Origin of the sequence: Aquirhabdus sp. (assembly GCF_046462495.1) — a bacterium.
Taxonomy (GTDB): domain Bacteria; phylum Pseudomonadota; class Gammaproteobacteria; order Pseudomonadales; family Moraxellaceae; genus Aquirhabdus.
Genome location: NZ_JBKGVE010000004.1, coordinates 288,357 through 403,699, shown reverse-complemented (window position 1 = coordinate 403,699; position 115,343 = coordinate 288,357). Strand labels below are relative to the sequence as shown.

At 48.8% G+C, this 115,343-nt stretch carries 99 protein-coding genes and 1 pseudogene (2 of these 100 cut by a window edge); 42 read left to right on the top strand and 58 right to left on the bottom strand.

All coding sequences use genetic code 11. The features are described 5' to 3' along the window. Together pgaB and pgaA are read right to left on the bottom strand one after the other, a co-directional pair. Nucleotides 1–1,792 carry the 5' portion of a poly-beta-1,6-N-acetyl-D-glucosamine N-deacetylase PgaB gene (gene pgaB / locus ACLHG7_RS05310; protein ID WP_410209996.1) on the bottom strand. 266 nt of this gene lie to the left of the window's left edge, so 1,792 of the gene's 2,058 nt are visible here — the first part of the coding sequence; the start codon lies at nucleotides 1,790–1,792; its stop codon lies off the left edge, out of view. Continuing rightward, entirely contained in the window at nucleotides 1,792–4,260 is a 2,469-nt protein-coding gene (pgaA, locus tag ACLHG7_RS05305) for a poly-beta-1,6 N-acetyl-D-glucosamine export porin PgaA (protein WP_410209995.1), read from the bottom strand. Before pgaA ends, pgaB begins: the two co-directional genes overlap by 1 nt. 475 nt (nucleotides 4,261–4,735) lie before the next feature. Here pgaA and ACLHG7_RS05300 point away from each other — a divergent pair, with 475 nt between their 5' ends. Next, nucleotides 4,736–5,422, top strand: coding sequence for an MgtC/SapB family protein (locus tag ACLHG7_RS05300; protein ID WP_410209994.1), 687 nt, complete (start codon nucleotides 4,736–4,738; stop codon nucleotides 5,420–5,422). A 34-nt stretch (nucleotides 5,423–5,456) separates the two neighbouring features. Here the strand turns inward: ACLHG7_RS05300 and ACLHG7_RS05295 are convergent, their stop codons facing one another. Then, entirely contained in the window at nucleotides 5,457–5,783 is a 327-nt protein-coding gene (locus ACLHG7_RS05295) for a winged helix-turn-helix transcriptional regulator (RefSeq protein WP_410209993.1), read from the bottom strand. Nucleotides 5,784–5,926: 143 nt separating this feature from the next. Between ACLHG7_RS05295 and ACLHG7_RS05290 the strand changes: the two genes are divergently transcribed. Next, nucleotides 5,927–6,676 carry an SDR family oxidoreductase gene (locus tag ACLHG7_RS05290; protein ID WP_410209992.1) on the top strand — a complete coding sequence of 250 codons (750 nt, stop codon included), beginning with the start codon at nucleotides 5,927–5,929 and terminating at the stop codon, nucleotides 6,674–6,676. Between the two features lie 25 nt (nucleotides 6,677–6,701). Here the strand turns inward: ACLHG7_RS05290 and ACLHG7_RS05285 are convergent, their stop codons facing one another. Then, on the bottom strand, nucleotides 6,702–8,294 hold the full coding sequence (locus ACLHG7_RS05285; protein ID WP_410209991.1) for a phytoene desaturase family protein: 1,593 nt from the start codon (nucleotides 8,292–8,294) through the stop codon (nucleotides 6,702–6,704). Nucleotides 8,295–8,478: 184 nt separating this feature from the next. Between ACLHG7_RS05285 and ACLHG7_RS05280 the strand changes: the two genes are divergently transcribed. Continuing rightward, nucleotides 8,479–9,012 carry a PadR family transcriptional regulator gene (locus ACLHG7_RS05280; protein WP_410209990.1) on the top strand — a complete coding sequence of 178 codons (534 nt, stop codon included), beginning with the start codon at nucleotides 8,479–8,481 and terminating at the stop codon, nucleotides 9,010–9,012. Between the two features lie 482 nt (nucleotides 9,013–9,494). Then, nucleotides 9,495–10,205, top strand: a complete 711-nt coding sequence (locus tag ACLHG7_RS05275; protein WP_410209989.1) for a hypothetical protein — start codon at nucleotides 9,495–9,497, stop codon at nucleotides 10,203–10,205. A gap of 223 nt (nucleotides 10,206–10,428) precedes the next feature. Here ACLHG7_RS05275 and ACLHG7_RS05270 read toward each other — a convergent pair whose 3' ends face one another. The 5 genes from ACLHG7_RS05270 to ACLHG7_RS05250 form a co-directional block, all read right to left on the bottom strand. Beyond that, nucleotides 10,429–11,454 (bottom strand): 2-dehydropantoate 2-reductase, encoded by a 1,026-nt coding sequence (locus tag ACLHG7_RS05270; RefSeq protein WP_410209988.1) that lies wholly within the window; start codon nucleotides 11,452–11,454, stop codon nucleotides 10,429–10,431. 91 nt (nucleotides 11,455–11,545) lie between these two features. Beyond that, nucleotides 11,546–12,187 carry an alpha/beta hydrolase gene (locus ACLHG7_RS05265; RefSeq protein WP_410209987.1) on the bottom strand — a complete coding sequence of 214 codons (642 nt, stop codon included), beginning with the start codon at nucleotides 12,185–12,187 and terminating at the stop codon, nucleotides 11,546–11,548. A 113-nt stretch (nucleotides 12,188–12,300) separates the two neighbouring features. Beyond that, nucleotides 12,301–12,621 carry an Mpo1-like protein gene (locus tag ACLHG7_RS05260; RefSeq protein ID WP_114900202.1) on the bottom strand — a complete coding sequence of 107 codons (321 nt, stop codon included), beginning with the start codon at nucleotides 12,619–12,621 and terminating at the stop codon, nucleotides 12,301–12,303. A gap of 157 nt (nucleotides 12,622–12,778) precedes the next feature. Next, entirely contained in the window at nucleotides 12,779–13,495 is a 717-nt protein-coding gene (locus tag ACLHG7_RS05255; protein WP_410209986.1) for a Crp/Fnr family transcriptional regulator, read from the bottom strand. 130 nt (nucleotides 13,496–13,625) lie between these two features. Further along, a complete protein-coding gene (locus tag ACLHG7_RS05250) occupies nucleotides 13,626–14,999 on the bottom strand; it encodes an MATE family efflux transporter (protein ID WP_410209985.1) in 1,374 nt (457 codons plus the stop codon). Between the two features lie 229 nt (nucleotides 15,000–15,228). Between ACLHG7_RS05250 and ACLHG7_RS05245 the strand changes: the two genes are divergently transcribed. The 3 genes and pseudogenes from ACLHG7_RS05245 to ACLHG7_RS05235 all read left to right on the top strand — a co-directional run bounded on the left by ACLHG7_RS05245 (nucleotide 15,229) and on the right by ACLHG7_RS05235 (nucleotide 19,346). After that, entirely contained in the window at nucleotides 15,229–16,110 is an 882-nt protein-coding gene (locus ACLHG7_RS05245) for an alpha/beta fold hydrolase (RefSeq protein ID WP_410209984.1), read from the top strand. Nucleotides 16,111–16,239: 129 nt separating this feature from the next. Then, nucleotides 16,240–16,470 (top strand): annotated as a pseudogene (locus ACLHG7_RS05240) (UTRA domain-containing protein); the annotation flags it as partial. A 365-nt stretch (nucleotides 16,471–16,835) separates the two neighbouring features. Next, entirely contained in the window at nucleotides 16,836–19,346 is a 2,511-nt protein-coding gene (locus ACLHG7_RS05235; protein WP_410209983.1) for a glycosyltransferase, read from the top strand. Between the two features lie 134 nt (nucleotides 19,347–19,480). Here ACLHG7_RS05235 and ACLHG7_RS05230 read toward each other — a convergent pair whose 3' ends face one another. Further along, a complete protein-coding gene (locus ACLHG7_RS05230; RefSeq protein ID WP_410209982.1) occupies nucleotides 19,481–20,380 on the bottom strand; it encodes a Hint domain-containing protein in 900 nt (299 codons plus the stop codon). Nucleotides 20,381–20,884: 504 nt separating this feature from the next. Between ACLHG7_RS05230 and ACLHG7_RS05225 the strand changes: the two genes are divergently transcribed. From ACLHG7_RS05225 to ACLHG7_RS05200, 6 genes are all read left to right on the top strand, one after another. After that, nucleotides 20,885–21,067, top strand: coding sequence for a hypothetical protein (locus ACLHG7_RS05225; RefSeq protein WP_410209981.1), 183 nt, complete (start codon nucleotides 20,885–20,887; stop codon nucleotides 21,065–21,067). A 77-nt stretch (nucleotides 21,068–21,144) separates the two neighbouring features. Continuing rightward, the gene (locus ACLHG7_RS05220) at nucleotides 21,145–22,149 is read left to right on the top strand and encodes a helix-turn-helix domain-containing protein (RefSeq protein ID WP_410209980.1); all 1,005 of its coding nucleotides are present in this window, start codon (nucleotides 21,145–21,147) and stop codon (nucleotides 22,147–22,149) included. A 271-nt stretch (nucleotides 22,150–22,420) separates the two neighbouring features. Beyond that, nucleotides 22,421–23,002 carry a TetR/AcrR family transcriptional regulator gene (locus ACLHG7_RS05215; protein WP_410209979.1) on the top strand — a complete coding sequence of 194 codons (582 nt, stop codon included), beginning with the start codon at nucleotides 22,421–22,423 and terminating at the stop codon, nucleotides 23,000–23,002. 172 nt (nucleotides 23,003–23,174) lie between these two features. Continuing rightward, nucleotides 23,175–24,104 (top strand): oxidoreductase, encoded by a 930-nt coding sequence (locus ACLHG7_RS05210; RefSeq protein WP_410209978.1) that lies wholly within the window; start codon nucleotides 23,175–23,177, stop codon nucleotides 24,102–24,104. Between the two features lie 119 nt (nucleotides 24,105–24,223). After that, nucleotides 24,224–25,228 carry an MBL fold metallo-hydrolase gene (locus ACLHG7_RS05205; RefSeq protein WP_410210389.1) on the top strand — a complete coding sequence of 335 codons (1,005 nt, stop codon included), beginning with the start codon at nucleotides 24,224–24,226 and terminating at the stop codon, nucleotides 25,226–25,228. A gap of 103 nt (nucleotides 25,229–25,331) precedes the next feature. Beyond that, nucleotides 25,332–25,853, top strand: a complete 522-nt coding sequence (locus ACLHG7_RS05200; protein WP_410209977.1) for an N-acetyltransferase family protein — start codon at nucleotides 25,332–25,334, stop codon at nucleotides 25,851–25,853. A gap of 13 nt (nucleotides 25,854–25,866) precedes the next feature. Here the strand turns inward: ACLHG7_RS05200 and ACLHG7_RS05195 are convergent, their stop codons facing one another. Beyond that, nucleotides 25,867–27,336 carry a heavy metal sensor histidine kinase gene (locus ACLHG7_RS05195; protein ID WP_410209976.1) on the bottom strand — a complete coding sequence of 490 codons (1,470 nt, stop codon included), beginning with the start codon at nucleotides 27,334–27,336 and terminating at the stop codon, nucleotides 25,867–25,869. Then, complete coding sequence (locus ACLHG7_RS05190; RefSeq protein ID WP_410209975.1) at nucleotides 27,302–27,988, bottom strand: heavy metal response regulator transcription factor; 687 nt, start codon at nucleotides 27,986–27,988, stop codon at nucleotides 27,302–27,304. Before ACLHG7_RS05190 ends, ACLHG7_RS05195 begins: the two co-directional genes overlap by 35 nt. A 484-nt stretch (nucleotides 27,989–28,472) precedes the next feature. Here ACLHG7_RS05190 and ACLHG7_RS05185 point away from each other — a divergent pair, with 484 nt between their 5' ends. Next, nucleotides 28,473–28,715 carry a hypothetical protein gene (locus tag ACLHG7_RS05185; RefSeq protein WP_410209974.1) on the top strand — a complete coding sequence of 81 codons (243 nt, stop codon included), beginning with the start codon at nucleotides 28,473–28,475 and terminating at the stop codon, nucleotides 28,713–28,715. A gap of 302 nt (nucleotides 28,716–29,017) precedes the next feature. Next, nucleotides 29,018–30,061 carry an NAD(P)H-quinone oxidoreductase gene (locus ACLHG7_RS05180; protein WP_410209973.1) on the top strand — a complete coding sequence of 348 codons (1,044 nt, stop codon included), beginning with the start codon at nucleotides 29,018–29,020 and terminating at the stop codon, nucleotides 30,059–30,061. Between the two features lie 34 nt (nucleotides 30,062–30,095). On the opposite strand, the gene ACLHG7_RS05175 is transcribed toward ACLHG7_RS05180, so the two are convergent. The 5 genes from ACLHG7_RS05175 to ACLHG7_RS05155 form a co-directional block, all read right to left on the bottom strand. Further along, entirely contained in the window at nucleotides 30,096–31,403 is a 1,308-nt protein-coding gene (locus tag ACLHG7_RS05175; RefSeq protein WP_410209972.1) for a carbohydrate porin, read from the bottom strand. 70 nt (nucleotides 31,404–31,473) lie between these two features. Continuing rightward, complete coding sequence (locus tag ACLHG7_RS05170; protein ID WP_410209971.1) at nucleotides 31,474–33,063, bottom strand: GMC family oxidoreductase; 1,590 nt, start codon at nucleotides 33,061–33,063, stop codon at nucleotides 31,474–31,476. A 64-nt stretch (nucleotides 33,064–33,127) separates the two neighbouring features. After that, nucleotides 33,128–33,682, bottom strand: a complete 555-nt coding sequence (locus ACLHG7_RS05165) for a sugar dehydrogenase complex small subunit (RefSeq protein WP_410209970.1) — start codon at nucleotides 33,680–33,682, stop codon at nucleotides 33,128–33,130. An 11-nt stretch (nucleotides 33,683–33,693) separates the two neighbouring features. Beyond that, nucleotides 33,694–35,037, bottom strand: a complete 1,344-nt coding sequence (locus ACLHG7_RS05160; protein WP_410209969.1) for a c-type cytochrome — start codon at nucleotides 35,035–35,037, stop codon at nucleotides 33,694–33,696. A 392-nt stretch (nucleotides 35,038–35,429) separates the two neighbouring features. Then, the gene (locus tag ACLHG7_RS05155) at nucleotides 35,430–35,726 is read right to left on the bottom strand and encodes a hypothetical protein (protein ID WP_410209968.1); all 297 of its coding nucleotides are present in this window, start codon (nucleotides 35,724–35,726) and stop codon (nucleotides 35,430–35,432) included. A 180-nt stretch (nucleotides 35,727–35,906) separates the two neighbouring features. Between ACLHG7_RS05155 and ACLHG7_RS05150 the strand changes: the two genes are divergently transcribed. After that, nucleotides 35,907–36,767 carry a LysR substrate-binding domain-containing protein gene (locus tag ACLHG7_RS05150; RefSeq protein WP_410209967.1) on the top strand — a complete coding sequence of 287 codons (861 nt, stop codon included), beginning with the start codon at nucleotides 35,907–35,909 and terminating at the stop codon, nucleotides 36,765–36,767. Nucleotides 36,768–36,795: 28 nt separating this feature from the next. Here ACLHG7_RS05150 and ACLHG7_RS05145 read toward each other — a convergent pair whose 3' ends face one another. From ACLHG7_RS05145 to ACLHG7_RS05120, 6 genes are all read right to left on the bottom strand, one after another. Further along, nucleotides 36,796–37,590: an alpha/beta fold hydrolase gene (locus ACLHG7_RS05145; protein WP_410209966.1), complete on the bottom strand. Its 795-nt coding sequence runs from the start codon at nucleotides 37,588–37,590 to the stop codon at nucleotides 36,796–36,798. 254 nt (nucleotides 37,591–37,844) lie between these two features. Then, nucleotides 37,845–38,543, bottom strand: coding sequence for an alpha/beta hydrolase (locus tag ACLHG7_RS05140; protein ID WP_410210388.1), 699 nt, complete (start codon nucleotides 38,541–38,543; stop codon nucleotides 37,845–37,847). Between the two features lie 114 nt (nucleotides 38,544–38,657). Further along, complete coding sequence (locus ACLHG7_RS05135) at nucleotides 38,658–39,461, bottom strand: SDR family NAD(P)-dependent oxidoreductase (protein ID WP_410209965.1); 804 nt, start codon at nucleotides 39,459–39,461, stop codon at nucleotides 38,658–38,660. Nucleotides 39,462–39,722: 261 nt separating this feature from the next. After that, nucleotides 39,723–40,319, bottom strand: coding sequence for an NADPH-dependent F420 reductase (locus ACLHG7_RS05130; RefSeq protein WP_410209964.1), 597 nt, complete (start codon nucleotides 40,317–40,319; stop codon nucleotides 39,723–39,725). A gap of 43 nt (nucleotides 40,320–40,362) precedes the next feature. Beyond that, nucleotides 40,363–40,848: a YybH family protein gene (locus tag ACLHG7_RS05125; protein WP_410209963.1), complete on the bottom strand. Its 486-nt coding sequence runs from the start codon at nucleotides 40,846–40,848 to the stop codon at nucleotides 40,363–40,365. A gap of 20 nt (nucleotides 40,849–40,868) precedes the next feature. Further along, nucleotides 40,869–41,855 (bottom strand): zinc-binding dehydrogenase, encoded by a 987-nt coding sequence (locus ACLHG7_RS05120; protein ID WP_410209962.1) that lies wholly within the window; start codon nucleotides 41,853–41,855, stop codon nucleotides 40,869–40,871. 257 nt (nucleotides 41,856–42,112) lie between these two features. On the opposite strand from ACLHG7_RS05120, the gene ACLHG7_RS05115 reads away from it, so the two are divergent. From ACLHG7_RS05115 to ACLHG7_RS05105, 3 genes are all read left to right on the top strand, one after another. Next, the gene (locus ACLHG7_RS05115; RefSeq protein ID WP_410209961.1) at nucleotides 42,113–42,619 is read left to right on the top strand and encodes a hypothetical protein; all 507 of its coding nucleotides are present in this window, start codon (nucleotides 42,113–42,115) and stop codon (nucleotides 42,617–42,619) included. A 221-nt stretch (nucleotides 42,620–42,840) separates the two neighbouring features. Then, nucleotides 42,841–44,721 (top strand): potassium transporter Kup, encoded by a 1,881-nt coding sequence (locus tag ACLHG7_RS05110; RefSeq protein WP_410209960.1) that lies wholly within the window; start codon nucleotides 42,841–42,843, stop codon nucleotides 44,719–44,721. A gap of 156 nt (nucleotides 44,722–44,877) precedes the next feature. Beyond that, nucleotides 44,878–46,185, top strand: coding sequence for an Nramp family divalent metal transporter (locus ACLHG7_RS05105; protein WP_410209959.1), 1,308 nt, complete (start codon nucleotides 44,878–44,880; stop codon nucleotides 46,183–46,185). A 14-nt stretch (nucleotides 46,186–46,199) separates the two neighbouring features. Here the strand turns inward: ACLHG7_RS05105 and ACLHG7_RS05100 are convergent, their stop codons facing one another. Then, entirely contained in the window at nucleotides 46,200–46,895 is a 696-nt protein-coding gene (locus ACLHG7_RS05100) for a VIT family protein (RefSeq protein ID WP_410209958.1), read from the bottom strand. A 231-nt stretch (nucleotides 46,896–47,126) separates the two neighbouring features. Here ACLHG7_RS05100 and ACLHG7_RS05095 point away from each other — a divergent pair, with 231 nt between their 5' ends. Then, entirely contained in the window at nucleotides 47,127–48,341 is a 1,215-nt protein-coding gene (locus tag ACLHG7_RS05095; protein ID WP_410209957.1) for an esterase/lipase family protein, read from the top strand. Here ACLHG7_RS05095 and ACLHG7_RS05090 read toward each other — a convergent pair. Then, nucleotides 48,292–50,691: a molybdopterin-dependent oxidoreductase gene (locus tag ACLHG7_RS05090; protein WP_410209956.1), complete on the bottom strand. Its 2,400-nt coding sequence runs from the start codon at nucleotides 50,689–50,691 to the stop codon at nucleotides 48,292–48,294. The genes ACLHG7_RS05095 and ACLHG7_RS05090 overlap by 50 nt on opposite strands. A 328-nt stretch (nucleotides 50,692–51,019) precedes the next feature. Here ACLHG7_RS05090 and ACLHG7_RS05085 point away from each other — a divergent pair, with 328 nt between their 5' ends. From ACLHG7_RS05085 to ACLHG7_RS05070, 4 genes are read left to right on the top strand one after another with little or no spacing between them, the layout of a single operon-like run. After that, complete coding sequence (locus tag ACLHG7_RS05085) at nucleotides 51,020–51,727, top strand: CerR family C-terminal domain-containing protein (RefSeq protein ID WP_410209955.1); 708 nt, start codon at nucleotides 51,020–51,022, stop codon at nucleotides 51,725–51,727. After that, a complete protein-coding gene (locus ACLHG7_RS05080; RefSeq protein WP_410209954.1) occupies nucleotides 51,724–52,782 on the top strand; it encodes an HlyD family secretion protein in 1,059 nt (352 codons plus the stop codon). The genes ACLHG7_RS05085 and ACLHG7_RS05080 overlap by 4 nt, the downstream gene beginning before the upstream one ends. Beyond that, nucleotides 52,782–54,314, top strand: a complete 1,533-nt coding sequence (locus ACLHG7_RS05075) for a DHA2 family efflux MFS transporter permease subunit (RefSeq protein ID WP_410209953.1) — start codon at nucleotides 52,782–52,784, stop codon at nucleotides 54,312–54,314. Before ACLHG7_RS05080 ends, ACLHG7_RS05075 begins: the two co-directional genes overlap by 1 nt. Nucleotides 54,315–54,327: 13 nt before the next feature. Then, nucleotides 54,328–55,785 (top strand): efflux transporter outer membrane subunit, encoded by a 1,458-nt coding sequence (locus ACLHG7_RS05070; RefSeq protein ID WP_410209952.1) that lies wholly within the window; start codon nucleotides 54,328–54,330, stop codon nucleotides 55,783–55,785. On the opposite strand, the gene ACLHG7_RS05065 is transcribed toward ACLHG7_RS05070, so the two are convergent. The 6 genes from ACLHG7_RS05065 to ACLHG7_RS05040 all read right to left on the bottom strand — a co-directional run bounded on the left by ACLHG7_RS05065 (nucleotide 55,775) and on the right by ACLHG7_RS05040 (nucleotide 62,121). Further along, a complete protein-coding gene (locus tag ACLHG7_RS05065; protein ID WP_410209951.1) occupies nucleotides 55,775–56,197 on the bottom strand; it encodes an EamA family transporter in 423 nt (140 codons plus the stop codon). The two genes, ACLHG7_RS05070 and ACLHG7_RS05065, sit on opposite strands and share 11 nt — an antisense overlap. 78 nt (nucleotides 56,198–56,275) lie before the next feature. After that, entirely contained in the window at nucleotides 56,276–57,121 is an 846-nt protein-coding gene (locus ACLHG7_RS05060) for an SDR family NAD(P)-dependent oxidoreductase (protein WP_410209950.1), read from the bottom strand. Nucleotides 57,122–57,248: 127 nt separating this feature from the next. Beyond that, entirely contained in the window at nucleotides 57,249–58,649 is a 1,401-nt protein-coding gene (locus tag ACLHG7_RS05055; RefSeq protein ID WP_410209949.1) for a WS/DGAT/MGAT family O-acyltransferase, read from the bottom strand. Nucleotides 58,650–58,745: 96 nt separating this feature from the next. Then, nucleotides 58,746–60,407, bottom strand: a complete 1,662-nt coding sequence (locus tag ACLHG7_RS05050; RefSeq protein ID WP_410209948.1) for a GMC family oxidoreductase — start codon at nucleotides 60,405–60,407, stop codon at nucleotides 58,746–58,748. Between the two features lie 95 nt (nucleotides 60,408–60,502). Beyond that, entirely contained in the window at nucleotides 60,503–61,555 is a 1,053-nt protein-coding gene (locus tag ACLHG7_RS05045) for an AraC family transcriptional regulator ligand-binding domain-containing protein (RefSeq protein WP_410209947.1), read from the bottom strand. A 296-nt stretch (nucleotides 61,556–61,851) separates the two neighbouring features. Beyond that, nucleotides 61,852–62,121, bottom strand: coding sequence for a hypothetical protein (locus ACLHG7_RS05040; protein WP_410209946.1), 270 nt, complete (start codon nucleotides 62,119–62,121; stop codon nucleotides 61,852–61,854). Between the two features lie 22 nt (nucleotides 62,122–62,143). Between ACLHG7_RS05040 and ACLHG7_RS05035 the strand changes: the two genes are divergently transcribed. Together ACLHG7_RS05035 and ACLHG7_RS05030 are read left to right on the top strand one after the other, a co-directional pair. Continuing rightward, complete coding sequence (locus ACLHG7_RS05035) at nucleotides 62,144–63,571, top strand: hypothetical protein (RefSeq protein WP_410209945.1); 1,428 nt, start codon at nucleotides 62,144–62,146, stop codon at nucleotides 63,569–63,571. 292 nt (nucleotides 63,572–63,863) lie between these two features. After that, a complete protein-coding gene (locus ACLHG7_RS05030; RefSeq protein WP_410209944.1) occupies nucleotides 63,864–64,136 on the top strand; it encodes a hypothetical protein in 273 nt (90 codons plus the stop codon). A gap of 30 nt (nucleotides 64,137–64,166) precedes the next feature. On the opposite strand, the gene ACLHG7_RS05025 is transcribed toward ACLHG7_RS05030, so the two are convergent. Continuing rightward, nucleotides 64,167–65,204 (bottom strand): AraC family transcriptional regulator ligand-binding domain-containing protein, encoded by a 1,038-nt coding sequence (locus ACLHG7_RS05025; RefSeq protein ID WP_410209943.1) that lies wholly within the window; start codon nucleotides 65,202–65,204, stop codon nucleotides 64,167–64,169. Nucleotides 65,205–65,289: 85 nt separating this feature from the next. Beyond that, on the bottom strand, nucleotides 65,290–65,952 hold the full coding sequence (locus tag ACLHG7_RS05020; protein ID WP_410209942.1) for a hypothetical protein: 663 nt from the start codon (nucleotides 65,950–65,952) through the stop codon (nucleotides 65,290–65,292). A 429-nt stretch (nucleotides 65,953–66,381) separates the two neighbouring features. On the opposite strand from ACLHG7_RS05020, the gene ACLHG7_RS05015 reads away from it, so the two are divergent. Further along, entirely contained in the window at nucleotides 66,382–68,547 is a 2,166-nt protein-coding gene (locus ACLHG7_RS05015) for a TonB-dependent receptor (protein ID WP_410209941.1), read from the top strand. A gap of 72 nt (nucleotides 68,548–68,619) precedes the next feature. Here ACLHG7_RS05015 and ACLHG7_RS05010 read toward each other — a convergent pair whose 3' ends face one another. The 10 genes from ACLHG7_RS05010 to ACLHG7_RS04965 form a co-directional block, all read right to left on the bottom strand. Next, entirely contained in the window at nucleotides 68,620–69,921 is a 1,302-nt protein-coding gene (locus ACLHG7_RS05010) for an MFS transporter (protein WP_410209940.1), read from the bottom strand. Nucleotides 69,922–69,933: 12 nt separating this feature from the next. After that, nucleotides 69,934–70,374 (bottom strand): MarR family winged helix-turn-helix transcriptional regulator, encoded by a 441-nt coding sequence (locus ACLHG7_RS05005; RefSeq protein WP_410209939.1) that lies wholly within the window; start codon nucleotides 70,372–70,374, stop codon nucleotides 69,934–69,936. A gap of 159 nt (nucleotides 70,375–70,533) precedes the next feature. Beyond that, the gene (locus ACLHG7_RS05000; RefSeq protein ID WP_410209938.1) at nucleotides 70,534–71,145 is read right to left on the bottom strand and encodes an NTP transferase domain-containing protein; all 612 of its coding nucleotides are present in this window, start codon (nucleotides 71,143–71,145) and stop codon (nucleotides 70,534–70,536) included. Further along, entirely contained in the window at nucleotides 71,132–72,367 is a 1,236-nt protein-coding gene (locus tag ACLHG7_RS04995) for an XdhC family protein (RefSeq protein WP_410209937.1), read from the bottom strand. The genes ACLHG7_RS05000 and ACLHG7_RS04995 overlap by 14 nt, the downstream gene beginning before the upstream one ends. Before the next feature lie 7 nt (nucleotides 72,368–72,374). Next, the gene (locus ACLHG7_RS04990; RefSeq protein WP_410209936.1) at nucleotides 72,375–73,682 is read right to left on the bottom strand and encodes a c-type cytochrome; all 1,308 of its coding nucleotides are present in this window, start codon (nucleotides 73,680–73,682) and stop codon (nucleotides 72,375–72,377) included. 62 nt (nucleotides 73,683–73,744) lie between these two features. Further along, entirely contained in the window at nucleotides 73,745–74,203 is a 459-nt protein-coding gene (locus ACLHG7_RS04985) for a (2Fe-2S)-binding protein (RefSeq protein WP_410209935.1), read from the bottom strand. Between the two features lie 52 nt (nucleotides 74,204–74,255). Further along, nucleotides 74,256–76,463 carry a molybdopterin cofactor-binding domain-containing protein gene (locus ACLHG7_RS04980; RefSeq protein WP_410209934.1) on the bottom strand — a complete coding sequence of 736 codons (2,208 nt, stop codon included), beginning with the start codon at nucleotides 76,461–76,463 and terminating at the stop codon, nucleotides 74,256–74,258. A 256-nt stretch (nucleotides 76,464–76,719) separates the two neighbouring features. Next, a complete protein-coding gene (locus ACLHG7_RS04975; RefSeq protein ID WP_410209933.1) occupies nucleotides 76,720–76,902 on the bottom strand; it encodes a DUF333 domain-containing protein in 183 nt (60 codons plus the stop codon). Nucleotides 76,903–77,477: 575 nt separating this feature from the next. After that, entirely contained in the window at nucleotides 77,478–77,693 is a 216-nt protein-coding gene (locus ACLHG7_RS04970; protein ID WP_114900231.1) for a CsbD family protein, read from the bottom strand. 225 nt (nucleotides 77,694–77,918) lie between these two features. Continuing rightward, on the bottom strand, nucleotides 77,919–78,329 hold the full coding sequence (locus ACLHG7_RS04965; RefSeq protein ID WP_410209932.1) for a low affinity iron permease family protein: 411 nt from the start codon (nucleotides 78,327–78,329) through the stop codon (nucleotides 77,919–77,921). 286 nt (nucleotides 78,330–78,615) lie between these two features. Here ACLHG7_RS04965 and ACLHG7_RS04960 point away from each other — a divergent pair, with 286 nt between their 5' ends. Continuing rightward, nucleotides 78,616–78,816, top strand: a complete 201-nt coding sequence (locus ACLHG7_RS04960; RefSeq protein ID WP_410209931.1) for a hypothetical protein — start codon at nucleotides 78,616–78,618, stop codon at nucleotides 78,814–78,816. 57 nt (nucleotides 78,817–78,873) lie between these two features. Here ACLHG7_RS04960 and ACLHG7_RS04955 read toward each other — a convergent pair whose 3' ends face one another. Continuing rightward, a complete protein-coding gene (locus ACLHG7_RS04955) occupies nucleotides 78,874–79,335 on the bottom strand; it encodes a hemerythrin domain-containing protein (protein WP_410209930.1) in 462 nt (153 codons plus the stop codon). 261 nt (nucleotides 79,336–79,596) lie between these two features. Here ACLHG7_RS04955 and ACLHG7_RS04950 point away from each other — a divergent pair, with 261 nt between their 5' ends. Beyond that, entirely contained in the window at nucleotides 79,597–80,442 is an 846-nt protein-coding gene (locus ACLHG7_RS04950; protein WP_410209929.1) for an undecaprenyl-diphosphate phosphatase, read from the top strand. Between the two features lie 45 nt (nucleotides 80,443–80,487). Here the strand turns inward: ACLHG7_RS04950 and ACLHG7_RS04945 are convergent, their stop codons facing one another. Next, the gene (locus tag ACLHG7_RS04945) at nucleotides 80,488–81,093 is read right to left on the bottom strand and encodes a GNAT family N-acetyltransferase (RefSeq protein ID WP_410209928.1); all 606 of its coding nucleotides are present in this window, start codon (nucleotides 81,091–81,093) and stop codon (nucleotides 80,488–80,490) included. Nucleotides 81,094–81,341: 248 nt separating this feature from the next. Here ACLHG7_RS04945 and ACLHG7_RS04940 point away from each other — a divergent pair, with 248 nt between their 5' ends. The 3 genes from ACLHG7_RS04940 (at nucleotide 81,342) to ACLHG7_RS04930 (ending at nucleotide 83,979) form a co-directional block, all read left to right on the top strand. Further along, complete coding sequence (locus ACLHG7_RS04940) at nucleotides 81,342–82,022, top strand: dienelactone hydrolase family protein (protein ID WP_410209927.1); 681 nt, start codon at nucleotides 81,342–81,344, stop codon at nucleotides 82,020–82,022. 164 nt (nucleotides 82,023–82,186) lie between these two features. Beyond that, a complete protein-coding gene (locus tag ACLHG7_RS04935) occupies nucleotides 82,187–82,792 on the top strand; it encodes a TetR/AcrR family transcriptional regulator (protein ID WP_410209926.1) in 606 nt (201 codons plus the stop codon). Further along, nucleotides 82,789–83,979, top strand: coding sequence for an MFS transporter (locus ACLHG7_RS04930; RefSeq protein ID WP_410209925.1), 1,191 nt, complete (start codon nucleotides 82,789–82,791; stop codon nucleotides 83,977–83,979). The genes ACLHG7_RS04935 and ACLHG7_RS04930 overlap by 4 nt, the downstream gene beginning before the upstream one ends. A 92-nt stretch (nucleotides 83,980–84,071) precedes the next feature. Here ACLHG7_RS04930 and ACLHG7_RS04925 read toward each other — a convergent pair whose 3' ends face one another. The 8 genes from ACLHG7_RS04925 to ACLHG7_RS04890 form a co-directional block, all read right to left on the bottom strand. Continuing rightward, nucleotides 84,072–86,168: a TonB-dependent siderophore receptor gene (locus ACLHG7_RS04925; protein WP_410209924.1), complete on the bottom strand. Its 2,097-nt coding sequence runs from the start codon at nucleotides 86,166–86,168 to the stop codon at nucleotides 84,072–84,074. A 192-nt stretch (nucleotides 86,169–86,360) separates the two neighbouring features. Further along, nucleotides 86,361–87,665: an acetyl-CoA C-acyltransferase FadI gene (gene fadI, locus ACLHG7_RS04920; RefSeq protein ID WP_410209923.1), complete on the bottom strand. Its 1,305-nt coding sequence runs from the start codon at nucleotides 87,663–87,665 to the stop codon at nucleotides 86,361–86,363. A gap of 453 nt (nucleotides 87,666–88,118) precedes the next feature. Next, nucleotides 88,119–89,060 carry an alpha/beta hydrolase gene (locus ACLHG7_RS04915; protein ID WP_410209922.1) on the bottom strand — a complete coding sequence of 314 codons (942 nt, stop codon included), beginning with the start codon at nucleotides 89,058–89,060 and terminating at the stop codon, nucleotides 88,119–88,121. A gap of 143 nt (nucleotides 89,061–89,203) precedes the next feature. Further along, nucleotides 89,204–90,391, bottom strand: a complete 1,188-nt coding sequence (locus tag ACLHG7_RS04910) for a PepSY-associated TM helix domain-containing protein (protein WP_410209921.1) — start codon at nucleotides 90,389–90,391, stop codon at nucleotides 89,204–89,206. A gap of 140 nt (nucleotides 90,392–90,531) precedes the next feature. After that, a complete protein-coding gene (locus ACLHG7_RS04905) occupies nucleotides 90,532–92,664 on the bottom strand; it encodes a TonB-dependent receptor (protein ID WP_410209920.1) in 2,133 nt (710 codons plus the stop codon). A gap of 46 nt (nucleotides 92,665–92,710) precedes the next feature. Beyond that, nucleotides 92,711–93,949, bottom strand: a complete 1,239-nt coding sequence (locus ACLHG7_RS04900) for an MFS transporter (protein ID WP_410209919.1) — start codon at nucleotides 93,947–93,949, stop codon at nucleotides 92,711–92,713. 1 nt (nucleotide 93,950) lies between these two features. After that, nucleotides 93,951–95,816, bottom strand: coding sequence for an IucA/IucC family protein (locus ACLHG7_RS04895; RefSeq protein WP_410209918.1), 1,866 nt, complete (start codon nucleotides 95,814–95,816; stop codon nucleotides 93,951–93,953). A 174-nt stretch (nucleotides 95,817–95,990) separates the two neighbouring features. Next, nucleotides 95,991–96,545: a methylated-DNA--[protein]-cysteine S-methyltransferase gene (locus ACLHG7_RS04890; protein ID WP_410209917.1), complete on the bottom strand. Its 555-nt coding sequence runs from the start codon at nucleotides 96,543–96,545 to the stop codon at nucleotides 95,991–95,993. A 632-nt stretch (nucleotides 96,546–97,177) separates the two neighbouring features. Between ACLHG7_RS04890 and ACLHG7_RS04885 the strand changes: the two genes are divergently transcribed. The 8 genes from ACLHG7_RS04885 to ACLHG7_RS04850 all read left to right on the top strand — a co-directional run bounded on the left by ACLHG7_RS04885 (nucleotide 97,178) and on the right by ACLHG7_RS04850 (nucleotide 107,733). Beyond that, nucleotides 97,178–98,575 carry a TolC family protein gene (locus ACLHG7_RS04885; protein WP_410209916.1) on the top strand — a complete coding sequence of 466 codons (1,398 nt, stop codon included), beginning with the start codon at nucleotides 97,178–97,180 and terminating at the stop codon, nucleotides 98,573–98,575. Beyond that, nucleotides 98,572–99,639 carry an efflux RND transporter periplasmic adaptor subunit gene (locus ACLHG7_RS04880; RefSeq protein WP_410209915.1) on the top strand — a complete coding sequence of 356 codons (1,068 nt, stop codon included), beginning with the start codon at nucleotides 98,572–98,574 and terminating at the stop codon, nucleotides 99,637–99,639. The genes ACLHG7_RS04885 and ACLHG7_RS04880 overlap by 4 nt, the downstream gene beginning before the upstream one ends. Continuing rightward, a complete protein-coding gene (locus ACLHG7_RS04875) occupies nucleotides 99,636–102,824 on the top strand; it encodes an efflux RND transporter permease subunit (protein ID WP_410209914.1) in 3,189 nt (1,062 codons plus the stop codon). Before ACLHG7_RS04880 ends, ACLHG7_RS04875 begins: the two co-directional genes overlap by 4 nt. A 12-nt stretch (nucleotides 102,825–102,836) precedes the next feature. Continuing rightward, nucleotides 102,837–103,865 (top strand): YncE family protein, encoded by a 1,029-nt coding sequence (locus ACLHG7_RS04870; RefSeq protein ID WP_410209913.1) that lies wholly within the window; start codon nucleotides 102,837–102,839, stop codon nucleotides 103,863–103,865. Between the two features lie 234 nt (nucleotides 103,866–104,099). Beyond that, on the top strand, nucleotides 104,100–104,549 hold the full coding sequence (locus tag ACLHG7_RS04865; protein WP_410209912.1) for a hypothetical protein: 450 nt from the start codon (nucleotides 104,100–104,102) through the stop codon (nucleotides 104,547–104,549). A 378-nt stretch (nucleotides 104,550–104,927) separates the two neighbouring features. Next, nucleotides 104,928–105,698: a hypothetical protein gene (locus ACLHG7_RS04860; RefSeq protein WP_410209911.1), complete on the top strand. Its 771-nt coding sequence runs from the start codon at nucleotides 104,928–104,930 to the stop codon at nucleotides 105,696–105,698. 38 nt (nucleotides 105,699–105,736) lie between these two features. Next, complete coding sequence (locus tag ACLHG7_RS04855; RefSeq protein ID WP_410209910.1) at nucleotides 105,737–106,399, top strand: response regulator; 663 nt, start codon at nucleotides 105,737–105,739, stop codon at nucleotides 106,397–106,399. Further along, a complete protein-coding gene (locus tag ACLHG7_RS04850) occupies nucleotides 106,375–107,733 on the top strand; it encodes an ATP-binding protein (protein WP_410209909.1) in 1,359 nt (452 codons plus the stop codon). The genes ACLHG7_RS04855 and ACLHG7_RS04850 overlap by 25 nt, the downstream gene beginning before the upstream one ends. Before the next feature lie 32 nt (nucleotides 107,734–107,765). On the opposite strand, the gene ACLHG7_RS04845 is transcribed toward ACLHG7_RS04850, so the two are convergent. From ACLHG7_RS04845 to ACLHG7_RS04825, 5 genes are all read right to left on the bottom strand, one after another. Next, nucleotides 107,766–109,235: a metallophosphoesterase family protein gene (locus ACLHG7_RS04845; protein WP_410209908.1), complete on the bottom strand. Its 1,470-nt coding sequence runs from the start codon at nucleotides 109,233–109,235 to the stop codon at nucleotides 107,766–107,768. Between the two features lie 33 nt (nucleotides 109,236–109,268). Next, nucleotides 109,269–109,955 (bottom strand): energy transducer TonB, encoded by a 687-nt coding sequence (locus ACLHG7_RS04840; protein ID WP_410209907.1) that lies wholly within the window; start codon nucleotides 109,953–109,955, stop codon nucleotides 109,269–109,271. Next, complete coding sequence (locus ACLHG7_RS04835; RefSeq protein WP_114900250.1) at nucleotides 109,952–110,353, bottom strand: ExbD/TolR family protein; 402 nt, start codon at nucleotides 110,351–110,353, stop codon at nucleotides 109,952–109,954. Before ACLHG7_RS04835 ends, ACLHG7_RS04840 begins: the two co-directional genes overlap by 4 nt. A 2-nt stretch (nucleotides 110,354–110,355) precedes the next feature. Continuing rightward, a complete protein-coding gene (locus tag ACLHG7_RS04830; protein ID WP_410209906.1) occupies nucleotides 110,356–111,042 on the bottom strand; it encodes a MotA/TolQ/ExbB proton channel family protein in 687 nt (228 codons plus the stop codon). Between the two features lie 118 nt (nucleotides 111,043–111,160). Then, complete coding sequence (locus ACLHG7_RS04825; protein ID WP_410209905.1) at nucleotides 111,161–113,419, bottom strand: TonB-dependent receptor; 2,259 nt, start codon at nucleotides 113,417–113,419, stop codon at nucleotides 111,161–111,163. 477 nt (nucleotides 113,420–113,896) lie between these two features. Here ACLHG7_RS04825 and ACLHG7_RS04820 point away from each other — a divergent pair, with 477 nt between their 5' ends. Continuing rightward, a complete protein-coding gene (locus tag ACLHG7_RS04820; RefSeq protein WP_410209904.1) occupies nucleotides 113,897–114,349 on the top strand; it encodes an SRPBCC family protein in 453 nt (150 codons plus the stop codon). Between the two features lie 638 nt (nucleotides 114,350–114,987). Continuing rightward, nucleotides 114,988–115,343 carry the 5' portion of a putative solute-binding protein gene (locus ACLHG7_RS04815; RefSeq protein ID WP_410210387.1) on the top strand. The gene runs 640 nt beyond the window's last position, so only the first 356 of its 996 coding nucleotides appear in the window; its start codon is at nucleotides 114,988–114,990; its stop codon lies off the right edge, out of view.

The following is a 115,343-nucleotide window of genomic DNA, read 5'->3' as shown; positions in this document are numbered from 1 at the left end:
CTTGCGGAATCTTAGCCACAGCAGTCACCAGCGCGGTTAAGCGCTGAGGCACCAGTGCCACACCTTCTTCTGTGCGTGGCAACGTGACCAAAACGACTTCATCGTAATGGGCTAAGAATGCAGGCAAGGATTGAGCAAATTGCGACTCCAGCGCAGGATTCAGTACCACGCGCGCATCAATCTTGCGTGCGACACGAAAGCGATTACTCGAATCACGATAACGACTAAACCGTGCGACCGCCAGATCACCAAAATTCATCAGTGCCATCGTCTTATTTGCCGCTGGGAGCTGCTGACAATTCACCAGCGGCTGATCTGTTTTCGGCATGCGCGCCTCGATATTGCAGCGTCGGTCATCATCGGCCACCGCCAATTGGGCATTCTCCCCAATCAGTAAGCCATTTAAGCTTGAGGCGTTGATCCCCAAGTCTTCATAGACATCCCCAACCAGTTGCACAGTCTCAGGAAGAAATGGACTTAGCCGACTACGATGACTCAGCGCACTACCCTTGGCACTATGCACCTCCAGCCTCTGCTGCTGTGCAGAATCCGGCAATTGAAAAGCCAATAGTGGCAGCCACGCATAGACATTCACCCCAGATCGGGTGCGCAATTGCCATGCCACGCGATTCAACAGATCGGCACGCATCGGCAGATGGCGATTGGGGAAATAAAGCGCAGAGGCCACACCGCTGTTGTCTTGGTCGTGGAATGCCTTGAGATAAACAGTGCCGACATTCAGAGCTTTGATACGATCCAACAACTTGCCTAAATGTACCTCCATCAGCGCCGGATCAGCATCATAGACATCATCCAGATCCACTTGCACCGCACGCTGAATCACAGGTCGGCGCAGCAGCACATCATCGATCTGCTGTTCAATCTGCACCGCATTAGGATTATTAGAAACGAGTAAACGCGAGAGAGGCACTTTAATATCCTGTACCTGATTAATCCGGTCATCGCCCAGTGCAAAAGAAATCGGTAATCCCGCAGACGCCGCGATCTCTCGGGTCAACTCACTCATTGCCCCATAAGGCCACACCACAGCACGTGGTCTGATGCCAAGCTCTTTTTGAATCAGATAAGCACTTAAAGTCAGGTCATTACGAATCCGCAGACGATAGTCAGCATCGCTTTCATAACGCTGAGTGGCTGGATCATAAAGTCTCGTCATGGCAGCAGGTTCAAGATTACCCTGCGGATTGGCCATGATCCCGCGATGCAAATCATGTGTATGCGTCGCAAACTCAACCAGCCCGGATGCCTGCATCTCACGCAATTGCGCCCACGTCACAAAGCCATTAGGGCCATAGGCCGTGCTTGGTACTTGCCCCGTGATCCAGCCAGTTTGTAGTGCAAACAGCGCGGGATAATTGTAGGTTTTGAGCAGCGGATACACGGTCTTGAAGTGACTCTCTGGACCATCATCAAAAGTCAGCAACACTGCATTTTTGGGCAAAGCCTGCTTGTTTTGCTGTGCATCAAGAATCTGCTGTAGCGATACGGGCTGCAAATGATGACTTTGAATCCAGTCAAAGAAATGCGCCAGCCGCCCGGCATCAATCGCATAGGGATCACGATCAACGCTAGGTCTAAAATTCTCACGCACATCATGAAAGGCCAGTACCACGTACTGATCCTGAGGAATCTGCACGGTATGATCGGCTGTACCAGCGATTGCATTGTCAGATTGCGCTTGTACCAACCCAAAACCACAGACGGTATACAGACCAATCGCGCTCAGATACAGCAGCCATTGCCACAGGCGTTTGTTATGAAGAATACGCATCAGAACACTCCCTCAAAGCCTAAGAGTGCCGCCAAGCGCCCCTCACGATCACCGCTATAGGTGTGTGATCCCCAGAGCACGCCATAGTGCAGCTTCCACTCGCGTGATAATTGCCATGTATGCTGATAGGTCAGATCAATGGTTGCCGCACTGCGATAACCCGCTTCATGACTGATACCGGTTGCGATCTGGAAGTTCTGTGTCAATGATCGATCATAATCACGCCACGTCACCCAATCATGCTGCAACCGTAGTGCCGCACTGAATAATTGACTGGGGTTGTAATACACCCCACCCGCCTGACTGTTGTGCTCGTTATAGAGGTCAATGCCTCCGGTTGTCACATAGTGATCCCCGCCAAACAAACGCTGTGATCCCCCCAGTGACACCATCTGGCGCTGATTACCATCCGAAATATCCATTACACCAAGTCCTAAGTAAGCTGAGCGAGACTCGCTCTGCCGCCATGTGACCTTGCCACTGGCATCCCATGCCGACAATCCCGCAGCCATAGCACGTAGAGGCGTATCGGCAGAATCACTGGATGCATTGAGTGCGTATTGCCAGTGATCATTCAGCCACTGAGACCAACCGCCACTCACCCCAGCATGATTGCCGGTCCCATCGCCAGCATACTGCTGACTCAGCATCAGCCAACCATTTCTACGCTGACTGCCCCACTCCACCCCAGCCCCAATCCGATTATCACGAACCGTTTCGCTATTGATATTTGACCAGCGATTATCCAGTTGGGCAAAACCACGCCAGTCCTGTAATACCCACGGCGTATTGATCCGTGTGACCCAGTCCAGATCACGGCTACCCTGAATATTGATTGCCTCGTTGTCGGCACCCGTGCTCTTGCCCACGACCAGTTCACTACTGATCGATGGTCGTGCACGATTTTGCCAAGCCACATAGCTCTGCTGAACGTCGGGATTCTCAGGAAATTGACTGTGCAATAAGGTGATGGACTCTCCCCAACGCACAGTCTGCTCAAGATCACGGGCATTATTGGCCACATTCATACGGGTCAATGGCTCATCAGGCTTCATCGCGACAGCACGTGCCGTTACCCGTTCAGCCGCCTGCGGCCAGCCACGCCAGCGCAGAATCGTCGCATAGTCATCGATGATGCCGACATTGCTCGGTGCACGCTGTACCAAATCGGCATATTGCCGCTCGGCCTTCGCCAGATCATTGCGATACGCTGCATCAATCGCCACAGCCTGATCAACATCCAAGCGCTCCCAATTGGCCATCGGTGCACCGCCCACCACTTCAGGCGCGGTCACATAAGGCGTCACTTTATTAACGGTATTCAACACTTCTGCGGCACGCTTATAGTCTTCCGCCTCAATCAATGCGTGATAGAGGCTTAAATATAACGGCGCATCATTCTGGCTTTTCAGCAAATCACTATAAATACTAACCGCTACTTTAGGCTGCTGCTGGGCTAAGTACGCATCCGCCACCGCGCGTCGGGCATAAGGTGGAAACTGCGTTTCATCCCCGTCAATCTGTCGATAAGCCTGAATCGCTTCGGGCATACGATGAAGTAACCGTAGCGCATACACTCGGTCAAATTCATTGCGACGATACTGGTTACTGTCTCTAGGAAAATCTTTGAGGTTCGTTTCTATCTCGGTTAATGCCGCATCAAGTGATTGATTACGTGTAGTAAACTCATGCTGATCATCTAGACGCGTGCGCTCTTGCATCGCATCATGCAGCTTGATCACTGTATTATCGGTGCGTAAGCGCCTGATCATCTCCACTGAAAATAACGCTGGATGCGCGGTCGCAAGCGTATACGCTGCCGCAGTGGCATTGAGACTGGACAAGGCATACACCGACTCTTGAATGGCCTGTGCCTGATTAGGGTCTTTTTGCCGTGCTTGAATCGAAAAGGCCAGCGCTCTCGAAGGCTGCTTTGCCAGTCGGCAGACATAGGCCATTTGCGCTAAATCGCTGGCATCCAGCTGTGCATCGACCACAGGTAAAGCTGCGGTTGCGACTTCAGATTGCCCCGCCTCGGCACTCACCACGGCATAAAGCACTTGAGCCTTCATGCTTAAACGGTCTTTGCTCACCGCCAAGATCTGTTGTGCTTTGCCAAACTGTTGCACATCACGCAGTGCGGACGCCCACGTCATCAGCGCATAGTCGGGCAATGGCGTATCGGCTTGGGATGATGGCACCAGATTCTGGGTCAGTATTTCGATTTCGCGGTTACGTCCTGCCAGACGCAATAAGACCATCAAATCCGCGATCACCCGCTTATCCTCCGGAGATTGCGCATGCAATTGCACAAGGCGATTAATCGCCTCGCTCAGGTGACCCGCCTTCGCATCCATGACAGCGCTTTCACGCTGTGTGGTCGTTGTATTGCTATCCATAGCCCAAGTAGTCGAACACAAAAAGCAGCCAAATGCAGCCAAGGCGCTTTTTGGAAGTGGCTTAAACATGGGGATATCACTCGTGATTGCAAATTAAGAATTAATTTCTTTTGCTATAAGTAGATGTTCTTTCTGACTGGTAATAATAAAAATTGTCGAGGCGCAACCTTAGCCGATTCGGGTAGATGAGTAGACCAAAAATGGGATGAACGGTGCTAAAAAATAGACAAGAAGTGTGATGCAGTGCTCATTTTATATAATTTTGAAACAAGTTGTTATGCTTATATTTTAATCTGGCGTGTTGCGTTTTCTTTTATCACTAGTTATGTAATATGTATAAAAAACAAATAATTATATTTTTAGATTGAATAAAAATCGTGCCGACTCAAACACATGGCATCACATCGCAGTTTTGCAATTGCACACACCACAACAGCCCCTTCTGACACATTTTCTCAATAGGTTATCTCACATGCTTATTTGTCAGGTCAGACTCATGACGTTACATTGAAAATGCTCATTATTCAGTTAAAGAGGATCTTTTATGCTTAGTCAGACTGAACTCATTTGTCGCCTGCTCCTTGCGGCAGTCCTCGGCAGTTTGATCGGTTTTGAACGCGAACGCATGTCATGGGCGGCAGGTCTGCGCACCCATATGCTGGTCAGCGTCGGATCAGCACTGATCATGATTGTTTCGTCCTTTGGCTTTGCCGATATTCTGGATAATCCACACGTGATCCTCGATCCGTCACGGGTTGCGGCTCAAGTAGTTTCAGGGATCGGGTTTCTGGGTGCCGGCTCTATCCTGCTGCGTGGAGAAGTGATTCGGGGACTGACCACGGCTGCCAGCTTATGGTCGGTTGCAGCGGTGGGACTCGCCATTGGTGGTGGGCTCTATGTCGCTGCGATCAGTGCCACCGTGATCATCCTGTTTATTCTGGCGGGTCTCAAACCCTTAGAAAAATGGTACTTCGAGTCCAGACAACGCCACAAACTGCATCTGATCGTCGATGAAGGCAGCATGACGATTCATGCGCTGGAATTGGCTTTGGGGCTTGGTAGCTCGCGGATCAAAAAGTTCGTCGTCCGTCAGGGCGAAAACGAACCTGACACCGATGAGGTCTTGATTTCGTTTGCACGCATCTCAGCGCGAGAGTTCTCCAGTGTGCGCCTGCAAATCGAGCGCATCAAAGGCGTACGGCGTATTGAAGACAATACGGCACATGATTAAATGGGCGTAGTGACCACCCTACACATCCCAATGTTTAAGCCAAATCCCCTTCATGTACCTGCATCCACTCAGCCAGTGCGGCAAGAGGCTCGCGTAGCGTTTTACCCAAGCGGGTGACTTCGTATTCGACCCGCGGTGGCACTTCGGCATAGATGGTTCTTGTCACCAGTCCTTTTTGCTCAAAACCACGCAATTGTCGCGTCAGCTCTTTTTGGGTGATGGGTGCAATTGCGCGTTGTAATTCATTAAATCGAATCGGTGCATCGATCAGGATCAACCGATAGAGAATCGGAATCGCCCACTTGCCCGACACCAGGTCCACAAACTGCACCATCGGACAGCGCGGCAGTGGTTCTGACATGAGCACTTTTTTTGTTTCCGCGGAATTGAGTGATGACACCATTAGGCTCTGCCTTGTCTATTAGTATCTATATGGTACCTACTATACTTCAGAAACTAAAAGAATAACAATGGGTTTGATCACAGTCAAAAAGCGAGATGACCATGTCACGATTAAAAGACAAATACGCACTCATTACTGGGGCAACCAGTGGAATCGGTTTAGAAACTGCACGTCAATTTTTGGCAGAAGGTGCAAAAGTTGCCATCACTGGCAGAAACGCTGAGGCACTCCAAGAAGCAGGAGGTTTACTGGGCAATGAAGCCATCCTGATCCAAAGCGATGCGGGGAAACTTGACGATCAACGTGCCTTGGCAGAACGGCTTGGACACGTCTGGCCGCGTTTGGATATCGCCTTTTTAAATGCAGGTGATGTCACACATCGTCCTCTTGAGGATTGGGATGAACAGACCTATGACAACCTGATGGCGACCAACTTAAAAGGGCCATTCTTCCTACTGCAAGTGCTGTTGCCCTTATTGGCCAATCCTGCTTCCGTTATCCTCTGTGGCTCAGTCAGTGCACGCATCGGTTTACCACAAAGCAGCGCCTACGCCGCCAGTAAAGCAGGCTTGCTCTCACTGGCGAGAACGCTATCCGGCGAATGGATTCAGCGCGGTATACGCGTCAATGGCCTAAGCCCCGGCCCCACCACGACGCCAGCACTGCAAAAACTAGGACTAAAAGATGAGGAACTGGATGCACTGGCAGCAGAAATTCGACAGTTGGTACCGATCGGACGCATGGGCACGTCGCTGGAACTGGCCAAGGCTGCAGTGTTTCTGGCCTCGGACGAATCCAGCTTTGTCGTGGGTACCGAACTGTTGGTCGATGGCGGTGTGGGGAACTTATAGCACCCCAACATCGGCAGCGAATAGATTATTTCAATAGCTTCAGTACTTTGTGGGCACTTAAACCCTGCATCACCACCGTGGTCAACAAGCCGCTCATCAGCGCTCCTGTGACCCCAGCAGTCAGGATGTCCTGACCCGTTAGATACAATCCTTTGATCGGCGTTTGTGGGCGTAGCCAGTCTTGCTTAAAGCGATCGACGGTGTGATCCAGCCCGTAAATCTCGCCATAGGTATTGTTCTGAAACCAGATCGTCGAGAGCGGTGTGGACAGCTCACTATAGTCGAGCTTGCCGCGCAATTGAGGTACATGATGATAGAGCGCATCCAAAATCCGCTCACTGAGCTGCGCCTTAACCGCTTCATAGTCCTCACCGCGCTGATTCCACGTCGTGCCCGCCCATTGGTCAAATGACATCGAAGAAGGTACGACGACCTCTACCGTCGATTTACCCAAATAGTGCTGATCCCATTCCGGGTCTTTGGCCGAAGGGAATGAAATATACAATACGGGAAATTCGCTGTCAGAATCCGCTTCATGACGCGTGATATTGCCGCCATGATCGGCTGAAGGATAAACCCAGAGATTGGTTTTCGGCAGATTGAGCTCTTCCGCTGTGCCTTTGAATCCGGCAAACAGGTTGAGATAGCCTTTTGAAGGGGCGACTTTGTTAAGCTTCTGAGCAAAGCCATACTGCTGCTGGATGCTGGGAGATAATAACTTTTCAAAGGTGAGGCGCACATCGCAAGCACTGACCACTTTATCCGCATGCAGCACATCGCCATTGTCCAGACGTACGCCAACCGCGCGTTTATTCTCGATCAGGATTTCTGCCACGCGCGCATAGGTAAACACCTCGCCGCCACTGGCACGAATCACCGGAATGATGGTATCGGCAATCTTCCATGCCCCGCCCACCGGAAAATTGCCCCCACCAAAGAAATGCTTGACCAGCATGGCATGCATAAAGAACGGCGACTCTTGCGGCGGCGTGCCATAGTCACCCCATTGTGCAGCAAGCACACCGATCAACTCTGGGTTGCTGGTCAACTCCTCTAGCACCGTCTGCGTTTGCATCATCGCTTCACGTGGCAAGATCCGGGACTTAAAGCGGGTATAGATGTGGCTTAAAAGCTTTGGAATGGCTTTATCCATAAACACCAGCGGCGACGCCTTGGCGACTTTATCGACAAGCGCGACATAGGCATCGATCGCCTGAGCGTCGTCTGGAAAATGCTTTTTTAGGTTCGCTTTGAAATTATCCCGCCCGCGCACCAGATCATAGGACTTGTCGCCAATGATCACCCGATCATAGACATCATCCATCGGTGCCCACTTCAACTGTTGATCAGAGATCACATCAAACAGTTTACGAATCGGCGAATGGGGCTTATGCACCTCGCCGATGTAATGCACGCCCACATCCCACTCATAGCCATTGTTTTCGTATGAGTGGGTGAGGCCCCCTGCGGTGTAGTGCTGCTCTAGCACACAGACTTTCTGACCCACTTTACTTAACAGCGCCGCGGTGGTCAGACCAGACATCCCAGAACCAACCACAATCACATCATAATGCTCGGCCGCACGACCCGTGCGATAACGCTTACCTGTCCGTTTCATTTTCAAAAATTCCATATGCAAATATTTGCATATAAATGTACATTAAGTAAACACCATATGCAATATCTTGCATATATATTTACGAGTCTCTAGACTTTCACTTTTAGAATCACCATGATGAGGTCGTCATCAAGACGAATGTGGAATCATCCAACCTTTAAGAGTCGTTTTATGGGATGTAGGCATGTCGCTTAAATACGCTATTCTGGTGTTGCTACGCTCAGAACCCGGATCGGGCTATGACCTCGCTCAACGTTTTAAACTGACGCTCGGCAATTTCTGGAATGCAAGTCATCAGCAGATTTATCTGGAACTGAAAAAACTCAGCGAAGAAGGATTGCTCGAATATACCGTGGAACATCAAACCGATAAGCCCGACCGCAAGGTCTACTCCATCACATCGCTGGGTATCAGCGCACTACAAGGATGGATGCGTATCCCAGTCAGTCCCCCACGCATCAATGATGCTTTCTTGGTCAAGCTCTACGGCGCCCAGCCGCAAGATTTGGAAATCATCCGCGCAGAGCTTGCGCAGCATCGCATTATTCATCGCCAGCAACTCGAGAAGTTTCAAGCATTAGAACAGTTTTTTATCCAAGCCGATGTCGCCAGTCGCCGCGAATTTCAAATGCCTTACTTGACCTTAAGGCGTGGAATCAAAAGTGAAGAAGCATGGCTTAGCTGGGCAGACGAGGTCGAAAGTACCTTATTTCAATGACATCACAGCGGTATTCATCTGCATAGCGTAATGCCGTGATCGATCATGTCTCAAATGCACTGATTACATTTGCACACGAGATATCCCGTGTGCAAACGCTATAATAGACTGACCACTCGGTCAATAAAATGCCTGTAAGTGCTCGATTAAAAAATAGCATCTACACTGACATTTGCGCCACAAGGATCTGTTTTAAGGTCAATGATTCGTTATGGAAACTCAATTAGACTCGACCAATAATCAGCGCTTCTTCGACAAGCAAAGACGTCAGTCGCCCGTACGGCAAGTCTCTACTCACGAATATCTCAGCGCGATGTCTAAATCTACACGTCTCAAGGAAGGGATAGGGTCTGGAACAACATATCGAATGATGAGGCACCCATAGATAGACATGTGACGTCCAAAGACTCCACATAGAAATCGCCGCTATCGTTATCTAGACTACAAAAGAGATGAACACTTCGCTTTAGGATAATATAAAAATGCAGACCCGTTTGATAAAAGCCAGTAGCATCCAGCCACCTTACTTTGCCAACACTGTGCGCGACTATATTCCTATTGCTTTCGAAGGACTCTATCAGCGTACCCGAACAGAAGTGACTGATGCTGACAAAAAATTGGGGCTGGAACTGCTCATTGAAGCCAACTGCGATCTGATCGACTCAGGTCTGGTCACCTTACTCGATGAATTGGCAAGCATGAATCCTTCGCTTAAATTCGAAGATACGCAAGTCAAAGTGGAAGATGTAAAAGCCAAAGCTCGCCACTATATCCAGTGGGTCGGCAACTTTATCTCCAATGATCGTCTCCCTCCCATCATTGCCCATTATCACACCATGATGCACCAGTTAGAACTGAGTGGTGATAGCAAACCCTATCTGGCCTTTAATATCACACCCGAGTTTGCTGTGGATTTACAGCGGGTGCTCGGCTCACTAGCCGATGGCAGCAATGATAACTTGGATGAAGTGATCGAGATGTTGGTGCGCGCTTTAGAGGAAACCATGAAGCCGCTGTTCATCACCCCGAAAGATCTGATGAAGTTTAACTATGTCGTTGATAAAACCTTAAATGGCGTTATTGCTCTCGTGATCTCCATTTACAAACGGATGCTGCGCAAGACCATTCCTAAGATTCCACGTGAGCTCTATCCACGCATTGCTGCGCATTTGAATACCTTTGTGGTGGTTTGATTTCTGACAACGTTATCATCTTCCCGTCAGGCTTAGGTCATCAAAGCAATGTCATAATTCGATCTAAGGAAAAGATGTCCTTCTTGCCCGCTTACTTCGAAAATCCCTCCTCGGCTTTAAGAGTATGTTTTTTGACCCACACGTCCCCAGTGTGGGTTCTTTTTAATCCCAGTCTATATATTCATATTCTCGATAAATAAAACTTCACATTTCACTCACTTGCCTACAGTCGATCCGTCCCCGGCCCTGCAATGAGAAGTTCCGCAAGCAACTCCGATCCTTTCCAACTCGGGCGAATCTCACTTCGTTCAGCGCGATGTACGAGCTCCATTAAACGCGCATTCACGGGTGCGTCTCGGCCTAGCTGTTTCGCCAACCGTACGACTTCACCATTGATCCAATCCACTTCCGTAAGCCGCCCTGCCGCAAGATCATCGGACATCGAAGAGCGGGCTTGTGGATCGATGGTCAGCATCTTGGCACCCAGCCGTGTAAACAGTATATCCGGCACATTCAATAAACGTGGAATCCAGTGTGCAGGAATCGGTGTCAGCTTGGCAGGCTGAATCTTCGCGGTGCGGAGCAACACCAACGCCTCACGCTGCGCCAGCGCCAGACAGCGGCGGTAATCTAACTGGGAGAGTTCGGTTTTCAACGGCAGATTAGCCAGTGCATTGATAGAATTATTCAGATTGAGTAACAGCTTGGCCCACTGGATCGGTAGCATGTCAAAGTGCTCAATCAGCGGTAGCCCTGCACGTTTAAAATCATCGAGGAAAGCATATAAGCCAGCATGCTCACGCACTTCAAGTTCGCCTTCGGAACCTTGATGAAAAGTATGCCCATCGTGCACAACATTAAAAGGCACCATGCCTTCCAGCACGGTGTGATGTGGCAGTGCCTGATGCAGCACCTCGGTATTGCCGAGGCCATTTTGAAAACTGATGACCAGCGCATTGGGTTTTAAGAGTTCGGCCAACTCAGCACCCGCAGCGGCTGTTGCCGCAGATTTCACCGTCACCAAAACCAGATCCGCACTAGCTGCCACTGCCGCATCGGTAGAGAAGCGAATGATGCTCGGTTCGAGATGCCATCGTTGATCACGATAATTGGACAATGACAGGCCATGCTGGCACAGTTGCTCAGCAATACGGGCACGCCCAATCAAGCAGACATCACTGCCCGCTGCCTGCAACCGCCCACCAATATAACACCCGATTGCGCCCGCACCATAGATGCAAATTTTCATGATTATTCCCTAATCACCCGCAGAATATTGCCATTTAAAATTATCATTAAATATAAGACAAGCCGCCCTGATTTCGAAGTCTACTCCGACTTTAGCCTGCTTGTGTATCAAGTTGTGAGAGTTCAGCCAGCAGTCGATCCAGAAACAAACTCTGCACTTCAGGCAGCACACGCTTGGCAGGATAGCAGCGCACAATCGCAAAGTGATCCACGCCCGCTTCCAGCGGATAGCGAATGTTTTCCAGATGCGTTTTTGCGGATTCGGCATGCGCCAGATTGTCATCGACCTGCCGATCAGTGCCGAGCACATCACGTGCGGCAAAGTAGTTCAAATAGCGCTTTACACTGGCGGGGATCTTGCGCACATCAAAACCCCACTGCGCAGGAAACCAGCGGCCCAAGCCTCCCGCAGCAAGGGAGATCACCAAATCACTGGCGTAACCAAGCTCGCCCAGCTTACGCGCAACTTTGACCACCTGAATCCCGCCTTGACTATAACCAATCAGTACGATCGGGCGACCTGCTTTGGCAGCGACCGCCAGATCTTTAGCGATCCGTGCATGATAACGATGATTACTATAGAGCGTGGTATCAGGATAACCATTGGCACGCAAAAAACTGAGCAAATGGCGCTCCATATGCTTTCCTGCGGCCAAGCCATGGATCAGCGCAATACATGGACCGCGATATCCAGCGGGGACCGTAGGACGCCATGCAATCGGTGGTCTAACCATATTAAGTCTCTTTAATCTTCAATTCAGGGTTTAAAGAAAAGCCGAGCCTTTCGTTGAAAGTGACTCGGCTTAACTGGTCGCGTTATCGATCCGTCGCTGGGACGAACGCATGATTAGGCAGGGGTCTTGGTTTCCACAACCTTCAAACCTTGCTTCTGCGCCCACCACAGTGCACCGACTAACAACTGACGGCGATCTTCGGTGAAAGAAGGTTTTTTGCCCTCAAAATAATGACCGACAAACTGAAAGCCCCAACCCACGGTAAACAGCGGCACCGCTATCGGTAAACCAATGACCGTTGCGCCAATGGGCAGTGAGGCCAAAATCAGGGGGATACCAATGCTGTGACAGCGCTGGTTGCGAGGGTCTTGATGGTCTGCTTTGTATTGTTGCATCAGGTTGGACCATTCTGCATTGAGTTTAATGGCTGGCATGATGTGATACTCCTTGTGAATATGCTGGCTTTTTTATTCATCCATGGGCAGACGCTTCGAGGATGCCCATAGATACGTTATTCGCGTAGCGATTTGTTCTTGTGATTATTTTAAATCAATTGCAGGCTATGCTTTGTCAAATAGCCGACAATTACCCCTATTTGTTGATTAGCGGTGGATCGGCAAAAGTCCGTAGTCCCTCAATATCCAAAATTTCAATCGCACCGTAAACTAATTTAATGAAGCCCTGCCGCTCCAAGTCTTTCAGTAATTGGTTGGTGGTCTGGCGTGTGAGGTATAGCATCATCGCCAATTGTTCCTGTGGAATCGGAATGATACGACGACTACGATCAGCACGGTTGCTGGCATTTTCTGCAAAAAATACCAGTCGATTTGCTAAACGCTGCCCGCTGGTACGCAGTGCCAGATCTTCGGCTTGATTCAACAGTAAGCGAATTTTATCGGTGAGCAACTGCCCGAAGTTCTGCCAATAATGCGGCTCTTTTGCCAAAAGCTGATCCAGCAGTTCACCACGAATATGAATCAACACGGTCTCCCCGAGGGCGACTGCATTATGAGTGCGGTTCATGCGATCAAATAGCGTGATCTCGCCAAACCAATGTGGCGACTCCATCAGAGTAAGCAGCGCCTCTTTGCCATCGGCTCGCTGGCGACTAATACTGATGCAGCCCGAGATCACCGCATATAACCCATGCGCCGCATCATTCTGCTCAAATAAGACTTGCCCCGCATGCAGATGTACCACGGTTGCGGTATCCAGCAACCAAGTTTGCAGTGACTCGGGTAACTGTGCAAACCACTGCCCCGTTCGCAAGAGCCCTTCATAACGAGTAACGGTATCGTGAAGATTCATGAGGGCAACTCGATAACACGCAAGGTAACACCCCAGATCAATGAAGGATTGCCGCGAGTATATGCCAGCCTGCGCCCTCATGGCGACTACCTGCATGACTACGCATACAGGCGCTACATCTGGGCATGCTTTAAATCAAGCGTGCAATCTGTTTATGTCGCCAGACCAGTCGGTAGTAGAGGGCGTTTAAGCTGAAAATCGCCACAAAGGTCAACGCATAGGCGTACCAGATCCCCTCAATGCCAATTCGCGCGTTCAAGACATAGGCAACCGGTAGCTCGATACACAGGATAGCAAACACACCCAACGCAGTCGGCGGTAACACTGTGCCACTGGCGCGCATGGTTCCAGTCAAGACCGTCGCCAGACCCAGCACAATCACACTCCATGCCACGATATGCAGTAAAGTCAGCGCCATCTGGATCACTGCAACATCCGTGATAAACAAGCCGATGATGGTCGGAGCCAGCAGATAAACCAGCGCGACAAAAAAGCCCGTGATGACCACATTCAATCCCAGACCGGTACGTACGATGGCACCCAGTCGATGACCATTCCCCGCACCGATGGCATGGGATGCCAGAATCGATGCCGAAATTCCCAGCGACATGGCTGGCAATTGAATCCAGCTCATCACTTGGTTCACTGCACCATACGCCGCCGTTGCCTCTGAGCCATGCCGATTTACCAAGCCCAACAGCACAACTTCCGCCACAGCCATGGTCAGCATCTGAAAGCAGGAAGGCAGCCCAATGCTCAAGATTTTGCGCGCAATCACCCCATCCACCCGCACACAGTTCAATAGCGCTTCATTGAAGGCTAGTGGATGTCCCTTGCGATGCCAGTGCCACATCATCCATGCAATCCCAATCACCGAAGCGATCAGGGTGGATGCCGCTGCGCTGATCACGCCTAAATGAGGCAATCCCCACCAGCCGCGAATGAATGCAGGGGTTAGCACCAATGAAATCAAGGTTGTCAGGACCAGTGCCCACAGTGGTGTCACGGCATCCCCCACTCCGCGACTCATGGAGGTCATGAGCCACAGCAAAAAGATAACAGGCATGCCCAAGAGCATCAAATGCGCATAGCGCGTGGCATCAACCAGAATATTGGCAGGCGTACCCAGTAGTTGCATCAGATTCGGCGCAAAAGCACTGCCCACCATACTGATGGCAAAACCCAGACTTAACATCAGGCACAGCGCCGTGCCAGCGACTGCACGGACTTTTTCCAGATCCTTGGCACCCCAAGCCTGACCGATGAGTACGGTCGTACCCGAGCCCAAACCAATAATGATCGCAAATAAGAAAAAGAAGATCGGAAAAAATGTCGAGACTGCAGCCAACGCATTGACCCCAATCATCTGTCCCAGATAAATACTGTCTATGGTTCCGGCACTGGCCTGTAAGACATTGGTCAGCATCATGGGAATTAAAATCACGAGATAGGTGCGCCACAGAGGCTTGGGTGCAGACGGTGCAGCAGATGTAAGGGAGGTCATACACGTTTCCTAAGACAAAAATTTTACGGCGCCTTGCAAGCATAGCGCATACAAGAATACAGTGAGTAGAATAATATTACCCGTATAAAATTATATCGTCAATATTACCCGGGTAATATTTAACAAATAAAAATCTAATCCCATGTCCACAGGACTGTCTCATCGATTCGACTAATACGATGGCGTATGGTATGAATGCTACATTATGGGATGGGTTAAAGGATTAGCGATGACTCGCATTGCACTTACCGACTGGAAGGCCGCAGGACAGTTTTTCACCCACCGCGGCTATCGTATTTTCTCACGCGTTGAAGGCTCGGTCTCTGCCCCCGTGTTGCTGCTGATTCATGGGTTCCCTACTGCATCTTGGGACTGGGAGGCAATCTGGCCAGCATTGACCCGCCATTATCGCGTGATGACGCTGGATATGATTGGTTTTGGATTTTCGGATAAACCAACGGACTATCCGTATAGCATCATGGATCAAGCCGATATTTTTGAGCGTTTACTGGCTGAGCATGGCGTGCAGACCTATCACCTGCTCGCTCATGATTATGGTGACACGGTCGCGCAAGAGCTACTTGCACGGCACAATGCACAAGAACAACCGCGCCCACAATTGAATAGTGTGTGTTTCTTGAACGGTGGCTTATTTCCAGAAAGCCATCGCCCCTTGTTGATTCAAAAATTACTGCGCTCCCCCATCGGTCCGATCATTGCTCGTCTCAACAGCCGCAACAAACTTGCCAGCAACATGCAACGCGTGTTTGGTCAAAACACGCAGCCTGATGCCGAACTCATTGACAGCTTTTGGCAACTGATCACAACAAACAAAGGCGCGCGCTTACTGCCTAAGCTCTTGCACTATATCCCCGAACGCCGTCAGCATCGTGCCCGCTGGGTCGGTGCCATTCAGCAAGCGGCTATTCCCGTCAAAGTAATCGATGGTATCGCAGACCCTGTGTCTGGTGGACATATGGTTGAGCGCTACCAAGCCCTGATTCCGAAACCGAATGTCACGGCACTGCAAAACATCGGTCACTATCCGCAGGTCGAAGACCCTCAAGGGGTGTTGGATGCCTATTTGACGTTTCGCGCGACCATAGCCTAATTCTGCGCGAGGCCCTCAAAGGTAATAAACTGTGCCGATGTCCACACCTTACTATCATCGCGCTGCCGACCAAACAGATAGACGGGGCGGAAGCCGAAAAAGGCATTCTGTGCCGCAAGCCACCCTTCTTATGATCTGTTTGAATCCTTGCTCGGCTGGCATATCCAGCGCGCAGACATGGCAATCAGTGCCACGGCTGCGACTTTCGATATCGCCGAACATCTGGGTATCCGCAAACAAGCGCCACTTTTGGTGATGAAACGCACGTCATGGCTGGATGATGGACGTGCCTGTGAGTCCACAGTGTTTTATATCCGCCCAGAACGTTATGAATTTCTGGTCAGCAGCAGTGCCTTTTGATCAGAAAAAGACAGTTAACCTTCCTCATTAAACTGGCTAAACGTATGACCAAAAATGTCGAACTGAAAGCCGCCCCATTGGATAAAAAACTTCATAAACACAAAAAAATGCAGCGACCAATACATCTTGAACGGTAATCACTTTGGCAAGTTATGACTACTATTGGCTAAAAAAAACAAGTACAGGGATATTAAATAGATATTGAGGAATTCTGTTTTTACAGCGCCTGCATTCATCGCTGAGTTATGTAAATCCTGATGTGCTGTACATTTTAGAGGAATAAGAGCAGCGTATTAATTAATAATTAGCATCACCTATTAAATTAATTTTTATAAATATTTCTCCTCCAAATTTGGTTCCTACTCATGGTAAAAGAAATAGCATCGTCATATAAACAGAAAAAACTATTTGTCGATGTTTCTGAGATAATAAAAAGTGATGCCCGTACCGGCATACAGCGCGTGGTCAGGAGCCTTGTAAGAGCATTATTCGCCAATCCACCTACGGGTTACCAGATCGTTCTGATCTATACCTCTGATCAGTGGCAAGGCTACAAGATTGCCTCTGCTTATATGCTAAGCTTTTCTAACTGTTCAGGAACAACTACCAAAGACAGTTTTATAAAGGTCAATGAAGGAGATGTCTTTTTAGGACTGGATTTATATTTTGATGTCATCCATCAGCACGCTTTCTTTGCAAGACTTCGTCAGCGCGGCGTTCGTATCTATTTCCTGCTGCACGATCTACTCCCCATTCATATGCCTCACATGTTTGGTGCAGGGATGCAGAACACTTTCAGCATTTGGTTAAATTTTATCTCGCAAATGGATGGTGTCATTTGTGTGAGCCAGACGGTTGCGGATGAATATTTAAGATGGCTGCATGCTCATCAGCCCAAGCGCTTCTCATATCCCTTGAATATTGGTTGGTCGCATAATGGTGCCGATCTAGAAAGCTCCATGCCAACAAAAGGGCTGCCCGACAATATTGCAGAATTACTGGAAAAAATGAAAACCAGACCCACTTTCTTGACAGTGGGTACCATAGAACCGAGAAAAGGCGTAATGCAAATATTTCAGGCATTTGAGCTGTTGTGGAAATTAGGGCTAGACGTAAATTTCGTGTTGGTTGGTAAACAAGGGTGGAACGTTGAATCTTTGGTGAAGATACTCAGAGAAGCAGAGCACATAAAAAACTTTGTGTGGTTGGAAAGTATTAGTGATGAGTGTTTAGATATGGTATACGACCATACAACGTGTCTCATCGCAGCTTCTTTGGGAGAAGGATTTGGATTACCGCTCATTGAGGCCGCTAAGCATAAAATTCCAATCATTGCTAAAAGCTTACCCATTTTTAAGGAGGTTGCGGGAGAACATGCGTATTACTTTTCGGGCAACACTCCTGATGCTTTAGCAAGTTGTATCCATGACTGGCTGGAATTAGAAAACCCTCCACAGTCAGAACATATTCCATGGATCAGTTGGAAAAAGAGCACTAATAATCTTAAAAAAATTATATTTGAAGATCATTGGTACAAGACTTGGAGCCCATACAACGTCTTGAGTAACAAAATCAGCGATCATCTTTCCTGCACGGCAAAAGACCAAAGAATAGATCGTTCTATCGAATCTGCTAACGTGTTTGAGGGTGTCATGAAAAAAATCGGTATTGTTATCGTTGTCAATCATATCAACCCAGTGGATCTGTTTCATTCTATACAGCATGCAGACCACCAGATCACATGGTATCTGTATCATCCTGACAAGAATCAATACCATGACGATATGACCGATGTGCCCCATAATCAGACGACAATCCATAATGAGTTGGTTAATGGAAACCCCATAAGCGGCTGGAATGAGGGCATCCACGCATCCTTTCTGGATGAGAATGATATGACACTAGTGATCGATGAAGACGTTCGATTCACACTAGAGGGTTTGCTTCGATTTATTGACTTCGTGAGTAAAAGCGACTCGCTGCAGATTGCATTTCTGGTGGGTGATAAACTGGAAGATGGAAAGCGGATCGTCAAAAGTCTAGATTTTTCCTGTTTTGCGATCAAGCGTGCCGTGGTTGAACAATTAGGTTATTTCGATGAGAACTTTGCCTCACTGCATTATGCAGCTATCGACTATACAACCCGTATTCAAAAATCAGCATTGGTTTCTACCTGCATCATGGATGACGGTATTGCGGCAAGACAACACCATCCAGTAGAACCTATCCATCAGAAGCACCAAGAAAAGATCAGACAAGCAGAGAGAACAAACCAAGCCTACTATTATAAGAAATGGGGCCTTGGGCCTGTTGAATCCGATAAAGTCTTTCAGACTCCTTTCAATAGTACGGATTATGGCGCCCACATCACATGGGATTCCCGCAAGAATATCTATGGCGGCATAAACCGTTGGATTCCTCACAAGGCAAAGTTTTTCTTTGGTGGAGATTTCAAATCGTTAGTCGGCGTAAAAGAGCTGGGCTTTGCGGGTCTACATTATGTGAGAAGTGGGCGTAAAGCAGGATTTCTCGCCTTTGGACCTTATATCCCCATAAAACATGGCAGATATGAAGTTTCTATTTATGGCATGTGGCCAGATATGTCTGCTGATCTGGCTTGGGTAGATATTGCTTATGATAAAGGTAGAAAAATTGTCTTTAAAGAGAAACTGAATGAGATTGTTGTGCAAAAAAATAGAGTAGCACGCTTTCAGTTTCTTTTAGAAGAAGACTGCGATAACTTAGAGATCAGATTATATGTCGATAACAAGGCGTATATGTTGTTAGCATTTGTTGAGTTGATTGAAATAAAACCGAAAAAAACGAAAGCAATCAAGGTTGAGAAACCAGAAAATCAGCCTGTCGTTAATGCATAACGTAATTTCTCAGTGCGTGAGATGTTTATCCTGATTTAAAAAAATCACCTCAGAAAAGGTGATTTTTTTATTGCCCATTTAATCGCTATTCATATGACAGGATGAGTCGCCATATGAATAGCTTGTTCAATGTGTTAACTGGCAAGACGTACGTCTGTCTCATTGTCGATCATCAGATTGAGGTGCTTGATCCAGTCTTGTGCACCGACCTGACTCTGAAGCTGGGCTTTGACTTGCTCCAGCATCGGACCAGACTCAATGACAGGATGGCAATGATGGCCGGGGATTGCGTTTTCCCAATCCAGATTCAGAATGCCATGATGCTTGGCAAACTCGGAACGATTGCCACAATCCAGATAGCTTTCGGATGGCAGTCCGTTTGCAATCAGAACATCATGGCTTTCCAGTTCAACATGCCAATACGTCACTTCATCCATACTGACCTGTTTGACGGTGATATCATTGATGAGATTTTCAACAGGAATCAGCACCTCTTCATGTGAAGCCTTGATACATATCGAATGTCGAGGTGACAAGTATAGGTCGGCATAAGGAAGCCCTGTGCCAAATGCACCAGATGTAATGCAAACTGGACGGTTGATGTCAAATTTTGACATATGAGCAGTCGTATGACCGATCCACTGGATAGCACGCTTCTCACCGGAAGACGTGATTGCAATATCTCCAACTTGAAGTTGCTCGACAGGAACATCCCCTTTTAATGTGCGGATGAGTGATCCTGTCAGATAGCAAGAGATTAGCGCTACGCTGACATTATTTGTTTGTAGGACGGGGCCGATAGCTCCTCCTACACCGACAAGTAAATTGATTGAGGTTGAAAGAGTGCTTGCGAGTGTGGCTCCGACAAGTCCATTACCTGTCGCGATGGTTGCTGTTGCCGGAGAGCTGCCATTGACTGAGGTCAATTGCAGAGTAACGCTATTCGCACCGATGAGATTATTGGTCGCACTAAGTGAGACTAAAGAATAATCCACCCCCCCAATGGTGATGGTTGGAGCTGATACAGTTGCCATATGATTACCCCTGAAAATAATTTGAATTTAGGAATCTGGTAAATCCGCTTAACTGAGTAAGTGTTTTCACCTTTGGCTAATAGGAGTTATATATCTGTACAGATGGGTTCAACGCGATACTTCAACCAGATCGACTGGAGTATTGACTGAACCTAGCAACTTTAATTCCTTGTATCAATAGCCAAAATCATTTTGGCAAGTTATGATTACTATTGGCTAAAAAAAACAAGTATAAAGATATTAAATGCATCCTAGATAAATGTGAAAAAGTATTCTGGGGTAAATTTCAATGATTACATCTAACCAATCTGCCAGTATTTTCCTAAATCAAACCGCGAATCCGGCAAAGAAATCCTCAAAAAAGACACTTGTACAACAGGACTTATCGCATTGGCATTTTTTGTCTATGGACGGTTCTGTGTACCTAGCCTAGTGATCCGCCCTCTGAGTTCAAAACAGGGCTTTCAACCAATTCTTACTAAATGGCAAAAGGCAAGGATTGGCGTGACCTTACTGCCTGGGATGATGGCAGTCCTGATATTCGATTGGCTATTGGCACAACTTTTAACGTTGCCAATCCCCCATGAGTTTCTTATGCAAGACCATGTTTATCAGTTGGCTGCAAATGCGGATCCTGCGCTGTTGGTTGCCATGCTGTTGTATAATATGCATGAGCAGACTAACTAAGAAAAATTTAGTTGCTAGAGAATAGTCGACCCCGAGGAGCTAGAAGAATTAGCATGCTTATGCCATTGAAATCACTTATGTTTCCCATCCAATATTTGGAAGTCTGTGATGGCATAATCAGTGCGAAGAATGGAAATCTGAAGAGTCTGTATCGTCGCTGTTCAGTCAATACCCAAGACTTGCTAGATGTGACGGCGATGATCAATGGTGAGCAACTCTTGATGGCTTTTACTATTGCACTGGAATATTGCTCGCCAAATCAACCCATCGTTTTGCAAGTCCTTAAACATTTTCCGCTGACGGCGGTTGGCATGCTTGGTATGCTGGTGCTGACCTCACGCACACTGGGTTATGCACTGAACGCCGCGCTGGAGTTCTTTCCACTGGTGATGCCTGCCTTCACAGTCACCCAACACTGTATTGGTGATGAGGTTCATCTGTTGTTTGAACGACTGACGGACTTTGGTGTACTGAATGCCACTGCTACTGAATTGGTGATGCTGGTTATGCATAAGATTGCAGTCTTCATGCAGGTGCAGTTCCCGTCCATCCATATGCATTTTGACCATCCTGCTGCAAGACACGATGCTGTCGCTGTGTACGAAGCCGAATTGCCTATCCATATTCATTTTGATAGTAGACAGAATATCATCATCTTTCCGCGCGCTTCGCTTGATACTCCGTTGTCCACACGAAGCCTTGCTCTGCATCGCATGATAGAAAAAACTTTACATGAGCGCAAGCAACGCGTGGAATATCTAACACCCATCAGTCACAAGGTGAAACGCTTGATCAAGCTTTGTCTGGATGAAAATCGGGTCATCAATGGCTCGGTGATTGCCATGGGTTTGAATCTGTCGCGGCGTACATTAGCACGGCGACTGGCTGAAGAAGGCTATCAATTACCGTATCTCTATAATGAAGTCTGTGTTGAATACGCCGAGGATTTACTCAGGCATAGCCAAAAAAGCATTGCTGAGATTGCCTATAAAGCAGGCTTTAGTAATGCCTCTAACTTTACGCGTACCTTTAAACGCATCACAGGTAAAACTCCCAGTAGCCTGCGTACCGACATCAAATAGGATACAAACTCACAACTATAAAATTAAAATGGTGAACACTCGACCAAACAAGAAGACCGTCACCTTCAATCAACAAGAAAACAAAGTCAGCCAAGCCATCGGTCATTAATTCACATTAAGACCACGATCTAAAAAGCCTTGGGTCCGTAGAGCTTTTTATTTGTTTTGGAGATCCATCAATCTCATGCAACGACGATATACAAAAAAACCACTTGACCTTTGCCTCAATTTATATATGATTGAGTGATCACTCATTTAATGTTCTGGAATTATGGCTCGACCGCGCAGTGAAGATAAACGTGATGCCATTTTAAATGCCGCCATTGACGTACTGGCTGAACTTGGCGAACGTGCGCCGACCTCGAAAATTGCCAAGCTGGCAGGGGTGGCTGAAGGCACGCTGTTTACCTATTTCAGTAGTAAAGAAGAATTGCTCAATCAGTTATATCTGTCGCTGAAAGCTGAGCTGCGCCAAGTGATGATGTTGCATTATCCGGAAAGTGCAGACCTGAAAGCTCAGATGCACCATGTCTGGCAGAGTTATCTGAATTGGGGGGTCAGCCAGCCTGAGAAGCGTAAAGTCATGGCACAGCTCTCGACCTCAGAGCAGATTACCGAACAAAGCAAACAGATCGGCATGCAATCCTTCTGCGATCTGACCCAATTGATTCAGGATCAGATCAACGGTGGTGTGCTTCGTGACTACCCGCCGCTATTTATAGGGTCGATTCTAGGAGCACTGGCCGAAGTCAGCATGAATTTTATGGCGCAAGATCAGGCCCATGCAGACCGATACCGCGAATCAGGTTTTGACGCTTTTTGGCATGCTGTGGCACGCCATAAACAACAGTAACAGGATGAAAAGAAAAGGGACGTTTTCCGTCCCTATTTTAGACACAGTTAATGAGTGATTAATTACTCATTAACCATATGTAGCGCCAGTTGTGCTCCCATGACTCTTGTGATGGATCGCACAATGCAATATTGACTGAACAATTTTTATTCCTTGAGAGGAGCAACACGACATGACAGACTGGCAGATACAAGATATCCACTCCCAACATGGCAAGCGCGTCGTGATCACGGGTGCAACAGGCGGACTCGGCTACGAAACGGCCCTAGTACTCGCAGGCAAAGGTGCCGAAGTGATCCTGACAGGACGCAATGCCGGCAAAGGACAAGCAGCATTGGACGCTATACGCGCAGTCTATCCCAATGCACAGATCCGCTATGACCATCTGGATCTCTCTAGTCTCGATTCGATCCGTGACTTTACGACGCGCTTTGCACAGGCGCACGACTCGCTCGACATTCTGATCAACAATGCAGGCGTTATGACACCACCCACTCGCCAAACCACAGTTGATGGCTTCGAACTGCAAATGGGTACCAATTATTTGAGTCATTTTTCACTCACCGCCCAGCTTTTGCCGCTACTGCGCAAAGTCATTGCACCGCGGGTGGTTAATCTCAGCAGTAATGCCCATAAACTGATGGCCAACATCCATTTTGACGACTTGCAGTGGCAACAGCGCTATAAACCTTGGCCTGCCTATGCTCAGTCCAAACTAGCAATGCTGATGTTTGCTCTGGAACTACAACGACGCAGTGATGCAGGAGGATGGAGACTGATGAGTAATGCCGCTCACCCAGGTTATGCGCGTACCAATCTGATCGCCAATGGTCCAGGTACAGACAATCTGACCACCAAACTGGGACTGCTCCTCCAGCCGATCATGAGTCATTCCGCTGCTGATGGTGCGCTGCCGACGTTATATGCAGCAACTGCACCAGATGCTCAAAATGCGGCCTATTACGGCCCTAAAGATTGTTTTGAACTCAAAGGCCCCGTTGCAGCAGCCGCCATTTCACGCCGAGCACAAAACACCGCCATCGCGGCACGACTCTGGCAAGTTTCCGAAGCGTTAACCGGTGCTGTCTGGCCGAACGTTTGATACAAAAAACACCATTTAATCTTTCAAGATCGACCCGATATCTGACTTTACGTACATCCTCTGATGAGGATATGAACAGGACCTACACCATGACCAGTGACATCCTTAACCATCTTGAGATGAGCCCTACAGCACTGTCTTCACAACAGCGCGATGGTCGCTTCTGGAATCTGCGCCCCAACCTGCACAAAACCACGCTGTGGAAAACTCTGCAACTGATGTGGCGCTTCGCCTTCAACAAACCGACGGGCACAGTGCCGAGCCAACCCATCCCTGTACTAGCGATCACGCAGGCACAATTGCTTGCCGCACCTGACCGTTCACTATTTCGACTTGGTCACTCGACCATGCTACTTAAGCTGCGTGGGGAGTTCTGGCTGACAGATCCAGTATTTTCCAAACGCGCCTCACCGTTTCAATGGATCGGTCCAAAACGCTTTCACCAACCGCCGATCAGCATCACAGACCTCCCACCGATCAAAGGCGTGATCCTGTCACACAATCACTATGATCACCTCGACTATGACGCAGTCATGCAACTTAAAGATAAAGTCGAGCACTTTCTGACGCCGCTGGGTGTCGGCGATACGCTGATTAAATGGGGCGTGCCTGCGGAGAAAGTACAACAACTGGACTGGTGGCAAGAGACCCAAGTCGCTGGATTACAGTTTGCGGCAACGCCAGCACATCATTTCTCAGGACGCGGATTGTCAGATAGCAATGCGACCCTGTGGGCATCCTGGGTGATTATCGATGATGACTTGCGCGTGTTTTTCAGTGGTGATACCGGTTACTTCGACGGATTTAAAGAGATCGGCAACCGCTATGGACCGTTTGACGTGACCATGATCGAAACGGGGGCATATGATGTGGAATGGCCCGATGTCCATATGCTGCCCGAACATACCCTGCAAGCCCATCTGGACTTAAGAGGTCGTCAACTCTTACCTGTGCATAACGGTACGTTCGATCTGGCTCTGCACGTGTGGAATGATCCGTTTGAACGCATTGTGGCATTGGCAGAACGACATGGTGTTGCCGTCAGCACACCACAAATGGGTGAACTGCTTAATCTCAATGAGCCAAAAGCAGAAAATCGCTGGTGGCGAGCGCTGCCAATTTAAGGCTTGGCTATGACGATAATTTGTTACGACATCCCCATCGACAACAAAGTGTGCAGCTCTCAATAATCATGGATTTTTACAACCACGCTTAAAAGATAGGTCTATGCTGAATATACGCAAAGCGTTGCAGGTTGATTTCATCGAAATGTGGAAAATTTTTACAAAAATTATTCAGGATGAGTCAACCTATGTTTTTGGTCAAAATACGAGTTTTAAAGATGCATTCGACTATTGGTTTGGCGATGGCATCAACAGCTATGTGGTCGAAGAGGACAATAGAATATTAGGGATGTATAAGTGCATCCCTAACCAAAGAGACTTAGGCAGCCACATTGCAAATGCATCTTTCATGATTGACCCCAGTGTAAAAGGGAAAGGGTTAGGAAAGATGCTTGGCATACACTGTTTGCAGAAAGCCAAAAAAGATGGATATCAGGCGATGCAATTTAACTTCGTCGTGAGCACCAATGAACCTGCAATCGCTTTATGGAAAAAGCTCGGATTTACCATTATCGGGACCATACCAGAAGCATTTAAACACCAAAGATTAGGCTTCGTTGATGCGTACATCATGCACAGAAAACTTGATGATACATATCCTTTAAATCAATGCCCCCCGGGCTGAGATACGCTAGTGGCTACCCAGCCGGTCTAAGCCAGAGACGCATCGTGAAGGTGATCTGTTGCCCTTCGGAGCGGACTTCAATATCACCACCATGCATCTGCACAATCGACTTGGTGATCGCAAGACCAAGACCTGTGCCCTCATCAGTCCGCTGCTGTGCCGTCGCACTGCGATAGAAGCGATCAAAGAAATGCATCAATTGCTCAGCAGGCACTGGGGCAGCATCGTTTTGCACGGTGATGGTGGCAAAGTTCAGACTCTGTGACAAATCAATCAAAATGATACTGTCTCGATTGCCATAACGAATGGCGTTTGAAATCAGATTACTCAGTGCACGGCGCAGCATCAGTTGATCGCCATGCACGATGGCACGACCAGACAGCTTAAGCTGCATCCCCTTTTCTTCAGCCAGTGCGTCATAATATTCATACAACTCAAAGGCTTCTTTGCCGATATCAACATCTTTGGCATGAAAAAGATTGATGCCATGATCGGCCTGAGCAAGCAGCAACATATCAGAAATCATGCGCGATAAGCGCTCATACTCTTCCAAATTGGAATAGAGAATTTCTTGATAAGTTTGATTATCCCGAGGCTGTGTTAAACAGACCTGAGTCTGGGTCATCATATTATTGATCGGTGCGCGAAGTTCATGTGCAAGATCGGAAGAAAATTCTGAAAGCCGGATAAAGGTGAGTTTGAGTCGATCCAGCATCTCATTGAAAGAACTTGCCAGCGGTACCAGTTCCGTCGGAGCATTATCAGTATCCAGTCGCTCGGTCAGATTATGTGCCGAAATCTGTTCTGCTACACCAACCATGGACTGAGCACTCGACAATCCTTTCCGCGTTGCATACCAGCCAAGCACCATCAGACATAAGGTCCCAAGACCACCCACCGCAAGTAATAGTTCACGAAAGTGATGAAGAAAACGAGTGTGTTTCCGCACTTCAAGACCGATCATGATGCGATAATTGGTGGCCTGATCGACCGTATTCTCCTGTGTCAGGAGCATGAACAAATAGCGCTTGTGATTAATCGGCCACTCTTGCTGCTCTAAGGTCTTATCCTGCGTAATCAACAAGACCATGCCTTCTTTCTGATGATCTTGCCACTCTTGCAAGGTTGGCCCTTGCCCGACGACGAGCTGGCTCGTGGAGGGCTGTAGATTTTCGGTGGTAAACAGCGGAGTTCCGATCGGGCGCTCAATACGAACTATGGGTTTGCGGCGACTGATGAATGCGGATTTTAATTCATCAATGGTATTTTGGCTGTTGCTGGGATGGTCCTTTAAAATACTTTCGACCTCAGACATCCGCATTTCAAGTCTTTCGCGATCAACCGCAATCAGTTGCTGAGTCACTAAATGATCAATCACCAGTCCCATGATCAAAAAGATGATCAATGTGCACAACGAAAAAATGAGACTGATGCGGACGCTCAGAGACCTAACGATTTTCCTCAATTTCAGTTTCCAAGACATAGCCCATACCGCGTATCGTTTTTATCAGCTTCGGATGAAAATCTTGATCGATTTTATTGCGCAATCGTTTAATGGCGACTTCAACCACATTGGTATCACTTTCAAAATTCATATCCCATACTTGGGATGCGATCAACGAACGAGGCAGTATCTCACCTTGCCTTCGCATAAACAGCTCTAATAACAAAAATTCTTTCGCGGTAAGGTCAATTTTGCGACCTGCGCGTGTGACGCGGCGACGGCGTAAATCCAGTTCAATGTCAGCCACCGAGATCATATCATTGTCCTGTTGCTGACTGCGTCGCAATAGACTCTTGATCCGTGCAAGCAGTTCGGTAAAAGCAAACGGCTTGATCAAATAATCATCGGCACCGAGTTCTAAACCTCTGACCCGATCATCCAGATGACTTTGTGCAGTCAGAAAAAGTACCGGCATCCAATATTCTGCCTTACGGATCGTTGACAGTAAGGTCCAACCATCCATTTTGGGCAACATGACGTCTAAAATCAGCAGATCATAACCATCAGTCAATACCTGATTCAGCGCGGATTGGCCGTCACTTACCCAATCAACTGTATACCCCGCCTCAGTGAGACCTTGCTTAAGGTACTCCCCAGTCTTAGATTCATCTTCAGCAATTAAAATTTTCAAACGTTGGTGTCCCCATATGAGCTGCCAAATCCGCATCACGCGTGCATGCAGTGTAAAGTCACACCATTATAATGAGTTGTTTTAATATGACAAAGCAAGCATGCTATAACATCAGACGAAAACAAAAATGTTGCAATATACGCACAATATATTACCACTCTGTGACAATTTTAATAAAAAATGTACTGTGACACAATATATAAGTATATTAGGTAAAGTATTTTACTTATAACGAAATAAGAATCAATATTCACAAAACAATTTAAACGTTTAAAAACAAATATTTAAAAAGATTAATTATTTATAATTCTCTCACTTATATCATGCCTACAAAATGCACACATATATATAAATATTAACTTTAATCAAACCTTATGCAATTAACACCAATATGACGCCAAAATTACTTTTTTGTCATATTATGGATATTTAAAACACAAAGAAGCATATTATGGATATTAAATAAACACGAGCAATTAATATCATGAACGCTTTTTTAATTGAACATCACAACATGACCAGAGAATATCCAAATTCATCACTCATCCCAATCGAAGATGAAGTGACGCATATTGCCGATTTAGAGTTCAATTTGGGCAAAGGCTTGATTAAGAAGTCAGGACAGGAAATCAATGTCACAGCAAGACAGTACGCCTTGCTGGAACGCTTTATTCAGGCCCGCACAGAATCACAAAACTGCTATCCCGATATTTCATGTGATACCTGATTGCAAAGGCCCCACATACACCGCTTCGACGCCCTTGATCTCTTGAAAATGGCTCGGTGAGTTCGACTCAGTCCGTCCTCTTTATCATGATGCTCACCCCCCTGCTTAGATGCAGTTTCTTTCGCAGCACCCTTCTCTCCAACAAATCTCTCCACCAAAAAATACATGAACTAAGTCACAATAATCGACAAATTTAAGATAGATTTGTATAGGAAATGGAGTACGCTCTCTGCTAACCATTCATTAGCTTGGCCAGATGACTGATCAATTCTTTACATGCTGTGACCCGTTTGAGATCTCCCATGAATAACCCGATTCAATTTTCCGATGCTCATCTCCCAGAAAGCATGACTGAAATCAGCATCACTCATCCAGGAAAACCTGAAGTGTTGGTGCCCCATCAAGCAGCAATACCCGTACCTGCTGCGGATGAACTACTGATTCAAGTCTTTGCGGCTGGGGTGAATCGACCGGACATCATGCAGCGCCAAGGCATCTATCCAATGCCCGCTGGTGTCAATCCCGTTCCGGGACTTGAAATTGCAGGTTTGGTGATCGCGAAGGGGGTCAATGTCAGCGGATTCTCACTCGGTGACCGAGTATGTGGACTGACCAATGGCGGTGGCTATGCCGAGTTTTGTGTACTCCCAGCTTCACAAGCGCTGCCGATCCCGAAAGGGATTACGTTTATTCAAGCAGCGGCAATCCCTGAAACTTTCTTTACAGTCTGGGCCAATCTCTTTGAAATCGGCAAGGCCAAAGCGGGTGACCGCGTACTCATCCATGGCGGCAGCAGTGGAATCGGTACTACCGCACTGATGCTGTGTAAGGAATTCGGGATAGAAAGCTTTGCGACCGTAGGGAGCGCAGAAAAATGTCATTCGATTGCCCACCTCACCTACCCGATTAATTATCGTGAGCAAGATTTTGCAACCGTAGTTTTACAGCAAACCCAGCAACAAGGCGTCGATGTGATTTTGGACATCGTTGGTGGATCTTATTTTGCACAGAACCTGCATGCACTCGCGCGTGATGGTCGTTTGGTGATTATCGGCTTTATGGGCGGGATCACGGCCAAAGACGTCAACCTGCAAGAGCTGGTATTAAAGCGGGCCATTGTCACTGGCTCTACCATGCGGGCAAGAACCCGTACTGAGAAAGCGAAGATTACGAAAGCACTGCTTAAACATGTTTGGCCACTGCTTGCCGCTGGCAAATGCTTGCCGATGATTCATGCGGCCTTTTCACTGTCTGATGTGGTCAAGGCGCACGAAATGATGGAGGCCGGTGATCATGTCGGCAAGATCATTTTAACGGTTCCACATAAAGATGTGCCGAATCCCTAATCAACACCTTTGCTCAAACAAAACTGCTCACTGGCTAAAAATTAACATTGGTCTTTAGACCAAAAACCAAAGCATTTTTATTGTCGGTAGTACCGCCTGGATGGATCACATACTGTAGATCTGGCGCAATCGACACGGAATGGATCAAACCAATGTTATAGATCGCTTCAAGCACATATTCATTGTGCTTGGGTGCGACCTCAGCTTTGTGATGCACGACATTGCTTTGATCGACAAAGGTGTTATAGCGATCATTAGTATGCAGTGCGCCGAAGGTGATTCCAAAGTAATCATCGGGACGGTCAAAAGCACCTACGTATTTAGCGCCCACGTTGATCACCCGATCAGTCTGCGAGGTCGCCTGATCCGCAAAGGCCGAGCGCCAGAATAAAGATAAACCCTGGCCTTTGACCACCCCGGTGATTTGCTGATCAATATTCTGATAGCTGCCATAGCGACTATTGCGCTGCATCGGCTCACCACCACTCACCGCTAGAGGTTGACCTTGGGTATTCAGCAGCAGATCATCTCCGCCCGCGTTGTTATACCAAAAGCCGAGTCGATAGCTTGCTGGATAACCCGCAACTGTGGGCAACCAACCGAGCTCCAATGGGAAGACCGCGCCGCGCGTGCCTTTTGGATTATCAGGTCGCCAGCCGTAGTCTTCTGCATAAGCCGTGGTGCCAATCACCGGATTGACCTGATAAACGCCCAACTGCGCATAGGTCTCCGCTGTGGTTTTGACTTTAAGACGCGCCGCCCAGACACTCACCGGATAGGTAAACCAATAGCTGCTCACAATCTTACCCGGCACTGAGCCGCAGATCATATTGTTCTGGAAGTCACACGGAAAGCTTGAGAAGTCATCACTTAAGGTCAAGCGTCCGATACGCAGTGCGACCGTGTCGCCCCACAATTTCTGATCCAAATAGAAACGGGTTAGACGCCACGTTTCCCCGCGGCCATAGATTTCTTGGACTTGTTGCAGGGTGCCTAGGTGCGCATCATTACTGGTACTTTCTCCGCCGCGCTTACTATAGGTGATCTGAAAGCTCCCGCCCTGCCAGCCCAATAGTCGATCCAGATCCAACGTGGTGCCGAGTGCAAATTGGTCGGCATAGTCCGAGACATGTGAGGTACCACCGCGGAAGTTATGGGCAAACTCCCCCGTGTAGCCGAGGCTAAACGTCACGCCATCCTGTGCTAATTGGGTCCGAACGCCGCCCCAATCACCAAATAAATACGGGCGCGTTTGCAGGTTTTGATCACTATTTTCAGCGGAGGCATAACCAGAAAGGATAAGACTCATCGCAGTGATGAGATAGGCGGCGCGTTTTATCATTATAGATCTCTCATGCAAATAAGCTTGCAATGCTCTCTCCCACAGGGATATCCGTGGGAGAGTCCTTGAACTAGATTTCGCGACTGATGATGTCGCCGATACGCAGTGCAAGGGCATAGCCCGTCAGTGTTGGATTCACCACCGTTGAACTGGCATGCACACTGGTACTGGCGATAAACAGATTGGCATGATCATGGGTGCGGCACTCGTGGTTCACCACTGAGTCTTTGGGATTAGCGCCCATAATGGTTGTACCCATGATGTGCGAACTCGGCACCCAATCGTCGGGATTGCTCAGCACCTCACTGGCCGCAAAGACCGTACGGAACTGATCATAGTCCTGAAACAGACGCGGCAGCGCAGCGATAGAATACTGCGGCATACGAAAATCGGTCTTCGGTTTAGCGATGCCCAGTGCATCGACCTGAGTGCTAAGTTGCACACGATTGATGGGATCAGGCAACACTTCAACATAAGACGCAATCTTCAGATAGCGCGCGGCATCATGGCGAATGGCTTCATCCAGTGCAGGCCCTACTACGCCTTTATCAATCAGACGTTTGGTGATCAGCTCGTTAGGGACAGTGTTATCCAAGAAGTGGCGGATAGACCCGTGTTCTTTGCGGAATTCACCGTCGCGCCAAGTATTAATACTGCCCTGCTGCGTCGGACCACGACCCGCCCACACCGGATCTTTGACCAGCATCGAGATCGACTTGCCAATATGCCCCATATAATTACGTCCGACTTGGTCGGAAGAGTTGGCGATGTTAGAGATCAAAAGCAGTTTAGGAATCTCTACACCATGTGCCGCCAGAATAAAATATTTGGCAGTCAGACGGGTAGATTTACCATCTGGGGTCTTGTAATGAATCGCGACAATCTTACCGTCATTGCCTTTCTCAATCTTGTACACCACCGCATTGGTCAGGAGTTTGGCGCCATTCTCACGCGCCCATCTTACTGGCATATCGCCTGAGAACTGTGCGCCGATCGGACAGATCGGAGCACAGTTATTATTGCCCGCGCAGATCGGACGACCGTTATACGGACGGATGGCACGAGCATTGGGCTCATCAACGAAATGATGACCGACACTGCTGGTTTTACTGGCAACCTGTTGAGTTAGATAAGTCCATGCCTGCATTTGCATCGGATAGGGTTTGGAGCGTGGTGGGAACGGCTTGCCGCCCTGTCCGCTCTGATCATCGCTGTCTGAACCCGATACCCCAATTTCCTCTTCCGCCTGCTGATACCATGGCTCAAGGTCATCGTAGGAGATCGGCCAGTCACGTCCCTGTCCATAGAGCGATTGCAGCTTGAAATCGCTCGGCAGGTTACGCCATGTTGCGCCGCCCCAATGCCAAGTGGTACCGCCGACTAAACGGAGATAAGCAGGCTTCTGAACAATCGGTCCGACACTTTCAATATAATTAGGTGTCGATGATTTGGACGCCCACGGCTGCTCTGGGTAAGGCCCGTTATAGTCTGATTTATTACCAAAATTGCGGAAGGAGTTGAGGATTTCAGCGCGCTTCACTTCAGGGCCCGCTTCCAAAATCAGTACGGCGTGTTTCTTTTTAGCCAATGCATTGGCGACTGCGCCGCCTAGAATTCCTGCACCCACCACTATTACATCTGCATCGTATTCAGTTGCCATAATACACCGTCACTCTCATATTCATCTTGTGGGTAAATCGCCATGCCTGCAAGGGGTATCGTCTTTAGACACCCGTGAGTAATGGCGTCGCCGTCCAGTATTCTGGTCGCCCGCGGATATAGGTTGGGATCACCGTTACATCTTTGGTGGTATCAAACATCAGTGCCATCTCGTAGGCGACTGCCTTGGCTGTCGCACCGCGCCCGACATTGCCGGTATAGAACGTTTCGATGATCAATAGACAGGTTTTACGCACCGCTTGATCTGCCTCAGTAAAGCCTGCAAAAAGCCGCGTGACATCGGGTGCTTGGATACGTTTTACGGTATCCAACACTGCCTGTAACTGCGGTGCAAAATCAGGGATATTCTTTTTTAGCGCCGAAAAAACCGCTGCGGCATACGGCGCAGACAACTGAGGCTTTGCCACCAAAAAAGTCGCAAGGCTATAAAAATCGGTGGTACTAGTGTCAGGACTTGGCGCAGCACTGGCGATTAAACCCGACGCCAGCAGTACCGAACTGCTCAAGACACTGAGTTTAATAAAGTGTCTGCGGCTCGGTGCACTGCCCAACTGTTGCGACTCAAGTTGATTCGACTGGTGTTGATTAGACATCGTCATCATGATTCTCCTTAGTGGGCGGGTCTGAGTTTTTTTACATCATGCGCAGAGACCGTACCTGCCCCATGCCCAAAGGTCACGGTGACATAGTTCGCCAGTGTCGCTAGTTCCTCATCATTTAACTCACCCGCAAACGCCGGCATGAAGTAGTGGTCCTTGCCATTTTCCACTTCTGCACCATTGAGCATGACTTGAATGAGGTTATGCGCATCTTTAGCACCCAACACACTGTTATGCACCATTGAAGGATAGTAGCCATCTGGGGTGCCAACACCCGTCTTACCATGACAACTGGCGCAGTGATTCAAATACAGCTCAGCACCGGTTGGGGCTGCTTTACCCCCTTGCGCTGCAAAGCGGACATCCTGATAGTCCATCGTCGGCTGACCAAAGCTTGAACGCGCGACGGTTTGCTGATCTTGGTAAGCCGGCACGGTCACTAAATACGTGGCCATCGCCTGTAAGTCAGCATCAGACATCTTGCTAAAACTATGGGTGACCGCTTCAGCCATGCCCCCTGCAGCCTGCGCCTTGTTCGGCACATTACCAGTATGTAGATACTGTACGATTTCAGCTTTAGTCCATGTGCCAATACCAGAGTGCGGATCACTGGTAATGTTATAGGCTTGCCAGCCGCCTAACGCTGCACCAGCAAGATAGTGCTTGCTGGTTTCATCATAGGCTTTTTCTTGCATGGCTAGACCACGCGGGGTGTGGCAAGTTCCGCAGTGTGCGGCACCTTGAACCAGATACGCGCCCCTATTCCACTCTGCACTTTGTTCAGGTTTGTTTTGATAAACCCCTTTGCTCAGAAACAGTTGATTCCATACTTTTAATGGGAAACGTAAAGTCAGCGGCCATGGAAAATCGGGTTTACGGTTCTCCTGCGCCACAGCGGGTACCCCTTGCATAAAGTAGGCGTAGAGACTTTGAATATCATCTGGTGTGAGCTTGGCGTAAGCGGTATAGGGCATTGCGGGGTATAGATTGCCGCCATCACGGCGAATACCATACTGCACCGCACGCTGAAACTCTTGAAGGCTGTAGTTACCAATACCGTGTTCTTTGTCCGGCGTAATATTGGTGCTGTAGATATTGCCCATCGGTAGGGGCATCGGTAGACCACCGGCAAACGGCTTACTGCCTGTCGTACTGTGGCAAGCGACACAGTCGGAAGCGATTGCAAGCGCCTTGCCCTGTTCAATTCGTTCTGGGGTAATTACCAGAGGTGCCGAAATCAGTGCGTCACTGTCTTTCGCTTCGGAGTGCCAAATAAACAAGGCGCCCAGTAAAACAATCAGCAGGGGCAGACCTAAGAACGTCACAATAATTTTTGAGCGTCTTCGTAGGGGCATAATGAATCACTCTTTTTAAAGCCAATCCGCGATCTACTTTAAACCGAACAACGAGAGGAGATGAAGTGTCATTCAACATCAAACCAAATCCTACCCTTGATCGATTCGGCTAAAATAAACCAAAAAATATCGTCTATCGAAATCACGCATCTAGAGACAATAATCGACCTGATTTCATTGTGTATTGAACCGAGTATAAGCAACCAGTCGGACCGTGAAATGATTAAGAATCCATAGAATCATTGCACACGTCCACAACATTTGAAAACATCAATGACCACATACTGATTTGCCGCGATGACACGGGGTATCAAGAAAAAAAAACACTGCCCCCAACTGAAGCAGTGTTTATGAATGTGGGCGTAAGCCCACCGCTGCGGAACACGTTGGCGTTACTCGTTATTTGCCGGAAGGTGGAGTACCGGAAAGCTCGAGTCAACATTTGACTGGTCATCGTCCAACTCTGAAATGGCTGTGCCGATGATATAACCGTGATATTGAAGTTGCCGATTCAGTATTTCCAAACCAGCGGGGCCTATACCCTGTGTAGCCAGACGCTCTAACGTCCAATGCTCAAAATCACGAAGGGTTTCGATACCCGCAGCCTGCAACAAACCGATATACTTTGGATGGATATTCAACTGATCCACGGACGTATCTGGACTCATACGTTTCGATGCGACTTTCATTGGATCACCTCTATCTCAAGTTCAAGGTGTAGATACACCCTGTCAAACTTTCACCATCCTCTTATACCCATCCCACGTCTTCAATAATAAGTTGCCATCTTAGTGATTGTGCATAGAACGCACAAGATGTAAAATTTACGACACTCTATTGCGAATTTAGCACCAATGGACCTTAACCACTTGCAATTGTTTGTCGAGGTCGCCAAAGCTGGCAGCTTTTCTGCGACCGCGAAGAAGCTCAATGTCGAGCGTTCATCCATCAGCCGTAACATTGCGGCTCTCGAAAAAGCTTTAGGGGTACAACTCTTAAGTCGTACCACGCGTCAGGTCGCCTTGACTACCGCTGGGGAGCTGCTGTATCGCCAGATTTCCCCTCATCTGGATTCGCTACAAGAAGCGGTCACTGGGCTACCTGAGCGCGAGGAGCAGCCCGCAGGGCTGATCCGCGTCACGGTACTTGGCGATATTGCAATTAAATTTTTGGCTGGGGCGTTGGCAGGATTCACTGCCCGCTACCCTGCGATTCAGGTCGAAGTGCATATCAGCAATCATCTGGTTGATCTAGTGAATGACGGCATCGATGTCGCTCTAAGGGTGGTGAAAGCCAAACTGAATGACTCGACCTTGATCGCTCGCCCTCTCACCGATATCGTGATGCATGTCTATGCAGCGCCTAGCTATTTAGCGCGCGCCGGCACACCGCGCACGCTGATTGAAGCGGCAGATCACCAATGGTTGGTTTATCGAGATATGCGCATTCCCCAGTTGGTTCAACCAACGCAAAAACCTGCAGTGACTGGAGATGATATGCTGTTCTTACAGGAAGCCGCCAAAGCAGGTATCGGCATCGCAGCCCTGCCGACCTTTTTGGCACGTCATGATGTGGCGGCGGGCAATCTGGTACGCATCCTACCGGAGACATCCATTGTCATCGGAGTATTGAATATACTGCACCCCCCTGCCAAACAATTGTCACGGAAAGTGCGGGTCTTTCGAGAGTATCTGGTAGATTACCTGAGTGTGCATCCATTGGTGGGGTAGCGCTTTGCGTTCTTAACTGCAAGAGCTTTTATGCCTCTCCCAAAAAACCCATCACCTCGTGAATAACTGCTGCATCCGCAAGCAAACGCCGATGCCCTAGACCTGTAAGCGGTACAAAGCGGCTCCCCGCCCATGCTGCCGCCACACTTTGAGCCGCAATCATCGGAATCACCCGATCATCATCTGAGTGCAGGATCAAAGCAGGGATCGTAAGGTGAGTGGCAGACTTTTGCAGATCAACATGGACTGGGTCTACACCAAACTCCCGCAACGTATCAATCATCTGTTGCCGAGCCGTCTCGTCATAGCCCAATTGAACCGCCGTCATTTGTATTGCATCCATAAAACGACGCGGCGGTGAGATCAATACGGCTTTGCCTGCGATCAGCCCACGTTCAAGTGAGTCACCGCTAATACCCGCCCCTAGAGAGTGTGCGACCACCGCATAAAAATCTTGTCCTAGCGCCGTCTGGATCTCCAGCAGTGCCTTGGCACAAGTAGGGATTGAGGTTCGCTTGCCCTCAGAGCGACCATGTGCCGGAAGGTCAATCGCCGCGACGCTAAAGCCTTGTGCTAGGGTCGCCACAATCAACGGCTCAAAATCCAGAATACTGCCTTCCCAGCCATGCACAAACATCACCAAGGGTCCCTGCCCCGCACTGGAGACATGCACCTGCCCTGCTTGGGTTGTGATTGAACGCTTGCTTTGCACCCAATTGCCCAACTGATCTTCAGCAGGCTGTTTACGTGGATCAGGGGTTAAAAAGCGAATGGCGATGTCGCGGGGGGTGAAACTCTGCGGCGTGATGCTGGCAGTATTCATAGCGGTTTTCCTTCTGAAATCTTGCTGAATATTTAGATGATGATCATCATTTATAATGAATCATATGACGATCATCATCTAAAAACAAGTCCCAATGAGATGTCATCTCCTGACACCCTCAGTCTGAGTATCAATTTCAAAAAATAATATTTGTCACTAAAAAAGTCGGCCTTCAAAAATAAAAACGGACGATCAACGCAGTCCTTCGTTGTCGTCCGGCAGTTTGCAATGATGCATTAAAGCAACGTCAGTCCTTAGACATAACCCAGCGCATGCGCTGCCTCATCAATCAAATCAGTGACTTGTACAGGCTGTGATGCCAGTGAGGCATGGCTCGAAGCCAAAGTAATCACCCTGCGTGCGCCCAAGCGCGCTGACATCCGCTTTTGATTTTCAGGAGCAATCATGCGGTCTTCGCTGGAAATCTGATACCACGATGGTTTATTTTTCCACGCCGGTGCCGTGATTGCATCGCCAAAGGTACTCGCAAGCGGCGCTTTCTGCGTCACGCTCATTACCAACCCCTCATCCGAGGTCAAATCCTGACAAAAGCTTTCGCGGAACAGCTCTGGCTTGACCCACAAGTAACCATCGCTATCGGGAGCCAGATTGGGCGCGGCAACAGGAGGATGCTCTTGGGTAATACCACCGGGGCTCTCGCCAGCATCGGGTGCAAAAGCAGCGATATACACCAGCCCGATCACATTCGGTTGATCACCAGCTTCCGTAATCACGGCGCCGCCATAGGAATGGCCAACGAGTAAAACTGGACCTGTTTGTTGGGCAATCATCTTGCGGGTGCGCTCAGCATCATCAGCCAGTGATGTAAGCGGGAGTTCTACAGCCTTGATCGAGGTATAGCCTTTTTTGGCCAGTTCCACGATCACCTTACTCCAGTGTGCAGCGCCGCCCCAAAACCCATGAACGAGTATAATTGTTGGTTTTCTCATGATTGTTGCTCCATTTGACACCTCAATGTGTGCCCTGAGATTAGTCTTCCAGCCACCACCTGCCCAGTAGTCGATTGTTGTCTGTACTCGAACTTTGCGTAACTAAGACGCTATGATTCAATCTTTTGCCAAGCGATCTTTAAGCCGCTTGTCACGCTGGCGGAAATAAGGTTGCATCGCACGGATCACCACGCTGGGCATAGCAGCCAAAGCTACCTCACCCATGACGCCTACCGGACTACTGACTCGAACAGGACGTTTTTCCACAGCCTCAACAATCCAGCCCGCCGCACGCTCAACCGTCATCATCCGCTCATGTTTATAAATGGCAGTCCGTGATGACATCGGAGTGCGTACCAGTGGGAAATACACCACCGTTGTGGTGATTCCTTTATGCGCAAACTCAGCCAGAAGTGAGCGTGAGAAGGACTCAAGCGCCATTTTACTGGCAATATAAGCAGAGAAAAGTGGAATTGGAAACTGCGAGGACATGGTCGTGATATTCACCACATGACCACTGCCCTGCTCGATAAAACGCGGCAGAATGCGCAGCGTCAAGCGCACGGCGCTGAGATAGTTCAATTGGATGGTGCGCTCAAAGTCATGAGGCCGATCCAAAGAATCCTGAATCGAACGACGGATGGAGTGCGCAGCATTATTGACCAGTGCATCAATACGTGGATGCGCTTGTAAGATCGCTTCGGCACACGCATTGACCGACGCAGGCTCTGACAGATCACACGGATAAACCCATGCCTCACCACCTTTGGCGCGAATCGCCTCTGCGACACGCTCAAGCTCCTCAGTGCGTCTAGCGACGAGACATAAGCGTGCCCCGAGACCTGATAATTGATAGGCGGCTTGCTCACCAATCCCGCTGGATGATCCCGTCAAAATAATGGTTTGTCCGTGTAACTTCATCCCTAACATCTCCCTATCAATACGCCTGTTTTAAAGTCCCGAGCCTTAATCAATACCTCGGCTTTAAAAAAAGCATACGCCACATCCAGTGGCATACCATTGACCTTGAATCTCTTTTTTAAGGTCAATAAATGCAACTGGGGTCAATGAACGGTAATCATCGACACAGCATCGCTACCCAGAGAATGTGGCGCAGGGAATCCTATAAACCGTGTCATCGTTAACGCAAAATGCGTCATGGCACGAATATCTGACAACCCATTAGTCGTATTTCACCAAATTTAATATGGCCAGTGGGCCACCCGGAAACTGAACCAATCGACTCTCATTGAATCCTCCCAGGTCGACAGGTGCAAAACCTAGGCGTGTTATCAGATCACTCACCGTCTTCTTGGCATCCGCATCCTCTCCCGCCAGAAACAATACTCGGTGACCACCATTAACCTGCGGATCAGAATCCAGTACGCGTGCCAGTAAATGGTTAAAAGCTTTGACGACACGAGCACCTGCAGCCCAATCAGCAACAACTTCACTGGATGCACGGCCACCCAAATCCACAGCCTGATAGGACGGAACTTCAACGGCGTTATTGGCATCCACCAAGATACGGCCCTGCCACGAGCCCGCATCTTTTAACGCACTGGACAGGCGATTCCAGTTAGCAGCAACAAAGACCAGATCGGCTTGCGTTGCTTCTTGTAGACTGACCGCTGTGATGTTCGGACCTAATTCATCTGTCAGCGCTTTTAAGGACTCAGGACCACGGCTGTTTGCAATCGTAGCTTGAATGCCATTTTGAGCCAGTTTACGCGCTATTGCTGAGCCAATTGCGCCCGCACCGATAATAGAAATTTTCATTATGTTTCCTCTAAGTGAATAAGTTGCAAATCATTAAGCTTAACTATTGTTTTGGCGGATTGGTTGTTGAGAAAATATAGCGCGCAATACGCCACTTTCCATTTGACTCGCGATGCATAAGAAACACCTCTTGATTGGCCTCGGATAGGGTCACCAGAGTTGCAGTCTGCAGTAACTGGGTTGTGCCAGCAGAACGCGTCTGGACATAGGCCCAATCAGCTCCAATCGGCTTTACCTCATCAATTGTAAATTTCACATTCAATTTGATAAGTTTAAAAATATCGCTATAGACTTGACGAATATGCTCAATCCCAACAGCAGGCAAATGGTTCTGGGGCATAAAAACAGCATCTTGGGTGTACAGGTTTATGACCTGATCGACATCAGAAGCATTCAGCGCGTTCTGATAACTGAGCAGAGGTGTAATAATTGCCTCATGCTGAACAGTTGCAGGGCTCTGCGCCATCACTGAGGTGGACCCCAAAACAAGTACAGTAACGGCCGCAATACTTAGCATTGTATTTGACATGATCTTCTCCAGTGATGTGATTAAACTTCAATAACCAGCTTGCCCAATACCTGATTGTTCTCGATCATGGTGTGCGCCTGTCTGACCTCAGAAAATGGCAGAACTTGAGTAACAATAGAAGGGATATGACCTGCAGCAATCTGATGTGCAATCTCAACCAATGGATTGTCAGTTAACGGCAATGCTGATGTTCCGATCAGCCCACTGGGGAAAAAGCTGAGTTGTACTGCAGTTGGTAAATCCTGCATTAAATGAAAATCTGACAAGACTGGCGCACCGCCCAACAAGCCAATGACTGTCACCGCGCCAAAAGGCTTGACTGCTTTGATGGTATCTTTCAAGGTAGAAGCACCTACTACCTCAAGTGCAACGTCAACACCACTCGGCACCACGGCTTTGACCAAATCCGCGATGGCGCCGTTATCTACGATCGTCACATCAGCACCAATCGTATGCAGACGTGCACGATTCGCCTCATTGCGGGTTGTGGCAATAACACGGAGTCCTAATGATTTGGCATAAGCCACCGCAGCCAACCCAACTGACGAGGTTGCACCACGGATCAGAATAGTTTGTCCCACCTGCACTTTAAGGGTTTTGACCAAAGCACCCCAAATGGTGAGATAGGCTTCAGGCAATGCCGCAAGCTCACGCCAGGGCAGTGTGGTGTCTTTAAGTGAAATGACATTACTACGCAATACCGTCACTTCTTCAGCATAGCTGCCATGACGCGTGAATTGCAGACCACCCATAGCAGTGGCGACTTTTTCGTCAACTTGAAAAACGCCAGCGGGGTCATGGATCACCTCTCCAACCGCTTCAATACCTAGCACAACAGGGGCTGTAATTTCACCCATATTACCTGCTCGGCGATAAATCTCTGCGCGATTGACTCCAAAAGCTCGGACACGAATTTGGACCTCATCAGCATTGGGAGCTTTCGATGAGATGTCTTTCAATTGTAATACTTCGATTCCACCAGCTTGTTCAACGATATAGGCTTTCATATGCTCGCTCTCTTTATTTAAAAAAGTAATGTGTTTGGACAACTTGCTCTTGCAACACGATCACTATAGACCTGCTCATCGATGACAAGGAATACCGATATTTAAGAACACTCCTCCCTAAAATGAGAGGGTTGACTTCAATACTTCTTTCGATTCACGCCCAGTGCAGCGCATAGCAAACGCATCTAGAATCATGAGGGATAGCCCTATCGCACTTTTTCTGTGTTAATCTTTCAACTTGGGGAGTGGTAGAGGTTATGGAGATGGTTCTAATCGTCATTGCAGTGCTGGTTGTCTGTGCAATCGCTTATCTTGCAATTCGGTCAATTAAAAAACACGTCGATTTTTTTCAGACAACGGCATCGATCTATAAAATCACGGGTTATAAAGAATTTGATTTTGAAATTGTCGGTGAACATAGCTATCAGCAAGCGCTGAAACGCATTGCGGGCACAAAAACGGAAACGCCTAAAGAACATTATGCAGTCGCCACCTTAAATCACGAACCCAACAACCCCCATGATCCTGAAGCGTGCGTGGTCAAGATCAATACCGAAACCGTGGGTTATCTCTCCAAACAAGAAGCCTTCGACTTTCTGGATGAATTGGATACCTTAAAAATCGCTCGCAGTACCTTCTTTTTGGTCGATGCCGTGATCATCGGCGGCTGGAAAAACAAAGACAGCGAAGGCAGTTATGGCGTCAAACTCGATATGCCCTTTAATATGGGTGACTTGAGTGAGCGCCTTAAAAGAATGGATTAGTATCGTCTCGATGTTAATCCACAACAGCGCATCCTCTTAAAATCCCACTGCACGAAACACACCATCTCCCTCCATTCTCCATCAAAAATAATGATAAATCCTACAAGATGGCGTATGGTCAACGTATCTGACCCTGCTATGATCCAGCGATAACATCAGAAAAAAGTCAGCGGCGAAAATAACTTTACTTCATTAACGAAGACGCTTGGGTAGTCAACATCATGACCGAATCCACCATAAAATCACCAAATACATCGACCATGGCACTGGGTGCTTTAGGCGTCGTTTTTGGCGATATCGGCACCAGTCCGCTATACGCTTTGACGACCTGCTTTCATAGCGATGGCGGCATTCCGATTGATCATGCCAATGTGCTTGGGATTCTATCTCTGATCTTCTGGTCACTCATGATTGTCGTATCTTTGAAATTTGCCATCATCATCATGCGTGCAGATAACAAAGGCGAAGGCGGTATCATGGCCCTGCTCGCACTCAATCTGCATAACCCTCAGTTCGGTCCAAAAATGCGTAATATTCTGATTGCATTAGGGCTCTTTGGCGCAGCGTTATTCTTTGGTGATGGGATTATTACCCCGGCAGTATCGGTGCTGTCCGCGGTTGAAGGCTTATCGGTGGGGACATCCATCTTCACCCCTTATATTCTGCCCATCACCATGAGTGTATTGGTTGCATTATTTCTGATCCAGCGTCGAGGCACCTCTGCTGTGGGGCGCTACTTTGGACCGATCATGCTGCTGTGGTTTATCGCCATTGGACTATTGGGACTCGTTAAAGTCATCGAACATCCGACCATTCTCGCGCTGGGCAATCCGTACTGGGCAATTCATTTCTTTGCCATGCATCCCATGACCGCCTTTATTACCATGGGAGCGATTGTCCTGACTATCACAGGAGCCGAAGCGCTCTATGCGGATATGGGGCATTTTGGTCGCAGGCCCATCCAGTGGGCATGGTTTGTCGTGGTCCTGCCTTGCCTTGTCTTAAATTATGCCGGCGAAGGCGTGCTGGTATTGCAAAACCCAGCAGCGATTGAAAATCCGTTTTATCTGCTCGTGCCGAAAATGCTGATGTACCCCATGATTGTGCTGGCCACCATCGCCACCGTCATCGCCTCACAGGCTGTGATCTCTGGGGTGTTCTCGATGGTCAGACAAGCGATGCAACTGGGCTATTTACCGCGTATGACTATTCTACATACCTCAGAGTCGGAGATCGGGCAAATCTATATCCCAGTACTGAACTGGCTATTATTGATCCTCATCATGATTCTGGTGGCGACCTTTAAATCCAGCGCCAGCCTGACATCAGCTTATGGTATTGCCGTCACCATCACCCTGTTCTGCGACACGTTGCTGGTAGCGTGTCTCATGTATTACACATGGCACTGGTCTCTGCCCAAAATGCTCTTGGTTGCGATCCCTTTTCTGGTGCCGGACCTACTGTTCCTCACGTCCAACATGCTTAAAATTACCGATGGCGGCTGGTTCCCGCTGTCCGTTGGGGTCATCACCTTTACGATCATGATGACCTGGAAGCGGGGCCGGACCCTAGTCTTGGAGAAGTTAAAAGCAGGCTCCCCGCCGCTCGACATCTTTATTCAAAGCGTGTCAAAGCATGCCTTTAAGGTCTCTGGTACGGCGGTGTTTCTCACCACCAATCAAAATATTGTGCCCAATGCCCTGATGCATAACTTAAAACATAACAAAGTCTTGCATGAAAAGAACATTCTGCTCACGGTCGTCGCAGAAGACGTGCCTTATGTCGATGTCGAATCGCGAGTACGCGTGGAGCAGATTGATGATCACTTTTATCGCTTAGTAGCGTGTTATGGCTTTAAAGAAAGCCTGAATGTGCCGCATGCGCTGGAGCAAGGCTTAGAGTTACTGCGCTTGCCGTGTGACTTTATGCAGATCAGCTTTTTCATCTCGCGCGAACGCATCCTGCATACCGTGGGCTCTGGCATGGCGCCTTGGCGTGAAAAGCTGTTTATCTCCATGACACGCAATACCTCGGCCATCAGTGACTACTTCCAGATCCCGCCTAATCGGGTTGTGGAGATTGGGAGTCAGATCGAGATTTAAGGGCGAGCTGATTCATCGCATAATGATCCAGACAAGGTCATTGCATGTATTGCTTCTTTGAACAATGAATTCCTAAAAAATAAGTCTGAATAAGCACATAACCTCCATCTTTTAGGTGTATAAAAACAATAAAGAGCGACAACAAGGATGCGTGCGATGAGTGAATCAGAATTTCATCTGCAAGAAAAAATCTCGCTCCCGCCTCCTGCTCAAGTCGGACGTGTGCGCAAGTTCTTTGCCAATCTGGGACCCGGCGTCATCACTGGCGCGGCGGATGATGATCCGTCCGGCATCTCCACCTATTCAGTTACGGGTGCCTCCTTCGGTTATATGCCGCTATGGATGGCACTCTTCTCCTTTCCACTCATGGTTTCTGTGCAGTTGATGTGCGCGCGTCTTGGACTGGTTACCGGTCGGGGATTGGCTGGCGCCGTCGCACTGCATTTTCCACGCTGGGTGCTCTGGGGCGCCTGTGGACTGTTGATCATTGCCAATGTGTTTAACATCGGCGCTGACCTTGCAGGGATGGCTGAAGCCAGCGAAATGATGACTGGGATTCCGGCATATTTTTGGACACCAATCTATGCGCTGCTGATCATTTCTTTATTATTTTTCTCATCTTATCGTCTGATTGCCCGTGTCTTTAAGTGGCTGACCCTCGTACTTTTTGCCTATATTTTGACCGCGCTTTTAGCCAAACCTGATTGGCATGCCGTGCTGCATGCCACATTTATCCCCCATGTTGAATGGAGTAGTACCTTTCTGACTACCTTCGTCGGCATCCTCGGCACCACAATCTCGCCGTATTTGTTCTTCTGGCAAGCGGCACAAGAAGTCGAAAATGGCCGCGCACAAGGCAAGATCACCGACCAGCAGCGTGAAGAAACGACCATCGAAGAGCTCAGTGACGTACGTACAGACGTAGTCGCGGGGATGTTCTTTTCTAATCTGGTGATGTTTTTCATTATCCTGACTACCGCATCAACGCTTCATGCGCACGGCATCACCCAGATTGAAACGGCTAAACAAGCCGCAGAAGCACTATGCCCTTTGGCTGGGGATAGTGCCTATCTGTTATTTACCATTGGCTTGATCGGCACGGGCATGCTGGCTGTGCCTGTTTTGGCCGGTTCTACCGCCTATGCGGTTGCAGAGGCCAAAGGTTGGCGGGGCACCTTGGACGACTCGCCGCGCCTCTCACAAAAGTTCTATGCAGTCATCGTCATCTCGATGCTCTTGGGTCTCATCCTTGATTTCGTTGGCGTCAGCGCCGTCAAGATGCTGTTCTATTCTGCGGTCTTAAATGGAATGTTGGCACCACCACTGATTGTGCTGGTGGTATTACTCACCAGTAAGCACGAGGTCATGGGCAAGCATGTCAGCTCACCGATCCTCCGCTGTCTGGGCTGGACCACCGCTGTCATTATGGGCGGCGCTGCGATTGGTATGTTTGTCACCTTATAACGACAAGACAAGGATTAGACAGGCGTTCCGAACAATGAACCAATCCACGCTGTGACAAGCATGGCCAAAATGCCACCGATGGTCACACGAACAATCCCTTTATACAGCGGCACGCCGCCCGCATAACTGGATAATCCTCCCGATATCATCAGCGCCAGCGTACTCACGATACCAATCACCAAGGCTGCACTATGCGCAGGACTCGACCATGCGGCCAAAATAGGAAAAATAGCACCTACGGTAAACGACGATGCCGAAGCCAATGCCGCATGAATCGGCTGCGCAGCCAGCGTTTTGGAAAGTCCGATCTCATCACGGGCATGCGCCTCTAAGGCATTCTTTTCCGTCAGTTGCACCGCAACCTCATGGGCAAGTGTGGGGGTCAAGCCACGTTCGACATAAATCTGTGTCAGCTCTTTGAGCTCAAATTGCGGATTGCGCTTCAGCTCCGCTTGTTCTTTGACGAGATCGGCTTGCTCAGTATCGGCTTGCGACTGGACCGAGACATACTCCCCAGCTGCCATCGACAAAGCGCCTGACACCAGACCCGCAATGCCAGTGAGCAACACCACCGAAGGCGCCGCACCACTCGCTGCCACACCGATCACTAGGCTAGCCACCGATAAAATGCCATCATTTGCCCCCAAGACCGAAGCACGCAGCCAGCCGGTACGATTGCTATAGTGAACTTCGTGATGAGCATGTGGCATGGTGGCTCCTGTTTGAGTCAAAAAAGCATGAGACGTACAGGTATATACCATGATTCATTTCAAAGTAAATCATGGGTTGAAGCATTCATTCTTTTGAAAGAGATCATTTGACTGTCTGTAAAACATGGATGGGCACCACATGTTAGATCACCAGTCAGATCATGAAAAGGATTGACATCAACAAGAACTGAGCATAAATTAGTGTACAAGTGTTCACTAAAAGACTTCCTCATGAATACACCTGCACTCATTTCTCAAGAACAACAATCACCCAATCCGTATCTCAGCGCACTCAATATGGCTGGAGCCGTGTTGCATCTCGCCATGCGTAGTGCGCAAGAAGTCACTCACCTTGCGGCAGAAGTGCATAGTACCATCACCGATATGCCTGCCCCATTGAACCAGACTCATCGTGCCAATCCGCACCGTGCGCCCTTAGCGTATCGCATTGTGGCCAGCAGCTTTGCTCTGCTGGCACGTTTTAGTCACCTGCTAACCACCCAGCAAACCGAGTTTAATCAACTGCCGACCTTACGTAGTCAGGCCGCATTGAATGGTGTTTGCGGCGATAAACTTGAAGCATGGGCCAGTCCTTTTGCCCTTACGCTGACCCTGCGTGGCGAGCGCGGCAGGCTTATGGATGCTACAGAGTGGGCATTGCCTTCAGACAAAGGGCATATCTTATTTCTACACGGTCTCTGCCATAACGATCTGGAATGGCAGCAATCTGAACATCATCAAGCGTTTTATCAGGAGTTAGAGACGGCAGGCTATCGTGTGGCTTGGCTGCGCTATAACACTGGACGCGCGATCCATGCCAATGGTCAAGGGCTCGCGGAGCTGCTTGAGCAGCACTTTGCAGATCACGGTCAACCGCTCTGGCTGATTGGACATAGCATGGGAGGCTTACTGATTCGCAGTGCCAGCCATTGGGCTGAGACACATCAGCATCGCTGGCTTAATCGCCTAAGCCATGCTGCCTATTTAGGCTCGCCTCACTTAGGGGCACCGTGGGAAGTCGTGGGTAATAAACTGAATAATATCTTGGGCATTACACCCTACACACGTCCTTTTATGCGCTTGGGGGATATTCGCAGTCGCGGCATCAAAGACCTGCGCGGCGCACATATCACGGTCGATCAAAGCATGCCGCCCTTAGTCGAAGGTGTCAATCACCTGCTCCTCGCCACCGCTTGGAGTGCTGCGCATACCGACAACTGGATTGGTGATGGTATCGTGCCTGTATCTAGCGCGCTGGCACAGGATGCCCAAGGGGACCGTTTGCACGCGCCTAAACTTAAGCGCGTGTTATTGAATGATATCCATCACATCGCGATTTTGGATGATGTACGGGTTTATCAGGAACTACGGCAGTGGCTGGGCATTGAGATGAATGCTAAACCACAGCCTCCTCTTCTGCTGACGTGGCATCCACAGCAACCTTAGTCACTGCTGTCAACTGACAGCGCACGTATTTCAGTGCGGGGATCGCGGTGTATTTATCGCGATCATTGACATCGGAAAGCTCATTTAACGTCACACCAGTACGCGTTGGCTTACCCGTGACAGGATCTGGATACTGCATATCAAAGATATTGGGCAGATGGAGATGTCCCTTGCGTGTGCTGGTATCGACTTTGACTGGCACCATCACTTCACCGCGTTTGGTGGTTAGTTTGACCATATCACCCGAAGCGACACCCACCTGTTCGGCATCCTCAGGATGAATCAGCATCGCATAATGGATATCCCGTCCTTTACGCCATGACGGGTCGCGCACGATGGTATTGGCGGTCCACCCCGTACGCATACCCGCATCCAGCACAAAAGGATAATCCGTGACCGCATCTTCCTGCCCCATAAGCGCTTCTAGATCAGCAATAAAGTCTGCCTGATACAAGCGTGCTTTCTTATCCAAGTAATGACAGAAATCCTCAAAGTTGCGTTCCTCATCCATCAGCCCCAAGACCACCCCTTCCGGATGCTCATTGATCAAATCAAAGACTTTTTGTGCGATGACGAAGGGATTCTTGATTGACTTAAACTCTGGGAACTGCAAATCAAACTGCTTGCGGCGCGTTAGCGCATAACCCACTGAAAGTAACCAGACATAAGCCATCAGCGGATTTTTAAGCTGCGGGCCGAGTGTTTCATACAAAGTAAAGAACAAACGACCGACCGTGGCGAGTATGCCCTCTTTGCTGAGTTTGCCTTTGAATGAGAGCGCACCAATCGCTGCCAGATAGGCTGGTGCATACAGCGGATTAGTGGCTTTGGCAGCTAAGCTATAAACCAGTTTTGATGCGGGTTTGACGATACCCATCGCCAGTGCCAGTCGATGATAAATTTCAATCTCAGGCAGCGCATCGGGTGAACCGCTGACCACAGGTGGCCGCACTTGGGCATAGATCACGTCTTTGGGAAATACTGCCATTTCCCATTTTTCATAACCGGCTGGCGTCGGGAGGACATAATCAGCCGCCTGTGCGGTTTCAGTCATGTTCGGCTCTATCACCACCAGCAGATCAAGCTCGGCAAAGGCTTCGCGGAAGCGCTTGGTATCCACATAACTGACCAACGGATTCGCACCATCGACGATCAGTGCGCGGATACGATGCGGATGAGAAGACAGGATCTCTTCGGGTATCAGATTGGGGGAAAACTGCATCATCGGTGCAATCAATGCCGATGCGATAATGTCCGACTCCAAAGGCTTTTGCAGACGCGGTAGGATTGGAAACTTCGGCCCAAACTGCTGTACGAAAACATTACCGCCACGTACACCCGTATTCCCTGTGATCAAAGACAGCATCCGAATCAGATAGCTATTGAGCGTCGTATTAATCCCATGATCAACACCTAAGTCATAGCAGATCGCGGCTGTTGGTGCCGCAGCAAAAGCGCGGGCTACCGCCTCGATATCTTCAATGGCAAGCTCAGTACGTCGTGCCATATCTTCGCGATCGACTTTTTTCAGCATGACCGCAACTTGCTCGAAGCCTTTCACTCTTTTGGCAATAAAGTCGCGATCATATAAGCCTTCCTGCACGATGATGGCATTGATCGCCAACATTAAATACACATCTTGAGCGGGCTTAATACAGAGATGAAAGTCCGCACGACGTGCCGTCTCGGTCAAGCGTGGATCCACCACCGCAATCTGGCGGTTGGGATCTTTGACGATTTCTTTGATGGTGTCGGTGGCATTCACCCCGCGATTACTAATCAGTGGATTGGTGCCGAGGTACAACACAAAATCGGCTTTATGCTCATCCCCAGCCAGATAGTGATCATGACCAGCCTTGAACAAACGACCATCGACTAGCGGATGCTGGATCTTTTCTTGACCTAACGCATTAAAAAATGATCCGGAACCAATGGCATAGAGCAGTGGTAATGCGCCAAACACATTGGAGTGATTACCCTGCCCACCTATGCCCGCGACCGCTACTGCGCGTGGCGCATAGGTATGGCGAATATGATTGAGCTTAGCGGCAATTTCCGAGATCGCCTGATCCCATGAAATTTGCGCAAACGTACCATCTGGCATTTTTTTAAGGGGATGCTCGACACGCTGCTTATGGTGGACGCTGTTTGGAATCGCGAAAGCTTTATTACAGATATAGCCTTTGGTCGTGGGATTGGTTTTATCAGCTTTGACTTTGACGATGATATTGTCTTCGATATCCAGTTTCACCCCGCAGTTATGCGAACAGAGGATACAAACACTCGACAGATCAGTGGCATGAGGCGGCACATGTGCTGCGCCTTGTTGAACTTTGGCTGGGGTCGTCATGGCAGATTTCCGTGGCTTTGGGGTCAACTGACCCATCTATGATGTATATCGTTTGAGTGAAGAATGTTTACGAACGTCACATTCATAGTAGGTACAAAAACAGAACTTGTCAATTTTGATTCAAAATGAGAGATCAAGGCGATGCAATAGCCTATCAACTCAACCTAATAAGAAATAGTTGCTTGCTCATTTCATATTAAATCACTCTTACAATCTCACTTCCTTATCAACAAAACTGATCTTTTGTACAAAGTCAATCGATTGATTTAATCAATCGATTGACTTATTATATTTTTCATCTAGCATCACCCTCCAAAAGAGAATCCTCATGCACGAGCACACCCCACCCTCTGCGAGCAATGAAAGTTCAGACCGCGGCGATGTTGCACGCAAAAGTCTTTTGGAAGCAGGCTTAAAAATTTATAGCGAAGTCGGTTATGAGAAAGCATCCACACGCCAGATCGCACAAGAAGCCGGAGTGAACATTGCCGCGATTCCTTATTATTTCGGCAGCAAGGAAGGTCTGTATTTTGCGGTGATTGATACCATCATTGACTACTATAAAAGCACCCTTGGGGTATGGATGACTCAAGTCCATGACGCACTGCAAGCGCCTGATATTGATCGGACTGAACTGAGTGCGCTACTGGAGCGCTTTCTGCGTCAAGTGGCTCACAGCGTTTTAGAACATAACCCCAAACGCGATCAGATCTCACTGATTTACAGCCGTGAACAGCTCGATCCCACCTCAGCCTTCAATCAACTGTACAAAGGGTTTGTATGTGACTTTCACGAAACCATCGCAGTGGTTGTTGCCCGAATCTTAGGCAGAGAACAGGTCACCAGCGATATCAGAATCATTGCCCAAACCCTCATGGGACAAATCACCGTTTTTAAATCCTCACGTCGCGCCATCCTGCTCAATATGGGCTGGAGTCAGTACGACGAAGCCAACATTGCCGAAATTGAACAAATCGTTATCTCGCAAGCCAGAGCCATCTTACAGGCTCATCAACACACGAGCGCCTCACTATGAACACCGATGCACCGACTGAGATCAAACAGAATTGGGTGGGCAGAAATCGTCTCTTTTTGATGATAGGCGTGCCCGTGATTCTGATTATCATCGGTCTCTATTTGTATTTAACGGGCGGACGCTATGTCAGCACCGATGATGCCTATGTCTCCGCAGCTCGCGCCTCGGTCAGCACCAATGTCTCGGCACGCGTCAGCGAAATTCTGGTGTCGGATAACCAGTTCGTCCATAAAGGGGATGTGTTATTCAAGCTTGATAATCGCGCTTTTGTGATTGCTGAACGCGAAGCCGAAGCGCAATTGGCGACCGCACGCTTGCAGATTGACTCGACCAAAGCCAGTTATCAACAAAAATTGGCGGGATTTAAATCCGCAGAAGACAATCTTGCCTATCAAAAACGCGAGTACGCACGTCAGCAAAAACTCGCCGCAGCAGGCATCTCCTCACAGGCCCAGCTCGACAAGACACTGCAAGACCTACAGACCGCCGAACAGCAAATTCAGGCCGAGAAGCAGGGTGCAGATACTGTCCTTGCCAATCTAGGCGGTAATGCCAATCTGCACAGCGATGACAGTCCTTCTGTCCAAGCTGCTGTTGCGGCGCTGGATCGCGCTAAGCTGAATTTGTCGTATACCAACATCACTGCTCCAATTGACGGCGTTGTCACCAAGGTCGAGCAATTACAAGTAGGGGATTATGTCGCGGCGGCAACGCCTGTATTTTCTTTAGTTTCTAAATCCAATGTCTGGGTTGAAGCCAACTTCAAAGAAACCGATCTCACCCATATGCGTGTTGGTCAGGATGTCAGCATCGATGTTGATGCCTATGGCAGTAAAGCGCTCACAGGCAAAGTGGTCAGCATCAGTCCGGGCACCGGCTCCACTTTTTCATTGCTACCTCCTGAAAACTCGACGGGCAACTGGGTCAAGATTGTGCAACGTCTTCCCGTGCGTATCTCAATCAATAATGTCGACAACCTTGCCTTGCACAGTGGTTTGAGTGCCATTGCCAAAGTTGATACGCAGTACCATCGCTCGCTATTTGGGAGTCATTGATGAGTATCTCGCCTGCACTCAGCAAGAATCGCGTGATCATCACCATTGCAGTGATGCTCGCAACGATCATGCAGGCACTGGATACCACAATCGCCAATGTGGCATTACCCCGTATGCAAGGCACCCTGTCAGCTACTCAAGACCAGATGACTTGGGTGCTGACCTCCTATATCGTTGCCGCAGCGATCACCATCCCCTTAACAGGCTGGCTCGCCAATCGTTATGATCGGCGCTTGATCTTTCTGATTTCGATTGCAGGTTTCACCCTTGCTTCGGCACTGTGCGGTCTTGCCGAAAACCTGCCGCAGATTGTGTTGTTCCGCCTGCTGCAAGGCATCAGCGGCGCAGCTTTAGTGCCGCTCTCTCAAGCGATTCTGTTTGATATCAATCCACCCGAACGTCACGGCAGTGCCATGGCGACATGGGGCGTTGGAGTTACCATGGGACCGATTCTGGGTCCGGCACTGGGCGGTTGGTTGACTGAAAACTACAACTGGCGCTGGGTGTTTTATATCAATGTACCCATCGGAATTCTGGCGTTTTTAGGACTGTTGTTCTTTCTGCCCAAGCGTCCGGGCAATCCGCTCAGTCGTTTTGACTTTCTGGGATTCATCTCGCTCAGTTTAGCCATAGGTGCATTACAGCTCTTTTTGGATCGCGGCGAGCTAAAAGGCTGGTTCTCATCCCCCGAAATCGTGATTGAAGCGCTGGTTGCGGGGATTGGACTGTATATCTTTGTGGTGCATATGTTTAGCCACAAAAGCCCATTCTTGAACCCGGCTCTGTTCAAAGACCGTAACTTTCTGACCAGTAATGTTTTTATCTTTGTCGTAGGTGTGGTGCTGTTCGCAACACTGGCGCTGATTCCGCCGATGTTGCAGGGGCTGATGAACTATCCGGTCGTCACCACAGGTCTGGTCACTGCACCGCGCGGGATCGGTACTATGCTCGCCATGATGATCGTCGGGCGCTTGGTGGGACGCATCGAGGTACGGGTACTCATCGCCTTTGGTCTGGTACTAACGATCATTTCACTCTGGCAGATGACCCAGTTTTCTTTGCTGATGAACGAATGGCCGATGATCATTTCGGGCGTGCTGCAAGGCTTCGGTGTGGGTTTGGTCTATGTGCCGCTCAGTACGGTAGCTTTTGCGACATTGCCACCGCATCTACGCACTGAAGGTACGGCGTTTTTTAATCTGATGCGCAACTTGGGCAGCAGTGTCGGCATTTCGATGGTGCAAATCCTGCTGACGCGCAACACTCAGATCCTGCATGCCAGCCTTGCTGAACATATCACGCCGTTTAACCCCGCGGCACAGCCTGCACTGCAAGCAGCGAAGATCGATCTGGCAAGTCCGCAAAGCCTCGCCATCCTCAACAACGAAATCACGCGTCAGGCTGCCATGATCGCTTACCTCAATGATTTCAAACTGATCATGATTATGGCGATTGTGCTGTTACCGCTGTTGGTCTTTATCCAAAAAGCGCGGCAAAAACCGTCTAACGAACACCCTGTGGTTATGGAATAAGGTCACCTTTAGTATGTCTACACATCACGTCATGAAACCGCTGTCAGTGTTCATCCTGACCGCTCTACTGTCCGCATGTATGGTTGGACCGGACTTTGTCAGACCCACCGCCCCGACCACACCCAACTTTACGGCGGGGGGGGATCAAATCACTACTGGTGATCAGCGACTGGTCAGTGGTCAGGCCGTATCATCCGTCTGGTGGCAATCTTTTGCATCCGCGCAGCTTAATGATGTCATGCAACAAGCACTGGCTGGCAATCTGACCTTGCAGGCGACCCAAGCGACCTTGGCACAGGCACAGGCGCAAGTTCAAGCTTCGGCAGGGGCACTGGATCCTCAAGTTTCCCTCGGGGGCACGGCTGGACGCCAGAAATATGGCGCAACCCTGTTTGGTCCGAGCGACTTCCATATTCCACCGTTCACCTATTATTCAGTGGGTCCACAAGTCAGCTATCTACTGGATTTTGCAGGCGGAAAACGCCGCAGCCTTGAGCAGCAGAAAGCGCTCGCGGCCTACCAAGCCTATCAAACCCAAGCGGCGCGCTTATCATTGACCGGCAACGTCGCAGCCCAAGTGATCGGTTTGGTCTCGGCGCAGACCCAGATTGCAGTCATCCAGCAAATCCTGATCGACGACCAAAAAAATATTGCCCTAATCCAGAAGGCCAAAATCATTGGTTCAGCAACTCAAAATGATCTTTTGAGTTTGCAGAGCCAATTGGCAGCCGATCAGGCACTCTTGCCGCCTTTGCAACAACAGCAGAGCACAGCCACTCACGCACTCGCGATCCTCGTTGGTAAAGCCCCAGCCGACTGGCAGGCGCCACATTTTGATGTGAATGAATTCCATCTACCTGCGGCACTGCCGTTAAGCCTGCCCTCATCACTGGTGCACTACCGTCCAGACATCATGGCGGCAGAATCTCAATTACATGCAGCAAGTGCCACAATCGGCATGGCAACCGCCAACCTCTACCCCAGCCTGACCCTGACAGCCAACATGACTCAGCAGGCGTTGACCCCTGTCGATCTTTTTAAATCGACGGCGAATGCATGGGCGATTGCAGGCGGACTCAGTGCACCGCTGTTTAATGGCGGGACGTTACGTGCAGAGAAGAAAGCGGCGGAAGCGGCCTATCAGAGTGAACTTGCGAATTATCAGCAGGTGATCTTGCAGTCCTTTGGTCAGGTCGCGGATGTGTTGAAAGCCTTAGAGCATGATGCAGAACAAATCAAGACTCAGCAACAGGCTCTCGATGCAGCTCAATCTTCTCTCAAACTGACCGACTTAAGCTACCAACTGGGCAACAGCGGCGTCCTCCCACTGCTAGATGCGGAACGACTCGCTCATCAAGCCCGGCTGTCATTGGTTCGAGCCAAAGTACAGCAGTATCAGGACACCGCTTTACTTTATCTCGCATTGGGTGGTGGAACCCTGTCAGAGAATCCACAGCAGCCTATTTCTTAGAAATAATCACGAGTCCCAGTACAATACACGCTGCGCCAGCAACCATGCGCAGTGTGATCATTTCCCGCAAGATCAACCACGCCAGCAGAATTGCCACAACTGCACTGCCCTTATCAATCAATGCAATGGTAGAGACTTCACCGAGTTTGAGAGCTTTGTAATAGTAGATCCAAGACAGCGTCGTGGTGATGCCAGACAGACCTAGCCAGAATAGATTCTTGCTATTGACCTGAGCCAGCTCCTGACTGGAGACAAAGAATAATGCAAAGCCTAAGACAAACACCGACACGAATACCGTGCGGATGGTCAGTCCAAGTTCACCCGATATCCCCACCAAGCCCTGCTTGGCGATGACCGAGGTGAAGCCGGCAAAGAACATGGAAATAAAAGCAAAGAAGACCCAGTTTTTCATCACTGTACTCAACGCTAAAAACCGCAGGCAAAGATAGGTTGATCTTTGCCTTACCCCAGACTTAAATCCTAATACCCTTTAATGCTTCTGTGCATAATCCTTTAATTTGCGAAAAGGCTTGCTACGCTGAACCGCATCAATGAGCGATGGCGTAAAACGCTTGCCGGCGTACATTGCCCAAGCTTCGGGACTGACTGGCACGACTGCGCGGTTATGGGTGACTGCATTCACAATCGCCTCAGCGACATGCTCAGGGCCATAGTTGCGCTTGCGATAAATATCGGCAATCTTCGCTTGTGCTTGCTCTGCGGCACCATGCGCACGCATCGCTTTGACGATATTAGTATTGATCACGCCGGGGCAAATGGCACTGACACCAATATTGTACTCGGCAAACTCAATACGTAACGATTCACTCAAGCCCATGACCGCATGCTTGCTGGCCGAATATGCCGCCATTTCAGGCGCCGCATAGTAACCGGCCATAGAGGCCAGATTAACAATATGTCCTGATTTACGTTCTGCCATCTTCTGACCAAAGGCTTTACAGCCATGGACCACGCCCATCACATTGATATCCAGTAACCAGCGCCAATCTTCAATCGGCGTACTTAAAAAATCACCGGAACTGGCGACACCGGCATTATTGACCAGCACATCCAGTACCCCATGTTGGGCATGGACACGATCGGCCAGCCACTGCATCGCCTGCCAATCCGACACATCGGCGATTTCTAAAATCGCATGGTTATCTTTGGCGGCAAGTAGCTGTTTGGTCTCTTCCAATGCAGCAAGGTTACGGTCACAGACAATAAGCTTAGCGCCCAGATCAGCAAATTTGAGCGCGGTCGCACGACCAATCCCCGAGCCTGCGCCAGTGATCAGAATCAATTTATTGTTAAAATCTTTCAGATGATGACTCATGGTTGCCCCAACGCAATGAATAAAAAGCAGCGTTCAAAAAATGACGCCTATACAGACCAGTCTAATTCAAACCACGCCAGAAAAATACATGATTTAGCAACGATATATGCCAACTCAACCACCCTATTTACGCGGGAATTACACCAAAGACCGTTTCCAGCTCAGTTAAAGCCTCACCTGCATAGACCGCCATTTTTTGTAAGCCGGGTAAACTGTCACGGCTGCCAGTAAAGCCAACATTGAGTTGCCCCGCATAACTGACACACGTGATGTTCAGCGCCTGCCCTTGCACAGGAATCGAAATCGGAAAAGTCGCCTCAAGCTTGGCCCCATTCAGATATAAAATATGTTCAGGGCCCGGCACATTGGAAATCGTGAGATTCATGGGTGGTCTGATCTTCGCACCAAGTCCACTCATCAGTACTAATGCGGTGGGCATACTGGTCAGCAGGGTAAACGCGATACGCGCTTGCTGGGGCAAACTTTTCAGGTGATTTTTCGAAACCTCCATGGAGGAACGAATAGCAGCAAAACGCGCTTTAGGATCACCCAGCTCTGTCCCCAACGCGGCCCATAAAAAGCCGATGGCATTACTCATCGAGTCATCCCCCGCCTCGCGCAAACTGACAGGCACACCCGCAATCAAGGACCGATCGGGCAAGGCATCCTGACTCTGCAAATGCCGTCTTAGCGCAGAGCTACAGACCGCAAGAAAGACATCATTAAGCGAGCCGCCAGCAGCTTTGGCAACCCTTTTCATCCGCTCCATATCCAACTGCTGAGTTGCAACGCGACGCGCGCACGTCACCTCCCCATTGAGAATCGAAGGCGGTGCTTCAAAAGGTCGTAGTACTGACTCACTCCCCGGTTCACGCTTAAACATGGGCTGAAATGCCTGTTTCATAATCTGCGGCCACTCCCGCGCCGTGATCTTTGCGGCAACGGTACGTGCAGAGTCATGATTTCGTTTACGTTTCTGAGTTGGTTCGCGGTGCTCCCATGCGGGGAACCACTCACCATCGGGTTCGGTCGCAAGGGCACTAGCACTGAGGCGCATCGCACTGATGCCATCGGCAAGGGCATGGTGCATTTTGGAGTAAATGGCAAAGCGATTGTTTTGTAGCCCTTCAATCACATGACAAGTCCACAGCGGTCTTGAACGATCCAGCAACTGACTATGCAGATGCGACACCAACTCACCCAGTTCACGCTCACCGCCCGGATCTGGTAGTGCTGAATGACGCACATGATAGGCCAGATCAATATCATCCGCGTCGACCACGATCATAGACGGGGCAATACGGGCCCAGAGTGTCTTTTCTAATTTCATATTAAAAGGACGACCGACCACGGTGGTATTGCGAAAACGACGAACGATGTTTTTGACAAAGTCTGGCGGTGCATTGGGCGGTAATGAAAAAATCTGTAGGCCTCCGATATGCATTGGCGTATCGCGTGTTTCTACATTCACAAAGGCGGTATCCAGTAGTGACATCCGTCTGGTGGCTTGGCGCGTGGTCGTCGTCATTGTTATTCTCCTTGACTTACACATCCCATGAGATTCAATCGATCTTTATTGTTTTGGCGAGCCAGTGCCGTAATCGATTTTGGCGATATTTTTAGTTTACTGCGCTTTACTGCTGATCAGGGGCATGATCAGGTATCGTTTATGTTGTGGCACTCTTGGGGGTGGGATAAACGACATCGCACGCTCGGCCAAAGCCGTGATGGTCAGGCTCGGATTCACCCCGAGGTTCGCCCCCAGCATTGATGCATCACAGACATATAAGTTCTGATAACCAAAGACCCGATTCTGGCTGTCAATCACCCCGGTTTCGCTACTCGCCCCCATCCCTGCGCCGCCCATACAGTGCGCCGTGGTTGGAATATTAAGTAGAATCTCAGTCGTCACTGACAGGGGGATACCGCCCATAGATTGAGCCATCTTGATCGCAAAATCATTAGCTTGTGGAATATAGGTGGGTATGGGATCCCCTTCGGTTTGCAAGACCTTGATAAATGGGTTATACCACGGCCTGCGCCAACGCATATTCAAGTGGCCTTCTATCGTTTGCATCACCAGAAAGATGATCGTGGTGCGCGCCCAATCATGAGGTCGGAATGCCTGAAAAAATTTTGCTGGGCCACTGATCAACATCTTCAGCATCATCCAAAGCCACAGTACCACACGCGTCCAACCGGGCGTACCGCCCGTCATCGCCGTCGTCATGGTGGAAAAGAAATCTGAGCCTTCAGGATAGCGCGTCGCTTCGATGTGGGTATGCTCGTCGATATAAATTCCGGAACCGATGGCAATGCCATCTGACATATTGTCCTTGCTGCCCGGAAAGCGCACCGCGATCAAGGATTCGGCATTGGTGCGCACGCGCTTACCGAGCTGATCAGAGATATTGGGCAGCGACTCTTCTTTGAGGCTAAATAACAACTCTTGTGTGCCCAGTGATGCCGCCGCAAAAATCACGTTGCGGGCGGTGAAACGGCGCTGATTGGTATTGGTTCGCGTCAGCGAATTCACCGTATACACTTCATAGCCGTCTGCACCATCGGCTTGGTCATTCAGCGCTCTGACATCCACCACCTTGGTTTCTTCATAGACCTTGGCACCGTTCTTTTCCGCCAAGTAGAGGTAATTTTTATCCAATGTATTTTTAGCGTTATAACGACAACCCACCATACAACCGCCACAACCAATACAACTATTACGCGCAGGACCCGCACCGCCGAAATAGGGATCGGGGTATGATATGCCACGTTTGTCGCCTTCCTCGCCAAAGAACACACCGACATCCGTAGGATAGAAGGTCTCCCCGCAGCCTTGCTCAATCGCGGCTCGTTGCAAAGCATGGTCCGCAGGACCCAGTATTTTGTTTGGTGTCACGCCGAGCATGCGCTTCGCGGTGGCATAGTGAGCAGGCATGACCGCCTTCCAGTCATCCAGCCCTGCCCACGTGCCTTCATCCCAGATATGGTCCGGCGGCACCAGCAGGGTATTGGCATAAGTGATCGAACCGCCGCCCACGGCATTGCCATGGACCACCATGACATGCGAGAAAAAACGCATGCGAAAAAAACCGCGCAACCCAATCGCGGGATTCCAGAAATAATCTTTGAGTTTCCAGTTGGTCTTCGGCAGATTGTCAGGTGTCCAGCGTCGCCCCATCTCGATCACACCAACGTTATAGCCCTTTTCCGTCAGACGTAGTGCAGAGACGCTGCCGCCAAAGCCTGAACCGATAATGATGAAATCGTAGTCATAGTCCGTCATCCTGCTGTCCTCTTTATTGAATTATTGTTTTTCGTTGCATCCCTCATCTTCGGAACACACTTCTTAACCGATTCCAATCACACGAGGGGTTACCCTCATCTTACGCTTTCTTCCATATATTTACCCGGTGTCTGCCCTGTCCAGCGTTTAAACGCGCGATTAAAACTTGCACTATTGGCATAGCCGAGTTTTTCGGAAATCTGATCTAAAGATAAATCCTTACGTTTGACTAGCAAAAGTGCTTTTTGTTCACGGACATCGTCATAGATAGCATTAAAACTCTGGTCCGAGTTTTTAAGGAGTCGTTGTAAGGTGCGTTTAGAAAGTTTTAGTTGTTTTGCAACATCCTCTATTGATCGAATTCCCTCTTTATCATTATAAATGTGCACACGGACATGCCTCACTATGCTGCTCTCTGCAAGTAATTTATCCAACTCCCGTTGGCATTGCTCAATCATTAGCTTGGCCGTGACCGAATCTGCCAGCAGTAGGGGAAGTTCCAAAGCGCTGGTTGGCAAAACAATCCGTGTATAAGGCTGATCACAATGTACTTCGCCCATAATCTGATTGATCAACGACTCAAATTGATCAAAATAAGCAGGACGTTTAAAGATAAAATCGATACGAATTGGGCCCACTTTCTGTCCACAAAGAATAGGGATCGCCTCAATTGCCGCTAAGCAACTGAATATAGCTATGATCTCATAGGCCTGACGATCATTATCATTTTTCAGATTTAACCAATCAGGATCCCAAGAAAAGCAGGCATTTTTCTCTTCTACAGTCAATTTTAAGTTTAGGCGAGGGACCTGAATTTTTGCATAATTCTCAATAATGTTAAGAGCATCTCTGATATTACTCGCCACCATAACCGCAAATCCAACTAAACCGTGACTGCTGATTTTCATCTGCCGACCAATGAAAAATCCCAGACCTGGTTCCTTGGTCAAAAGTACTGCCCTGAATAGCAATTTAGCAAAAATAGGATAATCCACACGAAAATCAGAACTATTCAAGGACTCTAAAGAAAGGCCACATCCCAGCAAAAGCTGTTCTGGGGAGATATGCCACTCTTCAACTGTTTTGATCAGAATATTGAGATAGACACAGGGTATTTTGGGATAGTCGAGTGCTTTAGAAATACTCATAAAAAACACTCTACAGTTTCAGGTCGTTCATGAGAAAACATGAAAAATAATGCATCACACATGCTGAGTCGTTTATTTGGGCGTTATACACGAGCATATTCCGAATCCCGTTTTGATCGCTTCCTTGTACGATGATGAATCCATAAATGACCAGACGTAGTTATGCTGATCTGATATTGCCACTTGATGGAGACCCCGTCTTGAGAGAAACAACTTGTTCATTGATAAATCGCAAAAATAGAAATCATGCACAAAATTTTATAGTTTCGGGCATATCCCTAAATAATTGCAATTATTCACAACCGTTGATCACGTGCAAACTCATCCTCATCAATTGGCACGCAATGATAAAAATCTGTCACCCATTGTGCTATATCGCTCAAAGATAAACCAGAAAATAACAAATCAGAATATCGGATATGCATGGCGGCATAGGCCTGCTTATCCCGCTCGCAAAAAAACACACATGGACGTGCATCAATGACTCTGTTTAATCGAGATATTTCCCTCGCGATACTCATCTGCACACTCATAATCTGGCCTAGTACATACACCCAGGCGGCCATCCAACAACTCAGTGACGCAGAGATGAGCCAGGCTACAGGTCAAGCTGCCTTCTATACCAATTATATTGCGCCTTCTGGCACGGGGAGTGGTGCAAACACATCTGACTTTGGTTTTTTTACACTAGGGATGAATGCCACTCTGGATATCAATACCAATATCCAACACTTGCAATTGGGCTGTGGTGGCGTGAATGGGCCGGGCTGCGATATTGATATGGAGAATGTCAGTTTAAGTGGTAATCTTGGAACGGCAGGCTGTCCAGCAGGCGCAAGCAATGTCGCGGGTTGTGATGCAAAGATTACCAATCCTTTTTTAAGACTTGCAATTAAAAATCCAACATCCCTTTCGACACGTCAGATTTCAGGGGTTCAATTTGGCGCTCAGTCGGTCCTTGGATTACTGCAAGCGGGACAAAATACAACTTCAGCAAACGGCATAAAGACGCTGTCAGGTTATATGAAGGTGCAATCCACTGGTGCCGCCAACACCCTGACAGGAACCATCTCAACCGCACCGGCATTCTTTCCCGTTTATAACCCGGGCACGGGATCTGGGAATTATACGATTAGTGGCAACTTACAGGCGAAAGTACTCGGTATTCCGGCAGCAACCGCAGGGTTTACACTCACCAGTGGTGGTTTTTGGATTCCTGGATTCTCCGGAATTAATTTTAGTGTCCCTGCACCCACGGTCAATGGCAATCGCATATCCCAACTGACTGTGAATCCGAGTGCCAGCTTACCCAATGTCGTGGTCGGCTATAAGCCAGATGATAATGACTGTGGCTTCCTCGGCGCTGGTGCATGTAATACCTATGGTACCCCAGCTAATAATCCGAACTTTCAACCGGGCAACACCATCTACCCCTCAACGGGTACCGCAGGGACACAAGGCGGACCTGTAGTTGCAACATCAACAAGTTGTAGTGGCGTCGGATGTATATTGCTCAGTAATTTTGGCGTTGGTCTTAATTTTAATACCCATATGTATGGTCAGGTGAATAACGTCTCGGCCAATGTACAATTCATTCAACCCCTAGGGTTTATTCACTCTATCCCCTTAAACTCACCGCTGTCGTTAAGTCTGCAAAGCCAAAGCATTTCATGGCCTGATGCGGCCAGTGATGATATTGCCCAAAAAGGCTGGTGGATGTCGGTCAAAAACCCTGTCCTCGTCGGCAATCTTACACCCAGTGCACCTGTCAGTTTATGCCCCGATGCCTCCAGCTCTGCAACGTGTGTCTTCCCTCAGTTCGCCAAGCAATTTAATGACTTCTTAGCAGCAAATACATTAACGACCAGTGATCTTGTTTCATTACTCACTGGTGGTACGCTGGGTGCATCATTCGGTGCCTTAAATCTCACCCCAATATCACTGACACTCAACGGTGTACAGCTCTCGACTCAAAATACCGTTCCCAATTGTTATGGCGGATTAAAGTTTTGTTGATTGATGCAATCTAACTGCAAATATGACTCTACATTGGCACGTAAGGGTAACATTCTGGCGTGAAATGAACTATTTCCATATAGAAGAAAACCAGATAATTATAGGCTCAGTTTTTTCATTAAATTTATGATATTCAATCATATAATACGACCATTCGAATCAACGTATCTTTTTTTATTGCAACACCGCTATTGAATTGAACCCTGCTTATTACGTCTCTTGTAGCTGTACTTTTCCCATTGTTTCATCGCTCATATCAGCCAATGCCCCCCCTTTTCGCATGGAGAAATACGTGGACAATCTTGTTGAATTTCAATGTCTCAGTTGTGATGCGACCCATCAGGAAAAATTAGATCATCTTTTGCTCAGCAAATCATATTTGTTTTGTTCGATCTGTCCGAGTTGTGGACAAGTGATCAGCGGTGAGACAAAAGCCGAGCAATTAGAACATTATATCAATGCACACTTTATCCTCGACTCCGATACCGATTTGCAAGCCAGCAATCTTCCTGATGTATTCAAACATAGCGCGTCACGTACCCATAAACGACACGCTTCCCATTAATCGCTGGATAGATGGCGGTTTTCAAAAGACTTAGCCAGTATATTTACCCGGTGTTTTTTGCGTCCAGCGTTTAAAGGCACGGTTAAAACTGGCATTGGTCGAATAACCCAGCTTCACTGCGATCTGATTCAGGGACAAATCTCCACGTTGAATCATCATCCGCGCGGTTTGTTCACGCGTAGTGTCGTAAAGAGTATTAAAATTCTGATCAACACGCTTAAGCAAACGCTGCAAGGTACGCTTAGAAACACATAACTTTGCGGCAACCTCTTCGATCGACTGTAATCCATCTTCCTCACTATAAATCAACTCACGTACCAGAACGGTAATGTCGCTTTTGGCCTGTAAAAAATCCAATTGCTGCTGACACTGTTTCCGCAGCCGCTTGGCGGTAAAAGGATCGGCAAACTTCAGGGGTAACTCCAGATAGTGGGCTGGAAATGCCACCCGAGATTCAGCTTGATCAAAACGCACCACATCCATCGTATTGCTCAAAACGTCTTCAAAACGATCAAAATAGTCAGGACGTCTAAATGAAAAATCGACTTGGGGTCTCAGGGTCTGTCCCGATAATATAGGCATAATCTCAATACTGATAAGTACCCCCAAAATCACTCCAACCTCATACTGCATGCGATCCTCCTCTTTTTTCAGATCAAGCCATGCGTATCCATAATACAGATAGGCAGTCTCTCCCTCGACCTTCAAACGCATCCGGGTAAAGGGAATCCGAATGTGCAGGAATTGTTCGATCACATCGATCAGCTCACCTAACGTGCTGGCGACCATTGCTGTGTAGGCCACCAAACCGCAACTACTAAATTTCATTTTTCGACCAATCAGGAATCCCAAACCTGGTTCTTGCGTCAGTTGGATAGCGCGGTAGTGCAACTGAATAAAGACCGCATAGTCCACGCTGAAATGATTATCTTCCAGCGCCTTAAGCGTGATCCCACTACCTTGTAATAAAGTTTCAGGTGTGATCCCCCAGTCTGCAACCGTTTCGAGCAGAACCTTGATAAAAATCACATGCATTCTTGGACGATCTAGTGCCAGAGCTACACTCATAGTGGTTATTTTTTGTTAGTGTTCGGGGTGGGGAACCATATTTTTTTATATCGACATTGCATATCATAACAGCCGCTTCAGTCATTCAATCCGTTCTTGCATGACTGGCTAGCGTCGCCAAATCATGCTGGTTTTCCGATGCCTTTGTATAGGGGGCAGATGATATTTTTTTTGGGTCATTCGCACCTTCGACAAACAAGATTGGTGCATCAGAAAATTGCTGTTGAAAGGTTTGGCTGGGGATAGGGCAGACCGCACCATCGGTATAAAGTAGATATTTATACTGTGTGGTCGATGCAAAAAGCAATGCCATCAGATCATGATTGACTACTGTTTGGCGATCGACCAAAAAAGCAACTTTATCAATTGTATCTTTAAGTTCTGTCGGACTTTCCACTTGAAAGCCATGGGCATCAAAACCAAGCCTACGAATCGTGTTTCTCACGTCAATCAAATTTCTGCGATCATAGTGCAAAGGCGTTTCCATCGCCGCTGCGACATCCCGAATACGGACATCACTGCCAGTTTTTTGATGCAGCGCCACGGCAATCAGGATCGACATTCGAGTGGTGTCACTGACTATATCATCTGGACGCATCTGATCTAAAAATAAGCGCAGTGGCTCCAGCACGCCGATCTCAGGTTTGGCACAGCCATCCACAATTTTGATCGGTTCGGCATGCGCCATTGCATACAGAGATAAGCACAAACTCCACAAGATGACTTTAGCTGACTTCAGATGATTCATGATGAGATGTCCTTAGACGATATTCAAATGATGCAGATTCCCGCATCCATTTGCGTTATAGCGTCCAATCTTGCAGCAATTGTGAAGCGTGAACTGTGCACACGACGACTGATTTTTATCCTTGAGCGCCAATCAAGTGAGTCATTTCTCCGCCCTATACCCCATCTAGCGAGAGGCACTGACGTATCTGATGAAATAGGCATGTGCTGTTACTCACACGTTCTTATCTTTATGTTATGAGAATTAATGGTTTAGCGATCACGAATCTAAAAGACTAAAAATTTAGCTGAAGTCAGTTGAACAGATACATCAACTGTAATAATATAACATTTCTAAAGCACTCCTAGAGTGCGTTAACTTGACCCCGCTCCCTGTAAACAAATGCTAATTTAGCCCCCTTGCCCGTTTTCCATCCTTTTGAGACACGCTATGCGCCCTAGCTCAACACGCCACCCCGTTCATCCGCTGTCTTTTGCCATTGCACTCCTCTTCACCGCCCCGTTCTCCATACCAGTCTTTGCCGCTGAAAATGCAGGCAACACGGGATCAGACCCGAGTACCACGCCCGCATCGGCGCAGGAGAAAGTGGCTCAGGTTGAGGTCAAGGCCAAGCGCCTCGATCAAGCGCGTAATGGACTTTCGGTGGAAACGGGGGGTAGCAGCTACCGGATCAGTGAAAAAGACATCGCCAATATGCCGCAAGGCGATAGCACGCCGATGAATCAGGTGTTGCTACAAGCACCGGGCGTGGCACAGGACTCTTATGGGCAATTGCATGTACGCGGCGATCATGATGATTTGCAGTATCGAATCGATGGCGTTATTTTGCCAGAGAGTATCTCGGGCTTTGGTCAGACGCTTGATCCCAGCTTTATCAAAAGCATCAACCTGCTGACAGGTACACTACCAGCCCAGTATGGCTATCGCACCGCTGGCGTGGTCGATATCCAGACCAAAACCGGCGCAGTGGATAATTCCGGTAGTCTCGGGATCTCAATGGGCAGTAACAACACCCGCGAAGTCATGGGCAGCGTGAGCGGTAGCCAAGGCAATCTCAACTATTTCCTGAACGGCTCATTTCTGACCAACAATATTGGCATTGAAAACCCAACCTCATCCAAAAGCCCAATCCATGACACCACGGATCAATTTAAGGGCTTTGGTTATTTCTCCTATCTCGTCGGGGATGCCTCACGGGTCAGCCTGATTCTGGGCAGCACCAATAGCCGCTTTCAAATCCCCAATAGTCCGGGGCAGCCAATGAATTTTCAGTTGGCAGGCGTTCCCAATTATCCATCTGAAAACCTGACTGAGAGTCAGGATGAAATCACGCACTATGGCGTGCTGTCCTTCCAAAGTTCAATCGGCGATCAGTTTGATTATCAACTCTCGGCGTTCTCGCGCTATACCTCAGTCAACTTTAATCCCGATAATATCGGCGACTTGATCTATACCGGCGTTGCCTCACAAATTGCACGTAGTGGCTGGGCCAATGGTCTGCAAGCTGATGGCAGCTACCGTTTAAATCCCGAACATACCATTCGCGTCGGGGCGTTCTACAGCCGGGAAAGCCTAGACAACCAATCCAATGTACTGACCTTCCCCGCAGATGACAGTGGCAATCAAACGTCCGATCAGCCCGTCCCGTATAACGTGACCAATAAAAAAACCGCTTATCTAGAAGGCATCTATCTGCAAGATGAATGGAAAGCCACCGACAAGCTGACCATCAACTACGGCGGGCGCTATGATCATGTCGACGCCTATGTGACCGGCGATCAATTCAGTCCGCGACTCGGCGCCGTCTATCAACTCTCGCCAGAGACGATGCTCCATGCGGGCTATGCACGCTACTTTACCCCACCACCAATGGAATTAGTGAGTAACGATACCATTGCGGCATCAGTGGGTACGACCAATGCACCGGCCAATACACTCAACGATCCGGTCAAGTCGGAAAGCTCCAATGCCTATGACATCGGGATCAGCCATAAGTTCACGCCGCAATTGACCATGGGTCTCGACAGCTACTACAAGCAAGTGACCAATCTGCTGGATGAAGGTCAGTTTGGTTCTGCACTGCTCTATACGCCGTTTAACTATGCCAAGGGCAAAGTCTATGGCGTCGAACTGACCGCCAATTATCACGACAAGAATTTCTCGGCTTATGGCAATCTTGCGCGTGCAACGGCACTAGGAAAAGATATCACCTCCAGTCAATATACCTTTGACAACGATGAACTGGCGTATATCTCTAATCATGAAGTACATTTGGATCACGATCAGATGCTAACGGCATCCGCGGGCATGTCTTATCAATGGCATGGCACCACATGCAGTGCAGACGCCCTCTATGGCAGTGGACTGCGCAGTGGCTTTGCCAACACCGAGCATCTGCCCTCTTATGTGGTTATGAATGCTGGCGTCTCTCATGATTTCCAAACTCGTGAATTTGGGGAAATCGAAGGTCGTTTCAGTGTTGTTAATCTATTTGATCACATCTATGAAATCCGCGATGGCTCAGGAATCGGGGTCGGTGCACCGCAATATGGCGCTCGACGCGAACTGTTGTTTGCAGTCTCAAAGAAGTTCTAAGGCTTACCCCCGAAACAATCCCATAAAAAAAGCCCCTCTATGCGGGGGCTTTTTTTATGAACTCAAAGCAGTTTAAGAGTTCGCGGGTGTCGCCGCAGCATCACTCTGATCCACATGATGCCCTTTGATACGCAGGACTAGTATCGCAGCGATCACACAGGCCAGCCCCATCAGGATCGATGCCACCGTATAACTACCGAGGCTGTGACGTAAGAAACCTGCCAGCAATGTTGCACTGGCTGCGCCTAGTTGATGACCCGCGACAATCCAACCAAAGACTATCGGTGCAGCCAATCGTCCAAACACATCATTGGCGAGGCGTACGGTTGGGGGCACCGTTGCAATCCAGTCCAGACCATAAAAAATCGCAAACAGCGGCAAACCGAAATACATGATGTCAAAGGCATTGGGTAGAAAGATCAACGCCAGTCCACGCAAACTGTAATACCAAAACAACAACACTCGCGCATTAAAGCGATCCGATAACCACCCCGACATGGTCGTGCCGATCAAGTCCAGCATCCCCATCATTGCCAAAATGCTTGCACCCGCCACTGGCGTCATGCCATGGTCGCCGCACATGGCAATAAAGTGCGAACCGATATAGCCGTTGGTACTCATGCCGCAGATAAAGAAACTGAAGAACAGCAACCAGAAGTCGCGCACTTTGACGGCCTTGCCCAGCGCGGTAAAAGCGATCTTCAACGGATTGGCGGTGCTGGCTACATCCGCTGTCATTTCATCCGTCTGGCCATAGCGCTTCATGCCGATATCTTGCGGACGCTCAGGCAGGAAGAGTGCCACGAGCGGAATTGCAATCGCGGCAACCGTCGCCACCAGAATCGCCACCGATCGCCAGCCAAAGTGCTCAACCATGTAGGCCATTAGCGGCAAAAACACCATTTGCCCGGTCGCCGCACTGGCGGTAAGCAGCCCCATCGCAAGCCCCCGTCGTGTTTCAAACCAGCGACCAACTATGGTCGCAGCCAGCGTATTAGCGATCACCCCGCTACCGGCACCGACCACCAGCCCCCAAGCCAAAACCATATGCCATGGCATGGTCATGAAGGTACTGGCAAAAGTGCCGAGTGCCAATAATGCCAATGCGCCCAGCACTACAGGACGGATACCATAACGCTGCATCGCCGCTGCAGAAAAGGGTCCGATCAAACCATAAAGCGCAATATTGACTGAAATCACAAAGGAAATGGTAGTGAGGCTCCAACCAAACTCATGCTCCAGCGGCATGATCATGACCGATGGTGTGGCGCGTATCCCCGCTGCCGACAGCAGGATCAAAAAGATAATTGCGACGATGATCCAGACATAACTAAAGGGAGTGCGTGCTTGTACGGATTGAATCAATTTATTCATCAGATCACTCCCTTAGAGCAGGTCAAATTTTGCGTTCGCATCATCGATAAGATGCATCAGATCCTGATGGGTTTCATGCCCTAAGATGTGATCGATTTCTTGCTGGGCATTCTGCCAATTTGGCTTTGCGGATTGCCACTTGGCTATGCCACTAGCGGTCAGACTTACCCCGAAGGAGCGTTTATCGGTGAGTTCTTCAATGGGTAAATCCAGCGTTTGAATCCAGCCCAGACTGATCAAGGGCTTGAGCGTGCGACTCATGGTGCTGCGATCCAGGCCCATATACTGGGCTAAAGGGATGACGCCAATCGGACCTAATTTGCCAATACGGGCCAGTAGAGAGTACTGCCCCACAGTTAGTTCGTCAGGCGCCAAATGATGATCGTAGATCATGGTGATCTTACGACTGAGCTTACGCAGTTTGGAGCACGAGCAACCGATGGAGAGGGACATATTCGTTTTTACCGTTATCTATGTATATGCATCATTGTATATACATAGATTAAACTAAGTCAATGCAGAGGATAGTGCTTTTAAGCGTTTCACCGACATTAATTGAGCCGATTGCTGGCACAGTCTATAAGAGTGTCTTCAAATGAGGACATCCTTCAATCAAGGATCAATCCAGCCAGCCTTGATCGCGAGCACTAAATCGTTAGGTGTATCAATATCGAATCCGAGTTGTGGTGCATTGATCGCAATCAGGCTTTCGGGGTTTTGGAGTAGAATCTTCTTCAGTCCTACATCTCCAGTTAACAATCTGGTTTCAGCAAACAGGGCCATCGAGATTATGGCGGGCATGCCGATCGTGTCCGCATACTGACTGACGACAGATCGATCAGGATACTGACGATAAATGCTCAACAGTGTTTCAAGATGATCAACGGCTAATCTTGGCTGATCGACGCCTAAAATCAGTACGGGTCCACTATGGTGGGCTTTGGACAGTGCAATTGCACCGGCATGCAGACTACTGGCCATTCCCATATGCGCGTTGTCATTCAACACGATGTCCACCGTAAGACCGGATAAACAGTGTCGAATCTCTTCTGACCACGTTCCTACGATGACCACAACTCGTGCAGGCTTTGTCATCAATGCCATAAGGGCAATATACCGAACCAAGGGAATCCTTTGGATAGTCAGCAACTGTTTCGGTCTTCCCAAACGATTACTGTTTCCAGCAGCCAGAATAACCACCGCATGCGCGTTATCGGGCAACACGGAGATTCTCTTCCAGCTTGCTCTTTAAATTAGGAGCGCCTAAATCATCTGCGCGATTGGGTACAAGAGACTCAAACCCTATCGGATCCACAGGATGAATCGCGGCTTCGCGTAATTTCAACAGCCCCCCGCTGCGTTGATTCAGCACCGCCGTTATTTCGGCAAGAATGGCGAGTGCAACGGACTCTGGTGTATCACCACCAATATCCAGCCCAATCGGGTAATGCAAGGCAGCAAGTCCGGGCAAGGGATGCAGGTTTGAGGAGTGAGATAATTGAATCTGCTGGAGTAAGCGCTCAGTGCGCTGGCGTGGGCCCAACTGACCCACATATGCGCACGGATATTGTAAAACCTCCCCTAGCCAATGCTGATCTTGACGCAGACTATGGGTCATGACTGCCACAACAGCGTCGACAATGATGTCCTGCAGCGCCAATGGCTGAGCAAGATCAGCGGCAATCACTTCATCGGCTTCAGGGAAGCGCTCCGCTTGTGCAAAATGAGGCCGGCTATCGATGACCGTCACATGCCAGCCTTGCAGCTTTGCCATAGTGACAAGGGGCTGTGCATCATGCCCAGCACCAAAAACTACCAGACGCCTTGGCGGCGCAATGTATTCGATAAAGACTTCGATCTCGCCGGCTAGATCCGCATACACATGCTGTGCGCTTTGGCGCTGATCAAGGGCAACGGTCAAATCACGGCGCACCTTCTGCTCGAGTTCGGTATGAGCCCACTGACCTCGATAATGGCGCAGAGGGTCAAGCAGCAACTGATCGCCAATACGAATTCCGGCCTGTGGATAGACTGAGATCACAGTGGCTATAGTACCCGCGTGGCGCTCATTTTCGATCTGATGCAGCAGTGAAATAATCGGCAAAGGCTCAGCCGTCAATCTCTGGAGCAGCACCGAGACAGTGCCATTGCAGCCCAGTCCGAACGTCCGGGCATCCTCACTATCATCCATCCCCTCGCTGTCCGAATCGGTACTGTAGCGCTGCAATACTGGGTGGCCCAAACGGGTCAGCCACCATGCTTTCCTGCACACATCTGCCTCAAGACAGCCACCACTTATGGTGCCGATGCCATGACCAAAAGAAGAAATCAACATCCGCGCACCCGAGCGACGATAGGCAGATCCCTCGACTTTGACGACCGTCGCCAGTACCGCGTGATCCCCTTTCTGGGCTGCGGTCGCAACCGCGTTCAGTAAAGACGTCATGGTTGATCTATAGCCCTCGCTGTTTAGCCACCAGCTTCTCAGTGACTTCCCCTTTCTTATCGCCGAATTGACCAACCACATAATTGGCAACCGCCGCAATCTCTGCATCAGAATGGGTATTGGCAAAACTCGGCATCGCGTGTTCCTGATCACCGACTTTAAGCTTGGTTCCTTTTAAAATCACCTGTACCACGCTATGCCCTTGAGGATCATTCACCACACGACTGCCGACCAAATCTGCATAAGGGGTTTGTCTACCTTTGCCATTCCATTGATGACAGCCCGCGCATTCGTTGGCAAAGATCTGCTGACCCAGATCATTGGCTTGGATCGAACTTAACGCTGGCAGGATCGCAGTAGAAGACAAAGCCGGTTGTGGGGTTAAATTCACGATGCTATTTTGCTTACCCGATACAGGCTTCACACTCCGCAGATAAACCACCATGGCATCGATGTCGCTCGGCGTTAAATATTGCAGGCTGTTTTCCACTACCTCGGCCATCGGACCAGATGCCGAACTTCTGCCACTGGCATGACCCAGAGTTAAATATTCTTTTAATTGCTGATCGGTCCAATCGCCTATTCCGGTCTTTTTATCCGAGGTGATATTTGCCGCATGCCAGCCTTGAATATCCTCTCCGCCCAAAAACTTGCCTGACTTCATGGCAAAAGCAAGATTACGTTCAGTATGACACTCCCCGCAATGACCCAGTGCGGTCGACAAATAAGCACCACGATTCCAATCCGCCGACTTTGAATCATCAACAACAATACGATGATCTTTAAAGAAAAACAGATTCCAAAGTTTAATCCCCCAACGCTGATTAAAGGGAAATCCTAAGCCAGGATGATTGGCTTGATCGGAGATGGGCAAACTGAAAAGATAGGCTTTAATCGCCAGCACATCATCACGGCTCATGCCAGTATATGAGGTATAGGACATCGCAGGATAGAGATTGCCATGCGGTGAAATCCCTTGGCGAACGGCACGTACAAACTCATCATCACTCCACGCACCAATGCCATGCGTTTTATCCGCGGTGATGTTGGTGGAGTAAATGGTTCCAAAAGGCATCTTAAACGGTACGCCGCCCGCGTACGGTTGACCACCCGGCACGCTATGACACGCCGTACAGTCCGCTGCCCGAGTTAAATACTCTCCGCGGGCAAGAGTCGAAGTGAGATTCGTAGGTGCACCGGAAATCGGTGCAACAGGCTCTGGACCAGTCGGGCGAAAAAAAACATAGAGCGCAAAGAGGATCAGCAGCACCAAGACGAGCAACACTAATTTTAGGAGCAAACGTACGATTTTCATCTCAATTCCCCAGCATTCTCATCGGCTTTACAGACCAAAACGCGTTTACGATGGAACAGCGATTAGGTTAATGATTTGGCCGCATCATGGATTGCGGCACGAATTCGAACATAGGTACCACAGCGGCAGACATTGCCACTCATGACCAAATCAATTTGCGCATCGGTTGGTTGTTTGACCTGACTCAAAAGCGCGGTAGCACTCATAATCTGACCGGACTGACAGTAGCCGCATTGCACCACATCCAGACCAAACCATGAGTTCTGCACGGCTTTGCCAACCGGTGTTTCACCCACCGCCTCAATCGTGGTGACCTGCTTACCCACGAGTGTGGACATGGGCAACTGACAAGAGCGAACGGGTTCTCCATCCACATGGACAGTACAGGCACCGCACATGGCGATGCCACAGCCGAATTTGGTGCCTGTCAGTTTGAGTTCATCCCGCAGAAACCACAGCAGCGGCATATTGGGGTCGCCGTCGTACTGAATGGGTTTACCATTGATTGTGACTGCTGTCATGATCATCACTCCTTCCTATCATTATCATCATGAATATTAGCTTGATATCGCTTTAAGCTTGTGTCGCTTGCACAAAAGGTAAGCTCAGTGTTTTACGAGAACGTCCTAAACGGGCAAGGGCGTTGCCCACTGCAGGTGCGATCGTTGGTACACCCAGCTCGCCCACCCCTGTTGGGGCTTCTGTTGAAGGAACAATAATGACTTCGATCTCTGGCATTTCATTAATCCGAAGCTGCCGATAATTATGAAAATTGGATTGCTGGGGAATCCCTTTATCCAGTGTAATTTGTCCATACAATGCCATTCCCAGTCCAAAAGCAATGCCACCTTGGATCTGCGCGCGGACAATGTCGGGATTCACCACGACGCCGCAATCGACAGCGCACCATACTTTGTGCACTTTTGGGATGCCGTCTGCACCGATAGAGACTTCAGCAATCTGCGCAACGTAGGTATTAAATGCTTTCGCAACACCCACACCACGTGCACGACCATTGACTGGGCCTGCGCCATTCCAATTTGCCGCCTTGGCCACCGCTTGCAGTACGCCAACATAACGCGAAGATTTTTCCATGAGTACCAAACGACCCTTGATCGGGTCTTGTTTGGTCTCATCCAGTAGCTCATCCAGAAAGCTTTCAACCGCATGAACAGCATGCGTTCCCGCCACGGAACGTAAGGAAGTGACAGACACTTTGGTAGGGACGATATGGGTGTCACAACTGAAATGCGGAAAGTTATAAGGCGTTTCCTGAGACCCCTCAACCATCAATGGATCAACGCCATGATTCATCATGCCGTTAAATGCAGTTCCCGCCACAAAGGATTGTCCGGTAACGGTATTCGACCATGCCGTAATCTTGCCACCTTGGATAGCCGCCTTAAAGGTATGCAAAATCATGGGACGGTACCACCCACCCTGAATATCATCTTCCCGGGTCCATACCACTTTAACGCCATGACCAGGGCCGAGGGCTTTCACCGCAGAAGCCATATCGACCGCGAGGTCATCACCCAACGGGCTACCGCCCAAGTCAATTCGACGGCCAAAACTACCACCCGCTAGAATGGTCTCGATATGAACCTGCTCGGGTGGCAGGCCTAAGATCTTACAAAACTGAGGCTGATCTAAAGTCGGTATTTGACAGCCGTAACGTGCATTGGCCTGTTTACCATCCCAAAAGACATAGCCATCCAAGGGCTCCATCGGCGCATGTGCAAGGAATGGAAAACTATACTCAGAGGTGATAACTTTATCGGCTTCTTTAAAGGCTTTATCAAGATCACCATGCTTCGCAGCGGATATACCGGCCTTTTGAGCAATGGATCGAAACTCAGCAAAGAGTTCATGAGAGCTACGTTTTTCAGCATGGCTATCATCCCAAACCACGACCAGCTTCTCACGCCCGCGTATCGCAGCCCAAGTGTTTAGCGCATAGACCGCAACGCCACTTTTAATCTGCTTAACATCCACGACTCCTTTAATCTTGCGCGCCTCTGTGGCATCAAACGATTTAACAGTGCCGCCAAAACGGGGAGACTTCTTGATCACCACCGTTAGCATATTTGGTTCATGGATATCTTGGGTAAACTGCGCCGTACCATCGGTTTTTGAACGAGAATCAACTCGATGCAGAGTACCCAAACCTTTGCCGATCAATTTAAAATTGGCCGTTGGCTTGAGCTTGACCAAGGCTGGAGATGGGATAGGCAGATGAGCAGCGACAGGGGCAAACTTACCAAAGTTGGCGGTTCGTTGTGAGGCAGGATGGGCAATAATGCCCTTTTCTACGGTGATTTCACTTTCGGCAACTTTCCATGATTTAGCAGCAGCTTGAACCAACATCAATCGTGCAGTTGCACCAATCATTCGCATCGCCGTATAGGCATCAGCTATGGCGCTGGATCCACCCGTCCCTTGTATACCACCCAAGACTTTATTGCCATAAAGCGCCATGTTTACGGGTGCCGCCTCAACGACGATCTGCGACCAATCCGCATCCAGCTCCTCTGCAATCAGAGTCGCCATACCCGTGTAAGCGCCCTGACCAAACTCGATATGCTTGCTAATCACCGTGACAACATTATTCGCATCAATCCGCACAAAAGCTTGGGGGTCTCGGATATCCGTCGCTTGCGCACTATTCAGGGGCTTGCCCTTGGCAAAGGCCGCACGTATCGGTAAAGATGAACCAACGATCAATACGGCTGTTTGTTTGATTAAAGTGCGCCGTGAAATTTGGGGAGGATCCATGTTCATCGTAGAAAGTTCCTATTCTTGAGAAATAATACTTTTCAACCCAGCAAAAACAATCACCCATCACCATCACGACCAAGGGTCACTCATCGACCAAATGGTATAATTCACATCAATATCATAATCCTGTTTTCGATTATAAATCCACCACTGCACAAAACTTTTAAGTGAGATAAGACCGAGACCCTATTCAAATAGGGTTCGGCATAGATAAATATGCGAGAGATACTGAGTGCAATCTCTTCGTATAGCGATCTGTTTATTGAATACTGCGATGGTCACGTCTAAACAACGCCCATGAATCCAACCTTTCACCGCTAGGTAAAATACAGTCCGAGCGCTGACCCTCTGGGGTATCGATGATGACTTCTTTGCCCTCCAGCTTGGCACAATACACCGAAGCCGGATTTGCCATCCCAACAGATTGATCAGGATACGGCATTAGATTTTTGCACCCTGCTAAACAAACAATCCCTATACTGCAAATACTGATTAGAATGGCTTTTTTCATCATTATTATTCCTTAGTTTTTCTTTTATTAAAGTGACACCCTTACACCATGAAGACTATCACTTTTTAACCGCCGTGCAACTTGTACTATCACAAATAAAACGATATGAGCGACTTTATTTAAAGTTAACCCTTAAGCGTCACGTTAATGATAAATCTGATGGTCGACCGCTTATCATCGCTATACCTCACAAAAAAAATGACTCACTATTTAAGGAGTCATTTTTAAGGATCAGGCAAATTAGTACGCGCTGATGAATATGCTTAATGAAAAAAGAAATACGCAATCACCAAGACGATACCCGGTACACCCAGTACCCAAGCAAGCAGATATTTTCCCATTTTAGCGCTCCAATTTCTTTTAGAAAAAATGAACAAACACTGATTCAAGGGATAAAAAGCATGTCCTTTTTTAAAGAAACATGCTTTTTACGAAGTAACGATCAATTGACTGGTGATAGAAACCTAGCCATCAAAACAGTCTACGATCGCATAAGAAGTCAAAATTTACACTTTACGATCCGGGTCATTTTTATCCCAGAAGGCTTGTACTTGCTCGTGCGCTTGTTCTTTGGTTTTGCCGTAGCGCTCTTGCACGACGCCTACCAGATGATCTTTGCCGGCTTCGGCTTTCTTCAGATCGTCATCAGTGAGGTCTGCCCATTCCGCTTTTGCTTTGGCAACCACTTGTTTCCATTTTCCAGCGATAATATCGGTATTCATAATCAATATCCTTCTTAATCGATTGTCAGATGGCCACGACATTGTGACGTTACTGCCTAATCACTATAACAAGGGATACTGTTTTGATGAGGGGGCTTCTTGTCGGCGTTTAACCGGGCTTCTGCCCTATCGATGTAACAACCGTAAAATATTGAAACATCAGGGGTAGAATTCGTATAGCCCCTTTTTTTCTTATCTCAGCACACCAGCTTGAATGCTCTTGGGCTAGTTTTTAGGATCATCTTCGGGTGTATCTTGTTGATCCAATCCACCTCGGGCCGAGGTTCCCATGGTTTGGTACTTCGCATTCATCTCTTTGAGTTTCTGGTCATCTAGATCTTCTATGTCCAATAACGCATTGGCGGCACCTTGAGTTGCACAAATGAGTTCATCGAGTTTAAGTTGAATCGCTTGGGTATCTCGATTTTGTGAGTTTTGAATCACAAAGACCATGAGGAAAGTGATGATTGTGGTGAAGGTATTAATGACCAATTGCCAAGTATCGCTATAGTGAAACATAGGGCCTGTGATAATCCACACGGCGATCAGTACGACCGCTGCAATAAACACTTTAGGTTGACCACAAAAATTAGATGCCCATTTTGCAAAGCGGGTATATATCGAGTTATTTTGCATTTTTTCCTCTCTCTAACCGTTTAGTTAAACAAGCATTGATCATTATTCATACTGCGCAGCAGCGATACGGTGCTTTGGTAACAATCACGTTACGGGGCGATACGTTATGTTGATCTTTGATTGGTATCGTTATTTGACTAAACCTTAAGTCTCAATAAAATTCTATCAAATACAATTCATTATTAATTAGCATCATGCTAATCAGTTTACATCTCATACAGTCCGCCCCCAGAGGTGATCAAATAACGTGCTACGATTTTTCTTTTAGAAGTAGGAGAATATCGCTATGACTGAAGAATATAAAACCGCACCGCCCGAGAGAAAGAAAGATAAACGCGTGGCCTATGCTTTACTCTTCACTATCGTGGCGATCATGCTTGCAGCCATTATTATTGGCTTTAGTCTGTGGGAACATCCAAAACCTTCGGAAAAACTTGTTCTACCACCCGCTGTGGCGGAGAGTAATACAGGTACAGCCGCTAAATAAAAAGATGCAACTGATATAAAGAAATCGCCGCCCACAAGGGCGGCGATTTTAATGGACCTAAACCACCATTTTTTTCACTTTTTGCAACTCAATCGCAAGCTCTTCAAAATCCAAATCCACATGTTCGAGCAGCGGGAAAATGTAATTTTCTTCTTCCTCAATGTGGTAGCGCATGAGTTCAGCAAGTGTTTTGACAGTGCTGTCATACAGGGGATCAAAAGGACTCATGCTGCCTAGCTTTTGAATCAGATGACGTGCACGATCATGCTCAACAATCGACTCACTGACTAATGCAGAACCGTGCGGTAGATGTTTAGCAATCAGCGGATACAGGACATTCTCTTCGGCAACCAGATGAGTCATCAAATCCAGAGCCATCTGCTTCATCACTTTTTCTTTGATTTTAAAATCAAGATCACCAAGGGCTGCAAAATAATCGAAGCATTCTTTGGCTTTGAAATGGTCAATTTTTAAGAGATCAATGACCGTCGTGGGTATCATTTTTACTGGCGCATTCATGATAGAACTCCTTGGCTGATCACCAGCCAGACGAGCTAAATTTGCTCAAATATCGTTCAACTCTATTTTACGTCCGCGAAGCGTTGTTATGGGTGTTGTTGTCGATGTTGTTCTGTGTCGTTATGAAATATTGCGTATCTTGCTGTCCAGATAACTGGTTTGCGTAGAAGTCTAAGCAAAAATTGTCGTTGATCTTCACCAAATCTCAATTGAGGGGTGCTAGCATCGAGCCTTTCATGACTTCACCATAGATGCTGTGCAATGAACCTACTCCATGTTTTTATTCTCGCCCTCATCCAAGGGATTGCAGAACTGCTGCCTGTCTCAAGCTCAGCCCATGTCATCTTGGCTGAGAAATTGATGGGGCTAGACCCATCATCCCCTGAAATGACCTTCCTGCTCGTAATGTTGCATACCGGCACCATGTTTGCGGTAATCGTGTACTTCTGGCAATCATGGCGCACCTCGTATTTCTCCTCGTGGCGCACCTTTCGCGACAATCTGGCTTTTGTCTTATTTGCTACCGCAATCACAGGTGTGATTGGTCTTGCGCTGCTCTACATCATCAAGCATGTGTTCTTTTCCAACTCTCCAAGTTTTGAGATCGAGCACTTATTTAATAACTCAAAACTGATGGCCACCGCACTGGCAGCCAGTGGTGTATTGATCATCGCTTCTTCACGCATGCAAGGGAGCGAAGACAAACCTTTATCCATCCGTCGCTCTCTGATCATTGGTGCAGTACAGGCGCTGTGCCTACCGTTCCGTGGCTTCTCACGCTCAGGCGCAACCATTTCAACAGGACTGTTCTTGGGCATCTCACGCAAGAAAGCCGAAGAGTTCAGTTTTGCGCTTGCGGTCGTGTTAACACCGGCTGTGATAGCCAAAGAATTCCATCGTCTCTATACCGCCTATCATGCTGCACCCGTAGCTCCTAGCACCGACTTTACGAGTCTAGTTGCGCCGAGTTTATTTGGTATGGTGTGCAGCTTCTTGGCCGGTCTCTTGGCACTCCGCTGGTTATCATCATGGCTGGATAACGGTCGCTGGTATCTGTTTGGGGGTTACTGTCTAGTGTTTTCAGTCGTGGTTCTCGTTCTGACTTAATCCCATATCAATAAAAAAGCCCCAATATTGGGGCTTTTTTATGTTTTAATTTAAGGGACTGGTGATCTCATCTTCCTCCAGATGCAGCATACTTTCCAAATGAGCCTTCACCGCTAACCACTCATCATCAATGATACTAAAGCGCACCGAATTGCGTTTGCGTCCATCGGGCATGATCCGCTCATGACGCACGATCCCCTCCTGCTTGGCACCTATCCTTAAGATCGCGGCACGCGACTTGGCATTGATTTCATCGGTGGTGAACTGCACACGCACACAATTCAAGTGCTCAAAAGCATAGCGCAGCATCAGGTATTTGGCTTCGGTATTCACGAAAGTCCGCTGCTGGGACGCTGACAACCACGTGCTACCGATCTCAAGTTTGCGGTTGTGGCGATCAATTTTCCAGAAGCGCGTTGAACCAATCACCTGATTATTTTCGCGCAGTACGATGACAAAGGCCATGACCGTCCCTGCGGCCATACCCTGCAGCGCATGCAGCACATAATCATGGACCGTGTCACTGGAGGGGACCACGGTAAAAGGCAACTGCCACAGCTCCCCATCACGCGCTGCATCCACGAGTGCATTGGCATCCTGTTCGGTTAACAGACGCAATTGGATACGATCACTGCTCAGTGCATTCCTCATAGATCTATATTCTTTTTTAATCCCATACGCTTAGATTAGGATAAATCATAGGACTTTGGGGAGTAGCCTTTTGTATATCACCGGTGAGTTTCATCGCTAGCGTACTGATCCAAAGCTATTTTAAAATGTTGTACATGCTGATACTTCCATCGAATAAAGCCATAAACCTTTCAATCTGGGCAATGATATTATCAAGCGCACTTGACGCGGTATCACAACATGGCCCGCCTATTCGATGGAGATTGAAGATGGAAATCAAACAGATCACGCTCGGTACTCGCACCATTGATGTCGAGGTTTATGTACCCAATACCCCGACATCCGCACCGGGTATCCTCATGCTGCACGAGCTGTTTGGGGTGCTGGACTTCTATCGTGAAGACGCGGCAGACCTTGCCGCACGTGGCTATCTGGTCTATGTACCCAATCTCTTCACCGACGGTGCGCTACGCTACTGTATCCGCGCCATGGTCACGGAAGCCGGACGCATGAACCGTGCCAACAGTGAGCTGAATCAGGAGATGCACGCGCTGCTGGATGCTCTCAAGGCCGACCCACGCTGCAATGGTCGTCTGGGGATGTTGGGTCAATGTTTGACAGGCGGCTTTGTACTGCAAATGGCAAAACGTGATGATCTACTAGCACCTGTACTCTATCATCACTCGCTGGGCCTCCAAGGCGCTGGTATTCCGGATGAGGAATCATTGGATGGTATCCGTCTGCTGCAAGGTCACTGGTCCACCATCGACCCGATCTGCCCAGCCAGTAAACGCGAGAAAGTCATTAAAGGACTCGGACAGCGCGTCGAAGCCTATACCTATGCCATGCCACATGGTTTTCGCAGCCTGAGCCGTGCACTGCCCGGTGCGAAGGTAGTCTGGCAACGGACCGTGGATTTCTTTGATCGGGAATTGAAGCAGGCGTCGTAAAACCAGAACCGTCATCCCCCTAATGTCTTATGGCTTGGGGGATCATCTCCCTTATCCTCAGTCATCGAATAACACGCTCACATACTCTCCTTAAAATTTAATTGACAACCTTTCACTTTATCTGTACGGTACTGTTTCGTACACTTAAAGCCAGAAGAAAAACCATGAGTCGAGGCAAGCCGCGTGAAGTCGCCATCCTCAATGCCACCATCGAACTGTTGCAAATGCACGGCTATCAAGCCCTGACCATCGACAGTGTCGCTGCACACGCCCATGCCAGCAAGGCGACCATCTATCGCCGCTGGCGTAATCGTGTGGAGCTGGTCAAAGCAGCAATCGATGCTTTTGATCAGCAGCGGAACGAGTCGATCCCGGATACGGGCGAACTGCGCAGTGACTTAATCGCCGTATTTGAAACCCTGCGTAACACCGCAACGGCTCCTTATCTGGCCATGATCAACGACCTGATCGCCGCCTCTAAACACGACAAGGAACTGGCGGCAGCACTACAAGCGCATGTTAACGATCAGGATCTTTCTCCGTTTCGGCGTGTGCTCTCGCGTGCGATGTCACGCGATGGCCTTGAAACGGCTGAGTGTGAAGACCTGATACACGATGTGGCAGAAGCCATGATTACTCGCCATGTCCGACTCGAGCGACCTTTCGATGATGCGTTTATCTTCCGCGTTGTCGATGGCATTCTCCTGCCCCTGCTTGAGATCTATCTCCCTCCAGGGACTTCAATATATAAAAAGGATACCCTTTTATGAAAAATAATAAACTCTGGCTGGTCATCGCCATGACCGTCTTAAACTCGATGGGTCTAACCATTGTCATGCCCCTCTTCCCCTTCCTTTTAGGGCAATACCTTCCCAACAACCAAGTGGTGATAGGTCTTAGCATCCTGCTCTCGGTCTTTTCTGTATGTCAGTTTCTGTCCTCACCTGTCCTTGGCGCAATGAGTGACCGCTTTGGTCGCCGCCCGATTCTGGTCATCAGTATCTTGGGCTCCGCCATTGGCTATGCCGTGATGGGTGTGGGTGGTGCGCTATGGGTACTGTTTCTTGGACGCATCATTGATGGTTTGACTGCAGGCAACATGAGCACATTATTTGCCTATATTGCGGATAGCACTGCCGCCCATGAGCGCACCAAGTGGTTCGGCTATATGGGTGCGGCGATCGGCATTGGCTTCATCACCGGTCCCGCCATTGGCGGACTGCTTGGCAGCGCATCCTTGCAACTGCCTTTCTATATTGCAGCAGGGATTTCACTGTTTGCCGCTATCGCAACCCAATTCGTCTTGCCAGAATCCCTTCCACCTGAAAAGCGCTCTAGCCATTTTTCATGGCAACATCTAAATACCTTTGCCCATTTCAAAGATGTTCTCAGCCTTGGCGCAGCGCGACCGTTCATCCTCATGGGGCTACTGTTTGGCTCAGCGATGTTTCTCTATCAGAGTAATATTACAGTCTTTCTCAAGGATATTTATCTGCTCGGTCCCGCAGGTATCGGTGTGATTCTGACCCTGATCGGGATCTGCGATATCATCTCGCGTGCAATCTTACTGCCGCGCCTGATCAAGATATGGACAGAAGTCATTGTGGGCAGAATCGGCCTTACGCTGGCTATTGTCGGTTTTGGACTGGTGGCACTCTGTTCTTTTGAAACCTACCTGCCATTGATCTACGGCGCAGTGATCTGTATCACGATTGGTGAAGGGTTGTTTGAACCCACCCTAAACAGCATGCTCTCCACTGCAGTGAGCGAGGATCAGCAAGGCAAACTGCAAGGCGCAAATCAAAGCTTCTTGTCTTTAAGCCGTGCCATTACCCCGCTCATTGCTGGCGGCATTTATGTCTATAGCCAAAGCGCGGTCTATGCCCTTTCTGCATTCTTAATGGCCTGTGCGCTGATGCTGTTTAGCCGACTAGCCGTTGCGCGGGTCTACTCCTGAGATCATCAATCCGACAAATAGTTAACATATCGTTCAAAAAAAACCTTATCAAAAGATAAGGTTTTTTTTGATAAGCCGTAATTTGCGAAGTATCAGAAACGGTAACGTACCGACGCGACAAAGGTACGCGGATAACCGTAATAACACCATGCTGCGCTATTACATGCGGAAATGTATTCTTTGCCAAGCAGATTCGCGGCACTGAGCTGTAGACGCCAATCCTTGATGTCATAGTGCGCATTGGCATCCACGAGTGTATAGCCAGATGTCTTATACAGATTTGCACTATCACCATAGTGATCACCAACATAACGGACCCCACCGCCAAAGCCTAAGCCAGCCAAAGAACCTTCACGTACCGCATAATCTGCAGACAATGAGAACTGTTGCTTGGGCAACAATGCCACTTGTTTACCCAGTGCAGGATCATCAATACTGGCTTTGGTCACCTTTGCATCCGTATAGGTATACGTGGCAGTTCCCGTCAGATTGCGATCAAAGCGATGGTTGACCTCAAGCTCTACGCCACGCGTACGGGTTTCTCCCATTTGAACGCTATAGAACAAGTGATTCGGATCAACCGTTAACGCATTCTTCTGATTAAGTTCATAGACCGCAGCGGTAAACAGCGTATTGCCTTTATTGGGCTGATACTTCACACCCGCCTCAATCTGATCGCCAGTCAACGGCTTGAAAGGACTACCATCAAATGCGGTGTTAGTTGCTTGAGTCTGGAATGAGTGTGAATACGCCACATAGGGTGCTACACCGGACTCAAACAAATAATTTAAGCCGACACGGCCTGAAAAGGCATTGTCATTCTGTGTGCGTGTAGTTGCTGAGATTTCGTCGTCAATATCGTTTTTGACCCAGTCATGACGCCCGCCGATGGTAAGCCCCCAGCGACCATAGGTTGCTTGGTCCTGCACATACAGACCCGTTTGCTTAAAAATACTGTTGGTATGATAAGTGAATGGCGGGGTAACGATTGACGCCCCATATACCGGATTAAAAATATCTAAAGTCGGCGCAGACCCATAACCTGAAGCAAAGTCGTTTTTGCTTTCTAAATAGTCCACCCCAACCAATACGGCATGCTTGATCGCAGCCGTATCGAGCTTGATGGCCACTTGGTTATCCATGGCAAAGACTTTGGAGTATTCTTGCAGAGGATAGGTATAACGATTCAACGTGCGATAATCAGTTGGTTGCCCGTTACCATCCAATGCCAGACCCAATGCTCCAACGGATTGATATTCAACATCCACTTGCTGATAACGTAAATTTTGTTTAAGGGTCACCGCATCGTTGAATTGATGGGAAAACTCATAGCCGATGGAGCGATCCAATTTCTTGTAGGTATCGTAATCCGGCTCACCAGGATTAAAGCTGCTGCTGATCTTGCCATAGGGATTATAGCTGGTGGTCCCTTGCGAAGGCAGAAATCCACCTGTGCCTGACGTATCGGTCTTATGTACCTGACTCAGTACGGTCAGAGAGGTGGCATCGTCGATCTTCCACGTCAGACTCGGCGCCAGGTAGTAGCGGTTATCTTTGGAGTGATCGATGTTGGTATCACCATTTCGCGCAACGCCCACTACACGATAGAGCAATGATCCATCAGCATTGAGGCGACCACCTACATCCCCTGAAATTTCACGCTGATCAAAGCTGCCACCTGTCACGACAACTTCATTGCTCCCATCCTCGCGCGGCTTCTTGCTGACCATCGAGATCATCCCGCCGGGTGGTTGCTGACCAAACATGACTGACGATGGACCTTTATCTACTTCGATGGACTCCAGTCCATAAGGCTCAATCCGTGAAGCGGCAGTCCACGTACCTGTGGGCAGTGCTAAGCCATCTAGGAATCGCGCCGGGCTATAGCCGCGAACCAAAATCCAGTCACTACGCGGATCGGCACCATAGCCACCACTGACGACCCCCGCTGTGTAACGCAGAGACTCATCCAGACCTTGGGCACCACGTTTATCAATATCCTTGGCAGAGACTACGGAGACCGCTTGAGGAACAGTCAGCACGTCTGATTTTGTTTTGGTACTGGCCGTGACAGTAATGGTTGGCAGCGTCGCCCCGTCATTGCTGTCATCGGCATACACTGATGTCATGGATACAGCCAAAATCATGGCTGCGGAGAGTGGGCACAATAAAAACACGGTGTTCGACATACGCTGCGCTCAAATTTTGTCAAAAAAAACTTTCGCGCATCATATAATTTTTGATCTGGACAAACAATACGAATAAGAATGATTATCAATATTAGTTAAATAAAAATGTAACAATGAAAAAATCTTTGCTTAATGCTTAATAGAGGTACTGAGTACCTCTATTAAGTCATGGACTTTTACTCAAATCTAACCTTAATCCGCTTCAACCACCATCGCCGCGCCAATACCCCCTGCAGCACAGGCCGTCGTCAATGCAATCCCGCCCCCTCGACGTTTTAATTCATAGAGGGCTTGACTAACCACACGTGCACCCGTCGCACCGAACGGATGACCAAAGGCGATAGACCCCCCATTGACGTTGAGAATCTTACGATCCACTTCACCGACGGCTTTGGTTCGATTCAAAGTAGTGCGGGCATAATCGAGTGATTCTAGCCCTTTAAGATTACATGCTAGCTGACCTGCAAACGCTTCATGCATATCCACCAGACTAAGCTCTTGCAGCGTTATGCCTGCTCGATCCAAGGCGATTGGAGCCGCTAGTACAGGTCCCATTAGCAGATCATCTTTTGGTGTTTTGGCCGCAAACGCAAAAGAACGGATATAACCGATCGGCTCAAAACCCAGCGCTTTAGCTTTGGCTTCGCTCATCAGCAGGACGGCTGAAGCTCCATCGGTCAATGAACTGGCATTGCCCGCAGTCACCGATCCTGCCCCTGAGAAATCAAAGCATGGCTTTAACTTGTCATAGGCACTGCGCTCTGGATTCTTGCGCACCAGATTATCGTCTTTTAAAATCTTGCCACCTGCCAGTGATACTGACATCACCTGATCATTCAGATAGCCTTCTTTCCATGCCTGTGCCGCATTGTGATGCGAAGCATAGGCCAGATCATCTTGCACAGCGCGGCTCACGCCCCACTTTTTCACCATCTTTTCACAGCTTTGTCCCATGGTTTCACCTACCGAAAACTCCGTAATCGACGGCTCCAGTGGCAGGATGTCTTTTGGACGCAATGAAGACAGCAAGCGCACGCGATCCTTTAACGTTTTGGCGAAATTGACATCACGGAGGGTTGAGGAAAATTTCTGTGACATCGGCAAACGCACGCTACTGGTTGAATCAGTACCACCTGCGATCACGATTTCAGCATTACCCGCCAAGATACTCTCTGCGGCACTGGCGATGGTTTGAAAACTGGTCGCACAAGCACGTGTAATGCTATAGGCATCCACATCATCAAGGCCGCACGCCAAAGCCACTTCACGAGCGATAAAAGGCGCTTCAGGAATCATCACGGTCATGCCAAAGACCAGTTGATCGATCTGACTGGGCTTGAGGTCATTGCGTTTGATCAGTTCATTGACCACAAAGCTGCCCAGATCAATGGCACTCAAGTCACGATAGTGTGTGGCGATACGTGCAAAAGGGGTGCGTACGCCATCGACTATGGCGATTCGTCCATTTTGATTGGAGAGATTAACGGTACTGCTCATGGGGTTCTCCTGATGCGTAAGGAAAGAAATGATCTCAATCGCGTCAGAATATAAGCGCAGATAAAGAGCGTCACATTGGCTTAAGCAGCGGAGAAAAATGTCAGATGGGTGATCTAGGTAAGAAAACTCTCAAAAAGAAGTGACACCCTAAAGGCAATACCTTATATTAGTATCAAATATAGTACAATATAACATTACAAAAATGTCATTAATGTACTTTATTAGCCATCGGTATTTTATATCCCATAGCCAGCCAGAAGGATACCCGCATTTAATTTTGATTTACGGAAAACTGATTTTTTTGGAAAAAAATACTTATGCATTGTTTACTGGCGATTACCTTAAGTCTGATGGCTGTCATGATGCTCGTCCTCCTCATTGAAAGCATGTTATAAAAAAACTGCCCTATTCTCTTTTGCTTAAAAGCTTCCATCTACATTGAGCAATCAACGATTAGTCCCGCACCAGATCACCATTGTGCTTGAGCCAAGCCAGAAATAAGGTAGGCCATGCAGCCACCAAAGTATCCGGCTGCCCAAGCCCCCAACCGTGTCCCCCCGCTTGAAACACATGCAGCTCACTGGCTATATGATGAGCACGTAATGACATAAGCATCAATACACTATTATCCACTGGCGAAATCGGATCATCGATGGCATGGGCGAGAAAGGTGGGTGGCATCTGATCTTGGATTTGCAGATTAACTGAATACGCTTGGCTTTGTATCCGGGTTGGATGATCCCCGATGAGCTCACGACGAGTGCTGGTGTGATCAAAAGGCGGCATTAAAGTGATGACAGGATAGATCAGTCCCACAAAGTCTGGACGTGCAGAAACCTGATCGGCTACATCCACGGCCTTGTAAAGCGGCACTGTGGTGACCGCAGTCATACCCGCCAAATGTCCTCCAGCGGAAAAACCCAAGATACCAATATGATTGCTTTGAACTTGATAGTTTGCTGCCTGAGCGCGAATCAAACGCATCGCACGCTGGGCGTCCTGAAAACTGGCTGAAGCTGGCCAATCAGTGGGTAAGCGATAAATGAGTTCAAAGGTCGTTATCCCTTGCGCCTGTAACCAATGTGCTGCGGGCATGCTTTCCTTGCTGCGTTCAATCCGCTTATAGCCACCCCCTGCAATCACCAGAACTGCCGTACCATTAGGATGTGCTGGGCGATAGACAATCAAACGTGGCACGGCTACATGACTAACTGCGCCATGTGTACTCAATTGCTCAGGAGGGTGGGATGATGTTGCCGTGTACGGAGGTGTAGGCCATAGAGGGATGCTTTCCTCTTGGCTTGGTGGGTCTTGAGAAACAGGCGCGGCCCATAGCATAGAGGTCAGATTGAAGCATACGCATACGATCAGCAAACGAGAACAATTCTTTATCATGACAACATTCCCTTCACCCAAATAAAACCCCTCTATACAGTGAGGCTTTATATTGCAGCTATTCAAGCATGACATTGAGTCTTGTTTGTATCGTATCGATGACTGATGTCTATCATGAAAACATGCCTATTTCTCACCACTCATCAAATCTTGCGGGATTTTCTCTTCCTATGCCACATCAGCCACCCCGTGATCGCAAAGAAGAGCGGCATCAGTCCAAACAAGCTGATAAAGATACGCCCAACCGCCCCAAAGGCCTCACCCGAATGCAGCGGAAACATCCAGCTTAAAAACACATCTCCGGTCGTGCCTTTGAGAGGGTCGCGCACCTGTAAGACCTGCCCACTATAGGCATCAATCTTGATCCGCGTTGCCCCATCATGGTCTTGAATCTCGGTCGGCTGCCGCGCACGAATCTCAAAGGGATCGCTGGGCTTTTTGGGTAAGACAATCCGTGAGAGGCGTGCAGTCGGATACCGTGCTTGTGCGTATTGCATGACTTCTGCAACCGTCAGCATGCTCGCTTCTTTGGTGACAGGTTGATTGGCGACTTTGTCATTTTTCGACACCGTCATGACGCTCCTCACGACAGGTAGCGCCCAATCTGGCTGATTGAAATACAATCCCGAAAAAGCCAGTACGATCAGTACGGGGGCAGCAAAGAACCCCAAAACCCGATGCGCTGAAAACTGCAACCGTGCCATAGACCCCGCATAATGAATCCGAAACGCGGCACGTAGCGCGATAATCTGGGCACGCGGAAACCACAAGATGAGACCTGTGATTGCCATGATCAAGAATGCACAAGCGGTCATGCCGCTAATGGTCTTACCTGTTATCCCAAGCAAGAGATAACGATGCAAATAAAAGATGGTCGGCATAAGCTGAGTCTTGGAGAATCCTGCCTGCCCCCATAGTCGCTCGCCTTTGATCTCAAGTGTTAAGGGATCAATCATGACTTGTCGCATGACATCAGCGCGAAAAAGATCAGACGTGCCTTTTTCCACAGGAACTTTATAAGACACGACATAAACATCATCGGCAGTCTCAGGCAGCGTCAACTGGCTCGGTTTGCCATAGCTTGGCTGCTGACTCAATGTGTCCATGATCTGCTGCACCTGCTGCGGTGCCACCCGAAAAGGCATTGTCAATTCAATTCCCGACTCGGTTTGCGTCGCCACCAACAGCTCAGGATTCAGCGCACGATCCAGCTCTGGTAACCACGCAATCACCGTACCAGTCAGCCCTAGTAGCACAAAAATAATGCCAAAGACCAACGCAATCGAAAGATGCACCGTCTTAAACACACTCCGAACCCGACCTTTGATCATCGCTGTTTACTCATCATTGGAGTCATCCCCATCACCCTATTCATTAACCTTCACAATCAAGAATGCCTAAATGCCAAAAATCCACTCCAGCCCAGTAACTGGGCTGAAATGGATTTTCTAGATGACCTAAAGCGCTCTATTTAAAACCGATAGCGGGCGCCTACAGTGAGCACTACAGGAGAGCCCGGCAGATTATAATCATTTGCGCCGCTATGTCCGGCAACAAAATATTTGCGATTCAGCACGTTCTGTAGGGTCGCATTGATATCAAACTTCGCCGATTCATAACCCGCACCCAGATTCATCACGCCATAGCCGGGTAATGTGGTCAGATCATCAGCTGAAGCAAAACGGGATGACTCTGCCTTAGCCCCTGCCGCGACATAGAATCCATCATCCAGTTTATGTTTAATCCAGAGGTTAAAACTGTTGCGTGGGGTCAATGAAGCTTCATTGCCATTGAATGATTGACCTGTCGAAGTCTTGGCCGTTGAGTTTAAGATTTCGCTTTTCATATAAGAATAACCGGCAAGGACATCCCACTGCGGCGCGATCTTACCGGTAAACGACAACTCCACTCCACGGGTGCGCTGCTCACCAATCGGCACTGCCAGCAGTGGATTGAGCGGGTCTTGATTCTGAATGTTGGTTTGTGACATCTCAAACAACGATGTGGTCAGGCTGGCTAGCGGAGTCAGATCCCACTTCACCCCGACTTCTTTGTTCTTGGTTTCGGTCGGTTTAAGCTGATCACTGTTGGCATAGAAAGTAAACGCATCCGCAATCGGTTGGTAAGATTTGCTGTAGGACGCATAGAGCGATACCGCTTCAATCGGCTGATACACCAGACCAATACGCGGGGAGACGGTGTTATCCGTACGATCCAGATCAAGATTGGCTTTAGTACGGTCATCCCGATTTTGCTCTATTCGATCAAAGCGCGCACCCGCAAGCAGTTTCCACTCAGGCGTGATTGTTACGAAGTCCTGTAGATATAGACAATAGATATCAAACTGGCTCTTGTTATCATTACTGGCTGGCGTATTGTGTGGAATCGGCGGAAGATCGACCAGTACTGGCGCAAACAGGTTATAAGTCGCCACATTTTTAGCCGTGTACAATCGCTCGCTCTTGTCTTGATGACCCACTTCAAGCCCATACAGAATATCGTGTTTGACACTGCCCCAATTCAAAATCTGTGACAGTTCATTTTGCAAGTAAACGCCCTTCTCATCGCGCACACGTTTGGTTTCGGCAATTGCGACTTTAGCGGTTTTTTCATTCACCGTTGGGGTGGTGTAGTTGCGATCCAGTGAATAATCATACGCACGCAGTACCGAATGCAATTTCAGTGTATCGCTAAAACGATGATCCACTGTAATCGCACTACTCAGCACCTCAGATTCGACATAGGCACGATCCCGACCATTGGCGGCACCGTAGTAGGTTTTGATTGGCACATCGACAGGGCGACCGTGATAACTCGGCACCCCTTGATCCGCCAAGCGTTTATCATGCAGATAATCGGCTTGCACCATGATCGTAGTATCAGGCGAAATCTTGAACAGCGCTGACGGCGCAATGGCCTGACGATCTAAGAAATAGCCATCCCGAAAGCTGGATGAGCTTTCCACCGCACCCGTCAAGCGGAACTGCATATCTTTATCACTGGTCGTCGTGCCCAGATCAAACTCCCCGCGTTTTTGCCCACGCGAACCAAAGGTTACTCCGACTTCCTCTATCGGATTGGCATTCGGTTTCTTGGTGACCCGATTAACAATCCCGCCTGCTGAACCACGACCATAGACCACTGCGGCTGGACCTTTCAGGACCTCGATTTGTTCGATATTGGACAAGTCACGGAAATAGAGTGCATCATCACGTACGCCATCGACGAACTGATCGGTGATATTCAAGAAGCCCCGAATCACCGTCTGGTCACGCTGACCATCGCCCACACTGGCACTTAAGCCCGGCACATTGATCAAGGCATCCTGCACAGATGCCGCGTTTTGATCGCGCATCACGGTTTTATTCACCACGTTCACGGTTTGCGGCACGTCATGGAGCTGTGCTGCGGTCTTGGTTGCTGTGCTGGAGACTTTGACCTGATAGCTAGGCTCTACTTTCTTGGCATTGACCACTATCGTGGGTAAGCTGGATTCAGTAGGACTGGATGATGTCTCTGCCATGGCGACGGGTGTTGCCAGCACTGCACAAGAAACAGCCATCATCGGTAGCGAGTGAGTGGTAAGTATACGGATCACATTCATAATGTTATAAAGCTCAAGAATCAAAAAATTTAAATTAAATATAAAGCTACGATGGATTGGATAACGATGCCGAGGAAGTCGGGCTAAAAACTTCTGGTTTTAAACGCAACAGACGAATCCCTAACGCAGCAACGCCATAGGTCACCACCACAGGCCAAAACAAATAAGCAACAGGTAGCCACATCATGGCAACTGCACCAATTCCAATCCCGATTAGCGCGCCAGCTTTGGCGGCACTATTACCTAAGCCCAGTACATGACCTTGCTGATGATCTGCCGCCACTTTGGACAACAAGCTATAAAACACGGGGAGCAACGCACCGAGGCAAACTCCCCAGACCACGCGCGCCGCGATAAAAACAGCGATGTTGCTGCTTATCGCTTGCGCCACCACTGCAAACATGCAAACCCATGTCACCCACTCCACTTGCTGAAGGACGTGTATTTGGCTCTGCTGAGCAAAGCGTTTACCCCAGATCGGCGCAGCCACACACAGCCCCACAGCAATGGCGCCATAGCACCAGCCCACGACAGTTGCGCTGGCGTGTAGGGTTTGCTCCGCAAAAATACCGAAGAAGGCTTGAGGCATCATCTTGCCGGCTTGAACCAACACGATGCCAAGTAATAAACCGAAGAATGCCGCGATCGGTAGTGATGTCTCCGTAGACGTTTCTACCGATTTGGATACTTTTTTCACCTGCGTTGCAGGTAGTAGCCACCACGCTGCCAGTGCACAGCCAAAGCAGATCAATGCCGCAATAAGGTTGAGCCAGGCAAAGCTATAAAAATCAAAAATAATGCCGCCAAGCAACGGACCAACCATCGAACCAATCGCTGTTGCAACCTGAAGTCTGGCCATGAGCGCTGAGCGCCCCTCGCGATTGACCAGCGTCGTGCCATAGGCTTGTGATGCGGCAATAAATCCCGCCAAGCCACCTTGGACTAAACGCAGGACTAAAATACTGAAGGTATCGTTCAACCATGCGATACACAGCTGCGTCACCCCCAAGGCAAACAACGCCCTTAGCAGCATCGGCTTGTGTCCATAGCGGTCTCCGAGACGCCCCCAGAGTGGTGTGAAGCACATCGCCATTACCATTGGACCGGCATAGGCAACACCACTGGCGATCGCGAGCCAATACGCCGATAACTGACCTGCCGCCTTAAAATGCAGCGCCCAGAAAGGCGCACTCATCTCCATGGCACCCATGGAGAGCATCTGAATGACAAACAACCACAGCAATGGATGACGTACACGCTCCCAACGCAAACTTCGCTCGGTCACGTTAGATCGCCTTCAAGGGATTCGGCATCTGACCATGTACATCATCCTGTGTATTAGACAAACGCATGCGTAAGAACGCTTTGGCAGGCCATGGCAACTCCAAAAACGCCTCACGTTCAGCCTGCCAACGTTCGGGGTTGGTGCGTGGTCGCAGGGCATCAAAGACTTGAATGATTTGCTCACGCAGCACCGTCCAGTAGATCAATGCCGATTGTTGTGTGGTTCGAGCCAGCAGCAGCACCATTTCACTCAAATGACAAAGCATGACTGCATGTAAAATCTTGTCGCGTACGGGCATATGGTCTTCATATACGGTATGACCTGCACGGAAAGGATCAAGCGTGTATTGCATCTGCTCTAGCGTCGGGGCATGCACACGCACATCACCAAAGTCACGCGCCAGCAGGCATACAGGACGATACGCCTGATCAACCAGCATAAAGCTGTTTTGCTGATGCGCTTCAAAGGCAATGCCATAAATGAGATAGGCACTTAAAGTCGCAGTCAGCACAGTCTGGACATATTGCTGAAAAAACTCCGCCGCCGCTGTGTCATGGCTGCCATAACCCAATGCGACTAGCTCGGCAATTAGCGGACGCTTGGCATAGGCTGAACTGGAAAATAGCGCACCTACAGGGAGCGGAAACAACTCATCGGTCCGTTTGCTCAAGGGATTTTGACGATACAAGACCGACAGATGACGTGATCGATTATCGTCCCGATTTGGATCCAGATAATGAACCCCGACATCCTCACCGACGATCTCAAGACACTGACCAAAACCCTGCTCCACTGCAACGATAAGGCGTAATAACTGAGTAATGCGCGGCCCCATCACGGCTGATTTGGGCGAGACGGTACGCTCGACACTGGTCAATCGTAGTGACACCGGCAACTTCATATGCGGCATAGAACCTGAATGCTCAGGCACCACCGTTCTAAACGACATGGTCGGTGAAGCTGCAATTGAGACGTTATCCAGAAGCACCAGCGTACCTTGGGCAATCTCAGCAGCAAACTCGTCACTGATGAATCGTTCTGCTTGATAAGGATGGATCGGCAACGGCACCCAGTCATCAGGGGTATGACCGTTTTGGGTCAGCGCCTCTTGCCAGCGGGCAAAAACCGCTGGAAACTGCTGGGCAAACCAAGCGCCATACGATATCTCTGAAGCGAGATCCGTCGCTTCTAACTGCAACTCTGCATGGACTTGATCTTTTTTGATTGCGGCAATCGTAATCTTTAGGTCGGCCTGAAACTCAGGCGACATCCGCATCACATCCACCGCACTCAAACCCAGTTTGGTCTTGTAGGTGGGGTGCCAAGGGTGACCAATGGTGCCCCACTGTTCAAGCATCAGCAATGGATTAGCTTGTGCGCTTGCTCGTAAAGACGTCAGGAAATAACGATGGTCACCACGACTGCGTAAGAGCTCCCGACCCCACTTTTCACGATAAGTTAGACATAAGGCGTCGTTATCAATACTGTTTTCAAGTTCCAGACACAGACGCTCAAGATCTGCCTGACTGACAGGCAGGGGTAATGCATCAGCGACAGCGCGCAGGAGTGCGGAAGGAGTTTTAATCGGATAAGGTCGGCTGCCCGTTTTATGACAGGTGATACCACCAATGAGTTGACAACTGCCGATGCGGCCAAGCTCTAAGCCCTCAAAGCGCAGTAATGTTTTTTGGCTCCAGAGCGGTAACCATGCGATAGAGCCTTCAGTCACCAAGTGACTGGCATCGAGCAATTTCTCGCGAAATAAAGCTTGGAGGGTGCGCACCAGACCTTGCTGACAGGCCTGTGCATACTGTGCATCCGTACTTGATATCGACGTGACAGTAGGGTGCAATTGCTGCATATCCATACTATTTTTACCAAATGATCAACTTGAAAGAAAGTCTAAGGGAGATACTAATGCAATGTCAATCGATAATCATTATCAATTACAATTAAATCATCACGACTCACATAATCGACAAAGGCTTATATTTTATAATTATTATTTTCATTTAATTGATTAGAAGCTCATAGCTCTTGCTTAAAACAGCCCCATTTGAGGCGATTCGATGCCTTTCCTTATCCGAAGTTTAGGCATCGTACGGATTGCATCAGGGATATAACCTTCTAGCCGTAGCAATACCTCTTTAGCTTTAAGCCCACCAGCAAAACCCGTCAGATCACCCGATGCACCAATCACGCGATGACAAGGTGCAATGATCGAAATCGGATTGCGCCCATTGGCCGCACCGACCGCGCGCACAGCTTTGACATTGCCAATTTGCTCGGCAATGTCACGATAGCTACGCGTTTCCCCATAGGGAATGGTAAGTAAGGCCTGCCATACTGCTTTTTGAAAATCAGTGCCCTCAAAATCAAGCGAGATATCAAAGTGCTGACGTGTACCTGCAAAATATTCAGCCAGTTGGCGTTGGGTCTCAAGTAAAGTGGGATGTTGCTGATCTTCAGTCATCTCTCCTAACCGCACCCGATTGGGGCGATCTTCTTCCCAAAGAATCGCGGCCAGTCGTGCCCCTCTGGCAACCAATGTTAATGAACCGACGGGGGAATCCATTATGGTGTATGTATAAGACATGGCTTCACTCCTGACCTTAGACCTGATCACAGATAAAATCATCAGATCTTTTACCCTCAAAATGGCCTTGCCGTCTAGACACTTTTCTAGAGATAACCGTCATGTACTTGTCGTAGGATGCTCACGGATTAGTGACCTAAACTTAAATGAATGCGTGCGTTAGGCTGAGAGATAGCGCCTATCACTTGGTCACTATCCATAATTTTTGACAACAAAAAATCATCCAACTGGCGGCGCTTAGTCTGGACAGTGATGATCAGACCACAGCAAAGACACTGTGATCCCGACAAATAAAGCGCATTTGCTGAAGAGCGTGTATCCAGTTGTAGCGTATGGCAACTCTGGCAAATATAGCTAAAACATTCATACATGACGACCTCATCCAGCACTATCGATCTTGATTTTTAATTAAGCAATTTTTGCACCAAATGGTAAAAATACATGTATCCATTTGTGACGAAGCGTGTGTATTTTGAAAAATACAGGAAACAAAAAATTTGTAGCACCCAATTCAGTACACACTGGTGCTATGGGTCACCTAAGAAAGCACCTTCTATAATCAAAACAATCCCCTGCCGAACTCGATCTTTTTGCATATGATCTCTCATTTAAACAATAAGCATCGATTTGCCTTGTCACGCTATACAAGCTTGCTGTGTGGAATGGGCTGTACGATGCTGGCGGGCTGTACGCTCTATCATCCTGCGCCCCTCGCCACCACACCGCACTACGCCACGCTAAAGACCATCGACTCTAGAGCACTACAAGCATTTCCCACAATCAAAGCGCATCCGTTTAATGCAGCAGATGGACTCGATACCGTTGAAATTGAAATGCTGGCAGTCAGCCATAATCCCGCGCTGCGCCTGGCCCGCTCAGATCTCAGTGTCACGGAAGCTCAATCCTTTGCCGCAGGGTTATTGCCAGATCCGCAGTTGAGCCTTGCACATGACATCACGCATCCCAGCGACGTCGGTGCCGCATCCAGCTATGGGATCAGTTATGACTTTGGGGCACTCCTTGCTCACTCCTCCGCAAAAAAATCGGCCACCGAGGCCAACCACCAAGCTACGCTTAATCTGCTCTGGCAAGAGTGGCAGGTGATTGGTCAAGCTCAACTGCTCATGGTTCGTGCACGGATGCAGCGCGACATCCTCCGAGTTTTAGAACGCCAACAACATTTACTGGCCGATCGCAGCGCACGCAGTGATCGCGCCATGCAACAAGGCATCCTCAGCCGTGATAGTGCCAATAGTGACCGCGTCGCCGTACAAGCGATCGACACCAAGATCGACGATCAAAAAGCCTTACAAGCGACCACCTTGCATGACCTAAATGATTTACTCGGTTTGCCTGCGGATACCCAACTTGATTTGCAACTGGAGCCATCATTTGCCCCCAGCACCCACCATCAAACCGATCTGGCCTCCGCGCTGCCTGCACCCGAATTGATTCAGGTCGCACTGGCACAGATGGCTGAGCGCCGGCCAGACTTGCAAGCACTGCAAGCGGGCTACGCCAGTCAGGATGCAAAATTTCGCCAAGCGATCCTTGCCCAGTTTCCGAGCCTCAACGTCGGCCTCACTCAAGCCACCGATGCTGCAGGTGTGGTCAGCAATAGCTTGGGGATCAGCCTGTCATTGCCCATTTTTAATCGCAATCGTGGCACGATCGCTATCGAACAGGCAACACGGCAACGGATGCAGGATGAGTATCAGATGCGACTCAACCAGACCGAATCCAGTGTCATTCGTTTGCAGTCAGAACAGCAGCAACAATTTGCCGTCTGGCAGAATCGTCAAAGCACACTCCGTCATCTGCGAGAAGATGTCGATCATGCACGTTCCGTCGCAAGTACTGGCCTGCTTGACGATGTGATCTGGATGAACCTGAATACCAATCTACTCAATCAAGAGCTTGAATTACTTTCCCTAGAACAATCCATTCGTGAGCAAGACGTGGGGCTCAGTATTTTATTAGGTCTGCCGACTGAACACCGTAACTCAACAGCACAGGGGCTGACACCATGAGTCTATCCACACGCCATACGACACCTCATGTCACACCACTTCTGATCTTACTGACCATCACCAGCGCCCATGCAGTTGCCGCAGAAAATGCCCCGATTGCCCAAGTTCACAGCCAGCGCCCAGAGCAGCAGAGTCTTGCGACGACCATCACCGCCTATGGCGTGCTGCAAAGTGACCCCAGCGCGAATCTCACCACCAGTTTTGCTCAAGCAGGACAACTGGAACGCATACTGGTCAGTGTCGGTCAGAAAATCAAAAAAGGTACGGTACTGGCTGTCTTAAAAACTGACCCGCAAATGATCATGACGACCACACAAGCCAGTTCTGCTGTCGTCTTTGCCACAGGTGAACGCACGCGAATTGCTGATCTATATACGGCAAAACTCGCCACTCAATCACAATTGGCCACTGCTGAAAAAGCGCTGACCGATGCCAAGGCAACCCTCCAAGCCCTCCAGCAACAAGGCGGACAGAACACCTTGCAAACCTTGCGTGCACCAGCGGATGCGCTGGTGATCAGCATCAATAACCAGACTGGCGAACGCGTCGCGGCGGGTGCACCGCTGATCGTGCTGAGCAAAGTCAGTACACCTCAAGCAATCATTGGCATTAGCCCGGAGATGGTCAGTCAGCTACACAGCGGCATGGCCATCAAGATCATGCCAGTCTTTATGGGATCAGGCGGTCAGAGCAGCAGCATGACGGGCAGCCTTGCGCGTACTGATGGCGTTGTGAATAGCCAAACCGGGCGGATCGATGTGCCGGTTCGATTCACTCAGTCTTTGCCTGACACTTGGCGTGCCGGCCTTCCTGTCCAAGCCACGGTGACCTTATCTGCGGCCAAAGGCTGGGTCGTTCCGCGCAATACCGTGCTACAAGACGGACAAGGCGCTTATATTTATCAGATCAAAAACAATAAGGCTGTTCGCACACCTGTCAAAATCGGCACTCAGACCAATCAATACACCGCGATCAGCGGTGCAATTAACCCGAACCTCAATATTGTCACGCTCGGAAACTATACCTTGAGTGATGGCATGGCTGTGCAGGAGCAACAGCGATGAGCCAAGCGGGAGTTAATGATTCAAAAGGGGTGATGTTTTGGATTGATCAGCATCGACGCTCACTACTGTTTCTGGTGTTGATGCTTATGCTGGCAGGGATTGCGGCAGCGATTCGTTTACCGGTGACGTTATTTCCGCGTGTGGATTTCCCACGCGTGGTGGTGGCACTCGATGCGGGAGATCGTCCTGTTGACCCAATGGCACTCGATATCACCACCCCCACCGAAGACGCGATCCGTCAAGTGCCCAATGTCCGCAGTGTCCGTTCCACCACCAGTCGCGGTTCAGCTGAAGTATCCGTCAACTTTGATTGGAATACTGACATGACCATGGCAACCTCGCAGATCAATCAGGCCATTGCCCAGTTACTGCCTAAACTACCTGCCGGCACACAGATGTCCGTACGGCGCATGGACCCAACAGTTTTTCCAATACTGGCTTATAGCTTACGTTCTGATAGCTTATCTCTCTCCGACCTGCGCTTACTGGCCTTGCGCCAATTGCGCCCGCTACTATCCACCGTTAATGGTGTATCGCGGGTAGAAGTAGCAGGCGGTACACAGGATGAATATCAGGTCATTGCCGATCCCACGCGTTTGCAAGCCGTGGGTTTAACGCTGAATGATCTGTCTACGGCCTTGACTGCTGCCAATATCGTCTCGGCCAATGGCCGCCTTGAAGATCAATATAAGTTGTATCTGGTCATCACCAACAGCCCGCTCAAAGATGAAACCGATATCGGCAATGTGGTGGTCAAAAGCAACCCTGACGGTATCATTCAACTCAAAGATGTCGCCACCATTGCTAAACATGCCGCACCGCAAGTCGTGCGGGTCAACGCCGATGGACAAGATGCCATCTTGCTGAATATTTATCAGCAACCGACCGGGAACAGTATCCAGATCGCCAAAGACATTGAAGCGCAAATTGCCCTTGCTCATCTACCGACCAGCGTCAAAATGAAGAGCTGGTATGACCAAAGCCAACTGGTCGCCGCATCCGCGCGTAGTGTGATGGATGCGATCCTGATCGGCATGGTGCTGGCAGGAGCAGTGCTGTTACTCTTTTTACGCAATATTAAAATTACTCTCATCGCGGTCTTGATGGTGCCCGTTGTACTGGCACTGACCACCATCCTGCTCAGTCTGTTCAACATGAGTTTCAACATCATGACCTTAGGCGGTATGGCGGCGGCGGTCGGTCTCATCATTGATGATGCGATTGTGATGGTCGAACATCTCATCCGTCGTCTACATGAGCGCGCCGCCAGTCACGATCCAAGCGCTGACCCCATCAGCGCACAAACTGTGCAGCGCTGGACGCTGGCCTCCGCACAGGAGTTTTTCCGACCGCTTGGAGGCTCCTCCGCGTCAACGATTGTGATCTTCGTCCCACTGGCATTTTTAACTGGTGTGACAGGGGCGTTCTTTAAAGCCCTGTCGCTGACCATGGCAACAGGACTCTTGATTTCGTTCCTGATGACATGGCTGGTCATTCCAATCCTTGCCAATCTGTTTTTTAGCCAGCGCGATGCAGCGCCTCATCCCAACAGCCGCTTTGCCATCAAAGTTTCCCGCGTCTATATCAAGCTACTCAGCCGTTTGATCCGCAAACCGCTCTGGGTCCTTTTGATTGTCATTCCACTATTGGGATTGGGCGGGTTTGCCTTTACCCAAGTGGGCTCAGGCTTTATGCCCGCAATGGATGAAGGCGGATTTATCCTCGACTATCGCACGCCCGCAGGCACATCGCTGACCGAGACCGATCGTCTACTACGCCAAGTGGAAAACATCATTCAGAAGAACCCTAATGTGCAGACCTACTCACGCCGCACCGGCATGGGGCTTGGCGGTGGATTGAATGAGGCTAATCAAGGTGACTTTTTTATCCGCTTGAAGCCCCAACCACGCGAAGATATCGAAGTGGTGATGGAAAGTATTCGCAGTGAAGTGGAGCAGCATGTGCCAGGAGTTCATATCGAACTGGCCCAACTAATGGAGGACGTCATTGGCGATCTCACAGCGGTGCCACAACCGATTGAAGTTAAACTGTTTTCGGATGATCCCCAACTGCTCAATCAACTTGCTGGAAAAACCGCAGAAGCCATTGGTCATATTGATGGTGTGGTTGATGTCAATCCAGGTATTACCCCAGCGGGAGATGCGATTGAAGTGCATGTCGATCCCGCACGTGCCGCACTGGCAGGACTGACGACCGACAGCATCAATCAGATGGTACAAGATGCCATGAGCGGTCGTATTGCCACTCAGATTAGCCCCGCCAATGCATCCAGTATCGGCTCATTAGCAGTCCGCGTCTGGATTCCAGCGGAGCAGCGCCAGACCACTTTAGACTTGCAAAACCTGCCCTTGCGTACCAGCACAGGCGCGATCATTCACTTGCAGGATGTAGCACAACTGGTGACCGTTGCGGGACAGTCACAAATCAATCGTGAACAAATGCAGCGCATGGTCGCCATCACCGCACGCATCAGTGGCCGTGACTTAGGCTCTGCCATAAAAGATGTGCAAGCCATCGTCGGTGCCAAAGGCTTTATCCCCAACAATGCACGCATGGAACTGGGCGGACTCTATGAGCAGCAGCAGATTGCCTTCCGTGGGCTCATGGTGGTATTTGCCACTGCCGTGGCGCTGGTATTCCTCCTGCTGCTCTTCCTCTATGAGCGCTTCGTTATTGCGCTCTCCGTGCTCATGATGCCTTTGCTTGCCGCTTCGAGCGTCTTTATTGGCCTATGGCTAACGGGCATTGAGCTGAACATTTCCGCAATGATGGGCATGACCATGATTATCGGGATTGTCACCGAAGTCGCGATTTTCTATTTTTCTGAATATAACGAACTCCATAAGCATATGCAGTTAACAACCGATTCACCGCAAGCGAGTCCATCTGATCTAAACCATGCACAGCGTTTGGCGCAACGTCTGAATCAGCGCAAACGCTATACCTTGATTCTGGCCGGGCAAAACCGTATGCGCCCCATTGCCATGACGACCCTCGCGGCAATTCTCACCCTACTCCCGCTGGCTTTTGCGATCGGTGAAGGCTCTGCCATGCAGCAGCCGCTTGCCATTGCCATCATCGCAGGGCTGATCGTGCAGTTCCCGCTCGTGCTCATTGTGATGCCTGTCCTATTTAGTGTTTTAACGCGCCATCCCAAAACTTAAGGAAGAAAGAAGATGTCATTTGTCAAACATGCGATTTATCTCAGTGCCGCCCTGCTCGCATTGACCACCCAAGTCGAAGCGCATACCCAGCACAAAACACACGATCAAATGGTCAAAACCACGCCAATGACCGTCCTCCAGCATTGGGCTTTGGGTGCGGCCTCAAAATGGGATTACGCCGCAATCGATACCACCCGCCATCACTTATTTGTGACCCAAGGCGACCATGTTAATGTGTTAGAGCTGCCCAGCGGTAAACTACTGACTCAAATCCCGAGTCACGGCGCACATGGTGTGGCATTTGCCCAGAATTTAAAATTGGGTTTTATCAGCAATGGTGCATCCAACAGCGTTACCGTGTTTGACCTTGATACCTTACAGCCCAAGCAGGACACCACAGTCTCTGGTGTTAACCCCGATGCAATCCTCTATGACGCCGCATCGCAAAAACTCTACACCTTTAACGGCAAAAGTGCCGACATCAGCGTGATTGATCCCCAAACCATGAAAGTGCTGACCACCATTGCTGCCACAGGTCGTCCTGAATTTGCAGTTGAAGATGGCAATGGAAAAATCTTCTTTAATATCGAAGACAAGGCCGAAGTAGGTGTGATTGATATCAGCAGCGATAAACTCGTCACGACTTGGCCACTGAAAAACTGTGAAGAACCCTCTGGTCTTGCGATCGACAGTGTCCACAAACGTCTGTTCTCCGTCTGCCAGAACAAGACCATGATCATTACCGATGCTCAATCTGGACAGCAAGTCGCAACCGCACCCATCGGTGAGCACCCTGATGCGGCATATTTTGATGTCCAGACCAACACCATCTATTCATCCAATGGGGCAGCGGGGGGCAGCTTGACCGCGATCCATCAGAGAAATGCCGATCACTACAGCGTCACTGGCAACTACCCCACTGCGCAAGGCGCCAGAACCATGGCGATGGATTCCGTAACGCAGACCATCTACTTGCCGACTGCAAACAATGGCGAGTTTGAAGTTCTGGTTGTTGGCGCTCAACAAAATCAGCCTAAATAACACAAACCCTTAATTCGCCGTCTATCCTTAAACAGAGTGATTACATGCTTTACAAGACGTTGCAAAAAGGGGGATGGACTCGAAAAACCCTATGTTTCAGATAATTTTGCGTGGACATACTTTGAAATGTGGGTTGTACGCCTCATCAGGTTTGCAGCCCCGCAATGAAAAGTGATCTCAACGTTTCAAGATGATCGATCAACATGCGCCATTATTATTTTTGAGGAAAGTGCTATGAAATTACTGGTTCAATCAATTGCATTATCTATCGGTGTTTTATCTGCAGCCACTAGCTTTGCGGATACAACGCTTGCTGCTTCTACAGCGGCATCCGCACCTGCAAAAACCGTCACATCAACAACTTCGATCAAAGCCGTGACGCCTGTGGGCTCAGCCGCAACGACGCTCAAAGCAGCGGCACCCGCTGTACCTACGGTCCCTGCCGTTAAAACCACTACGGTCACCCAAACAAAAACGGTCACCAACACGGTTAAATCCGGTTTACCGACTGTCGCAGCAGCAGGCGGTGGTTCAGGCAAAGTGTGGATCAATGCCAACTCCAAAGCATGGCACTGCTCAAACAGCAAGTTCTATGGTAAAACCAAAAAGGGTGAATACGTGACTGTTGATGCCGCGAAGAGCAAAGGCTATCACCAAGATCCTCATGAGCAGTGTACGCTGTAATGGCAATACTGATGTAGATCGGCAAGAACCACGCGATTGCGTGGTTCTTCGTTTCAAGCGCTATCGGTTATAGCCGATTTTTCTGTGGCGATGATTAATCCTAGACCTATGCTGGGCTTAGTCTGAATTGAGGGGCAACCTCTAATGAATTATTTATTGACAATGACCCTTAGTCTTGCGGCATTGATCATCCTATTACTCATCTTTGAAAAAGTACTCAGGAAATAAAGCCATCTCACAGCGAGACTGGGTCATAAAAAAAACCTCCTATGGGTCATATAAGTCTAATCACGCATAGTGGCAGCGTAACGCAATCGACCACCCATAATTTATGCATCGACAACGTATCGACTAGCATTAGGCGCAGAGATTAAAGCAATGACGACCCTATCACTCCAGCCCTCATCCCACCTTCTTAACAAAGTGCCAGAAGTCACGCTGTTCTTCTGGATCATCAAAATGATGTCCACTACCGTTGGAGAGACTGCGGCAGATTTTCTGATTTTCAATGTCCATCTTGGCCTGACGGTAACATCAATCATCATGGGTGTACTGCTGTTGATCAGCTTATCCATCCAGCTTCGTTGCCAGCGCTATATTCCCTGGATCTACTGGCTCACGGTTGTACTCATCAGCATCTTCGGCACGCTCATCACCGACAATCTCGTTGATCATTTCGGGGTACCCTTAGCGGTCGCTACAGCAGTTTTTAGCATTGCCCTGATCGCAACCTTTATCAGTTGGTATGCCTCAGAACGGACGCTTTCAATCCATACCATCTATACTAAGAAGCGCGAGTTATTCTATTGGGCAGCCATTTTATTTACCTTTGCACTCGGTACAGCGGCTGGAGATCTGGTGGCAGAAGGGCTTAAACTCGGCTATCTAAACTCAGCCCTGATGTTTGGTGCTGTGATTGGCAGCATTGCAATTGTGTATTATGTCTTTAAGCGTCATGCCATTACGGCGTTCTGGATGGCCTATATCCTGACCCGCCCCTTTGGTGCATCATGGGGCGATTACCTGTCGCAAGCGGTCAATAGCGGCGGACTAGGCTTGGGCACCACAGGAACCAGTGTGCTGTTTCTGGTTGTGATTCTGGGATTGGTCACGTATTTAAGCATCCAGAATGAGAAAGCCACATCATAATGATGATTAGAAAATAATGAATAACGGAAGGCAAAATCATGCGCGTACTGCTCGTCGAAGATGACAAGATGATTGGCGATGCCATTGAGCAATCACTCAAAGATGCCACCTATGCCGTGGACTGGGTGCGTGATGGACAAGCTGCCTTGGCAAGCTTGGGCTGCCAACACTACGATGTTGTACTCCTCGACTTAGGTTTGCCCAAAAAAGATGGCCTAACCGTGCTGCGGAGTATCCGTACTGCGGGCAATGATGTTTCTGTACTCATCATTACCGCACGCGATGCCGTGGAAGATCGGATACTGGGTCTGGATGCTGGTGCAGATGACTATTTGCTCAAGAGTTTTGAGATGGCCGAACTCTTGGCACGTATGCGTGCCGTGATCCGCCGTAAAGGGGGCCTCGCAGCACCCGTGCTCACCAATGGGGTCATCACTTTAGATCCTTCTACTCATGAAGCCCAGATCCATGGCGAAACGACACGTCTATCCAAGCGCGAGTTTTCCTTGCTGCATGCCTTGATGATCCGCCCTGGTGCAATCTTATCGCGTGCCGATATCGAAGATCGCATTTATGGCTGGAATGAAGAGGTGGAAAGCAATGCGGTGGAATTTTTAATCCATGCGCTGCGCAAAAAACTCGGCAGTGATGCCATCAAAAATGTCAGAGGTGTCGGATGGATGGTGCCCCAAGAAAAATAAGGCAGTCGCTGCAATTCAAGCTGTCGATGCGCTTGTCGGTGGTCATTCTCCTGACCGCCCTCATCGCGGGTGTCCTGTCTTTTGTTTCCGCCTTTCGGGAAGCTAACGAACTGCAGGACGATCAGCTTAAACAAGTTGCCGCACTGATCAATCATCACCACTTCACACTGTCGATCAACGACTCGCAAGATGGTGTACCCGATATTGACCCTGAATCCCGCGTGGTTGTTCAGGTCGTGCCCACCCAGAAAATCAAACAATCCTTAGACCGAGGCGCACTCGCCCTGCCACTCAATCTGCCGGATGGACTGCAAACCATTTCCGCCAATGATGAGACATGGCGCATCTTTGTCAAAAAACTGGATACAGGGGTACGCGTTGCGGTCGGTCAGCAGACCATCGTGCGTGATGAAGTCGCTCAAGATAGCGCGATACGCACTCTCCTTCCTCTTATTATCCTGATTCCGATCTTGGTACTACTGGTTGCCGATCTAATCTTTCAGATGTTTAAACCGCTCAAGAAGCTGGCACTCAATATCGAAGAACGCTCCGATGATGATCTGGATGCCGTAAGTGAGCATAACCTGCCTTCGGAAATACGACCTTTTGTCGTCGCTATTAATCGCTTATTTGGCCGTGTTGCAGAATCAGTCGCCACCCAGCGCCGCTTCCTCGCCGATGCAGCGCACGAAATGCGTACCCCACTCATGGCACTCTCTCTACAAACGGAACGCTTAAGTGTCAGTGACATGCCTGAGCAAGCGCGTAAACGTTTAGCGACCCTCCGCACAGGTTTACAGCGTGCCAAAGTTTTGTTAGATCAAATGCTTGTTCTGGCTCGTGTACAGGAATCCGTCAGTGGGCAGGCTAAAGAGATCTCTATGCAGCAGATCTTTCGCCAGATTTTCGAGGAACTACTACCACTAGCAGAAGCTAAAGATATTGATCTTGGTGTCATTGGCGATGCAGATGCCAAAATCCTGACCTCGGAACTCGACCTACAAATCTTGCTGAAAAATCTGGTGGAAAATGCAATCAAATATACCCAAATCGGAGGCACGGTCGATCTGTCTGTACATAGCCAGTCTGACCGGGTTTTACTCACCATTGAAGATAATGGCCCGGGGATTCCACAAGATGAATTAAGCCGGGTGTTTGATCCGTTTTATCGCGTACTGGGTAATGACGAAATCGGCTCTGGACTGGGTCTTTCCATCGTCAAAACCATTGCTACCCGTATCGGCGCAACCATTCATCTGGAGTCCTCAGACGGTCAAGATGGGCGTCCGACAGGGCTCGCCGTCATGGTCAGCTTTCCCAAACAATCTACCTAATCGGCAGATTGCGTAAGCGTGGAGCATTCTCTTTATTTCACCTGCGCCACATCACAGACAGAGTTCTTGCCATCAATATGGCAGGTATTCACTTGTTTGCCATGGCGATCCCAAACCTTGACCAGCCATTGGTTATTATCGGTGCTGGTGCGTTCCATGGTCATAAAACCAAAGCCACTGACCCATGAACTAAAGTGATCAACCACGGCACCGACTGCTGGCGTTGCACCAACAGGCAGAGTTTCGGGTAGTGGCACCACATCCTCCTCCGTCCCCGAAAAGCCCGCGATAAACTGAGTCGGATGTGGGGTCGAAAAACTCACCTCTTGCCACAAATGCACATGCCCCGACAACATCGCATTGACACGCGGTGGCAGAAGCAAAGGATTGATGGCGGACAATACCGATTGCAAGCCCTGATTGCCAGGCATCAGCGTAATATTGCCTTGTTTATCTTTCTTGGCAGTGAAGCCCAAAATCGGGTGATGGTTGACACCAATGTTATATGCCGCACCTTGCGACAGGGTTTCCATCTGATGATACATATCACGATACTTGATCTCACGGATATCACCGGTGAGGACCGGTTTGCCTGCGGTATTGGCCGTATCCAGCATGATCAATTGCGCATTACCGCCAATTGGCACTGCATAAGGATCGCTATAATCACCGCTGTCATCGTTCGCTGCGTTATTACAATCGCGCCCCACTTGGAGTGGACGGGGGTCGATAAAGCGCCACCAGCCCTGTCCAGCTCGTGTACACGACTCGTGATTGCCACGCGCCATCGCCCACGGCGCGGCTTGCATCAGCACGCGACCCGGGGTGAAAAAGTCAGCATTCCATGCATCCCACCCATAGCCCCACGGACTGCCTGCACAGCCGACATTACCTTCTGGGCATGGCGTTTCACGGTAGAGCAAGTCTCCGACATGAATAACGAGGTCAGGATGTTGTGCCGCAGCTTGTGCCGCCACTTGGGCAAATGGATACTGCTCTGGATTATTACAAGCCTGATACGCATGATCAGATTTTTTGATGCGGCAGCCAGTATCGCCAATCACCACAATCCGCTTCACCAACGCCTTGGGCAATGGTAATGCTTGACCGCTGATACTGGCCACGACTGTCCCTGCTGGGATAGCTTTCTCACAAGTCAAGATTGGAAAAGCAGAGGGTTTGGACACTTCAGGATCGGAGATCGTGGGGCGCTGTGGAATAATTTCAGGCTTGACGCGCACATCCATGTGTAGAGTTTGCCCATCTACCTGCAGTACCGGACATTGATCGGCTTGGGTCATTGCCCGTGCAATCGGCTGACCTTGGGGTCCCAAAATCACCAATGTATTGACCACTGTAGATGCATTGGGTGCCAGATGCTGGCTGGCGGTTGGCACGGCCCCACAACCAAGCAAGGTCAGTGATAACGCTGTCGGCAACATCAGCACAGTTGTCGATGCTTTGATGACCATGGATAACGACTTCGGCATCAATGTGTTCATGCATGATTCCTTGCATTCAATGATTGGATTTAGCTACTGACAATTTAAATCAACCCACGTCTGATAGTTACGCAAGCTGCCCTTCATCTCTGCTGGCGGCTCAGGAATGCGCGCATCCAGCACGGCATGACGTGCGGCTTCATCAATCGCAGTCACATGACTACCGACCAGAATCCGAATACTGCTGGGATCGGTATTACTCAAACTGAAAGCAACCCGGACACGACCACTGAATTGCACGCCATCTGGACAGTGCGTTGCGGCTTGCACGGCTGCCAGCAGTTTTGCCGCATAACTATTCACCACATGCGGATCCACTTCGCTTTTCACCACGGGGGGTGTCACAGGTACAGAAGGTGTCGGTTCAGTTGCTGCGGTTGGTGTTGCAACCGGAGTCGGTAGTGCTTTCTCTTCTGCAGGGACTGGTTTGGGCGGCATCGGCTGAATAGGCTTAGGCTCAATCTTTTGCTTCACCAGTTTCGGCGGATCAAATGGCTTAGGTTTGGGTTTCGGTGGCTCGACTTTAGGTTTCACCTCAGGTTTAACTTCGGGTTTCACCTCAGGAGTGCTCTCCGTCAACGTGATCATCGCCTCCGACTTCACGTGCTCATAGCTGACATGATTGACACCATAAATCACCAACGCCGCGATGAGTACGAACTCAATCAACAGCGCAAAGCCAAACGCCTGCACAGACGGATTTTTGAAATCAACCTTCATGGTGCTGGCGCCGCATGGCTGGCGGATAGCGCCACTTCGGTTGCTCCACCCTGCTTCACCGCATCAATCACACTCATCACGGTTTGCAGTGATGCATTCTGATCACCCGCAATGGTGACCACGGTTTTTTTACTGTCACGGCTCTTCAACAATGCAGTCAGTTGCGGCAAGGTCATCGTATGATTTTCAACCACGACATCCTGATCCAGTGTGATCTCTACCAACAGTTTCGTTGGCGGAATCGTGACGGCTGTTGAACTGGTCGGCAGCTTAGTCAGATGTCCAGATGTTGGGATCATCTTCAGCGTCATCATGGCAAAAAAAACAAGCAAAAACAGCATAATGTCGATCATCGGGATGATCTCAATCCGTGCTTTTTTAGTTTCAAGATAACGCATCTTTAGATTCCTACTTGCACAGGCTGACCATTTGAAGCGACACGAGAATCAGTCACCGTCAATTTGACAGGCGCTTGCTTCAACTGCTCATGACGATTCACCAACATGATTTTGATCGTTTCAAGCTGATGCAGCACAATCCGTACACGCGTATGCAGCGCATTAAAAAACACCAAACCAATGATCGCAATAAATAAACCGGATGCCGTTGCAATCAAGGCTTCTGCAATGCCGCCAGTGATTTCTGGCGTACCGTTTTGGATATCGCCCATGACACTAAACGCATTAAACATGCCAATAATCGTGCCAAACAATCCCAGTAAAGGCGCAAGCGTGATCACCGTATCCAGTACCCAAAGTGACTTATCCAATGTCGGTACTTCATGCATCAGCGCTTCTTCCAAATGATCACCCAACACTTGAGAGCTCACATTGGCAGGCTCATGACTGAGCACATTTAATAAACGCGCCTGAGGAAGCTGCTTAAGCTTGGTCGGCAAATCATGTAATTGCTGGGAGCTAGAGTTGCTTTTCAAGAGCGCGATGATTTTCTCGCCGCCTTGCAGCATAGAAGATAAATAACGCGTCCGTTCGATGATGACGGTCAGGGCCACAAGCAGTAGGACGACCATGAGATACAGTGTGCCACCGGAATCATTCGCCAATTGGATGAGATGAGAGATATGCATAAGATCACTTTTCGGCACGAGGCCTGGTTAAAAATAAAAAGAGAGGAGCGCGCTAAAAAACGCGACTCCTCTGAGGAGAAACTAACGGGTATCCACAATTCCAATGTCCAAAAACGACTTAGAAATTCTGGGTTACAGTGAAGGTGAAGCTACGTGGCGCGGTCACAGTCAACTGATCATCAGGTGATGCTGTAAATGCACTGGTCTTGGTGGGTGCCGTGGCTGGAGATACACCCACGACATTCTGCTGGCTGAACAAGTTATTGACCGCAAACTGGAACTTGGTCGATAGCGATGGATGAGCAGAACCCCATGGCATGGTGTAGTTCGCAGTGACATTAGCTACGTTATAGGACTGGATCTTGACCGCCTCTGGAATAGCGCCATTTTGATTCCACATAGAACCAATGCGTTTATCCGTGATACCGACATTCCAGTTGCCTTGGGTATAATTAATACCTAATGCCTCTGTATCAGTTGGTGTTTTTTCCGCCGACTGGTTTTTCAGTAAGCCACTGTTGTACTTGTTGGTACCATAGGTGGCGTTCAAGTAGAGGCTGATCCCATTTCCTAGAAGGATATTACTTTCTGCTTCAACCCCTTGTGCAGTCGATGAACCCGCTGAATAGTAGTTGGTCTCACCAGACTTTGGATCAAAAGAAGAGGTGTAAGCATTGTCAAAGTTGATATGGTAGATATCCAGATCAAAGGTATAACGATCTGATTTCCAAACCGTACCAATCTGAGCAGTTTTGCTTAAGGTCGGTTTTGGATTAGTCTGGACTTTCGAGCCAGTCACATCGAATACACTGGATAGCGGAATAATGTCGCCATAGGCATACTGAGCATACACTGACCAGTTTTTGTCCAGCAGATAGTGCACGTCAATCGACGGCTGCCAATCGCTATAGGTCGCTGAAGTTTTGATATGCGGCAGACCACCCAAGTTGCCTTGAATCTTGCCCGGATACTGGGTGAAATCCTGATCGTAATGTGCATATTTCACACCCGGAGTGACTTTCAAAGCATCCGTGACATTGAATGCGTATTCCACATACGGTTGTAGAATTTTGGTGGTAAAGGCCTGATCAAATTTCTGTGGGAATGTATCTACCAGCGTCACAGGATTCGATGGAATCTGATGGCGGTTGGTATCGGCCTGTTCTGCCCACATCCCGAGACGTAATGTGCCATAGCGTGAATCTTGGCTAATACGCAGGATATCGCCAAAGGTGTGGTAAGCGTTTAATTTGTCAATCGCGCTGGTTGGACCAATCGCGTTTTTAGTACCGGGCAAGGCACTGTCATAGTACTGCGTATTATGATAATCATAGCCATACAGTTTGTTGTCCAGCTTCCAGCCCGCACCCAAATCAGAGACCAAACCTAAATATTCAAAGTCCGTATGAACGCGGTAGAAGTTATAACCGACATAGTTCGGCTGACTAGGATCATCTACGAGATAGTAGTTATCGCCAAACTTATCCAACTGCGAGCGTGTGGGTGAACCATTTGCGGTATTGGCTTTGACTTCCTCAGTTGTACCAAACAAGGTTAGAATGGTGTTTTCAGTCAACGCATATTGGTACTTTGCTGCTAGATTCTGACGTTGCTGATCGTTCAATGTCTCATAGCCATTTGAGTTCATCTGACTAGCATTGATCATCAGGTTAGATGAGCCATCCGGACCAAAGTTACCCGTATCGACTTTCGCACCAAACAAACGCGTATTCCATGTGCCATAAGACGCCGTGACGCTGCCACTTGGATCAGGCGTCAAATCGTTAGACAGTAAATTGATTGAACCGCCAAAGTTGGCAGGTCCAAGTGTGGATGCACGACCTGGACTACGATCAACGACTGCACCGCCGATAATCTGACCGGGAAAGAAAACCCATGAGTGATGTGTCGGCGAGTTGGTATCCTGAAATGGGATTCCATCATAGGTCATCGAATAATTGCCGTCAGAAAAACCACGGAAGAAGGTACTGGACTGACCCAATCCCGGACCATTGGGGCTAAAACTAAAGGTTCCTGGTGTCATCTGAATCACTTGCGCAAAATCAGCGTTTGGCGTCAGCATGTTTTGGATATAAGAAGTACTGACCGCAGACTGTGCAGATGCCGCTTCCAGTGAACCTTGTGAAATGGCTGCTTTAGCCGCGGCAGGCAAGTCTTTTTGTTTATCGACTTGCGTCTTGCTTAAGCGGTCTGTATTGCTCGGTTGTGCAGCACGTGTTGCACTCACCGTCCCCAGATCAATCACATCTTCTGCAAATGCACTGCTACTCATCGCTGCACATACACAATAGGTCAAAATGGACAATGCAAATCCATTCGAAACCTTGCCACCCCGTAAATCATTCAAAATTTTCATCAGTTCAAACCTTATAGTCGATCATTCGAAGACGTGTTGCTAAGGTGGTCAAACTACAGCCGAAATATGACATTCAAATGACATGTTTAAAATTAAATTCAATGAATTTAAATACTTAGCCGAAACTTAGCAAACAACTAATCGGTAGATGTAAACAATGGTTTTTAAAGGGTTCTTGAGCAGGAATTTCAAATAGAATGGAACGTAAATAGGCTGTTTTACTGTAAAATCATAGGCACAGCAGTAAGATTTCTTTTAAAAATAATATATGAAAACAATAATTTATATTTAATTAAATAATCAATATGACAAATAAAAATAGATTTTTAACCCATACATGTATGAGTTATTCATAAGTAAAACCCCACTTCACTGTGGAATTATGCTCAAATACATCATAAGTTCCTTTATGATACTAACTATATTACAACCCTTAACTGTTTTTAGTTCCGTTTTTTAACTTGTCGAGTCTTCATCATGTCAGTGACTTCCCGGGCTACACTCTACATGCCGTTTTCAACAGCTCGTGTTTTTGATGCGATGACTGATCCCTCTACTTACGAAAAGCTCCCCCTCGTAGACCAAACGTCAGTCGTGCTCGCCGCACCAGATGGATCATCCAATGGCATTGGTGCTATCCGTGAATTGCATATCAAAGGCATGGTGATTCAAGAGCAGATTACGGGACTTGAGATCAATCAGCGCATGGACTATCTCTTTATTCTCTGGCCACTTCCCCTCATTAATCTGGGTGGTAGCATGATCTTTACGCCCTACAAGCAAGGCACTTTCGTAGAGTGGGTATCGACGATTGACAGTAACCAACCTCTGATTAAAAAGGCCCTGCCGCTCATCAAACTACAATCGGATCTGGGTCTTAAATTTATGCTATATCAGTTTAAGAGAATCATTGCGGCGCAAGTCAGTTAATTGGAAAAACTCACCAACAACAGATCAAAACACCTCAAAAAAGCCTGCGATAAGAGCAGGCATTTTTACATCATTTTTTTGCTTTCTTGGTCGTGAGCAATTGCTCAAAGTGCAACTTATGCCAGTGTGTGAGATCACTTTTTTTCTTATTCGCACTGTTTAAATGAGATGGTGTGATTGACGTTGATTGTTGCTCATTTTCTTCACCTCAAGACTATGTAAAAAAGATGACGATATCGCATGATTCAAACAACGCGAAAAAAAGCCCCGCTGTGAGGGGCCGCTGAATCAGCTAAATCGAATTACCATACGTAGAGGTGTATGGCTTTACGATTTAAGCAGGTGTTTATGAATAACGTATGACAAGACTTTGGATTTTTAAGCGGGTGTTAAACTTCCAAAATAAAGCCTATTGGAATTTGATTAGCAAAGAAGAATATCCCCTTAAGCCATAGCTTTTGGTCTGAAAGTTATCAATAAATTTTACAATCTGATGCATCGGCACAAAATTTTGGGTAACATCACGCCCATGCATTGAGCAACAACCTGCAACATGCCATGGCTATCCCCTTGAAAATGGAACTCGACAGGGGCAAAACCATCGTAAAACAAAACGATAAAAAATAAGTAATAGGGATATTCAAAATATGAAAGCAAAAGTGATTTTTGCCGTAACGACAGTCGTTGCCGCAAGTTCTGTACACGCTCAAACTCTATGCGTATTTGACCTGTTAGGTGCACAAGGCGATAGCTATGCACTCATGAAAGACTATGCCCTTGCAGCCAAGCAATGGGGCGCCAACATTACTTTGAAACCTTACCCTGATGAACGACTTGCCGTTGAAGACTTCAAGGCCGGACAGTGCGATGCGGTATCCTTGACAGGCATCCGTGTCCACCCCTTTAACAGTTTCGTCGCCTCAATTGATGCCATTGGCAGCGTACCGAACAACACCGCAGCAAAAACGATTTTAACGCTAATGGCAAATCCTAA

Coding starts and splice junctions, on each gene's coding strand:
- pgaA (WP_410209995.1), bottom strand. CDS start 4,260: ATGTTTAAGCCACTTCCAAAAAGCGCCTTGGCTGCATTTGGCTGCTTT.
- ACLHG7_RS05300 (WP_410209994.1), top strand. CDS start 4,736: ATGCTTAGTCAGACTGAACTCATTTGTCGCCTGCTCCTTGCGGCAGTC.
- ACLHG7_RS05295 (WP_410209993.1), bottom strand. CDS start 5,783: ATGTCAGAACCACTGCCGCGCTGTCCGATGGTGCAGTTTGTGGACCTG.
- ACLHG7_RS05290 (WP_410209992.1), top strand. CDS start 5,927: ATGTCACGATTAAAAGACAAATACGCACTCATTACTGGGGCAACCAGT.
- ACLHG7_RS05285 (WP_410209991.1), bottom strand. CDS start 8,294: ATGAAACGGACAGGTAAGCGTTATCGCACGGGTCGTGCGGCCGAGCAT.
- ACLHG7_RS05280 (WP_410209990.1), top strand. CDS start 8,479: ATGTCGCTTAAATACGCTATTCTGGTGTTGCTACGCTCAGAACCCGGA.
- ACLHG7_RS05275 (WP_410209989.1), top strand. CDS start 9,495: ATGCAGACCCGTTTGATAAAAGCCAGTAGCATCCAGCCACCTTACTTT.
- ACLHG7_RS05270 (WP_410209988.1), bottom strand. CDS start 11,454: ATGAAAATTTGCATCTATGGTGCGGGCGCAATCGGGTGTTATATTGGT.
- ACLHG7_RS05265 (WP_410209987.1), bottom strand. CDS start 12,187: ATGGTTAGACCACCGATTGCATGGCGTCCTACGGTCCCCGCTGGATAT.
- ACLHG7_RS05260 (WP_114900202.1), bottom strand. CDS start 12,621: ATGCCAGCCATTAAACTCAATGCAGAATGGTCCAACCTGATGCAACAA.
- ACLHG7_RS05255 (WP_410209986.1), bottom strand. CDS start 13,495: ATGAATCTTCACGATACCGTTACTCGTTATGAAGGGCTCTTGCGAACG.
- ACLHG7_RS05250 (WP_410209985.1), bottom strand. CDS start 14,999: ATGACCTCCCTTACATCTGCTGCACCGTCTGCACCCAAGCCTCTGTGG.
- ACLHG7_RS05245 (WP_410209984.1), top strand. CDS start 15,229: ATGACTCGCATTGCACTTACCGACTGGAAGGCCGCAGGACAGTTTTTC.
- ACLHG7_RS05235 (WP_410209983.1), top strand. CDS start 16,836: ATGGTAAAAGAAATAGCATCGTCATATAAACAGAAAAAACTATTTGTC.
- ACLHG7_RS05230 (WP_410209982.1), bottom strand. CDS start 20,380: ATGGCAACTGTATCAGCTCCAACCATCACCATTGGGGGGGTGGATTAT.
- ACLHG7_RS05220 (WP_410209980.1), top strand. CDS start 21,145: ATGTTTCCCATCCAATATTTGGAAGTCTGTGATGGCATAATCAGTGCG.
- ACLHG7_RS05215 (WP_410209979.1), top strand. CDS start 22,421: ATGGCTCGACCGCGCAGTGAAGATAAACGTGATGCCATTTTAAATGCC.
- ACLHG7_RS05210 (WP_410209978.1), top strand. CDS start 23,175: ATGACAGACTGGCAGATACAAGATATCCACTCCCAACATGGCAAGCGC.
- ACLHG7_RS05205 (WP_410210389.1), top strand. CDS start 24,224: ATGAGCCCTACAGCACTGTCTTCACAACAGCGCGATGGTCGCTTCTGG.
- ACLHG7_RS05200 (WP_410209977.1), top strand. CDS start 25,332: ATGCTGAATATACGCAAAGCGTTGCAGGTTGATTTCATCGAAATGTGG.
- ACLHG7_RS05195 (WP_410209976.1), bottom strand. CDS start 27,336: ATGTCTTGGAAACTGAAATTGAGGAAAATCGTTAGGTCTCTGAGCGTC.
- ACLHG7_RS05185 (WP_410209974.1), top strand. CDS start 28,473: ATGAACGCTTTTTTAATTGAACATCACAACATGACCAGAGAATATCCA.
- ACLHG7_RS05180 (WP_410209973.1), top strand. CDS start 29,018: ATGAATAACCCGATTCAATTTTCCGATGCTCATCTCCCAGAAAGCATG.
- ACLHG7_RS05175 (WP_410209972.1), bottom strand. CDS start 31,403: ATGATAAAACGCGCCGCCTATCTCATCACTGCGATGAGTCTTATCCTT.
- ACLHG7_RS05170 (WP_410209971.1), bottom strand. CDS start 33,063: ATGGCAACTGAATACGATGCAGATGTAATAGTGGTGGGTGCAGGAATT.
- ACLHG7_RS05165 (WP_410209970.1), bottom strand. CDS start 33,682: ATGACGATGTCTAATCAACACCAGTCGAATCAACTTGAGTCGCAACAG.
- ACLHG7_RS05160 (WP_410209969.1), bottom strand. CDS start 35,037: ATGCCCCTACGAAGACGCTCAAAAATTATTGTGACGTTCTTAGGTCTG.
- ACLHG7_RS05155 (WP_410209968.1), bottom strand. CDS start 35,726: ATGAAAGTCGCATCGAAACGTATGAGTCCAGATACGTCCGTGGATCAG.
- ACLHG7_RS05145 (WP_410209966.1), bottom strand. CDS start 37,590: ATGAATACTGCCAGCATCACGCCGCAGAGTTTCACCCCCCGCGACATC.
- ACLHG7_RS05135 (WP_410209965.1), bottom strand. CDS start 39,461: ATGAAGTTACACGGACAAACCATTATTTTGACGGGATCATCCAGCGGG.
- ACLHG7_RS05130 (WP_410209964.1), bottom strand. CDS start 40,319: ATGAAAATTTCTATTATCGGTGCGGGCGCAATTGGCTCAGCAATAGCG.
- ACLHG7_RS05125 (WP_410209963.1), bottom strand. CDS start 40,848: ATGTCAAATACAATGCTAAGTATTGCGGCCGTTACTGTACTTGTTTTG.
- ACLHG7_RS05120 (WP_410209962.1), bottom strand. CDS start 41,855: ATGAAAGCCTATATCGTTGAACAAGCTGGTGGAATCGAAGTATTACAA.
- ACLHG7_RS05115 (WP_410209961.1), top strand. CDS start 42,113: ATGGAGATGGTTCTAATCGTCATTGCAGTGCTGGTTGTCTGTGCAATC.
- ACLHG7_RS05110 (WP_410209960.1), top strand. CDS start 42,841: ATGACCGAATCCACCATAAAATCACCAAATACATCGACCATGGCACTG.
- ACLHG7_RS05105 (WP_410209959.1), top strand. CDS start 44,878: ATGAGTGAATCAGAATTTCATCTGCAAGAAAAAATCTCGCTCCCGCCT.
- ACLHG7_RS05100 (WP_410209958.1), bottom strand. CDS start 46,895: ATGCCACATGCTCATCACGAAGTTCACTATAGCAATCGTACCGGCTGG.
- ACLHG7_RS05095 (WP_410209957.1), top strand. CDS start 47,127: ATGAATACACCTGCACTCATTTCTCAAGAACAACAATCACCCAATCCG.
- ACLHG7_RS05090 (WP_410209956.1), bottom strand. CDS start 50,691: ATGACGACCCCAGCCAAAGTTCAACAAGGCGCAGCACATGTGCCGCCT.
- ACLHG7_RS05085 (WP_410209955.1), top strand. CDS start 51,020: ATGCACGAGCACACCCCACCCTCTGCGAGCAATGAAAGTTCAGACCGC.
- ACLHG7_RS05080 (WP_410209954.1), top strand. CDS start 51,724: ATGAACACCGATGCACCGACTGAGATCAAACAGAATTGGGTGGGCAGA.
- ACLHG7_RS05075 (WP_410209953.1), top strand. CDS start 52,782: ATGAGTATCTCGCCTGCACTCAGCAAGAATCGCGTGATCATCACCATT.
- ACLHG7_RS05070 (WP_410209952.1), top strand. CDS start 54,328: ATGTCTACACATCACGTCATGAAACCGCTGTCAGTGTTCATCCTGACC.
- ACLHG7_RS05065 (WP_410209951.1), bottom strand. CDS start 56,197: ATGAAAAACTGGGTCTTCTTTGCTTTTATTTCCATGTTCTTTGCCGGC.
- ACLHG7_RS05060 (WP_410209950.1), bottom strand. CDS start 57,121: ATGAGTCATCATCTGAAAGATTTTAACAATAAATTGATTCTGATCACT.
- ACLHG7_RS05055 (WP_410209949.1), bottom strand. CDS start 58,649: ATGACGACGACCACGCGCCAAGCCACCAGACGGATGTCACTACTGGAT.
- ACLHG7_RS05050 (WP_410209948.1), bottom strand. CDS start 60,407: ATGACGGACTATGACTACGATTTCATCATTATCGGTTCAGGCTTTGGC.
- ACLHG7_RS05045 (WP_410209947.1), bottom strand. CDS start 61,555: ATGAGTATTTCTAAAGCACTCGACTATCCCAAAATACCCTGTGTCTAT.
- ACLHG7_RS05040 (WP_410209946.1), bottom strand. CDS start 62,121: ATGGCCGCCTGGGTGTATGTACTAGGCCAGATTATGAGTGTGCAGATG.
- ACLHG7_RS05035 (WP_410209945.1), top strand. CDS start 62,144: ATGAGCCAGGCTACAGGTCAAGCTGCCTTCTATACCAATTATATTGCG.
- ACLHG7_RS05025 (WP_410209943.1), bottom strand. CDS start 65,204: ATGAGTGTAGCTCTGGCACTAGATCGTCCAAGAATGCATGTGATTTTT.
- ACLHG7_RS05020 (WP_410209942.1), bottom strand. CDS start 65,952: ATGAATCATCTGAAGTCAGCTAAAGTCATCTTGTGGAGTTTGTGCTTA.
- ACLHG7_RS05015 (WP_410209941.1), top strand. CDS start 66,382: ATGCGCCCTAGCTCAACACGCCACCCCGTTCATCCGCTGTCTTTTGCC.
- ACLHG7_RS05010 (WP_410209940.1), bottom strand. CDS start 69,921: ATGAATAAATTGATTCAATCCGTACAAGCACGCACTCCCTTTAGTTAT.
- ACLHG7_RS05005 (WP_410209939.1), bottom strand. CDS start 70,374: ATGTCCCTCTCCATCGGTTGCTCGTGCTCCAAACTGCGTAAGCTCAGT.
- ACLHG7_RS04995 (WP_410209937.1), bottom strand. CDS start 72,367: ATGACGTCTTTACTGAACGCGGTTGCGACCGCAGCCCAGAAAGGGGAT.
- ACLHG7_RS04990 (WP_410209936.1), bottom strand. CDS start 73,682: ATGAAAATCGTACGTTTGCTCCTAAAATTAGTGTTGCTCGTCTTGGTG.
- ACLHG7_RS04985 (WP_410209935.1), bottom strand. CDS start 74,203: ATGACAGCAGTCACAATCAATGGTAAACCCATTCAGTACGACGGCGAC.
- ACLHG7_RS04980 (WP_410209934.1), bottom strand. CDS start 76,463: ATGAACATGGATCCTCCCCAAATTTCACGGCGCACTTTAATCAAACAA.
- ACLHG7_RS04975 (WP_410209933.1), bottom strand. CDS start 76,902: ATGCCGTATCCTGATCAATCTGTTGGGATGGCAAATCCGGCTTCGGTG.
- ACLHG7_RS04970 (WP_114900231.1), bottom strand. CDS start 77,693: ATGAATACCGATATTATCGCTGGAAAATGGAAACAAGTGGTTGCCAAA.
- ACLHG7_RS04965 (WP_410209932.1), bottom strand. CDS start 78,329: ATGCAAAATAACTCGATATATACCCGCTTTGCAAAATGGGCATCTAAT.
- ACLHG7_RS04960 (WP_410209931.1), top strand. CDS start 78,616: ATGACTGAAGAATATAAAACCGCACCGCCCGAGAGAAAGAAAGATAAA.
- ACLHG7_RS04955 (WP_410209930.1), bottom strand. CDS start 79,335: ATGAATGCGCCAGTAAAAATGATACCCACGACGGTCATTGATCTCTTA.
- ACLHG7_RS04950 (WP_410209929.1), top strand. CDS start 79,597: ATGAACCTACTCCATGTTTTTATTCTCGCCCTCATCCAAGGGATTGCA.
- ACLHG7_RS04945 (WP_410209928.1), bottom strand. CDS start 81,093: ATGAGGAATGCACTGAGCAGTGATCGTATCCAATTGCGTCTGTTAACC.
- ACLHG7_RS04940 (WP_410209927.1), top strand. CDS start 81,342: ATGGAAATCAAACAGATCACGCTCGGTACTCGCACCATTGATGTCGAG.
- ACLHG7_RS04935 (WP_410209926.1), top strand. CDS start 82,187: ATGAGTCGAGGCAAGCCGCGTGAAGTCGCCATCCTCAATGCCACCATC.
- ACLHG7_RS04930 (WP_410209925.1), top strand. CDS start 82,789: ATGAAAAATAATAAACTCTGGCTGGTCATCGCCATGACCGTCTTAAAC.
- ACLHG7_RS04925 (WP_410209924.1), bottom strand. CDS start 86,168: ATGTCGAACACCGTGTTTTTATTGTGCCCACTCTCCGCAGCCATGATT.
- fadI (WP_410209923.1), bottom strand. CDS start 87,665: ATGAGCAGTACCGTTAATCTCTCCAATCAAAATGGACGAATCGCCATA.
- ACLHG7_RS04915 (WP_410209922.1), bottom strand. CDS start 89,060: ATGATAAAGAATTGTTCTCGTTTGCTGATCGTATGCGTATGCTTCAAT.
- ACLHG7_RS04910 (WP_410209921.1), bottom strand. CDS start 90,391: ATGATCAAAGGTCGGGTTCGGAGTGTGTTTAAGACGGTGCATCTTTCG.
- ACLHG7_RS04905 (WP_410209920.1), bottom strand. CDS start 92,664: ATGAATGTGATCCGTATACTTACCACTCACTCGCTACCGATGATGGCT.
- ACLHG7_RS04895 (WP_410209918.1), bottom strand. CDS start 95,816: ATGGATATGCAGCAATTGCACCCTACTGTCACGTCGATATCAAGTACG.
- ACLHG7_RS04890 (WP_410209917.1), bottom strand. CDS start 96,545: ATGTCTTATACATACACCATAATGGATTCCCCCGTCGGTTCATTAACA.
- ACLHG7_RS04880 (WP_410209915.1), top strand. CDS start 98,572: ATGAGTCTATCCACACGCCATACGACACCTCATGTCACACCACTTCTG.
- ACLHG7_RS04875 (WP_410209914.1), top strand. CDS start 99,636: ATGAGCCAAGCGGGAGTTAATGATTCAAAAGGGGTGATGTTTTGGATT.
- ACLHG7_RS04870 (WP_410209913.1), top strand. CDS start 102,837: ATGTCATTTGTCAAACATGCGATTTATCTCAGTGCCGCCCTGCTCGCA.
- ACLHG7_RS04865 (WP_410209912.1), top strand. CDS start 104,100: ATGAAATTACTGGTTCAATCAATTGCATTATCTATCGGTGTTTTATCT.
- ACLHG7_RS04860 (WP_410209911.1), top strand. CDS start 104,928: ATGACGACCCTATCACTCCAGCCCTCATCCCACCTTCTTAACAAAGTG.
- ACLHG7_RS04855 (WP_410209910.1), top strand. CDS start 105,737: ATGCGCGTACTGCTCGTCGAAGATGACAAGATGATTGGCGATGCCATT.
- ACLHG7_RS04850 (WP_410209909.1), top strand. CDS start 106,375: ATGGATGGTGCCCCAAGAAAAATAAGGCAGTCGCTGCAATTCAAGCTG.
- ACLHG7_RS04845 (WP_410209908.1), bottom strand. CDS start 109,235: ATGAACACATTGATGCCGAAGTCGTTATCCATGGTCATCAAAGCATCG.
- ACLHG7_RS04840 (WP_410209907.1), bottom strand. CDS start 109,955: ATGAAGGTTGATTTCAAAAATCCGTCTGTGCAGGCGTTTGGCTTTGCG.
- ACLHG7_RS04835 (WP_114900250.1), bottom strand. CDS start 110,353: ATGCGTTATCTTGAAACTAAAAAAGCACGGATTGAGATCATCCCGATG.
- ACLHG7_RS04830 (WP_410209906.1), bottom strand. CDS start 111,042: ATGCATATCTCTCATCTCATCCAATTGGCGAATGATTCCGGTGGCACA.
- ACLHG7_RS04825 (WP_410209905.1), bottom strand. CDS start 113,419: ATGAAAATTTTGAATGATTTACGGGGTGGCAAGGTTTCGAATGGATTT.
- ACLHG7_RS04820 (WP_410209904.1), top strand. CDS start 113,897: ATGTCAGTGACTTCCCGGGCTACACTCTACATGCCGTTTTCAACAGCT.